The organism is Nguyenibacter vanlangensis, from assembly GCF_038719015.1.
GTDB lineage: Bacteria > Pseudomonadota > Alphaproteobacteria > Acetobacterales > Acetobacteraceae > Gluconacetobacter > Gluconacetobacter vanlangensis.
Window position 1 is genome coordinate 3,600,100 of the sequence record NZ_CP152276.1, and the last position, 112,123, is coordinate 3,712,222.

Genomic DNA, 112,123 nt, shown 5'->3' on the forward strand with positions numbered 1-112,123 from the left:
CAGATCCGCGCGTTCGAGAAGAAGATCGACCTGGCGAACACGCTCTTCATCGTCTCGTCCAAGTCGGGCGGCACGCTCGAGCCGAACATCCTCAAGGCCTATTTCTTCGACGCGGCCAGGAAAGTGCTGGGCGACAAGGCCGGTTCGCACTTCGTCGCGGTGACCGACCCCGGCTCGCACATGGAAGCGGTCGCCAGGCAGGACGGCTTCTGGAAGATCTTCTACGGCGAGAAGCAGATCGGCGGCCGCTATTCCGTGCTGTCCAATTTCGGCATCGTCCCGGCTGCCGCCGCCGGCGTGCCGCTCAAGCTGTTCCTCGACTCCGCGCTGTACGGGGTCAAGGCGTCGGCCGCCTCGGTGCCGCCGGCGCATAATCCGGGCGTGCAGCTCGGCACCGTGCTGGGCGTCGCCGCGACCCAGTTCGGCCGCGACAAGGTGACGATCGTCGCCTCGCCCGCGATCTACGATCTCGGCGCCTGGCTGGAACAGCTCCTGGCGGAATCGACCGGCAAGGTCGGCAAGGGCCTGATCCCGATCGACGACGAAACGCTGGGCGCGCCCGCGCTCTACGGTTCGGACCGCGTCTTCGCCTATCTGCGCCTGGCCACCCATCCCAGCGCCGAACAGGACGAGGCGATCCGCGCCCTGGCCGCCGCCGGCCAGCCGGTGGTGACGATCGACCTGCATGACAAGCGGCAGATCGCCCAGGAATTCTTCCATTGGGAATTCGCCACCGCCGTCGCCGGCGCGATCCTCGGCATCGACCCGTTCGACCAGCCGGACGTCGAGGCGTCGAAGATCGAAACCAAGAAGCTGACGACCGCCTATAACGAAACCGGCACGCTGCCGGCCGAAACCCCGTTCGCGACCGACGGCGTCTTCTCCTTCTTCGCCGACGCCGCCAACGCGGCGGCGCTCAAGGGTGAAACCCTGGCCGGCATCCTCAAGGCGCATTTCGCCCGGGTGGGCGCGGGCGATTATGTCGGCCTGCTGGCCTATGTCGAACGCGATTACGCCACCCGTGCCTGGATCCAGTCCACGCGGCTGGCCATCCGCGACGCGCTCAAGGTCGCGACGGCCGCCGAATTCGGCCCGCGCTTCCTGCATTCCACGGGCCAGGCCTACAAGGGCGGGCCCAACAGCGGCGTCTTCCTGCAGATCACGGCCGACGACGCCGCCGACCTGCCGGTCCCGGGCGAGAAATACACGTTCGGCGTGGTCAAGGCCGCGCAGGCGCGTGGCGATTTCGACGTCCTGGCCGAACGGGGCCGCCGGGCGCTGCGCGTGCATATCGCCGGCGACCTGAAATCCGGCCTGGACGCGCTGGGCAAGGCGATCGCCGCCGCCATCTGATCGAACCCGCCCCGTCCGCCGCGCGGGCGGGGCAACAGGCCGGCGGCCCGGCGCGCCGCGCGGCCGCGTTTCATGCACGGTATCGTCCCGTGCCAAGGAGTATCAAGAACATGCAGATCGGCATTATCGGCCTGGGCCGCATGGGCGGAAACATCGCCGTCCGCCTGACGCGGCACGGGCATGACGTGGTCCTGTTCGACCGCGACCCCGCCACCGTGGCCAAGGTCAAGGACCGTACCGAAGGCGGCCGCGGCATCGCCGCCACCGGTCTCGAGGACATGGTCGGCAAGCTCACCGCCGGCCGCAAGATCGTGTGGGTCATGCTTCCCGCCGGCGAGATCACCGAGGCCGCGGTCCAGGAACTCCACGGCCTGCTCGGCAAGGACGACATCGTCATCGACGGCGGCAATTCCTATTACAAGGACGATATCCGCCGTGCCGCCCAACTGGCGCAGAAGGGCATCCATTACATCGATGTCGGCACGTCCGGCGGCGTGTGGGGGCTCGAACGCGGCTATTGCATGATGTATGGCGGCACCAAGGACGCGGCCGACCATATCGACCCGATCCTCGCCGCGCTGGCGCCGGGCAAGGGCGACGTCCCCCGCACGCCCGACCGCGACAAGTCCGGCCTTGATCCCCGTGCCGAGCAGGGCTACCTGCATTGCGGCCCCGCCGGGTCCGGCCATTTCGTGAAAATGGTCCATAACGGCATCGAATACGGCATGATGCAGGCCTTCGCCGAAGGCTTCGACATCATGAAGTCCAAGAACTCGCCCCGCCTGCCGGAGAACGAGCGTTTCGACCTCAACATGGCCGACATCGCCGAAGTCTGGCGCCGCGGCTCGGTCGTGTCGTCCTGGCTGCTGGACCTGACGGCCGAGGCTCTGGCGAAGAACGCGTCCCTGTCCGAATTCACCGGCGAGGTCGCGGATTCCGGCGAAGGCCGCTGGACGATCGAAGCGGCGATCGAAGAGGCCGTGCCAGCCCCGGTCATCACCGCCTCGCTGTTCACTCGCTTCCGCTCGCGCTCCGGCAACAACTACGCGGAAAAGATCCTGTCGGCCATGCGCTTCGGCTTTGGCGGCCACGTCGAACAGAAGTGAAAAACACACGAAACGACGGGGACAGGTAAACTTACTCAGGGAAACGTCTACATGGATGGTATCGTCGCGTCTGCAACGTCCGAAATCGAAGGGGCAGGCACGCAGCCGCGACGTGCCCCACCCTGCACCTTCGTCGTCTTCGGCGGCGGCGGTGACCTGACGAAGCGCCTGCTGGTTCCGGCCATCTACAACCTCGCCTGCGCCGGTCTTCTCGATGACCGGTTTTCCATCGTCGCGGTCGACTGGGCCGAATTGTCCGACGAAATCCTGCGCGCCCAGTTCCACGAGGCGCTGCGGGACTTCGTCGCCAAGCGCGGCACCTCGGCCACCATGCTGCGTGACGATGTCTGGCGCTGGCTCGACGGCCGCATCTCCTATCTCCGCGGCTCGTTCGAGGAGATGGAGACGTTCGAACGGCTCGGCGCCCGGGTCGGGGACGGCAATGCGGTCTTCTACATGGCGGTGGCGGCGCGCTTCTTCGGCCCCATCGTCGACCATCTCGGCCAGGCGGGCCTGACGAACGAGGCCGGCGGCACCTATCGCCGCGTCATCGTCGAAAAGCCCTTCGGCCACGATCTGGATTCGGCGCGCGAACTCAATACCCGCCTGCTCGCGACATTGCGCGAGCGTCAAATCTACCGGATCGACCATTATCTGGGCAAGGAAACCGTCCAGAACATCATGGCCCTGCGCTTCTCCAACGGCTTCTTCGAACCGCTGTGGAACCGCCAGAACATCGACCACGTGCAGATCACCGCGGCCGAGACGGTCGGCGTGGAAAAGCGCGGCCGCTTCTACGAGGGCACGGGCGCGCTGCGCGACATGGTGCCCAACCATCTGATGCAGCTCCTCGCCATGACGGCGATGGAGGCCCCGGTGTCCTTCGACGCCGACGCGGTGCGCGACGAAAAATCCAAGGTGCTCAAGGCGACGCATTGCGCGGCGCCCGAGGACGTGGTGCGCGGCCAGTACGGCGCCGGCAGCATCGGCGGCGTGCCGGTGCGCGGCTATCGCGAGGAACCGGACGTCGCCCCCGATTCCCGCACCGAAACCTACGTGGCGATGAAGCTGAACATCGATAACTGGCGCTGGGCCGGCGTCCCGTTCTATCTGCGCACCGGCAAGCGCCTGGCGGTGCGCAAGACCGAAATCGCCATCCATTTCCGCCACGCGCCCTATGCGCTGTTCCGCGACACGCCGGTCGAACGGCTCACCCCCAACATCATGACGCTGCACATCCAGCCGACCGAAGGGGTGACGATGCAGTTCGGCGCCAAGATCCCCGGCCCCACCGTGCGCCTGGGCGGCGTGCGGATGAAATTCGACTATTCCGAATGGTTCGCCGAGGGCCCCAGCACCGGCTACGAAACCCTGATCTATGACTGCCTCGCCGGCGACGCGACCCTGTTCCAGCGCGCCGACAATATCGAAGCCGGCTGGCGCGCCGTCCAGCCCGCCCTGGACTGGAGCGAACGCGCCGAGGCCGCGCCACTCTGCCCCTATGCCGCCGGCTCGACCGGCCCGGCCGAGGCCGATGCCCTGCTCGCGCGCGACGGCCGGTCCTGGCAAAGCCTGACGGATTGATCATGTCCGACACCGTTCCCGAATCCGCTCCCGCCATCCTCCCGCCCCGCCCGGCGCCCGCCGACCGGGTGCGGCTGGTCATCTCGGACATCGACGGCACCCTGGTCCCCAAGGACAAGCAATTGACCCCGGCGGTGCTGGATGCCGCGCGCGCCCTGCGCGCCGCCGGCATCGCGCTCTGCCTGGTCAGCAGCCGCGCCCCGCGCGGCATGGACATGTTCCTCGGCCCGCTGGGCATCGACACGCCGCGCGCCGGCCTCAATGGCGGGCTGGTGGTGCGGCCCGACGGCACCATCGTCTCGCGCCTCTCTCTCAGCGCGGACGCCACGCGGCTGGCGGTCGGCGAACTGATGGGCAACGCGGTCGATGCGTGGCTGTTCATCGGCCATGACTGGCTGGTCACCGATCCGCACGCCCCCTATGTCGCGCGCGAGCGCCAGGTGGTGCAGACCGACCCGCTGGTGGTGCCCGACTTCACCGGCCATTACGACCATGTCGGCAAGATCATGGGCGCCTCGTCCGACTATCCGCTGCTGGCGCAGGTCGAATCCGACCTCGCCGCCCGCCTGGCCGGCCATGCCAGCGTCCATCGCTCGTCCGACTATTACCTGGACATCACCCATCCCCGGGCGAACAAGGGCTATGCCGCCATGGAACTGGCGCGCCTCATGGATGTCGATATCGGGCAGGTCGCGTGCATCGGCGACATGTATAATGATGTGCCGATGCTCGACGAAGCCGGCGTCGCGATCGCCATGGGCAACGCGCCTGACCCGGTCAAGGCGCACGCCCATTTCGTGACCGACAGCAACGAACAGGATGGCTGGGCGCAGGCGATGCGGCGCTATGTCCTGCCGCGGGCATAAGCCGTCCGCATCCATGCCGGAGGATACGACATGACCGACACCGTCTCCCCCCCGATCCGCCTGGTCCTGGCGGATGTCGACGGCACGCTGGTCACGCGTGAGAAGCTTCTGACCGACCGCGCGGTCGCCGCGGTGCGCAAGCTCCGCGCGCGCGGCATTCTCTTCACCATCACCAGCGGCCGCCCGCCGATGGGCATGAAGATGGTGATCGACCCGCTGGCCATCGACCAGCCGGTCGCCGGCTTCAATGGCGGCATGATGGTCCACCCCGACTATTCGCTGATCGAGGCCCACACCCTGACGCCGGCGGTCGCCCGCCGCGCGCTCGACATCCTGCGCGACCACCGCGTGGACCCCTGGGTCTATAACGGCAATGACTGGCTGGTCGCCGATGCCGGCGCGCCCCACGTCGCGCGCGAGCAATGGACGGTCAAGTTCCCGCCCAGGATCGTGCCCGACGTCGGCGCCCGGCTCGACCAGGTGGTCAAGATCACCGGCGTCAGCGACGATCTCGACCTGATGAAGCGGGTGGAGCAGGATCTGCGCGACGCGCTGGGCGACGACGCGTCCGCCGCGCGCTCGCAGCCTTATTATGTCGACGTCACCCACCATGACGCCAACAAGGGCGGCGTGGTCCTGGCGCTGCAGCGCCTGCTCGGCATCCCGGCCGAACAGATCGCGACCCTGGGCGACCAGCCGAACGATGTGCTGATGTTCCGCCGCTCCGGCCTGTCGATCGCGATGGGGCAGGCGGCGGACGAGGTCAAGGCGCAAGCCACCCACGTCACCACCTCGTCGGAAGAGGAAGGGTTCGCCGTGGGTGTGGAACGGTTTATTTTAGGAGAGGATGCCTGATGGGCGGTCATGACGTGAAAACCGGCGAGATGGTCGTACTGGCCGATGGCGAGGCCATCGCGCGCTACGTGGCCGAATGGCTGACCCAGCAGGCCCTGGCCAAGCAGGATGGCCCCTTCGTCATCGCCCTGTCCGGCGGCTCGACGCCCAAGCGCCTGTATGAAATCCTGGCCTCGCCGGACTACGCCACCCGTTTTCCCTGGGCCAGGACGCATCTCTTCTTCGGCGACGAACGCTTCGTGCCGCCCGCCGACCCGGCCAGCAACTTCACCATGACGCAGAAGGCTCTGCTGTCGCACATCGCGATCCCGGCCGAAAACGTCCATCCCATGCCGACCGACGGCGATCCGGCGGCGGCGGCGGCGCGCTACCAGGCGGAATTGCAGGCCCTCTACGGCGCCGAAACCCTGCAGCCCGGCCGCCCGCTCTTCGATGTGGTGCTGCTCGGCCTGGGCGATAACGGCCATACCGCCTCGCTCTTCCCGCGCCAGCCGGTGCTGCAGGAACGCAAATTGTGGGTGTCGACCTGCGTGCCCGACGACGCGCCGCATACCCGCCTGACGCTGACCTACCCGGCCATCCATTCCAGCCGCCACGTGCTGTTCATGCTGGCCGGCGCCGGCAAGGCCGAGGCCTTCGCCAAGGTCCGCGCGGGCGAACCCGGCGAACCCGCCAGCCACATCACCACCGAGGGCGAACTGATCTGGCTGCTGGACAAACCCGCCGCCGGTCTCTGACGGCCGTAAGACAAGAGGGGCCGCGCCAGGCCCCCAGGAGAAGATGCGATGGTCCAGAGTACGGACCCCCAGACAGCGGACCAGACAGCGGACCCGACAGCGGACCCGATGATCGAATTCAAGCGCCAGGTGGCCGAGGAAGCCGCCGCCATGGTCCGGGACGGCATGGCCGTCGGGCTCGGCACGGGCAGCACCTCGGCGATGATGATCGATGCGCTGGGCCGCCGCTGGGCCCAGGGGCTGCGCTTCGTGGCCATCCCCACCTCCGAACGCTCGGCCGCGCAGGCGCGTGGCCACGGCATCACCCTGGTCTCGTTCGCCACCCACCCGCAGCTCGACCTGGCGATCGACGGCGCGGATGAGGTCGAACGCGGCTCGCTCAACCTGGTCAAGGGCCTGGGCGGCGCCCTGCTGCGGGAAAAGATCGTCGCCGCGGCGGCCAGGCGCTTCATCGTCATGGTCGATGAAAGCAAGCTGGTCGACCATCTCGGCAGCCACGCCCCGATCCCGGTCGAAGTCACCCCCTTCGGCTGGGAAAGCACCGCGCGCCAGCTCGGCGAACTGGGCGCGCGCGTGTCGCCGCGCATGGACCGCGACGGCAACCTGTTCGTCACCGACGGCGGCAACATGATCCTCGATTGCGCCTTCGGGCCGATCGCCGATCCGCCCGGGCTGGCGGCCGATATCCGCCGGATCGTCGGCGTGATCGAGACCGGCCTGTTCATCGGCCGGACGTCCGAGGTCCTGGTGGCCGGCCGGCACGGCCTCACCCGGCTGGTGGCCGCATGACCGCCCGCGCGCCGGCCGAGGACATCCGGCCCCACATCCTGGTCGTCATGGGCGTGTCCGGCAGCGGCAAGACCACGGTGGCCGAGGGCCTGCACAACGTGCTGGGCTGGCCCTACCAGGAGGGCGACCGCCTGCACCCCCAGGCGAATGTCGACAAGATGGCCGCCGGCATTCCGCTGACGGACGCCGATCGCTGGCCCTGGCTGGCCGAATGCCGCAAATGGATCGATGCCCGCATCGCGGACGGTGGCGGCGGCATCCTCACCTGCTCGGCGCTCAAGCGCAGCTACCGCGAAATCCTGGCCAAGGACACCGACCAGGTGGTGTTCATCTTCCTCGACGTGCCCGAAGCGATCCTCAAGGACCGGCTGGCCCGCCGCACCGGCCACTACATGCCGCCCAGCCTGCTGCCCAGCCAGCTCGCCACGCTGGAACCGCCCGGGCCGGACGAACATGCGCTGACCATTGACAGTTTCATCTCCCCGGCCGAAGTCATCGCCCATACGCTGGGCCAGTTGAAATACCGCCTGGACCGATAGCGCGGGCGCGAAGCAAAGGCGGGCAGGGCTCTTTCATGTCGCAAGCGCGCGGGCGGCGCCTGTCGCCGCCTCTGGCATTCCTGGCCTTGTCCTGTCTCTGCCACCCGTCCGCCGCCCAAGCCCAGGACTCCGAAACCTTGGGCGCCGAAACCGTGCCCCGACGCTGCGTCGCCCACGTCATTTCGGTGCCGCTGGTCAGCGGCTGGGGCAGCCCGGCGGTGCCGGTCACCATCAACGGCACGCAGGGCGTCGCCTTCCTCGGCCTGACCCAGGAAAATATCGGCGTCTTCCAGCGTCCCGGCATGACCTATCCGATGGGCCGCAAGCTGGACGTCCAGACCATCGCCGGGGGCGGCCACAGCTACCTCACCACGATCGACAGCCTGGCGCTGGGGCGCGGCCGGGCCGGCAAGGTGCGCGGCATCATGCTCGGCTCGATCGGCGACCGCCGGCTGGACGGCCGGCCCGTGCTGGCCGTGCTGGGCTACGACATCCTCGGCAATTACGACGTGCTGCTCGATTTCCCCGGGCAAAGCCTGACCCTGTTCAGGGAAACCGGCGCGCCGAACTGCCCCGCTCTCACCCGCCTGGCCGGCGCCCACGCCTATCAGGCGCCCCTCCTGCCGAACCGCGAAGGCATGGACACGATGGTGCAGGTCGCCATCGGCGGCGTGCCGGTCGGCATGGAACTCGAACCGGGCTCCAACGCCTCGATCCTCCGCACCGCGGACGCCACCGATACCGGCGTGACCCCATCCATGCTGGATGACGACCCCCGCTCGCGCACCGATGCCGGCCCGGCCATCATCGGCCGCCGCCACGCCTTCGCCCGCTACGTGCTGGGCGGCTATCGCGGCACCGGGCTGCTCGCCGACGTCACCCCCGCGACCACCAACATCCTGGGCATGAATTTCTTCCGCGGCCGGCGCGTCCTCTTCGCGTTTCCCACCCGCATGCTCTATTTCTCCGACCCCCAGCCCCCGCCGCCGGGCATGCCGGCGGATGGCGGCTTCAGCCCAGCCCAGTCCCGCCTGGCCGAAACCACGGTCCAGGACCGGCCCGCCCCGCCCTGACCCCACGGACGGGCCGTCACCCCTCCAGAAGGCCCCGCCCGGGCATATCCTCCTTCAGCCCGATCCCGCTCGCCCCCAGCGCCCGCGCGCCGTTCAGCAGCCAGGCCAGCTTGGCCGCCGCCTCCCGCGCCGGCAATCCGCCCTGGGAATGGATGTTGGAAATGCAGTTGCGCTCGGAATCCACCCGCCCGGGACGGGGGGCCCAGGTCATGTACAGGCTCAGCGATTCCGCGATGCTCAGCCCCGGCCGCTCGCCGATCATCATCACCACGCACCGGGCCCCCAGGCGGTGCCCGATCTCGTCGCCCAGCGCGACCCGGGCGTTATGCGCCACCACCACCGGCGCGATCCGCCACCCCGCCAGAAGGCGCCGCGCCGCCGACAGCACCGCCGGCGCCTGCCGCTCCGCCGCGATCGCCGACAGCCCATCCGCGATCACGAAGACGACGTCATGATCCCCGCGCACCAGCGCCGCGGCACTGTCCGGCGCCAGCCGCCGCCCCAGATCGGGCCGCCGGATGAACACGCCCCGCTCGTCCGCCTGGCTGCGCACGCGCAGCGCATCCGCCCCCAGGCCCAGCTTGTCTTCCCGCAACGGCGCCCACACGGCCGCCCGCGCCCGCGCATGCGCCAGTTGAAACGCCAGCACCTCGCCCACCGCAACGGTATCCCCGCTGCGGGCCTGGCCGATCCGCGCGGGCGTCAGGCGCCGCAGCGCATCCCACGGGTCCCCAACCGGCATCACGCGGTCCTGCACAGCCCACCTCCATGACGGCATGCCCCTACATACGCCGATACAGCCGTCCGTCGCGACTCTCTTTCAGGTCCAGCAGCCCCAGAAACGCCATCTCCCGGTCCAGTTCCCCGGCCACCAGCCCGATCGCATGCGCCAGTCCCGCCTGTCCCCCCAGGATGGTGGCGAAGAAGAACGGGCGCCCGATCATCACCCCATCCGCCCCCAGCGCGATCGCCGTGATCGCGTCTCCCGCCCGGCGCACCCCGCCATCCAGCAGGATCGTCATGTCCGGGCACGCGGCGCGGATGGCCGGCAGCGCCTCCAGTGGCGCGATGACCGTATCCGACAGCCGCGCGCCATGGTTGGACACGATAATCCCGTCCACCCCGATATCCCGCGCATGCAGCGCATCCGTGGCCGCCAGAATCCCTTTCAGCACCAGCTTGCCGCCCCACAGGCGGCGGATGGCCCGGACCGAATCCCAGTTGAAATCCGCGGCCCCGCCCACCGCCCCGACATCGCGGGCAAAGATCGACGGTCCGCGCCCCGGCGCGATATTCTCGATATGCGGCACGCCCCGCTTCAGCAGCGTCCGCCCCATCTGCCCCAGCACCCAGCGCGGATGGACCAGCATATCCAGCCCCAGCCGCGCCGAGGGCCGCAGCGGCATCGCATAGCCCGCGCGGGCCTCGTCCTCCCGCCGCGCCGCGACCGGCAGGTCGACGGTCACCACCAGGGTCCCGAATCCCGCCCGCGCCACGCGCGCCACCATCCGCGCGATCGCCGATGCATCGCCGGGCAGATAGGCCGCGAACCACGCATCCGGATTATCCGCGATCACCTCTTCCATCGGCGTGATCGAATTGGCGCTCAGTTGATACGGCACGCCGGCCGCGCGCGCCGCGCGCGCCATGGCGCGATCCGCGTCATGCCGGATCACCCCGGCGGCGCCGAACGCCGAAATCCCCACCGGCATGGCATAGGCCCTGCCCAGGATCGTCGCATCCGCGCGCCGCCCGGCCACGCCGCGCAGCACATGCGGGATCAGGCACCAGCGGGCGAAGGCCGCCCGGTTCGCCTCCAGCGCCCGCCCATCCCCCGCCGCCCCGGCGACATAGGCATAAAGCGCCCGCGGCAGCCGGCGCCGCGCCACCGGCGCATAGTCGTGCAGGTTCTGATAGCGCCATGCATCCCGACCATCGCATCCCCGCTCAACGCCCCGCCGGTCGCCGCCTGCGCCACGCTTCCCGCGCTGCGCCATGCGCGCCCGGCTCGATGATGTCCGGCTCGATGATGTCATGACATGCGCTCCATCCACAGCCACAAGGGCGCGTCCCGTTAAGCGGGGCCTATGTCCCCCTTAACCGCCTGCAGGGCGGCCGGTTGCCGCACCCGTCTCCAGCGGACAGCTCCCGCGCGGTAATGGATTTTTTGAAAGCGGCCGCTCAGGCCGGCAGGTCCGGCGCGACCAGCCGCCCCAGTTGGCGCGGCGCGTCCAGCCGCACCCGGCCGTGCGCATCCACCAGTTCCATCCGCTCCAGCCATGCCTCGAACTCCGGCGCCGCCCGCAGGCCGAAACTGGACCGCAGGGTCGCCATGTCATGGTACGACAGGCTCTGGTAGCTCAGCATCACGTCGTCGCCGCCCGGCACGGCGATCAGGAAATTCACCCCCGCGGCGGTCAGCAGCACCATCAGGCTGTCCATGTCGTCCTGGTCCGCCTCGGCATGGTTGGTGTAGCAGACGTCGCACCCCATCGGCAGGCCCATCAGCTTGCCGCAGAAATGATCCTCCAGCCCCGCCCGGATGATCTGCTTGCCGTCATACAGATATTCCGGCCCGATAAACCCGACCACCGTATTGACCAGCAGCGGCGCGAACGCCCGCGCCACGGCATAGGCCCGCACCTCGGCGGTCTGCTGGTCCATGCCGTGATGCGCCTCGGCCGACAGCGCCGCTCCCTGGCCGGTCTCGAAATACATCACGTTCTGTCCCACCGTCCCGCGCCGCAGCGACAGCGCCGCCTCCCGCGCCTCGGCCAGCAGCGACAGCGAAACGCCGAATCCCGTATTGGCGGCCTGCGTCCCCGCCACGGACTGAAACACCAGGTCGACCGGCGCCCCCTGCTCGATCATCCGGATGGTATTGGTGACATGCGTCAGCACGCAGCTCTGCGCCGGAATGTCATGGCGCGTGCGCATCGCCTCCAGCATGTCCAGCAGGACGATCCCGGTCGCGACATTGTCGCCGGCCGGATTGATCCCGATCACCGCGTCCCCGGCGCCCAGCAGCAGCCCGTCCAGCAGCGACGCCGCGATCCCCCGCGGATCGTCGGTCGGATGGTTGGGCTGCAACCGGCTGCCCAGCCGCCCCGGCAGGCCCTGCGTGTTGCGGAACGCCGTCACCACCCGCATCTTGCGCCCCACCGCGATCAAATCCTGGTTGCGCATCAGCTTGCTGGTCGCCGCGACCATCTCGGGCGTCAGGCCGGGCCCCAGCGCGCCGATCGCCGCATGGTCCGCCGCGTGCGACAGCAGCCAGTCGCGCAACTGCCCCACCGTCATGTGCGCGACGGGCGCGAACGCCGCCGCGTCATGGCCGTCCTGGATCAGCCGCGTCACCTCGTCCTGCTCGTACGGCACCAGCGCATCCCGCAGGAAATCGGCCAGGGGAATATCCGCCAGCGCATAACGCGCGGCGATCCGCTCCACCGGATCGGCCGCCGCAACCCCCGCCAGCTCATCGCCCGAGCGCAGCGGCGACGCACAGGCCAGCACATGGCGCAGATCGGCAAACCGATACTGCTCGCCCGCCAGGATGCTCCGATACCCCATGCCGCGCCCTCCCGCGCCATTGTCGCAACAACGCGCCGGACGCGGTCAAGGCATTTCACACGGAACGGACGCCGCCGGATTGTCGACCTTCAGACGCATGCTCACTAAGCGGACAGCATCTTCCGTTGCGTAAAAGGTTCGAATATGGCAAGGCATGGAACCATGACCGGCACGACCAATAAAGCTGTTGGCTTTTGGTGGCGCTCCGTTTTCGGAGCGGCGTGAGGTCTTTTTCATGACTCAAGCCGCGTCAGTCGGCTTGTTTTGAGTCATTTTTACCAAAAACGACCAATCGGGCTGATGATGGACGCTTCCAGAGAGGAGACAGCCATGATGCCGTCCAGCCCGAAGCTCGATTATCCTTTACCTTCTGGATACGTATTTCGTGCGGGTGTTCCCGACGCAGCGACTTATTGCCGCCTCCGTAGAATAAGCGGTCTGACACCGCGCAGTGTGCTGGCCGCACAGGCAGGGCTTCCCAATACGCTCTACGGGGTGCATGTCCAACATGGCTCTGACGTCGTCGGGATGGGACGGATGATCGGCGACGCTTCGCTATTTATCCATGTCGTAGACATCGCTGTCGATCCCGCGCATCGCGGGCAGGGAATCGGGTCTGCGATCATCGGCGCCATCATGCACCATATACGGGCCACCATTCCTGCCGAAACATATGTGAGCCTGATGGCAAATGGAGAAGCCTGGCAGCTCTACGAGCGATTCGGTTTTTCAAGTGTCATGCCGGATGCGCGGGGAATGGCACAATGGATCCACAAGCAATGACGACAGCCCTTCTCATCATCGACGTACAGCGGGCGATCCTGACGGGGCTGGCGCATGCGGATCGGCAACCGTCCATTGATGCCCGGCTCGACGCCGTCTCGGCCCGATTGGGTCGGATGAAACGTGCAGCCGAAGCATCGGGCGTGCCCGTCATCCTTGTTCAGCATGACGGAGATACCGGACACCGTTTGGAATACGGAACGACAGACTGGTTGTTCCGCGACGAAATTACGCCTCGTCATGATACGGTCGTCGTCCACAAGCGTAGCTGCGACTCTTTCCACGACACTGACCTGAGCGAGCGCCTGGCAGAGCTTGGCATCAATCACCTGGTGATCGGTGGCTGTATGACCCAATTCTGCGTCGACACCACCACTCGGCGGGCGACTTCGATGGGTTTCGATGTGACGTTACTCAGTGATGGTCATACCACCGCCGATTTCGGCTCACTCACTGTCGAGCAGATCGTCGACCACCACAACTGCTTATTGTCGGGGTTTAATGCGGGATCAAAAGCCGTTCGGGTGGTGCCGTCGGAAGCAGCTTGCTTTCTCACGACGTGACGCGAGGCATCTGTACGCAGAATCGGCAGGCAAGGTATGGAAAACGGCCCGGTACGGAATCCCATCAGGCCGACAAAAAAACCGGCGACACCTCGAAATCGCCGAGAAGCGACGCAGCGTCCCTTCCCTCATCGGACAAGACAGCCCGCTCGAAAAAGCCGCTTATCGGGCATAGCGTTTCATCACCAGGGAACCCGGCACGATCATCGCCATGAACTTCGCCGAGATGGGGGCCGACGAGAAGCGTTCCATGGACGCGTCGGCATCGGCGACCGACCGCCAATGGACGATCGCCAGCCAGCTATGGTCGCTGCCAGGCGCGGATTCTCGCGACACGAAGCCCGGGCGCTTTGCGATCAGGTTCGTGCCGATCTCGTGATCGATCGCTTCCATTTGCGCGACCGTGACATCGCTTCTCAGCGTCGCCGTGACGACTTCGATGATCGGCGCACCCGCGGCCCGCGCGGCGATCGGAGACGCCATTCCCGCCAGCGCCAATCCCGCGGCGATAAGCTTTTTCATCATGCTTCTTTCCTTTATATCAAGTGCTGACAAACGGATTCCCGTCAATCCTGAGGAATCGGCAGCACCCTTCGGCCACCGGTTCGGTGTTCGGCGCGGAGCCGGCGGCGCGATCCGCCGCCCCCGCGTGGGCAACGGTCAGGCACCGGCCTCCTGTGACCGCACCCACCCACGCCGGACGATCAGCGCGATCGGCAGGCCGAACCCGAACATGTGGATCAGCAAGGCAGGCACGAAGGGCATGGGTGTCACCGATGCGGGCGTGGTGAAGGCGCTGTGCGGCAACACGACGAATCCCATGAAGAAGAATAGGATGATGCCGAGTACGGGCCCGCCGGCCCACGCCCAGCGGTTCACCGCCGGCACGCGCCACGCGACCAGCGCGTACGCGACCGCCGGAACGATCGATACGAAGAAATGAAGCAGCGTCCCCAGGACCAGACCGGCGGCACCCGCATAGGCTGCCATGCCGATCAGGCTGCTGGCCGCCAGTTGCACCTCCGGAACGATTCCGACGCCCCGCGCCGCTTGCAGGATAAGAACCGGGACAAGTCCGATGGCGCCGGTTGCCAGGCCGGCGGCCAGCCCGATGGCGACGGCGCGGGACGACCCACGCCGCGAACCCGCTGGTCCCGCCGTCACCCCGCTCCCTGCCACCTTGTCCTGTAATGCGTCCGTCATATGCATGATCAATCCTCGGTCGTCCGTCGTTGGAGGATGCGGGGCCGTGGCTACATGAACCGACGGCAGGTCCGGCCCCATTTGCCTGACTGCCCGTCCCGTCCTCAACCGCGCAGCGCGGCCGCGACGCGGCTTTCCAGCGAGGCCGTCGGGCGGCCGATCAGCCGCGACAGGGCGCCGCCATCATCGAACAGGGCACCGCGCGAGGCGGCGACATCGGCGTCGGCCAGCAGCGCGGCCAGGTCGCCCGGAAGCCCCGCGCCCGCCAGCATGCCCGCATAGGCCTCGGCGGACAGATCGTTATAGGCCACGGCCTTGCCCGACTGGCGCGACACCTCCGCCGCGAGTTCGGCCATCGTGAAGGCCCCGTCGCCGGCGAGTTCATACGTCCGGCCCGCCTGATCCTCCGCGGTCAGCGCCACGGCCGCGGCTGCCGCATAGTCGGCGCGCGCCGCCGAGGAAAAGCGCCCATCCCCGGCGGCGCCGACGAAGGCCCCATGCTCCAGCGCCACGGGCAGCGCCATCAGATGATTCTCGATATACCAGCCATTGCGCAGGATCACGGCAGGCAGGCCCGACGCGGATATGGCCTCTTCCGTCTGCCGGTGTTCGATCGCAAGGCGGGCGGGCGACGTGCCGGCATGCAGCATGCTCGTATAGGCAAGCAGCGAAACCCCGGCCTGGCGCGCCGCCTCGATCACCGCGCCATGCAGCGGCACGCGGCCGCTGACTTCAGTCGAGGAAATCAGCAGCAGCTTGTCGACGCCGGCCAGCGCCGTGCGCAGCGTGTCGGGACGGGTATAGTCCGCCTCGCGCACGATCACGCCGCGCTCGGCAAGGTCACGCGCCTTGGCCGGATTGCGCGCCGCGGCGACGATGCGGCCCGCCGGGATGGTCTTCAGCAGCGTATCGATGACGAGGCGGCCAAGCTGCCCCGTCGCTCCGGTGATTGCGTACATGTTCGGCCTCTTGTCGTTGTGTGCCTGATCATTGTGTGACGGACCGGAAGACGGCGCCCGTGTCTGCGCACGCCACGAATGCGTGGCGGGACGTGACGGGGAAGGTCGTCACCGGCTCCGCGATCAGAGAGCCTTCAGATAGCCGCACGCGTTACTTGCAGAAACCTCCTATCTTGCAGTTACCTCTACTTTCCGGTTACCAGATGGAAACTCGCCCCGGATGGAAACTCGCCATGGAGGCTGCGCGATGGTCCTGAGAATGCGAACCAAGGTGAAGGCGCTCCCCGGCTGCCCCATGTCGAAATGCATGGCTCTGCTCAGCGGCCTCTGGACGCCCGAACTGCTCTGGTCCCTCAGCAACGGCCCGCGACGGTTTTCGGAATTGCGCCGCGATATCCCGGCCATTTCGGCGAAGGTGCTGACCAGCAGGCTGCGCGATCTGGAGCATCGCGGCGTTCTCGGCCGCAGCGTGATGCCGACATCGCCACCGACGGTGGAGTATGATCTGACCCCATTGGGGCAGGAACTGCTCCCCGCGATCAAGGCGATCGTGGATGTCGGGTCGCGCCTGCTGCTCCGGGACCTCGCGATCCCATCACCGCAGGCGGTGGACGCGCCGGGGCCAGGGCATCTTGACCCAGAGCATCTTGACCCGGGGCATCTTGACCCGGGACATCTTGAACAGTGACCGATTGAAAGACAGGCCGGGCCCCCGCCCGAACCCGGCAGCGGCCATAGACCCCCTGCACCCCATGACATCGATCCGGAATCGGTTTCCAAAGGCACCGCCTTTGGCGGGGTGCGGGGCAGCGCCCCGAAAAGGAGACCGCGGGACGGCCAATCACGACACCAATTGGCACAAGGCACGGCCAACTCTTCGACGACGGCGAAACCGGCCGAGAACGACGGGCCACATCGAGCCATTGGAGGCATTCCGACCTGTGCGGCCTTTCCGCGTTCGGCGGCGCGGTCAGTGCCCGTTCATGGGCCCCATCACAGGCATCGTCATCATCGGCACGGGTTGCGACCCCAATATGGTCGCCGGCAGCCTGCCGTCCCAGCGCCGCGCCTGGGTATAGGTCACATAGTTCGGGCTGGCGCCCAGCGCCGCCGCCTGGGCGCGGATCGCATCCGCCTCGGCTTCGCCCTTGACCCGCGTCGCGGCGGCCTCGGCCTCCGATTTCGCGCGGATCGACCGCGCCTCGCCCTCGGCGGCGGCCACGGCCGCGTTGGCGTTGGCCTGGGCGGCAATCTGCTGGCGCTCAGCGTCGATCACCGCCTGCTGGCGCAATTGTTCCGACCGCGTCACCTCGGCCTTCGCCCGGGTCATCATGTCGATGGCGTGGCGGAACGCCTCGGTATAATCCAGGTCGGTAATCTGAACTTCCGAAACCTCGATGCCGTACAGCTTCAGCGCCTGCGCGGCCACATCGGCCTTGATCTCGCTCTCGATCAGGCTGCGCGCGCTGGGTACGTCCGAAACCTGCCGCCGGCCGAAGGCCGACTTCATCCGGTCGTTGGCCAGCGTATAGATCCGCTGTTCATAGAACGGCACATGCTCGTACAGGTTCTGCACATCCCCGTCGGGAACGTTGAACTGCACCAGCATCGTCACGTTCACGCCCTGGTTGTCGGCGGTAAAGACTTCGGATTTCTGGATGGCGACCTGCTGGGTGGCGGTGCTGTATTCCACCACGCTTTCCACCCAAGGCAGCTTGAAATGCAGCCCCGGCCCCGCCGTGCGCGAAAACGCGCCGAAGCGCGATACCACGCCGACATTCTTCTGGTCGATCGTGTATCCGGTGCCGAACAGCAGCGACAACACGACCAGCGCCCCGACGGCCAGGGCGCCATAACGGGCGATCGTCCGGGGATTGGCCCCGTCATACCGAAAATGCATGACGCCACGATATCGGCGATCGCTTGCCTCGGCAATCCACCCCCGGCAAAAGACCCAAATCGCTTCCACTGAACACCGGTTCAGTGGAAATGCGCCAAGCTATTATTCAATCGAGCCTCGTCACCCGTTCAAACAAGTCCGCCCGAAACGGGATCTGCTCTATGTCGTATCCTCGCCGGCCGGCAGTTCGGTGTCGAAATGGGCGATCGCCTCCGATGCCGCGCAATTCAGCCGGATCACCTCGCCCTGCACCGCGTCGGCCATCGACAAGGGCAGGTAATGCGCCGCCCCGTCCGTGCCGGTCAGGCGCAGCCGCGCCCCCCCTTCTGCCTCCTGGACCTCGCCAACCGGCGCATTGTCCGCCCCGACGATCTTCATGCCGGAATGCAACTGGAACCATTGTGTCATGGACGCCTCCTCGCAGACTGTCCGAGCCCGTCATATGGGAACGCGGCGGCGGCGGCGGACGGGCCCGCCGATCACATCCCGTTGCGTATTCCCCCCATGCATCTCTCGGGCAGGCTCCCCTGCGCGACGCGCCCGGCGCAAGATGCCCAGCGTAAGATGATTGCAGTACGAAACGAAAAACCAGCCGCCCGGCACGGCGCCAACCCCGTGCCGGGCAAGAAAATAACGGCGCTTTACACGCGGGCCATCGCTCAATTAGGACGTGCCGCATCCTCCCCGTCCCCGCCCCTCCGCCGGACATCGTGCCCGCCATGCCCCGAACCCAGGCCGACACCGCCTCGCCCCTGCGCCATTCGCTGTTCGAAGACGCCTATGCCCTCGTCATCGGCTGTTCGCTGATCGTGCTCGGCCTGGCCTGCCTGCACCGGGCCGGACTGGTCACCGGCGGGGTCGCCGGGGTGGCGCTGCTGCTGTCCTACGTCGTGAAGCTGCCGGCCGGCCTGCTCTTCACGCTGATCAATATTCCCTTCCTCGCCTTCGCCTGCCGGACCATGGGCGGCGCGTTCGCGCTCAAGACGCTGATCGTCAGCTTCTCGGTCACCCTCTTCGCCCTGGTCTTCCCGCATCTGATGACGTTAGGCGCCATCAACCCGTTCTGGGCGGCCTTCTTCGGCGGAACGGCGATCGGCATGGGCATCCTGTCCCTGGCCCGGCACCAGGCCGGGGTCGGGGGCACGGGCGTCATCACGCTGTGGCTGTACAAGACGCGCGGCTGGAACGCCGGCAAAAGCCAGTTGGCCATCGATGCCGGCATCCTGGCCCTCTCGCTCCTGGTCATCGATGTCCGCCACGTCCTGCTCTCGGCCGTCAGCGCGGTGGCGATCAGCGGCGTGGTCGCCACCTTCCACCGCCCGGGCCGCTATACCGGCTACTGACCCGTCGTCGCGGCCCCCCGCGCATCTCCCATCGCACCCCCCATCGCATCCAGCGTCGCACGCAGGTCGCCGCCATGCCGGGCCAGGCCGGCTTCGGCCGCCTCCAGCGTCATGCCGTGCCGGATCAGCACCGCGCGCTTGACATTGCCGCCGGCGGCGTCCAGCGCCTGGCGGATCTCGTCATCCGTCCCGCCCGCCAGGGTCCGGACCATGCGCGCGGCCCGCCGCCGCAATTTCGCGTTCACCACCCGCATATCCACCATCTGCCCGCGATAGGCATGGCCCAGCCGGACCATCAGCGTGGTCGAAAGCAAATTCAGCGCCGCCTTCTGCGCGGTCCCGGCCTTCAGCCGGGTCGAACCGGCAATGACCTCCGCACCGGTCACGATCCCGATCCCCAGCTCGGCCTCGCGCAGCAGCCGCCCCTCGGCATTGCAGCTCATGCCCACCGTCAGGCTGCCGGCCGCCCGCGCGGCACGCAGCGCCGCGGCGGTATAGGGCGTATTGCCGCTGGCCGCGACGCCCAGCACCACGTCGTCGCCGCCGGGCCGATGGGCCAGGATGTCGCGCCGCGCGGCGTCCTCGTCATCCTCGGCGCCCTCGGCCGCCTGGAACAGCGCCCCGGTCCCCCCGGCCAGCAGCAGCACCAGCCGCTCCGGCGCCCAGCCGAAGGTCGGGGTCAGCTCCACCCCGTCCTGCATGCCGATCCGCCCCGACGTGCCGGCCCCGACATAGAACAGCCGGCCACCCGCGCGCAGCCGGGGCAGGGCCGCGGCAATAACGCGCTCCAGTTCGGGGATCGCCGCCCGCACCATGGCAACGGCGCTCATCTGCGCCTCGGCCAGCGCCTCCAGGATCGACGCGGTCGGCCACAGATCGATCTCCGCAAAGCGCGGATCCTGCCCTTCCGTCCCGCCAATGCCGGCCGCGTCGCTGATGTCGTTCATCGGAATATCCGCAAGTCCTTCGCCATTCGGGTCACGATCCCCCCTTATGGCCCGGCCGCCGCGCCACGTCCAAACGTTCGCGCCACGTCCAAATACGCCGCCACGTGCCCCGACAGGTCCGTCCCCATGCGGATCGTTCCCTTCACGCCGCCGCGCCGGGCGGGTCAGAAAGCCGCAACGCGTCCCGGGCGGGCGGCAATCCGAACATCCGGCGATATTCGCGGCTGAATTGCGACGGGCTGGCATAGCCGACCGCAAAGGCCGCCGCCTCCGCCGACATGCCGCCCGACAGCAGCAGCCTGCGCGCCTCCATCAGCCGGATCTGTTTCTGGAACTGCATCGGCGTCATCGCGGTCAGGGCCTTGAACTGGCGATGAAACGCGGTCGGGCTCAGCCCTGCCGCCGCCGCCAGGTCGTCGACGCGCAGCACCCGGTCGAATTTCTCCCTCAGCGCATGGATCGCCTCGACCAGGCGGCGATCGCGATCGACCCCGACCACCAGGCGCGACAGCACCGCACCATGCGGCCCGGCCAGCAGGCGATAGCAGATTTCGCGCATCACCGCCGGATAGAGGATGGGAATCGCCTGCGGCTCGCGCAGCAATCCGACCGCCCGCGCCGCACACCCCACAAGCGCGTCGTCCAGATCCAGGACGAAGGCCCCCGCGCGGTCGTCCGGCACGGGCGGCGCCTCCATGCGCTCGAAGACCTCGCGCATGATCGCCCGGTCCAGCTCGATCACGACGCTCAGATAGGGCGCGCCCTCTCCGCCCTCGACCACCTGGCTCGCCCCCGGCATCTCGACGCTGACGACCATGGCCTGGCCCGTCCGGTACTCCAGCCGAAGCGCGCCGAAACTGGTCCATTTCGCGCCCTGCACCACAATGCACAGCGCGGGTTTGTGCAGGATATGCGCCGGATTCCGCTCGGCCGCCGACCGCAGCAGGATCAGGCCATCGATCGCGGTGTAAAGCGGACTGGCATTGCCGTGGCACGCGAAACATGTGTCGACGGCGTCACGTAATCGAGAGAGTTCATCCATGGGACAGCCCTGGTCGTGGCGGCCCCGAATGTAAGCGCCGAGGTGGAATCAGGCAAGAAATGGGCGGGTTCCGGCATGGCCGAACCAGGGGCCCGGCGCATAGGCTCGGCACCGGAACAGCCTCACCGGAACAGCTTCCAGGGAAAAACCATGACCCGTCAAACCACAGGTAAAATCGCGCTCGTCACCGGCGGCAGCCGGGGACTGGGGCGCAACATCGTCCTGAACCTCGCCAGGCGCGGCGTCGATGCGATCTTCACCTACCACGCCGATCGGGCGGCAGCCGAACAGGTCGCCGCCCTGGCGGCCGAAGCGGGACGCAGGGCCGTCGCCCTGCAACTCGATGCCGGCGATACGGCGGGCTTCGGCGATTTCGTGCAGGACGCGCGGCAGGCGCTGGCCGGCCTCGGCGCACAGCGTTTCGATTATCTGGTCAACAATGCCGGCACCTCGCATCATGACAGCATCGAGAACACCACCGAAGACGCGTTCGATGCCCTCTATCGCGTCCATCTCAAGGGCGTCTTCTTCCTGACGCAGAAATTGCTGCCGCTCATCAATGATGGCGGCCGGATCGTCAACATCTCGTCCGGCCTCACCCGCGTCATCATGCCCGGCCGCGCGCCCTACGGCACGATGAAGGGCGCCGTCGAAATCCTGACCAGATACATGGCCAAGGAACTGGGCCCGCGCCGGATCGCGGTCAACGTCGTCGCACCCGGCGCGATCGAGACCGATTTCAGCGGCGGCCTGGTCCGCGACAACCCCGAATTCAACAAGCGGGTCGCGGACATGACCGCCCTCGGCCGCGCCGGCCTGCCGGACGATATCGGACCGATGGTCGCCTCGCTGCTGTCCGAGGACCACCGTTGGGTCAACGGCCAGCGGATCGAAGTCTCCGGCGGCATGTCGATCTGATCGTCTAAGGCCCGCCCGCCGGCGTCTCCGACTGTCCGAGGCGCCATCCATCGGGTCCGGCGGATCAGCGCTGGGGGCGGATTTGGGCGGCGTTTCGTTTTCCGACAAATCAGAGCGGATCCCGTTCAAACGGACGCGTTTGAACGGGTGAAGATGCGCGATAAATAATAACCTGGAGCATTTCCCGAACCGGTGTTTGGTGAAAACGCTCCAGGTAACTCGAAATCGTGAAAGGCGCACGGAAACTCATCCTGCCGATATAAGCTTTTGCGTCGAGGCCGAGGACAGACGGCCGGATCGCGTCAAGGCAGGAGGGAACGGCAGCCGGCTTGCCCTGCAGAGAAAATCATCCCCGGAGGATTCGCGGCGATGTCGAAAAAGTCGCTCCTGTGGATAGTGGCGGCCGTTGTTCTGGTCGCCTCCTATTTCGGCTACCAATATTGGCAGCAGATGCAGTCGGCGCTGCCGAAGGGAATCGCATCGGGTAACGGACGGATCGAGGCAAAACTCGTCGATATCACCGCCAAGGAAGCGCTCCGGGTGCAGGAAATCCGCGCCGATGAGGGCGATCTGGTCAACCCGGGCCAGGTTCTGGTCCTGCTGGATACGTCCACATTGCAGGCGCAGCTTCAAGAGGCAAAGTTGAACGTCGCGGCGACGCAGGAAAAAGTGGCCGTGGTCCGGGCTGCGATCATCAAGACGCAAAGCGAGATCAATCTCGCCAATATCGAGGTCAGGCGCAGTAGCGCGCTCGTCGCGGAACGTGCCGGTTCGCAACGGGAACTCGACGTCCGTAGGACGGCGGTACAGACCACGACGGCCGGACTTCAGGAAAACGAAGCCCAGTTACGCACGATTGAACAACAGGTCAAAGTCGCCGAGGCCCAGGTGTCGACGATCCAAACCCGAATTGACGATGCAACGCTGAAATCGCCGGTCAGGGGAAGAGTGCTCTATCGGCTGGTCGAAGTTGGCGAGGTCCTGGGGCCGGGCGGTAAGGCGTTGACGCTGGTAAACCTGAACGACGTGTACATGGAAATATTCCTCCCGTCGGAGCAGGCGGCGAAGGTGAAAATCGGCGCCGAGGCGCGGATCGTGCTCGACGTTCTCCCCAATCGCCCCGTCGCGGGATATGTCAGCTTCGTGTCGCCCGAAGCGCAGTTCACACCCAAACAGGTCGAGACCCGCAGTGAGCGGGAGAAGCTGATGTTCCGGGTCAAGATCCGCGTGCCTGAGCAGACGGTGGAGTCCTATATCGACGTCGTCAAGACCGGCGTGCGGGGCGTCGGCTACGTGAAAATAGATCAAGCGACCGCCTGGCCGGCCTCGCTTGAGCACGCCATATCTCCCGCAAAAGACGGAGGATAGAGGCCGGTCCCGTTCGAACGGATTCGTTTGAACGGGTGAAACTGCACGATAAAATAACAATGTAGGGCATTTCCACTGATCCGCGGTTCAGTGGAAATGCTCCAGGCACCGGTCGAATCGTAAAGGGCGGAAGCTGCCGCGCATTCACGCCGGCAACTGGCAGGCGCCGGGGCAATAAACATCAACGAAGCGTCACGACGGCGACGATGCCGCCGTAACACGCCAGAGAACCAATCCATGTCAGACACTGCGCCTCATGCGTCGCCTGCCATGTCCGCCAGCGTGCCGGTGGTGTCCATACAGGACGTCACCCATCGCTATGGCGGGGTCGCGGCGCTCGATGGGTTCTCCCTCGATATTCCCGCCGGGCGCATGGTCGGCATCATCGGGCCGGACGGCGTCGGCAAATCGACGCTCCTGGCGCTGGTCGCCGGATCCAAGAAGATGCAACGGGGCAAAGTGATCGTCCTGGGCGGGGACATCGCGGATCTGCGGCACCGGCGGGAGGCATGCCCGCGGATCGCCTACATGCCGCAGGGCCTGGGCAAGAATCTCTATTTCGAACTCAGCGTACAAGAGAACGTCGATTTCATGGCCCGGCTCTTTGGCCTGACCGCCGCCGAGCGCCTGGCCCGCATCAGGGTATTGCTGGACGGCACGGGGCTTGCGCCCTTTCCCGACCGTCCTGCCGGCAAGCTGTCGGGTGGAATGAAACAGAAGGTGGGGCTCTGCGGCGCGCTGGTGCACGACCCCGACCTGCTCATTCTCGATGAACCGACGACCGGCGTCGATCCGCTGTCCCGTCGGCAGTTCTGGGCGCTGATCGACGAGGTCCGCGCCGGGCGCCCCGGCATGAGCGTCATCATCTCGACGGCCTACATGGACGAGGCCCAGCAATGGGACTGGATCGTGGCCATGGACGCCGGACGTGTTCTCGCGACGGGCACCCCCGCGGAACTGATGGCGCGAACCGGCACGACCGACCTCGAAAAATGCTTCATCGCCCTGTTGCCCGAGGAAAAACGCACCGGCCACGTCGATCTCGCCATACCGCCGCGGCCGGCCGGCAAGCGCGAAATCGCCATTGACGCCGAAGGGCTGACGCGGCGCTTCGGCAGCTTCGTCGCCGTCGATCATGTCTCCCTGACGATCGAGCGTGGAGAGATTTTCGGCTTTCTCGGCTCCAATGGCTGCGGCAAATCCACGACCATGAAAATGTTGACGGGATTGCTGCCGCCGACCGAGGGCAGCGCCAGGCTGTTTGGTCAGTCGGTCGATGCCGGCAGCATCGTGGTGCGAAAGAACATCGGCTACATGACGCAGGCATTCTCGCTCTATGGCGAGCTTACGGTCCGGCAGAACCTCGTTCTCGACGCGCGCCTCTATCACATGCCGCCCGACAGGGCCAAGGCGCGGATCGACGAGCTTGTCGAGAAATTCGGGCTCGGCCCCTATCTCGACGCATTGGCCGGCGCGTTGCCCATGGGCTTGCGCCAGCGCCTGTCGCTGGCGGTCGCTGTCCTGCATGGCCCGGAATTGCTCATTCTGGACGAACCCACGTCGGGCGTCGATCCCGTTGCACGCGACAGTTTCTGGGAATTGCTGATCGACCTCTCGCGCCGGCAGGGCGTTACGATTTTCGTGACCACGCATTTCATGAACGAGGCAATGCGGTGCGACAGAATCTCGCTCATGCATGCGGGCAGGGTCCTCGCCGCCGACGCGCCGCGGAAACTGATCGAGGCGCAAAACGCTACCACCCTGGAAGACGCCTTCATCGCCTATATGGAGGATGCGATCGGAGAGGCGGCGTCCGGCGCGCAGGGCGAGGCGAAGCCGGACATCGGCGGATCGCCGTCAGCCGCCGCGCCGCCGCATGGGGCGCCCTCCGGGCTTTCATTGCGTCTGACGCGGCTGCTCGCCTACAGCGTCAACGAAACGATGCAGATCCTGCGCGATCCGGTCCGCCTGGCCTTCGCCTTTGTCGGCTCGGCCCTGCTGATGCTCATCTTCGGGTTCGGAATCACCACGGACGTCGAACATATTCGTTATGCGACCTTCGATCTCGACCAGACGTTTGAAAGCCGGACCTATCTCGAACAATATGAGGGCACGCCGCGATATTTCACGCAGATGCTTCCGGTCCGCTCGGCCGGCGATGCGCTGGCGCGCATGCAGTCGGACAGGATCTCGCTCGTTCTGGAGATGCCTCCGAATTTCGGCCGGGATCTCCGCAGGGACTCAAGGCCGGAAGTTCTTGCCGAGATAGACGGCGCGGACACGTTCCGTGGCGAAACCATCGCGCAATATGTTCAAGGCGTCCAGGACGAGATCCTGCGCAATCCCCCAAGCGGGCTGGAGATCACCCCGCAGAAATACACCGCAAATTTCCAGGACCGCTATATGTACAACCCGACGTTCGAAAGCGTCTATGCGATGGTGCCCAGCATCCCGCCGATCCTGCTCATCCTCATCCCGGCGATCCTGATGGCGGTCAGCGTCGTGCGGGAGAAGGAACTGGGCTCGATCATCAATTTCTACGTGACGCCGACCGGCCGGCTCGAATATCTCCTGGGCAAGCAGCTTCCCTATGTCGCGATCGGCATGATGAACTATGCCGTCCTGGTGACGATGGCCCTCATCGTCTTCGATGTACCGCTCAAAGGCAGCTTTCTGGTTTTGACGCTTTGCACATTGCTGTATGTCGTCGCCACGACGGGCATCGGCATGGTCATCTCAACCTTCACCAGCAGCCAGGTCGCCGCCGTCTTCGTAACGACGATCATCACGCTTCTGCCCACCATACAGTTTTCCGGCTTCCTGCAGCCGGTCTCGACGCTCGCGGGCCGGGCGCGATTCGTAGGGACGATCTGGCCCACGACCTATTACATGCATGCCAGCAAGGGCGCCTTCACCAAGGGCCTCGGCGCGGATCTCCTGATGCAGGACGTCATTTTCCTCGGGTGCTGCATTCCCGTTCTCTGGACCGTGAGCGCGCTCATACTCAGGAAGCAGGAGAAGTAGCGGTGTCCTCGCTCATCAACATTTTCTGGCTCGGCATCAAGGAATTGCGAAGCGTCGGCAGCGACCTGGTGATGATCTTCTTCGTCGCGTATTCGTTCACAGGGGCGATCTACGCTCAGGCTACCGGCACATCCAGCGAGGTCAACAACGCGTCGATCGCCTTTACCGACGAGGACGGGTCCGCATTGTCCGGACAATTGATGGATGCCTTCTATCCGCCGCGCTTCCAGACGCCCCAGGCGATCGCCGCGGCGGACGTCGAAACCGCGATGGACGAGGGACGGTTCATGTTCGTCGTCGTGATTCCACCGAGGTTCGAAGCCGATCTGCGCGCGGGGCGCCACCCCGACGTGCAGTTGAACATCGACGCGACCGCCATGCAGCAGGCCGCCATCGGCGGCGGCTATATCAAAAATATAATCGGCGATCGCATTTCCAGCTTTTTCAGGCGCTCCGACGCATCGGCGCAACCGGCGATCAATCTGGTCATTCGCCGGCTGTTCAATCCCAACGGAGAGACATCCTGGTTCGCGAGCGTCGTCGCGATCATCAATCAGATCACGCTGCTCACGATTGTCCTGACCGGTGCCGCGGTGATCCGCGAGCGCGAGCACGGAACATTGGAGCATCTGCTCGTGATGCCGCTGACGGCCTTCGAGATCGCAATGGCAAAAGTCTGGGCCAACAGTCTCGTCATTCTGGTTGCAACGGCGCTGTCCCTCTATCTCATCGTCATGAAGGCGCTGCACGTGCCGTTTGCCGGCTCGATTTCCCTGTGGTTCCTGGGCGTTCTGCTCTACCTGTTTTTCGCGACGGCGCTGGGTCTCTTCCTGGGCACGATTTCCCGTTCGATGGCGCAATTCGCGCTTCTGATCATCTTTGTCAACGTCATGCTGCAACTTCTTTCCGGCGGATCCACTCCTGTCGAAAGCCAGCCGACCTGGCTCCAGTACATGACCTTCTTTCTTCCATCGCGTCATTTCGTCAGCTTTTCCCAAAAGATCATTTATCGCGGTGGCGGAATCGACGCCGTCTGGCGTCAATTCGCAATGGTCGGCGCAATCGGCCTGGCGTTCTTTGTCTACAGTCTGGCGCTCTTTCGAAAATCGATAGCCGTGACCAAGTAGGACCGAAAGCGATGAACGGCGCAACGCCATGTGACGGAGAGCGGCGGGTGATGGGCGATCGTCGGAATGCAGCGCGCGCGGCTCGCCATGCGCCTCTCGTGCTCGGGGGCGGAATTGCGGCGTTCTGGATGGCGCTGATGCTGAATGGCTGCGCCGTGGGGCCCGACTTCGTCGCGCCGAAACCCGAAATTCAGAACAACTGGATCGAAAGCACCGATGCACGGGTCGTGACCACGGGCGACGTGATGAGTCACTGGTGGCGAACGTTCAACGATCCGACGCTCGATCGATTGATCCAGATCGCCGCGACGCAGAATCTGCCGGTCCGGGTTGCCGGCCTCAGGATTCTGGAAGCCCGGGCGCAATTGGGCGTCGCGATCGGCAGCATGTATCCACAAACGCAAGAGGGCTTCGGCGCTGCGCAGGAAAACCTGATCAGCTCGCGTCTTGCCAACCAGGCCAATCTCCAGCATTCCTTCGCCAGCTTCGCTCTCGGCTTCGACGCAAGCTGGGAACTGGATTTCTGGGGGCGCTTCCGGCGCAATGTCGAGGCCGCCGGCGCCAACATGGGCGCCACGGTCGCGGATTATGACGACGCACTGGTCTCGCTCACTGCCGAGGTCGCACGCACCTACGCCATGATACGCACCTACGAGGTATTCATTCAGATCACACGCGAGAACGCCCGCGTCCAGAGAGAGGGCCTGGACATCGCCACGTCGCGCTTTCGCAACGGTGCCACCTCCGAACTCGACGCCAGCCAGGCGCGCACATTGCTGGAGAGCACGCTTGCCGATATCGCGCCGTTGCAATCCAGCGAACAGCAGGCAAAAAACGCTCTCAGCACGCTGCTGGGGCGCCCCCCGGGCAGCGTCGACGCGTTGCTGTACGGCCCGCAATACATCCCGACGGCATCCAGCAGGGTGGTAGTCGGAATACCGGCGGAATTGCTGCGGCGGCGACCGGACATCCGGGCCGCCGAGTTGAGAGCGGCAACGGAGAGCGCGCGCATCGGCGTCGCCAAGGCAGACCTCTATCCAAGGTTCACGCTCTTCGGCGAGATCGGCGTGCAAAGCAGCAGCATGTCCACCTTCCTCGCACCCGGCAGCCGGTTCTTCACGACCGGGCCGGGCTTCAGATGGCCCATTCTGAACTACGGACGGCTAACGAATAACGTCCGGGCGCAGGACGCGCGTTTTCAACAGGCGGCCGTCACATACCAAGATACCGTGCTCAAGGCCCAGCGCGAGGTCGAGGATGCGCTGATCGGTTTTCTCAAGGCGCAGGACAGCGCAATCAATGCGCAAAGATCCGTGCAGGCCGGGCAACGCTCGGTGCAGTTGTCGCTGACACGGTATCGCGAAGGAGCCGAGGATTATCAGCGCGTCGTCGATTCGCAGCGGATTCTTCTGCAGTCGGAAAACAGGCTGGCCGATACGCAATCTTCCATCGCGACCTATCTCATCGCGCTTTATAAGGCTTTGGGCGGGGGGTGGGAGGTCGGGGCAGGAAAGCCGATCATACCCGAAGCCATGCAGGCCGAAATGGCGCGTCGTACCAACTGGGGAAAATTGCTGCCGGCCCACCCACCGCCGGCGACGGACGAATTGGCGCCCCCAACCCCGGCGGGAAAAGCCCCGATTCTGCGAAAGCCCATCTGGTGACAGGTCGCTCGTAACGCGCGGCGAAATGGCACCGAGGTTCGTGGTCCACGCCACCGCCTCCAGATCCTCCGAGGGGAGAAACTCATGGGAAAGACCGAAAAATCTTCAGCCTCCGACGCCACGCTCAGCCAGGACGGTTCCCCTGGAACGGAAAAGCTGCGCCGGAAAGATTACGAGGCGGAACTGGCGCGGCTCCATGTCGAACTCGTGCAGCTCCAGGAGTGGGTCCGGCGCGAGAAGAAAAAGATTTGCATTGTCTTCGAAGGCCGCGACGGTGCCGGAAAGGGCGGTGTGATCAAGGCGATCACCGAGCGGGTCAGTCCGCGCACCTTCCAGGTCGTGGCGCTGCCGGCGCCCACCGAGCGGGAAAAGTCGCAGATGTATGTGCAGCGCTATCTGGCGCATTTGCCGGCGGCATCGGAAATCGTAATTTTCGACCGAAGCTGGTACAACAGGGCCGGCGTCGAGCGGGTCATGGGTTTTTGCACCGAGAAGGACGTCGAGGCGTTTTTCAGGGGCGTAACCCTGATCGAACGGGCGATGGTCGATTCCGGAATCATTCTCCTGAAATACTGGCTCGAGGTCAGTCGGGACGAACAGACCAGGCGTCTCGAATCCCGGATCAATGACGGCCGCAAGACATGGAAGCTCTCCGAAATGGATCTGAAATCCTATTCGTGCTGGCATGCCTATTCGCGCGCGCGTGACGAGATGTTCCAAAAAACGGATACGGGGTGGGCTCCGTGGTACATGGTCCGATCCGACGACAAGAAGCGCGCACGCCTCAATATCATCACGCATATGCTGGGACGGATCCCCTATGACAAGACGCCGCGCCGAAAGGTCGAACTTCCGAAACGCGACAAGGCCAATGGCTACGTCGAACCCGATTACACATCCAAGCTGATTCCCGAATTGTTTTGACGGGGCACCTTCGCCAGACTGCCGATCAGCGCGATCATCTCCGCACGGGCTTGTGTTGCCGGGTTCCGCTCGACTGTCTGGTCAACAATGCCGGCACCGCGCATCATGACAGCATCGAGAACACCACCGAAGACGCGTTCGATGCCCTCTATCGCGTCCACCTCAAGGGTGTCTTCTTCCTATGCGCAATAGGAAAGGCTGGCCTTCAATATTAAGGAATTTTCAAGAGCATGTTTGCGGTTGGAAATGAAGCAAGGCAGGAAGACTGATTTCTTGGTGCAGGCATCATAAATGGGTCTATCCAGCCCCTGATGACCCACCGCGATCGTCACTTGCCCCGACGGGTCGTGCTTGCTTTGGAGGAAGCAACGGTCAGGAAGTCGGCCTGACGATGAACCGTTCGCGGTATTCGGCGGGAGAGAGGCCCGTGAGCCGAAGGAAGAGCTTCTTGAATGCGCCGACATCCTGATAGCCGACCTCCCACGCGATCCGGTCCAATGAGAGCACGGTCGTTTCCAGAAGGTCCCGCGCGCGCTCCACGCGCAGATGCTGGGCATATTCTCTCGGCGCAATTCCGGTCGCCCTACGGAAGCGGCGCAGGAAAGTCCGTTCCCCCAGCGCCGAAACGCGGGACATTTCTGCAACGCTTGCCTCGCGGGCCGCATCCGTACGCAACCAGTGCTGGACGGCCAGGATCGCGCGATCTCCATGGGTGAGAACCGGGACGAACTGGCGGTAATGGCGCTGGTCGCGTCTCGGTGGGTCGATCAGCAGGTCGCGCGCCGTCTCGGCCATGACGGCCGGTCCCAGCAGTTTTTCGATGAGGCGAAGACCAAGATCGGGCCAGGACATCACGCCTGCGACGGTCAGGATGTCGCCGTCGTCCACCAGCAGCCGGTCGGGATCGACACGGATGGTGGGATACAAGGCCCGCAGCCGCTCGGCGGACTGCCAATGCGTCGTCGCTGGCCGACCGTCGAGCAAGCCGGTGGCTGCAAGCAGGAACGTGCCGGCGCACACGGCGGCAAGGATCGTGCCGTTCGTGTGGCAGGTTCGCATCCATGCCAGAAGGCCGCCCATTGTCTCGGGTACGGGTGATCCGCTCAGGGCAGGGGGAAGGATGATCACGGCAGGCGCCGTGGCAGGGCGCCGGTCCTCCGCGATTGTCGTGACGCGGAGCAACGGCCCGTGCCGGTCGAAATGCGTTCGGGCCCGTTCGTCGGCGACGGCGAAGAGATCGGCCATGCCGTGCAAGGCAGCCTGCTGCGCGCCGGGATAGGCGACGAGAACGATTTCATGCAGCGCCTGTGTCGTCATGTGTCGGATATGACCATGATTTTGTCTTTCCCGCCACTGGGGCGGCGGTCACAGCGCCGCTATTCTGGCCGCATCAGAGCAAAAGGAAGCGGATATGACGGACAAGGCCCTGATCATCGTGGACTTCCAGAACGATTATTTCCCCGGCGGGCGTTGGGAGCTGGTCGGTATCGAGCAAGCCGCCGCCAATGCGGCACGCGTGCTGGCGGCCTTCCGGGAGAGGGGATTGCCGGTCATTCATATCCGGCACGAGTTTCCCACGGTGGATGCGCCGTTTTTCGCGCCAGGGTCGGACGGTGCGCACATTAACGCCATCGTCGCGCCGCGAGAGGATGAGACGGTGATGCTCAAGCATCACCCGAACGCGTTTCGGGATACGCCTCTGAAGGCGCTGCTTGATGAGAAGGGCATCAGGATACTGACGATCCTCGGCGCGATGAGCCATGTCTGTATCGACGCGACTGTCCGCGCGGCGGTGGATTTCGGCTATGAGGTGACTCTGATCCACGACGCCGTTGCCACCCGCGACCTCGCGTTCAATGGGGTCGCAGTTCCTGCGGCGCATGTCCACGCCGCCTATATGGCCGCGCTGTCCTTCGCCTATGCGACAGTGCTGTCTACGGATGAAGGCCTCGGAACATGAACGACAACGAAGCCACCATCGCCCGCGTCATCCGGGCTGGAGACTACACTGGCAGCAAGGCATGGGATGCGCTGGAGCTTGAGAGCTTCGCCGATGTCACCGTTCGTCTCCACTGGACCGATCATCCCTATGTCTGGCACGTGAACGACGGTCCGGAAGTGTTCGCAGTGCTCGATGGGGTGGTTGAAATGCATCTGCGGCATTCCGGTGGAAAACAAGTGTTCCGCCTGGAACCTGGCGATATTTTCCGTGCTCACGAGGGTGATGAGCACAAGGCGATCCCACTGGGGGCTGCGCGGATTCTCGTCGTCGAACGGAAGGACAGTATATGAGCATCGCGCGAACGTCCGGACTGCCCGGTATGGATCGACGCGAAAACGAGGGGCGCGTCTCTCTCCAGCATGAGGAATATTCTGGTGATTTCATAATAATGATGGAGAATTAACATAATGAAAAATAAAAACGTCATTGTTTTTGATATCGATGGTACATTGACGGACAGCGTAAGTGTGCATCAGTTTGCATTCGGATCTGCTTTACAAAATTTCAAATTTCCCGCACTTCGAACCGATTGGAGCAGTTATAGGCATCACTCCGATAGTGCAATTCTGACTGAAGCATGGGAAGAGGCCAACCTTGAAGGGAAGGCAGATATGCTTCGACTTGAAAGAGAATATGCACGCTTTTACGATGAAGCCGTTAGGAAAACGCCCTTCTCCGAGATCAGAGGTGCGCGCCGCTTCATTGACTATATGCGTAAGCAAGGTTGGATTGTCGTATTCGCGACGGGAAGTCTGCGCTACGGTGCTTTGCATAAGCTTTCAGTGATCGGTCTCGATGGTGAGTCAGAAATATTGGTTACGGCATCTGAATTCGAGACGCGTGAAGAAATCGTTGGCCGTGCTGTCGAACTCGGTTCCGCCGCAAATGGAGGGCAAAAACCCCATCATGTTATTTCGATCGGTGACGGTGTTTGGGATCTGACAACCGCCCGTAATCTGGGGTATGAATTTTTTGGAATTGATAGTGGGAAGAAGAAATTATTGGAAAATTTTGGTGTCGTGATGTATAGAGATTTTGATGATCTCTATGAAAACGAGCGATCATCCTTCGAAATATTGAAGTAATATAAAATCCGCTCCGCGCGCATCGGCACCGATTTCGCACGGAATCCCGAGAGGCCATGCATTCCTATGAGACAGACTGTGTAGCCAATACCGAAGTGGCCCCCATCCTGAGGACCAGCGGCGGCCGAATCTAAGTTGGACGATCTGGCTCTGCGGATCCTTTCTCCCCAGGCATCGCTGTGGCCAGGCTGTCTTCCCGGACCGCCATCGGCGTGCAGTAGCCCAGCGCCTGGCGCAAGCGCGCCGGCTGGATGTGTTCGACCGCGGATATCCGGGCGTGGCTGGCGGAAAACCCGGTCAGGATCACGCGGAAAGACGGCCGCAAGCGGCGGCGCGCCGTCAGCCCCGCATGGCGTCGCGGATCTTCCGGTCGGTCTTGTACTGGCTCAGCGCGTAGACCGACCAGATCGCGGCGGGAATCCAGCCGATGACCGTGATCTGCAACAGCAGGCAGATGATTCCCGCGACCGGGCGCCCGATCGTGAAGAACTGAAGCCAGGGGAGCACGAGGGCGAGAAGCAGGCGCATCGATGGTCCTCAACGCTGGATGGCGGGGCCGGCCGCCGGCCTGACCGGTTTAGGCGACGCCGCGCGGGGCGGCAAGCCATGCCGCGCGCCAAGCCGTCAGAGGACGCCCCCCAGCACGGTCGGATCGAAGGCCGCCCTGATGTCCAGCCCCTTCGCGATCAGCCCGTACGCGGCCAGCCTGCCATACAGGGCGGCCGTGTCGCGGATGACGCCGTCGTCGATCGCCACGTCCTCCAGCCGGCTGGCCGCGACGGACCGCCGGGCCACGGCGTCGGGCAGATGGGATATCTTGGCCAGGGTCCGGGCATACAGGTCACGATGGGCCCGCGCTCATGCCGTCGCACGCCGGCCGTGAAGACGTGGCCGGCAAGGGCCCCGGCACCGGCGAGGCACAGGCGACGCGGGATCGGCATGGCGCCGTCACGCGATGGTGTGGCGCCGCTTGCCGTTGACCAGGACCAGGGTTTCGTTCGACGGCAGGCCGCGCAGGGACGCGGTCTTGGTCGTGAAGCCCAATTGCCCGGGATAGCCGGGCGTGTTGTTGATCGACGGATCCAGCAGGGCCAGCGCGCTGCGCAGGTTGGGCTGGCCGGTGCGCGTCAGGTCGGTACGCGACACGATGACGATCGGCGACATGCTGCGCGGGGCGCGCGGTGTTCGCGACCGTCCGCCGCCGGGCTGCCTCGCCGGGCGCGGATGCCGAAGGCGCGGGCCGGGGCGTGGCCTTCGCCGTGCCGTCATCCGCGATCGCGCGCGGCGTGGACAGATGCAGCGACGCCAAGGCCAGGATCAGGCGCGTGGCGGTCCGTTCGATGGAGGGCGGCGTGGGGGCGCGATTCTTTCTTGTCGATTGCATTCGTCTGCTCGATTGATTGCGGCATGCGGGCCCGATGGGGGGCTGCGGGCGCGGACGGTCAGGGCGTGGCCGGGTCCGGCAGGCCCAGATTCTCGCGCAGCGTCCGGCCGGTATAATCGGTGCGCAACAACCCCCGGCGCTGGAGTTCCGGCACCGCCAGGCGCACGAAATCACGGATGCCGTCGGGGGCCGAGGTGAACATGATGTTGAAGCCGTCGGCGGCGCCGGTGCGGTACCAGCCTTCGATATCGTCGGCGATCTCGCGCGCCGTGCCCACGATGATGCGGTGCCCGCCCCGGGTGAAGTGGCGCAGCACGTCGCGCGGGGTGGGGCGGTCGCGGCGGATCCAGTCCACGATCAGCGATTGGCGGCTCTTATGGCTGTTGGTTTCCGCGACCTCGCCCAGTTCGATCGGGCGGTCCCGGGGCCATGCCGACAGATCGACGCCCAGGCTGGCATAGGCCGACAGGCCGCGCAGGCTGTCGCCATGGTCCAGATAGCGCAGATAGGTCTCGAATTTGGCGCGCGCGTCGTCGTCGCTTTCGCCGACGAAGGGCGCCAGGCCCGGCAGGATACGCAGATGCGCCTCCCCCCGCCCGTGGCGGGCGGCGCGGTCCAGCACGTCGGCGCGATAGGCGCGCCCGGCGGCGGGGTCGTATTCGGCGGTGTAGATGACCTCGCCGATGCGCGCCGCTAGGTCCCGTCCCGGCCCCGAGGCCCCGGCCTGGGCCAGCACCGGGCGGCGCTGGACGGGCGGCGGCGCGTTCAGCGGGCCGGCGACGCTGAAGAAACGCCCCTTGTGATTCAGCGGCCGCACCAGCGCCGGGTCCAGCCAACGGCCGCTCCGCTTGTCGCGCAGCAAGGCGCCGGGGGCGATGCTGTCCCACAGTCCGGTGACGACATCGACGAATTCATGGGCGCGTTCGTAGCGGTCGGCATGGTCCGGATGGCGCGGCAGGTTGAAATTCTCGCCCCCGCCGGTGGCGGTCACGACATTCCAGCCCGCCCGTCCGCCGCTGAGCCGGTCCAGCGAGGCGACGCGGCGGGCGATGTTGTACGGTTCGTTGAAACTGGTGCTGGCGGTGCCGATCAGGCCGATATGGCGCGACGTGACCGCCAGCGCCGCCAGCAGGGTAAAGGTGTCCCAGCGCGGCAGCGCCGGCGTGTCGGCCACCGCCGCCGGGTCCGGTACCGGCAGCACGTTGTCGTACAGGAAAATGGAATCGAAGCGCCCCTGTTCCAGCAGATCGACGTAATCGCGATAGCGCGCGAACGTGATGTCGGCGTCCACATCCTCGCCCGGCGCCCGCCAGGCATCGCCGTTGGTGGCCGACCCGGTCAGATAGGCGCCAAGCGCAAAGGTGCGTTTCGGTTCGGTCATCAAGGTACTTTCTTGCGATCGGAAAGGCCGGCGACGGGTTGCGGCAGCCGGAATCACAAGAAGTCACGCATGACGATGACGTGAAGACAAATTTAATTTTTACATTTATTCTATATTAATCGATCATTATATTGGCAATATTAATGTATCCGATGAATTTTACCGGATTATCCGGGCGGTCTGCGGGGCTATGCCGGCGCCGGGTGCCGGACCGGCATGCGCGCCACATCGGGACGGGGGCGACCACTCCCTGGGCGGTGAAGAAATCGGCGATCCGCTGCTGGGCGGCCAGGGCCTGCGGGGTGATCGGCTGCACCCGGTAGCTGCGGCGCGCCGCCCATCCCCCAGCGTCCTACCCCCCGGGCGAACGCCCGTCGCCCTGCGGGGGCAAATGGTCCATGGCAAAGGCACAGTTCGCCATTCTCTTCGGTGACCGCTTCGCACGCGCCACCGTCTGATCAACAACGTGAGCAACGCATCGCACACGAAATTCCTGACAGTCCCGAACAGCGCGAAGAGATACCGCGCGCCTCCAGGCTTCCTGCCCCGCAGCAGTATATCCCCACGGACAGATCACCGATATGAAGCCCGGGAACGAGTGTGCTACGGAAACTGTCCTGTGGACACGAATACACCGGATAGACCGAAAGACGACTGCGTATGTCCCGCCACCACGACCTGGATCCTCAGTTGCTTCGGTCTTTCCTGGCCGTAGCGGACACGCTTCACTTCACGACGGCGGCTCATATGCGCGGAGTCAGCCAGTCCACGATCAGCCAGCACATCAACAGGCTGGAAAAGATCCTCGGCCGCTCCCTTCTGGAGCGGAGCACCAAAGACACGAGACTCACCGAAGACGGGCAGATACTCGTGCCCCATGCCAAGCAAATCCTCGCCGCATGCGAGGCTGCATTTGACGAGTTCGAGCCCGACTTCCTCTCGGGCCATATCCGCTTCGGGGTATCGGACGATCTGGTTCTGTCCCACCTGCCCGAAGTCCTGCGGGAATTCCGCATCATGTATCCAAGCGTCCACGTCTCGATGGTCGTCGGGCTGAGTTCGGAACTGAACAGCCGCCTGCAATCGGGGGAACTGGACGTCGCCTGCACCAAGCGCTTCCTGCCGTCGAGCGAGGTATTCGAGGGAGAATGCGTGCTGTGGCGCGAACGGTTGCGCTGGCTCGGCGCCAGAGGGTTCGGCCTGCATGCGGGAAACCCCGTGCCGCTGGTGGCGTACGAGAAGGAAAGCCTGAACCGCCGCCGGACGATCGAGGCGCTGAACCAGGCGGGCCTGGCCTGGCAGCTCTCCTTCGTCAGTGACCATCTCAGTGCGCTGATAGCAGGCGTCAGGGCCGGCTACGGGGTCTTCATGCAGTCCGCGCTGCTGATCGACGACAGCATCGTTCCGGTGGAAGCGGCAGAGTTGCCACCGCTTCCGGAAATGGAGTTCCTTCTGGTGCCCGGGCGCTCGACGCGGGCAGTCAAGGCCCTGATACGCACGCTGGTGGAAAATGTTTCGCGGGTTGCGCCGAACGGGTGCGAGATCCCGGCGACGCTTGCCGCTCCTCAGCGGGCGACGGCATAGCCCTGCATGCCGCGTGGATTGGCACCCGCGTACAGCCTGCCGTCCGCCTCGCGACGGATGGCAGAGAGCCTCCCTTCGCTCCAGTCGCCGCCGACCACGACATCATGGCCACGGTTACGGAGATCGTCCACGACATCCGTGCCGAAACGGCCTTCGACGACCAGACGTGCCGGATGTGCGTCATGGGGCCAGAAACTGCCTGGCCAATGTTCGCTATGAAAACTCGGGGCCTCGATAGCCTGCTGGGTGTTCATGCCGAAGCGGGTCATGCGCATGTAGAAGATGAACGACCATTGGTCCTGCTGGTCGCCGCCGGGAGTGCCGAAGGCCATCCAGGGCTTTCCGTCCTTGAGCGCGAAGCTGGGCGTCAGGGTCGTCCTGGGGCGTTTGCGCGGCGCCAGCACGTTCGGATGCCCCGTCCGCAGCGAGAACATCTGGGCGCGCGAGCCCAGGCCGAAACCAAGCTCCGGTATGACCGGCGCCGACTGGAGCCATCCGCCCGACGGCGTGGCACTGACCATGTTGCCCTCGGCATCGACGACATCGACATGACAGGTATCGCCTTTCGTGACGCCCATGTTCGAGACGGTCGGTTCGCCGACACCGCTCGCAATGCGACCATCCCCGCGGCTGGTGGGCAGGAATCCGGACTCCGGCACCCTACCGTCCGGCCGGCCGGGACGTAGCTCCAGCGAGGCTCGCTCTCCGACCTGGGTCCGCCTGGCATCGTTGTAGGACGCAGAGAGAAGCGTCGCGAGCGGCACGTCCGAAATATCGCCGTAGAAGGCCTCACGGTCGGCATAGGCCAGCTTGGCGCATTCGGTCACGGTGTGGAGAAAATCAGCGCCACACGGGTCCATGCCGGCAACATCGAATCCCTGCATCAGGGCAAGCTGCTGGAGAAACACCGGTCCCTGGCTCCACGGGCCGCATTTCAGGACGGTATACCGGCCATCCTGCAGCGAGACGGGGTTTTCCAGGGTGGCTCGCCATGCGGCCAGGTCGGTCGACCTCAGGAACCCAGCATGGGGCGTTCCGCTACTGTCCATCATCGGAACCCGGCAGAAGCGGTCGATGGCTTCCGCGACGAAGCCGTCATACCATGCATGCCGCACGGCATCGATGCGCTCCTCGCGTGTCGTGCCGGCTGCAGCGTCCTTCAGGCGTTTCAGGGTCTCCGCCAGAACCGGCCGCCGCAGGAGCGTGCCCGCGGCCGGAACGACGCCGTCGGGCATGAAGGTCTTCGCGTTCTCGGGCCAATGGTCGCGGAAGAGGCTTTCCACGCTGGCGATGGTCGCAACCATCTGGGGCATGACGGGCACACCCTGCACGGCATAGAAGATCGCATATGCAATGACATCGGCGAAATCCCATGTCCCGAAATCGCGCAGCATCAGGCACCAGGCATCGAAGGCGCCGGGCACGACGGCGGCCAGATGCCCGGTTCCCGGAATCTCATCCAGGTCCAGGGCATGATAGGCGCCGACGCTCGCGCCGGCGGGCGAAACACCCTGCCCGCAGATCACATGCTGCTTTCCGGTCCTGGCGTGACTGATGATGATGGGAGCGTCCCCGGCGGGCCCGTTCAGGTGCGGTTCCGCAACCCAGAGGGCAAATCCGGCAGCGACGGCAGCGTCGAACGCATTCCCGCCTTGTTCCATTACGGCTTGTCCGACGCCGCTGGCCAGCCAGTGCGTCGAGGCGACGGCACCAAAGGAGCCGCAGAGTTCCGGGCGTGTCAGGAAGGGAGTCATGCTGCTCTTGCTTTCTTCTTGCTTGCAATGTGCACATTCGTGACGCGCTGCGCGGTCATGAGAATCACGGCGGAAAGGATGCAGATAGCGATAACATATCCGATCCAGGACAACCTGCCGCCCGTCACGCCGATGATCCATGCAAAGACCAGTTGCGCGGTGGAACCGAACAGGGTGACGCCGATGGAATAGGACAGGCCGATGCCGAAGGCCCGCTGCTCCCTGGGGAACAGCGAGGCGAGGAACGCCATCCCGGCACCACCCGATATGGCATTTCCGATCATGAGAACGGCGCAGGCAAGGGTAAGGCTCTCCAGGGAGGGCGCCTGGAGCATAAGCCAGAAAACGGGAAAATAAAGTGCAGCATTCACCAGTCTGGAAATGATGATCACCCGGCGCGCACCGTGTCTGTCTGCAAGCAGCCCGCCAGCGACCGACCCCGCGAACCCGACAAGCCCATTGCTGATATTGATAAGCAGCGCTTTGCGGATCGGCATGTGCAGCGTATGGACGGCATAGGTGACGACGAACTGGAAGAAATATTGCTGGATGGTGCTTCCGGCCTCGTAGACGATTCCGATTGGCAGGCGCCTGAAGGCATGGTTGTGAAACTGCCGCAGGAAATCGGAAAAGGAGAGGCGCTCTTCTTCCGATGGCACGGTTTCTTCCAGCGTTTTCCGAAGATAGATCCCGACCGGGGCGATCAGCATCCCGAAGACGAAGGGGAGTCTCCACGCCCAGTCGCGGATCGTATGCTCGTCGAAACCAAGGAAGAGGATCAGCCCCAGAAGGCCGGAGATCAGCGCGCCGAGGTGCTGCCCGGTGGTTTGCCAGCTTCCGGCAAGGCCCATCCGCTCTTCGCGGGCGCTCTCCACAAGGATCGACGTGGCGGCACCCAGTTCCCCGCCCGCGGCGAACCCCTGCAACAACCGGGCTACGATAAGGGCGAGCGGGGCGAGGATGCCGATCGATGCGTATCCGGGCAGAAAGGCGATGATCGCACTGCCGGCCGCCATGACCCAGACAGTCAGGGTCATGGCGGCGCGGCGGCCATACCGGTCCGCATAGGCACCGATGAGAAAGGCACCGAGAGGTCGGACCAGGAAACCGATGCCGAAGGTAGCCAGCGTGAGCAGCAGCGCCGTATCGCTATGCTCCGCGGGGAAGAAGATGTGCGAAATGACGGTCGCGAACGTGGCATAGGCCGTGAAGTCGAACAGTTCAAAGGCGTTTCCGACGGCGGCGCCAACGATGTTCCTGCGGGACGATGCGGATGTCGGGCTCATGCAGTCGGCCTCAATATGTCAGCGACATGCGGCCGCCGATGAAACGCGGTGGTCCGGGAATGTAGAAATAGGTGGTGGAGGCATTTCCGGCGGTTTCCGCATATTGCCGGTTGAGAATGTTGCTCGCATAGGCCGTGACCGACCACGGGCCGTTTTTCGGCCGGAACGTGACATGGGCTCCGAGCAGGAAATAGGTCGGCAGGCGATAGACGCCCACGCCGCCAGGGGTGATGGCCTGGCTGTCGCGATACATCCAGTCCACGCCCCCTTCCATATTGTATTGCGTGAAGACGTCGCTGCGATAATCTACCTCGCCGTTCAGGGTCAGTTTGGGGATACCGGAATCGACACCGGCAAAACTGTCGTAGAAACCCTTCCAGATGCCGGTCCGCGCGAAATAGGCATTGGTCCGCCCGCGGTCGATATTGTTGAAAACCTGATAGGTGCCGCGCTCCCAGCCGAGATTCTGCGTCAGGAAGACATGCGGAAGGGGATGCGCCTCGATGGACGTCTCGAAGCCCCAGATATCCGATTTCGGCGCATTCACGATCTGCGACAGCGGTCCGTAACTCGGCACCAGGAAGGTGCCGACGACCTGCTGCCCATGATAATCATCGTAGAACGCGGCAGCATTCAGGCGCAGATGGTTGGGAATGAGGTCGCTCTTGAAACCCGCTTCGAACGCCAGGACAGTTTCAGGCTCGAACGGGGCGAGCTGTGCCTGCGATACGGTATTGTTGGCCGTGAAACCGCCTGGTTTGAAACCCTTGCTGGTCTTGAAATAGAGCAATGTTCCCTTCGTCGCCTGCCACTGCACGCCCAGAACGCCCGAGACCTGCGCCGAGAGGGTCGATTCGTTGTTGAACTGCTTGTCGTTGATGCCGAAATGCTGGGTGCTGAGGCCAAGCAGGGCGCGCTGGTCCAGCGTATGATTGAGCCCCCCGAACAGTGTAATATGGTAGGGCAGCCTGTAACTGAGATGCCCGTATTCAGAAATGCTTTGCTGGGTGGAGCGAAAGGCGGTCTCGCTGAGATAACCGCGCTGTGGCAGATAGTCCGTGAAATCGAAATAATAGTTCTGCAGCATGCGCGTGCGGTTATAGAACGCGCCGACATCCCATTGCAGGCGGTCGCCGGGGCTTGAATTGCGAAGCCGCACTTCCTGCGAGAAGACATTGGCGACGATATTGCGGTACGTGTCGCCGGTGGAAAGCGCCGTCGCATCCTGATCCGTGTATTCGGCGATACGTTCCGTCTCATAGGCGCTGATGGTCGAAAGCGTGACCTTCCCGAAATCATGGCCCATGTCGAGGTCGGCGCCCCAGAGCGTATTATGTTCCCTGGGCATCAGGCTGGCGGGCCGTCCGATCATCTGCGCGAACTGGGGACGCAGGCTCCACTGGGCCTGCTGGTATCCGAGTTGCGGAATCGGCTGGGACGCAACGAAGCCGAGCACGGGGCGTCCCGTCACGACCTGATCGTCATCCTGCATCCAGTGGCCGGTCAGCTTGATGGTCGTATGCTCGTTCGGGGCCCATTTCAGCTTTGCGCGCAGCGCGCCGTCATTGGCATTCCCCAGATGGCTGCCGTTCTGCGGATTGTATTGCCAGCCGCCGCCATGAACGGTCTGGCCGGCAATACGGAACGACAGATTGCGGGCAATGGGGCCGGAAATGAACAGATCCGTTCTCGACCGGGCATAACTGGCGATATCTTCCGTGACGCCGCCATGCCAGCGGGGTGTGGGATCGTTGGTGTGGATGGAAACCTCGCCGCCCGTATCCGCCATGCCGTGGGTAAATCCGACCGCACCGGGTGTGACGTCGACGTTGGAGAGGTCGAACATCTGGCCGCCCATCATGGTACTGAGCGGAAACGCGACGTCATCGACGTAGGTCATCACCGAAGACATGTTGTTCTGCGTGAAATCGTTGAAGCCGATGCCACGGATGAAGAAGTTGGTGGTGCCGGTTCCGTTCATGCTCTGGATGGTGACGTTCGGCGCAACACGCTGAAGACCTTTGACGTCGAACACGCCCCTGTTGAGCAGCGTGTCGGCGGAAATATGGGTGACGGAGTTCGCTTCATGCTGCGCCTTCGAAAAACCGAAGGCACGGCGCGCCGAGCTCACGCTGATGGCTTCCGCCTCGTCGCTACCGGCCTGACCGGCCGGGGCACGGGCCGCACCCTGCCTGGCACGCGGAGCGTGGCCCTGGCTGCTGCTGTTCCTGGGATGAGGCGCGGTGCCCGCCGCACGGGCTCCGGAAAAGGGTGCTCCAACGGTCAGCGTGATGCCAAGGGCAGACAGCATCAGGTGCAGCCTGCGCGTGTGCGCTGTGCGAGCAGTTCTATGACTGGCCATGCATCCCGTCCTATTGGATTATGCAATATATGATCGATATGGATATTTCGATATGAGATAATAGTCGGATATGCAACGAAAAAATTTTCGGTCAAAAACCGATATAGGTGTATAATGTAATGTTTTTATTGATTTTTTAATCGATGACCGAACGTCACCTAGGCGCAATACGGGGCACAAGCGCGGATCGGCGGGACCTGCGGTATGGGGATCCATGGGGTGCACGCAGGGCTGATCGGGGTGTGAAAGCCGTTCACGGCGATGTGCAGACGCTCCTTGCGGCTGGGATTCTCAACCGGACGGGCCAGGAAAATGAAGAAGGATAGCGCCAATGACCGACAACGATCCGACCGCCTCACGTAGCGCTTGATATATACCATGCCGTATGCCATGGTGATATATACCATGTCACCTATCACAGAGGGCGTGATGACCCAGGTCGCAAAAATCTTCAATAATGGCCGTAGCCAGGCGGTTCGCCTGCCGGCCGCCTTCCGCTTCGAAGGCACGGAGGTCTTTATTCGCCGGGACGAAACTACCGGAGATGTCATCCTGTCGCGCCGCCCGGAGAGCTGGGACGGCCTGCTTGCGGCCATTAAAGCGGGCGGTGTGCCGGATGACTTCCTCGACCCCGCTGATCGCGCCCAAGACCAGGACGAACGCGATCCGTTCGCCGATGGGCCAAAATGAGCGTCGGTCCGGCAACTTCGTGGATGCTCGACACCAATACCGTGAGCTACATTCTCAAGGGGAACCCGCGGGCGCTGGAGAACCTGTCTCGGACACCGATGGCAAACGTGTGTATCTCTGTCATTACCGAGGGCGAACTGCGTTTCGGCATCGCCAAGCGCCCGCAGGCAACGCGCCTCCAACGGATTGTAGGAGAGTTTCTTCAGCGCGTCACCGTCGAGCCCTGGGAGTCATCGACGGCCGATACATATGGCAGGCTCCGTGCCTCGCTGGAGGCATCCGGAAAGGTGGTTGGCGCCCTCGATCTACTGATCGCCGCGCATGCCTTGGATATGAATGTGACGCTTGTCACCAATGATGCAGGTTTTTGCAAGATCCCCCATTTGAAGACCGAAGACTGGACGGCGTAACCAGCCGAAAGAGGCAACGCACGGTGACTGACAACCAGACGACCCTCACGGACCGACTGCTCCGGGGGCTCGGCGGGCGGCCGCATTCAGATCTGCGGTAGCATCACGTCCGCCGCGAAGGGGAAGGAGTCTTCGCCAGACTGCCGATCAGCGCGATCATCTCCGCATGGGCTTGTGTTGCCGGATTGCGCAGGTCATCGACGGTATGGGCGTCCGCCAGCCGGGCAAGCGTCGTCAACGTGCGGATTTTTCTCCGGCGCGCGCTTTTCAGTTCCGTCGGACGCCAGGTGAACAGGATCCTGGACAGTTCACCATCGCCGAACAGCCTGTTGAGTTCCGTAATGAACGTGTAGATCAGGAAAAGCACCGCGATCCAGATCTGGACCGCCAGGAACCGGCTCCATATGAAGTTCGCGGTAACGTATTCCGGAAGTTCTCTTGTCGTGCCGCCATGGATCAGAAATTCGATCAATCGTTCAAGAATACGTGCCGCAGCGGTCGCCAGAAAATATATGCTGCTTTTGAACAGGACCGGCTTGATGAGCGGCCGCCCCAGCGCCTGGGCGGCAGCCGTTGCCACACGTCGTGCCGCAACTGGATAATTGTCAGGTTGTCTGTGACAACACCTCCCAAATGACAGTCATGAGAACGTACGTTTTCGGACCGAATCTCACCGGACCCCAGCCTCGCTGCCGTTCGATCTGAAACTCGACAACGAGCGGCTGATGGGCCCCCATCATCACATCAGCGATATGAGGCGTGTATTCCATCATGCCTCATAACGTTGCCGTTCAAGTGCGGAACAACTTAAGAGCGCGTGCACCCTGAAACAGGGATCGGCCCCGAAAGCTAATCATAATCATTGCCGCCAAGCTAAGCGGCCCGATCAGACCCTCCAGCGTCGCCGCGCGGGCGCTTGGCAATGCTTCAGCACACCAAAACCAGAAAACCGCACGCAGCAGGAAATATCCCGCCCATATCCTGCTATACACAGCGAAAAAAGCCCGAAGATCCGCGCTATCTTCCGGAAAGGGAAAGCCCTGCCGCTGCTCCGCCAGTTCCTGAACCAAGGGCTTCTTGCCCGAGGCATTCCAAGCGAATATGGCAGAGATCAATAGGTTGACCGCAACCCCCTCGTAATGCGCCGTTGGATACCCGGAAAGCATGACATTCAGCAGCACTAGAAGAACGGCCAACCCGTTGAACAGGCGCCAGACTCTGGGAAAGCCAAGGGACTTGCGCCAGCGGCGCAAGGCATCAAGCAGAACGAAGACCAGCACCGCCGGTGCTGCAGCCTTAGCCAGACCCAACGCATTTAGCCCCCAAAACAGGAGAAGGCCCCCGATCTCGAGGATGAAAGCGTGAAGTAGTGCTGTACGATTCATCGCATGGCTCCGATGAGAGAAAACGGAAGTCGGGATCTCGACTCTGGTCGTCCGTCACGTAATGGCCGCTCAGTGTCGGTGCCCCTTGTCATAGCTGTTCTTAATCTCCTCTCTGAGAATCACGATAACGCGCTCGATTGCTTTGGCGACTGATGGCAAATTGAAGCGCATCGCCTCGCGTTTGAGAAATTCGAGCCCAGCGCCAAGGCGCTCAACTCGCGTTTCCTCTTTCTCGCTCATATTGGACATCTGCGCGCTCCATAGTTCGTGAGCCGCATTAAGCCTGATTTTAACAAATGTTGCTCCTGGGATTTTTCCTAGGGCTTAAGCCTTAGAGCATTATTCGCGGTTATTCAGTTTTTTATCGAAACGTCATCGTAACCCCATCAGTGCATTTGATGGATGGTGGTGATGATTAAGATTATTACTTGTGCGAATATCGCCTGCAACGCTCAATATGTGGCTTCATTTGCAAAATTACGCTACAGAGTCTTCGTCGAACGTCTCGGCTGGACAGCTCCGGATCAAAGCTCAGCTCTTGGCTTCGAATATGACAGATTCGACACCAAGGACGCGATATATATTCTAGTATGTAATGCGCAGAGCGAGGTCATCGCCGGTGTTCGTCTGATCAAGACAACAAGCCATTTCCTGCTTGCTCAGCTTTTTCCGACTCTCGATCCTCAGGCGATCCCAACCGGTGAGGATGTTCTTGAGGTCACGCGCTTTGTGGTTGAGCCCAATCGTGAGCGCTTGGGCGGCTGCAGCGATCCCGTCGGGCAGCTTGTCATGGCGTTACAGGAATTCGGTCTAAACAACAGCCTCCGGAATTTCATTTCCGTTTCCTACGCTGGAATGGAACGCCTCCTTTCCCAGGCGGGTTGCCGCTTTGCGCGCTTGGGCGGCCCGCAGCGCTTTGACGGTCGTATGGCCGTTCCTCTGAAATTCGAAATTTCGAAGGATGTCCTGAGCGCCGTTCAGAATCGCCTCGGCACTCCGCGGGTGGAAGAGCCGATCATCGTTCCGTCGCATCCCGTATTTGTGGCGATGGCCGCCTGAAATTTCCCGTCATTCAAAAGAGGATATTTCCCTATGCCACGCTTGCTACTCTTGGCGCCACGACCATCTTTTCTCTTCCGGAATAATTCCGGTGCCTGCGTTCTTGATGGCCTGTCCGACGCCGTCTTCCTGCTCACCGATACAAGCTCGGCCCGTTACGCAGCAGAATTATTTTCCGGTCCGATCCAGACTCTCCCCTATCCTGCATTCGCATCAGCTCAGAAGATTTTTGCCGCCGTCGAAGCGGAGCACCATACACAGCCTTTTACGTCCGTGGGGCTAATCGACGAGTCGCTGATGGAAATCGCGGCGGAGCTTCGCCTTTTTCTGGGCGTCGAGGGGATCGACCCGGATCTAGCCCTGCGTTTTCGCGACAAGACGGTGATGAAGGCCATCCTCGCAGAAGCCGGGGTAAGGGTTCCTTCCTACCTGCACAATGTCGAACGTTCCGGTGTCGGCGATTTGCTGGCGCGTCACGGTCGAGTGGTTTTGAAAGAACGCAAGGGCTTCGGCTCGCGTGGAGTAACATTCATTGACGATCTGAATGCCTTCGACGTCTGGGCTGCGCGAACCCGTGATCCCGAGATTTTCGAAGCGGAAGAATTCATTTCCGCCCCCCTCTATAACGTCAACACCATCGTCATCGGTGGTAAGATTCGTTTCACAGCAGTCATTTATAACGAACCGGGTATGGCGGATGTCGATTTTTCAAGCGGTGCACCTTTCGTGTCGTATGTCCTGCCCGAGGGTGAGCAGCAGGACCGCTTCGTTGCCTATGCCGAGCAAGTTCGCGCTGGGCTTGGTCTCGAAAACGGCGTTATGCATCTCGAATGTTTCTACAAAAGTAAGGACGAAATCGTTTTTTGCGAAGTTGCAGCACGTCCCGGCGGCGGGGGTGTCATGCGTCTGATCGAGAGCCAGTTCGGGATCAATATGGCGCGCGTCTCCCTCCAGCTCGAGCTCAAGCGTTATGGCGATGTTCTGTCGGCCATCCGACGCAGCGCCGGCATTGCGTGCTTCATCGGCTTTCGCAGCAGCGCTACCGGATTCATCCGGAATATCGCCAGCCATGATGACTTGATTCGACCATGGGTCGAGCGCGTCAGCTACCGCAAGACGATGACGGATTTCGTGGCGTTAGCGGCGCATTGCACCGATTTTATCGCCCATATCGATTATCGATCCGAAACGACTGACGACTTCCTCGCTCGCGCGACCGAACTCAACGCCGCCTTCAATCAATCACTGCTGATCGAGCCTGTCTGATGCCCTTTCCCGCACGAAAAGCCGACTTGAGCGGCCCTGTGCCCACCCGAATGGGAGAACCGTCTTGAACGTCATGCCCTTACTCCGATCCTACGAACCCTCGTCACGATCACCGGCCGATGACTCCTTTGCCGTCTGTGTGGAGAACGTATCGCGTCATTTTGGTCAGGGCGCCTCCGCCGCCGTGGCACTCGACGATGTGAGTTTCCGAATCCCCGCTTCCGGTTTCGCTGTCCTGACGGGCCCTTCGGGCAGCGGCAAAACCACATTGCTAAACCTTATCGGCTGCCTGGACCGCCCGACGAGCGGCCGCATCCTGATCGCCCAAAAAGACACCAGCGGCTTCGACGAGCGACGGATGACGGCGTTTCGCGCCGAGACGCTGGGCTTCGTCTTCCAAAACTACAACCTTCTTCCTGTGCTGACGGCCTTCGAAAACGTCGAATTTCCGTTGCGGCTTATCGAGCCGGACCGGCAGCGCCGTCGCCGGATGGTGGGCGAGATGCTGGAGCGTGTCGGCCTCGGCGGGCTGAGCCATCGCAAGCCGGCTCAGCTCTCGGGCGGCCAGCAACAGCGTGTTGCCGTGGCGCGGGCGCTCGTCAAATCACCTGCACTCGTCCTCGCGGACGAGCCGACCGCCAATCTCGACGAACGCACAGCCATCGCCCTCATCGAGACGATGCGCGCCCTGCAGCGCGAGATTGGAACGACTTTCCTCTTTTCCTCCCACGATCCGCGCCTGATCGGCGAGGCAGACACGCATATCGAAATCGCAAACGGCCACCTGAGTGCGCTTCACCAGGGCAGCCGATCTCTCGCCCCCGTAAAGGAGACACGCGCATGAGCGGGTTTGAAATCGCTTTTCGCAATACCGTGCGTAACAGTCGGCGATCCGTGCCGTCCATTGTCGCCGTCGCACTGGGAACGGCCGCGATCGTGCTGTTCAACGGATACGTCAGCTACATGATTCATGGCATGCAGACCGGCACCGTCCGCTCGCTCGGCCATCTGCAGGTGGTACGTGACGGCTATCTAGATTTCGGGCGTGGCAATCCCGGTCGTTTCTCGATCCATAATTATGAGAAAGTCATCGCCGCCATACGTCAGGAAGCGGCTCTCCAAAGCCGGATCGCCGTCGTGACGCCGGAGCTTGACGTCTACGGAATTGTAGGGCGCGACGGTCGCGATGAATCATCCTCCTTCGCCGGCGAGGCATGGAATCCGTCGGAGCGCCGTGCTCTTGGCGCGTGGGACGGTTTCGACATGCATATGCCGGCGACGCGCGCCACACTGAACGAGGACCAGCCCGACAGTGGCGTGATGGGCGTGGGCCTGGCGCAGCTTCTGGATCTGTGTGGCGATCTGAAGGTGCCGCATTGCCGCGCCCTGCCGCAGATCATGCCCTCCCCCGCAGAGCGCGCGCCGGGCGCTACCACGCCGGATGATCTGGCTGCGCTCGCCGCCACGTCCATGGCCGTCCGTCCCGCCCCGAAGCCTGGCATCAGCGTAGATCTTCTCGCCGCATCGCCGACGGGTCTGCCGAACGTCATGAGAATGACGGTGCTACGCACCGAACGCCAGGCGATCCGGGATGTGGACGCCACCTACGTCGCCATGCCTCTGGCCTTGGGGCAGAGGCTCGTCTTTGGCCCCGGCGTGAAGGCGGCTTCGACGATTATCGTCCAGCTTCGCCAGACGAGCATGATGGCCCCGGCACATCCGATCCTCGAGCGCGTCGTCAAGAGCATCGATCCCGGCCTGACGGTGGTGGATTTTCATGAAGTCAGCCCGATCTATGATCAGATCGTCAATAATTACAGAACGATCTTTCGCTTCATTGCTGTGTTGATGGGGCTGGTGACGATGTTTTCAGTCGCGAACACCATCACCATGGCCGTGGCTGAGCGGACACGCGAAATCGGCACCTTGCGCGCGCTGGGCTTCGAACGCTCCGCAATCCGCATGGTCTTCCTGATCGAGGGGGCCTTGCTCGGGTTGATCGGCGCCGTTTCCGGGGTCGCGGGCGGCCTGCTTATCGCGCGGTTGGTGAATGCCGCCGGCATGACATGGACGCCCCCGGGACGATCTGCACCGATACCCCTTCGGATCGAAACGGTATCGCAGCATGAAACGCTGATCGCCAGCGTCCTGGTTCTGACCATCCTCGCATGCCTTTCGGCCCTTCGTCCGGCTAGCCGGGCTTCCCGTCTCCCCATCACAAAGGCTCTCCAACATGCTTGATCTCGCCCCCGCCTTCGCTGCGCGCCTGCTCGTCGCGTTCGCGGCCCTTAGCGCATCCGCTTCCTCAATCGCCTTGGCGCAGGCGCCCGCCTCGTCCACAATTGATGCCCAGAACCTTCTGACTCGCTCGGACGCCGTGCGTAATCCGCCCGGATCGTTTTCTGCCCGCGTCACGCTGACTGAGTATCGCGACGGTGCGCAGAGCGACAGCGCGGCGCTCATGATTTATTCCCGCCCGTCGGAAAACTCCGGACAATATTACAACCTGGTTCGCTACGAAGCCCCGGCCCGCGATAACGGCAAGCTGCTTTTGCACAAAGGTGTCGATCTTTGGTTCTTCGATCCCGCAAGCGCGGCGAGCGTGCGAATCTCGCCACAGGCCCGCTTGCTGGGTGAGGCATCGAATGGCGATGTCATGACGACCAATCTGGGCAAGGACTATCGCGCGACCTTGCTGCGCACTGAAAATACGGAAGACGCCGCGCACCATGTGCATGAATGCGCCGTCCTGCACCTCACGGCCGAACGCGAAGATGTTCCCTATAACGGGGCGGATTACTGGATCGACCGCACCACCGCCGTACCGGTGAAGATCAATTTCCTCACTTCCGAGGGACGCGTTCTGAAAACGGCCTATTTCCGTCGGTTCGACAACGTCCTCGGCGTTCAACGCCCGACCGAGACCGTCATTCTCGATGGCCTCAATCCTCACTGGATCACGGTCATGCGCACGGGAGCGTTTACCCCGCGGGAAATTTCCGTCGCCTGGTTCCAGCGCGACTACCTGCCGCGTTTCGAGGAGGAATGACATGCAGAGGGCGGGATATGCGGCCCTTGCGATGTGCGGCGTCGCCGCCATCGTATCGCATGGCGCGAGGGCCCAGGTCGCACGGGCGCCGGATCTCCCTGGCTCGGTCCTTCCGCCGGAGAAACAGGTCCTTTCGTCCCCGACCCCTTCCTCCCCGGTCCCATCCACGCGGCCGTCCACCGCAGCCCCGGATCTTCCGGGCGCAGTGATTGATCCATTGCCACAACAGCATGAACATGCCCCAGCCCAAAATTCGAAAGATGGCGACACGCAGGCCGACATCCTGAAGGGGATCGAACTTCAAGCTTGGTACCAGAGCTTTCATGAGTTCGCGTTCACCTACACGGGAAAGAGCTGGGGCACATCGGATAACACCCGCATCGTCACGGGGTATCGGCGGCATATCCGGCTCGGCAAGCATTGGTCGATAGCCTTGTCCGATCGCCTGGATCTGATCCAGACGCTGCATAATTTTCGACCAGCGGAGACGACCGGCAGCGCTGCCAGCCATACGCTGAATGCTCTGCGCGAGGTCTCGGCAAGCTGGCGCGGGAGCGGCGCGAACACCGTGTTCATCGATCTGGGGCGGATCAACATCCGCAACGGTGTCGCCTCTGGCTACAACCCGACGGATTTTTTTAAGACCAATTCCGTGCTTCAGGCCACGACGCTCGATCCAAGCGCCTTGCGGGAGGATCGCCTAGGGGTCTTCATGGTGCGCGCGCAGAAATTGTGGTCCTGGGGCGGCGTGACCGCGGCTTACGCGCCCCGTCTCTCCTCGCAGCACGATCCTTTCATGACACTTCAGCATATTCCGGCCTTCAGCCTAGATCTGAACCGCACGAATACGGCGCATACGGGATATTTCAAGATCTCGCCGCAGATCAGCCAGCGTCTCTCCGTGGATGCGATCGCCGTTATCCGTGAGCATGAAACACCTCGGATCGGTATCGACAGCTCGGCGCTGATCGGGGACTCGATCGTCGTCTACGCCGAGGCGGCAATTTCACGCTTCAATATTCTCCAAGGCCCGGACGCCCTGACTGCGGTTCCGGAAGGCACGATGGCCGGAATCGCCGGCCCCGTCCGCTGGCGCGCGCGCATTGCTGCGGGCTTGACGTGGACGACACCGATCGGCATTTCCCTTACTCTCGAGAATCATTACACGGGTGACGCGCTCTCCCATCACGCATGGAACGCATGGCGCTCCACAACGAACGAAGCCGCCCTCGACCGCCTATCACTCGAAGCGGCGCGCCGCAGCGGAGAGGAAGAGCCGATCACATGCGATGCCTGGTTTTTCCGTATCTCCGATAACCGAGTCTTCGGTCGGCGCGGGCTGGGCTTCTCCGCCTTTACCTTTATCGATTCGCAAGACGGCAGCACCCTGACCCAGATGACGCTTTCTCAGGCCCTGACCCGACATTTGCAGTTGACCGCCCAGCTAGGCCTCTACACGGGTGACGCGCGCAGCGATTACGGCTCAGGTCCGGCGACGCGTTTTGTCTCAGCCTATCTTTCCTACCGTTTATAAGCAAAAGAAATCGGTCCAGCCTGGGTTTATCGCCCCCGGCAGGCGCGCGGCGAAGCCCGCAAAGCGATTTGTCTTTCCGGATTTTAGGGTCTGTTAGATCTTGATCCAATCTGCGGCTGCTGCGAGGTGAAGGATAGCGAGGAACGAGGTGGCGGTCTTTTCGTATCGGGTTGCGACGGCGCGCCATTCCTTCAGACGGGCCCAGAGGTTTTCCACCAGATGCCGGTTTCGATAAACCCATTGTGGACAGGCAACGGCAGCGTCCCGGCGCTTGGGCGGCATCGCTGGTCGCGCACCCATGGCCCAGACATGGTCCCGGAAGGCATTGGAAGCATACCCCTTGTCACCGACGACCCATAATGGCTCGCGTGGCATGCGGTCGAGCATGGCGGGTGCGAGCGGCAGTTCGTGCGCCTGACCGGGAGCCAGGGTGAAGGTGGCGGCACGGCCACGTCCGTCAGCGACTACGCAGACCTTGGTTCCATAGCCGTCGGTGAAAATCTGTGTCCCATTGCTTTCAATCATTCCTTGTATGCGAGAATAACCTACAAGATCTAACAGATCATAATCACGAACTCGTGAACTTCTCAGGTGTGCTTCCGCGGAACTTTGACCCGCTCCGCACCTTTGCGCGATTGCGCCGCGTGATCACATTTCGTAATTAAATAGTGACAGGGTAACGAGGACGCCACGCATGCTGACGAACCGTTCGGGCATTGATCTGCACAAATTCAGCGAGGCCCTTCGCGACCTTTCGACAGGTGGTGAGATCCGGAATTTCTTGCAAGAAATGGTCGATCGGCTTGGCTTCACGCATTTTGCCTACCATGTCGTCAAGACACCTGATGTGGATCACCTCGGCGCCCGACAGGTTTACGGCCTAACTACCTACCCGACCGAATGGCTTCGACATTACGTCGCCAATGGCTATGTTCATGAAGATCCCGTCGTTGCCAAGGTCTTCGATAAGCGCTCGCCCTTTGTCTGGGGCGATGCGATTGACGCGGAAGAACTGTCGAAAAAGCAGCGTCAGCTGCTGGAGGACGCGCAGGATGCTGGGCTAAAAAACGGCCTAACGATTCCCCTGATGTCCCGGAATGGCGAGGTCGCGGCGCTGAGTCTGATCCCGGGAAGCGCAGCTTCCGAAACGATGCGTTCAGTCGAGATGCAGTATCTCGTGCAACTCCTCGCCCTGCATTTGCACGATCATGCGGCGCGCGTGGTAATAGAGGAAGGGCTAACCGATAACAGCCGTCGGCGCAAGACCCTTCTCTCCAACCGCGAAAGCGAGGCGCTGAGCTGGGTCGCGCGTGGAAAGTCGACGTGGGATATTTCGCGTATTCTCGAAATCTCGGAAAAATCCGTCGAGTTCTACCTGGATTCCGCCAAACGCAAACTCCAGGCCACGAACCGCACCCAGGCCGTCGTCAAGGCGATCGTCCTGGGCTTGATTCGGTTCGACCCATGAGAAGCAGGGCCTTATTCTTGCGTACGCCAAGCGAGAGCCACCTGCATCCGATCCCTGTTGGATTGCCACAAAGTCCATCGCCCATCATAGCCGGCCGGCGCGCGAATCATCCCGGGAGGCTGCGTGCGGATGGAGAAGGCGCTGAAATCCAGCCGCATGCCAACCCCCAGAGCTTTCGCGACAGCTTCCTTCAAGGTCCAGATGGAGATCTCACGCGCGGTGCCGGGAGGTTGCAGCTTCAGCCAGGCCTGCTCCTCCGGCGAAAGCAGCCAGGCGCAGTTGCGCGTGCGTCCCTCACGCAGAAATTCCGCATCGACCCCGACATCGCCATTCTCGAAGACGGCGCACACGGCGCTGTGCCGCGCATGCGCCATGCTGATATCGAGTTTGCTGACAGGCCAGACGACCCGAGGCTTTCGTCCCACGCGACTTTCGATCAGCACATGATCAAGCGGCACGCCGAGGCAGGTTGCCGCCGCACTGCGCATCAGGCCATGCGCCAGCTCGAACAGCCGGCGCTCATCCTGGTAACGCAACGCATCACGGCGAAGGCGTTCTTCCTCGCTCAACGTCTCCGCGAAAATAAGCGCGTCCTGGTCGCTCGTCTGCCGGGCGTCGATACTGAAGAGGCGGGGACGCAATGCGGCAAACGGGACCTCGATTTGCCATTCCTGCACCGGAATCATGGTGAAACGCCTTCAAGCTTGGGGGTGCAGGGCATGAACCGGCACCTGTTTTCATTCCATCGAGAAAGGATTTGAGCGCCAATGAGCACAATCAACTTTTCCGGCTGCGAACACCAGATCGAGGCCAGCGCAGCTGAATTCGGCGGCAGTTCGTTTGTCGAGGTTAGCTTCGCCGAGAGCGCTTTCTCGATCGTGACGTTCGCCGGAGCATCCTTTGACACAGCGAATTTCGAAGGATGCTCGTTCGATTCCGTGCGTTTCGATGGCGCGCGTTTCGCCGAGGTGTCCTTCAAGAATATCGCTCTTCGCGAAGGCCATCTCGAAGGCTTGACGATCGAGGGAATCCCCGCAGCGGAGCTGCTCGCAGCCTGGCGGAAAACGCGCACCGAGTCCTGAAGGCACAAGGTGATCCGGTGCGTCATCGTGCCGCCTCCGACGCGCTCACGAAACCGCTCCGCGCGCGCGCCATGCGCCGGCGGCACCAGGCTGGGTAGCGATCGCTGAAAATGATCGTCGCGATGATTCCCAGATAGCAGATCCCGGCAGTCGTCTCCGTATCGAGAGGTGACCAGCCTGCGATGAACGCATTCACCAGAAAGGTCACTGACCACGCGGCCGAAATCGTACGGTTGATCGCGATGAAAGCTGGAGTGCTCCAATGCTGTCGCGGCACGGCCAGGCGGGCATCCGCCAGCGTGAACGGGCGATTGACGACAAGGCTCGTCAGGCCCGTCACTGCGAGAAAGGCATAAAAGAGGAAGGTTGCGTGGCGGTCCGCCCAGATGACATGAACAGCCACGTCGTTGAGGAAGAAAAGCGCTAGCAGCGCCGCACCGGCCCAGGAGAGCCAACTTCCGGTGCGAAGCCGCCGCCACGCAATCAGGATATGCACCCCGAGCAGGACAGCCCAGCTCGCCGCGGCCCAATCCGGCGGAAGAAGCCGAGAAATGGCGACCACCATGATCAGAGGCAGGGCACTTCGAACAATACGTAGATACATGACGGCGTTCTCCTCGTGGTCAGGTTTAGATGTCGTCGAACTGGCGTCCGAAACGCGGCGTGAAGTTTGAATAGGCAGGGCGGAGCGCGGCGGCGACCTGCCCGGTCGCGAGCCCCAGGGCCGCACCGCTAACAAGGCCGGACATTGTGCCGTAGATCGTCGTGAAAAAAACATCCCCAACCCGCCATGGGTTGGTCGCCACTTCCACGCCGAGCGCATAGCGAACACCGAACCCGCCGATCGATACAATCAGGATGGCGGGCATGCCGGGTCGCAACAAAGTCATCGTGCCGCGCTCAAGGACAAGCCCGTCCGCAAGGCGGATACGGCGATGCATGATGACCGTCACAATCAGGCCGATACCCACGAATCCGGCAAGCGCCGCAGGGGCATCGTGCATCTGTGTCGTCAGCGCGTATAGCGACCATCCAATCATCACGAGCGGCAGGATGAACAGCCGGGCGATCGAAATGCGCTCCGGTTGCAAAGCGGCAAAACCGCGCCTGACTAGCAGGAAGAGAATGACCCAGATCCAGATGGGGGTGTGGCTCAGGATGTCGCTCATGACGCTACCTCCACGGCCCCCGGCCGATCGGCGGGAAGGAGACCCGGCGAACCGCGCGACGGATCCGGGGCGGAAAGGATCGCCTGCAGATGGACACGGCCGTCTGGCCCCGTCACCCGCACGCGGCGGCGCATCGCGCCGGCGAGAACGATGTTGCTGGACGAGCATGTAAGCCGGATGCCCGCCTGACAAGGAAGCTGAAACCGCGCATCGATGACATCCACGCCAGCGCGTTCATACGCGGTGGACGAGGGGCATATTTCCTGCCAGATGAAATTCAGCACCTGTGAACCAGGGGCGACTGGAAAATCGGGAAAGTGCTCGTCCATCAGCACATGGTCAGCTTGGATGACGAAGCTGAACTCCGTTCCCGAGCCGCCGACTTCACGGCGGAACAGGGCCAAAGGGGCATCCTCATGCAGCATGGGTTTTGGCCTCCCGCCCAGTTTCTACCGCTGCCACCACAACCGTCGTCAAGACGGCGGCACGCGGTGGCGCGCTGGCTTCGAACGAGGCGGGCGTCAGCATCGCTTCGACCCTCACCGTAGTGCCAAAAATCTGCCCGCGTCCCGTCGCACGATAGATGAGCGTGTCGGCCGACCCATCGGAGGCGCGATCGACGGTGAGTTGTTTGATCGTGGCGGGAAGAACTCTCGGCGCCACGCCATCCGGCCCGCGCAGTAATTCACGCCCAAGCCGCGCGCAGAACTGATTGACCCCCTCGATCAGGAGAAAGGTCGTATCGGCTTGCTGCCAATCGAGATAGCGCGATAGGTCGAGTATCGCCGTCATCGTGTCCGCGTCCCGGGTCAGCGGACCGCAGATAGAAAGAAAATGCCTCATCTCATCTCTCCCTTTATCAGGCCGCGTCAGGCGCGATCGTCGATTACGAGCCGCTGTTTGTGGCGATCCGTGGTCGCCAGCGTTTCGAAGCCGCGCGGCTCTACATGAATGTCCTGCCCCTTATCCGCCGCCTCGGAGAGCGCCGGGAGGGCAAGAAGGGCGTTGTGGCACGCAATGATGGCGCCGGCGTCGTCGCTTAGCCCGAACACTCCCACACGCATGATATCTCGCCCGAAACTGTCGGCCGTCAGGCGGATTTCGATGTCCGGATCGGTCATGCCCGAGGCCATGCCGATCGCCGATCGCACATCATCCGTATCGATGATGTTGCCCATGAAGTTGAAGTCGCGCCCCGTGCGGGCGATTCCCGAAAGTAAGATATCCCGCCCAGATTTCGCTACCGTGACACGATCGCCTGTCATATAACGCACGATGGGTACTGGGAGATGAGGGTCCAGACACGTGACCAGAAGGCGGTCCTGCGGGTCCAGCTCCAGAAAATATGCGTCGGAGCGGACGTGATAGATACCGGCGGATGTCGTCTCGATGCCGAGAAACCCTGCCTCGGAGAGCCCATAGAAACCGGTAATACGGGCGTGCGGAAAAATCTCCTGCACCAGCTTGCGTTTTGCGCCGCCGAAGGCCTCGCCAGTATAGAGAATGCTGCGTATAGGCAACGTCTTGCCGGCTTCGCTCAAGGCGATGGCGAATTGTGCGATCGTTGCCGGTGTTCCGGTGAGGCCGTTCACCCCACAGCTTTCGATCAGATCAAGCGCCGGCCCGGTCATATCCGCGGCGCGGGCGCCATTGGGAAGGATCGTCGCCTGGCAGGCCTGAAGGATCGAATTCATCCCGTGATGCAGGATCGAAAAATTCCCGACCATGAAGAGGTTGAGAAACACGTCACTACGACGGATAAGTCCAGCGCTCCGGATTCGATGGATGAGAAGCTTGTCCTCATCGCTATGGCGGATGCCGGGCGGCAGAATTCGGGACATCACTAGCTTGGACGGGCCGGTCGTGCCGCTGGACCCACCGATATAGACCGGTGCGCCGCCACGATTGGCGTAGGCCCGTCGGGCAAGAGCGGCGTAATCCTGGCCCGAAAGGCATGGTACGTTTTTCTGGAATGTCTCGAGATCCGGCACGGCCGGAGCAGCGCCTTCGTGGCCCGCCACCGACCAGAGCCGCTCGACAACTGTTTTTATTTTGAAAGGAGAATAAAAAGTCGTGCGCACGGATGTGGCGGGCGCGACGTTCGCGCGTATCATGTGGTTCATGTCAGATTGTCTCCAGATGAATGCGTTGAGCGAGTGACCGATGATCAATCTTGCCGCTCTCGGTGCGCGGCAGTTTCGGCAGGAATTTGAGGCGGAAATTGAAACCGGGGATTATGGGCTCGACGATCCGCTCAAGTGCGAGCCTTTCGGCCTGCGTGGCGGCGACATCGGCCGCTTCGAGAAAAAGCACGAGAACGCCTTCCTTGGTCTTGGCGTAACCTACGCCGGACACACCATGCAGCCCGCATAGGGAGTCGGCAACGGCGTGCAGCGAGATAAGCTGACCGTTGATCTTCACCAGATGGGATGTGCGGCCAGCCCAGCTGTGCAGACCATCCCAATCGCGCCGAAAATGGTCCCCGCTCTCAATCCATTCCGGGGCGGGAACAAGAGCGAGGTCCGACTTCAAAAAGCCGAGCATCGCATAGGGCGAACGATAGAAAAGCCGCCCGATTCCATCATAATTTGCGTCCGCGATGCGGGTCTCGATCTCGGCTTGCATCGGATAGCCTGCCGAGATTGCGCCATCGTGCTCGAAACGTGTAAAATCCTCGATGGAGGAAACATCGATCGCAAAGAGTCTCGGCCCCGCTTCGGTCTGGCCGAAATTATTCCAGATCGCCCCGCAATGAGGCCGGAGCGCGCGGACATGATCGACGGTGAGGCGATCCGAAGCATTGAGAATGCGCAGATCAGCTGAAACGAAAGACGAGCGCGCCCATTGCTGCGCTAGCCCGACGCACCAATCCCCCAGGATCGGCAGGATCGTGGTGCCACGCCGCTCGGCCTCGACGGCGACGAGGCGCGAGTCGACGAAATCGATATAGTCGATAGCGCTACCAGAATGCAGGGTGCAGAGGGTGGTGGACAGGCCATACATATAGTTGACGGGAAATGCGCAGAGCGTCCGGTCCGATGCCGTAAGGCCGAGATAGGCGGTCACACGGGCCGCATTGGCCACGAGACGCTCCTCGTCATGCACGATCCTCTTGGGACGCCCTGTCGTCCCAGATGAACTGAACACGATCCGTGCAGGCTGCGCGGAAGGCGCGAGCGGCGCACCGTCGTCATTCGACGACGCTGGCGGCGCGGCATATGGCAGACGCACAACTTGGCATCCTTGAAGGACAGGGGGGATCGGCCGTCCCTCCGTCATCAGGAGGCGCGTGGTGCCCGTGTCGAAACCCTGCATCGCGCTCGCTACGGCGCGCGGCGTCACGATCGTTGCGAGCAGCCCCTCATGTGAGATCACGAAGAGCGCGATGACGACTTCGATCGGAGAGAAGGCGACGAAAATCGACAATGATTCCGGCACCGGAGGCTGCGCACGTAGGGCCAGGATCGCTTGCCGGCAGCGCCGCGCCGCTTGCGTGGCGTCGAGTTCATCGCCGCGCCATCGTAGCGTCCAGCCCGGACGTGTGAGGAACTCATGGAAGCGCATGGCACCCTCACGCCGCGAGAGACGGATTCTGAAGAACCATGGACGAGGCCAGCCCGCCCATTCCGAAGGAGTTCTTTAGAACGTTATTTAAACGTATCGATCTGGTGCTCCGCGCGAGAGGCACTTCGATCCGCGGGTCCACCTCGTCAAGATTGCGGATAGCGCCGATGAAATCGTCGCGGAAGTTCGCGATCACCCCCATGACTTCCATCGCTCCCGCAGCGGCGATCAAATGCCCATGGAGGGATTTGGCCGCAGTGACAGGAGGCATCGGCGTGTCGCCGAAGAGGCGGCGGATCGCGCGGCTCTCATGCAGATCATTGAGCTTGGTAGACGTTCCGTGCGCGTTGATGCAGGAGATGTCCTGCGCCTTAAGGCCGGAATGCGCGAGCGCACGTTGCATGCACAGGAACATTTCCCTGTCTTGGGTATGCGGTGCCACGATGTGCTCCGCGCTTAACGAGGCGCCATACCCCATCAGGCGCGCATAAGGCGTGTGTCCTCGCCGGCGTACCGCATCTTCGCGCTCGACCACGAAGAGGATCGCTCCCTCCGCCGGTATGAAGCCGGAGCGTCGCGCATCGAACGGGCGTGAGCGGGCCGGCCCCTCAAGCTGCGGGTCCGTGCAGACGGCGCCGATCCCTTCAAGGCGCGCCACATTTAGCGGCGTGACCTTGGCCGAAACCCCACCGACGATGGCCGCATCGATGCGGCCATCGTCGATCGCGGCCGTCGCCATGCCCAGAGCCTGAAGCGACGCGGAACACAGGCCGACATGACAACGCGTGTATCCGCTGAAGCGAACCTGGCGATGAATGGCCCGGACGACACTCGTCACGTCAAGATCGAGCAATTCTGAGACACGAAAATGCTCGATCGCGTTGGCGACGAGTTTTTCGCGATCATTGCTGTTTTCGACACCAATCTTGGCGAGAAGATCACTGCATCGCTCAATATCGATGGCCGGCTCGTCAACCCCGATCACACAACCGATCCGATCTGCCTGATAGGCGTCGGAAGGGTTGAATTCGGCCAAAAGGCGGTTCAGCGCCTTTTCGGCGTAGAGAATTTCGCCCGGCCGGGCTACCTGGCCAGGTCGCTCGCGCGGCCAGCGTATCGTGTCGTTGCCCAGCTCGGGGAGACCGGCCCATTTGGTGGCATAGGTATCGGTAGCAAATTTCTTGATGGTACGAATGCCGGTGCGGCCCTCCTGAAGAGCAGCGCTGACTTGATCGAGCGTATCGCCAAGCGGTGTGATAGCACCGATCGCGCTGATGCAGACAGGGGAATGGGTCATGGCGGTCTCTCGCTTTTTCTCCGAGCCGCCCCTTGGGGCGAACTCCCTGTTTTCGATTAAAAAGAAGTTTTTCAATGCGTTGACGGTGTTCTGATCTTGCGCAGCGTGATGCAGCCGACACCCCATCCAAGTCCCGCGCCGTTGATCATGATCAGCGCACCCGGCGGCACCGTCGCATCGACGAGGATCGCCGCGAGATCAAGCAGGTTGTTGGGCTTGCCGGTGTACCCGATCAGATTCTTGAAGGCCTTCTGAGGCACATCCGGATAAATCGCAGCCAGCGCTTCCCTTTCTGCCGCATCGAGAAGCGGGGCTCCGTTGCGGTAGGCCACGATGATATCTGGCGTGCCACACTGCTCCTTGGCGCGCGTGAACAGCTTTTTCCATGTCGCGGCCTGGGGCCAGGGCTCCGGGGCGAACAGGGAAGAGGCATCAATGATTTCAGCGAGAGCATAGGGATGGTCTTGTGCCGACAGCATGAGAGCTGCCGCGCCGAATGTTGGGTCGATCTGCCCCGGCTCTTCATCCTTGCCGACAAGCCCCATCTTCCCGAAAGCCACGAGAGCATCGAAGGAGCGCATATTTCCCGAGGCAACGACCGCCGCTCCATTCGGGGCCCGGTCCGTCATGATTTCACGCCAAGCATCCTCAAGCGCGCAAAGCCCACTGAGTGACATTGCGCGGATCGGATACCCCCCCCCATGAGCCTCAAGCCGCTTGGACGCGTGATAAAGAGTGTTTGTGGAAAGAAGCCGCATCATGTTGAGCGGATTTCCATAATCGCGAATTTCGCCCAGATGGTTCATCAGGGCCTCACGCCCGGGATACTTGGCCATCAGGCCGCAAAGCGAGGTGAACCCGTATTCCGCGCTGTCCGTCGCGGTGAAGACGGGGACATTCTCATGGTCGTCGTTCGCCGCCTGATCTGCGGCATCATTACCAGGGACATTGCCGCTTAGAGCGTCGGCCATCGCGTTCAGCGAGGCGACGGTGTGCGGGCTCAAAGTCGAGCGGTCCTCGCGGGCGATCGCCGCTAGCGCCGCCGCGCCTAAGGTGATGGAAGGCGCGGCATAGACGCTGGCAGGCGTAGTCGAAGGCGATTCCCGCATGTTGACGGCCTGCGCCAGCGCCGCCAGTCCAGAGCAACGCTCCGCATGAACGCCGATACTGTGGATGAAGACTCTGGACATTTGACGTTCCCCTTCTTTTTTCAGATGGCGGTGAGGCGCTGCTCGATGAAATCGATGGAGAAGTGGGAGTAGAGCTCGGTGGCGGTCGGCTCACCCTTGACGATATCACTGTCCTTGCCGAAGACATCCTCCAGCTTGGCGCGGCCGATATCGGTCCAGGTCCCGGCGGCGAAGCATGTGCGATCAGCCAGCATAGCGTTGACCGGCCAGAGATCATCGGGCGTAAAAGTCTTTCCGGTAACGTTGCGAAGCTCAAACGCGAAATCTACGAAATCGAGCGACGACATCCCATACTCCGTGAAAAGGGAACGAGCCGTCTCGATGGCCGAAGCATCGTCGAGATACATGACTTCGCTGACGATCTTGGCGATATCATTTTTATTGATGGTCATTTTTCGAATCTCCTTCGAATGAATTGGAAATGTGAATTGAGTTGGTCAGAACGTCATTTCGCCATTGCCGAGCACGATGGTCGTTCCCGTCGTTTTCAGGCGTCCCTCGATGAATGCGATGACGGGATTGGCGACATCTTCAGGGGCAAGAATCTCGCGCGTAGGTAATTTCGAGATGAGATCATTGTCTTTTCCTTTCGCGTAGTTGCGGAACATGGGGGTATCGACGAAGCCCGGCGCGACACAGAGCGTCCGAATGCCGAACCTTGCAACCTCAAGCGCGAGGCTCGCGGTAAACCGCTCGAGAGCGATTTTCGTGCTTCCGTAAATCGCGTTTCCGACACCGGCCTTGCGACTGGCGATGGACGTCACGTTGATGATCGCGCCGCGCCGCGCCGGGGCCATCAGCGTCGCGACTTCGCTGGCGATGATGGCCGGGGAAAGAAAATTGACCGTATTGACGAAACGCAGACGCTCCGTGATCGCGCCGATCGCCAAGCCTTCCTGCAACACACCCGCGGTGTTGACGAGGGCCACCGGCGCCGGTGCATCACGCAGGCATTCGACGAAACTCGCCACACTTTCCGAAGAGCTAAGATCGACGCGATAACCGCGCACCCGCCCCTCGAAACGTGCACTCATATTATCAGCGGATGAATTTCCACTGTTATAAGTGAAAGAAACGACGTATCCGAGCGCAATGAGACGCTCGATAATACAGAACCCGATCCCGGATGTGCCGCCTATGACTACGGCATGAGGCGGCGTTTTTTCCTGCTCTATTTCGGTCGATGACATTTTTCTTACGCCCGTTTGGTGTTGCAGAGCGATAAGATCGTTTTTTGCGGCGTTCGTAACTCTGGTAAAAATGCGGGGGGATAAACCTCGCAATGTCATTTCTACTTTCACGGCCTACGATCTATCCATGAGCCGTCCAACGGGATGCTGCTCATAATGATGCAAAAGGGGTCAAGAATGACACGGCCGGTCGTCGTGCAGATGGGCATGATGCTTAATTCGTCGCAGCACGAGCTCGACATGCGTTATGATGTCAGGAAACTTCCTAGAAGGCTTCATGTTCAGCAAAACTGGCTGCACACGCACGGTCAGTCCGCCCGTGCGGTGCTGACCCCAGCCCATGTGGGAATCTCGCTCTCGCAGGCAAATCTGATGCCGAATCTCGAAATCGTCGCGATTTGCGGCATCGGGCAGGATTGCGTCGATGTCGATGCCATCAGGGATCGCGGGATCACTATCACCAATACGCCCTATGCCTCAACAGCCGATGTTGCGGAGCTTGCGATCGCCCTTATGCTGAATGTTTTTCGTAACATACCCAGCGCGTTTGACTTCGTGCGCTCCGGTCGTTGGGCTCATGAGGTGCCGAGACTGGGGCGGCGCTCCTCCAGCTTGCGTTACGGGATCGTCGGATTGGGGCACATCGGCACTGCAATCGCCGAGCGTCTGGCGGGATTTGGCGGGAGCATTGCCTATACGGGGCGCCGCGCCCGCGATGTACCTTGGAGTTACTACCCTAGTATTTTGGAACTCGCCCAACAATCAGACGTGCTGTTCTTAGCTCTCCCCAGCACACCGGAAACACGGAGCGTGATCGGAGCCGCGGAGCTTCGCGCGCTGGGCTCTTCTGGCGTTTTAGTGAATGTTGCGCGGGGCGCCGTCGTCGATGAAAACGCCCTGATCGCCGCCTTGCGGCAAGGCGATCTATGGGGGGCTGGCCTTGACGTCACGTCCACCGAACCGAGCGTGTCGCCCGCCCTGCTGGCGCTGGAGAATGTAATCGTCCTTCCGCATGTCGGCGCCAGCACACTCGAAGCCGTCACGGCGATGGAGGCCGCCGCCATCGCGGAACTGGATCGGCATTTTTTTGGAATGGCTTCCCCCCCCCGAGGGTCTGGAGCCCGTTTGAGAGCATGGGTCCCTTCGGCCTTTGCTCAACCCTGAACAGTTGCTTGGGACATTCGATCCCGCATGACATGGGCAGAAACCTTCACCATGCCACAGCCCGTGGTCGGCTGCGATCTTTCGCGCGCCTTCCTCGATCTCTGCGATCTGCCTTCCGGCCGGACGCGGCGTATTCCAAATACTCGTGACGCCGTCGCCCAATGGGCCGCGACACTCGCCCCTGTAGTCCTCGTCCTGCGCCAGGGCCGCCAGTCCCGAGATCCCCTTGCGCATGTCGGTCACGCCGCACGCCAGATAAACGCGAACGCCGTTTCCCACGCCGATCATGCCATCTCCGCGATCCGGATGATCCGCGCCAGCAAGGTGTCTGGGCGATCGCCCGTAACGCCGATCGACCGGCCGTCGCCCCGTCCGCCCCAACCTCGGACAGAACCCGCATCTTCTGTTCATCTGACCAGCGCCGCCGACGCTCCACGCCGATCAGGATCTCGTGCCGCATCCTCACCTCCCAAACAACGTCAATAACGACGTGAAGTTACCAACCACCCAATTCAATCATAAGGCGGCCATGAGCGGCCGGTTACCGTCGGTTGCGGCGGGCGGGCGCATTCAGATCTGCGGTAGCATCACGTCCGCCGCGAAGGGGAGGCGGCCTTCGCCAGACTGCCGATCAGCGCGATCATCTCCGCATGGGCTTGTGTTGCCGGATTGCGCAGGTCATCGACGGTATGGGCGTCCGCCAGCCGGGCAAGCGTCGTCAACGTGCGGATTTTTCTCCGGCGCGCGCTTTTCAGTTCCGTCGGACGCCAGGTGAACAGGATCCTGGACAGTTCACCATCGCCGAACAGCCTGTTGAGTTCCGTAATGAACGTGTAGATCAGGAAAAGCACCGCGATCCAGATCTGGACCGCCAGGAACCGGCCCCATATGAAGTTCGCGGTAACGTATTCCGGAAGTCCTCTTGCCGTGCCGCCATGGATCAGAAATTCGATCAATCGTTCAAGAATACGTGCCGCAGCGGTCGCCAGGAAATATATGCTGCTTTTGAACAGGACCGGCTTGATGAGCGGCGCATTGTCGAAACGATGGAAGAACGGCAGCGCGTTCGCGACCAGCACGGCTTTCCCCACGATCAGCGCCGCCGTTGTCGCCAGCAGGTGGTTGGCGAATTGAAGTTGATAATGTCTCAGAATCAGGTTCGTGGTAAGGACGATCAGATTGAACCCGATGGCAAAGAATATCATCGGCGGAAGCGCTTCCTTCACCTCCTTCACGAGGAAGGAGACGATAGATGACTTGGGCATTGGGATGCATCCTCGATACCACGTTGATCGTCTCTCACGGATGGTGTCCGAAGGGCAGGGGACATTCTCGACCGGTGCCGGCTTCTCGATCTGTGGATTCTTGCCGGTATATGGGCTGCGATTTTGCACGCCCGAATGTCGGCCCGAATATCGGGGCCGGTACGGCCGCTCGGGTGAACGTTTTGACACTCCGTCAGGTTGCGGTGCCCGGCGCCGGGGCGCCGGGGGAGGATGGTGTTACGCCGGCCCCCCATCCAGCCCCAGCGCCTGGGCGGCGGCCGTCGCCACGTCGTGCCGCAACTGGATGATCTGCCGCCCGTGCCCGTTGGACGGATGCACCCGGTTGGTCAGGATCAGCACATAGGAATCGCTCCCCGGGTCCATCCACAGCGAGGTACCGGTAAAGCCGGTATGGCCGAACGACCCCACCGGAAACACCGCGCCGCGCGGGGTGGAATAATGGGTGGCGATGTCCCATCCCAGGCCGCGCAGGTCGGTCCTGCCGGCGGGCTGCTCCGGCGTGGTCATCATCTCCAGCGTATCGCGCTTCAGCGGATAGGCGCTGGGCCGCCCCGCCCGCCGGTCCAGCAGCGCCTGGGCATAGAGCGTCATGTCGTGCGCGTCGGAAAACAGCCCGGCATGCCCCGCGACCCCGCCCATGCGCCGCGCCGTCGGGTCATGCACCACCCCGCGCAGCATTCCCGCCTGCGGGTCGAACTGGGTCGGCGCGATCAGCGGCCGCAACGCGGCGGCCGGCAGAAACCCCGATTGCCGCATACCCAGCGGCGCCAGGATGCGGCCCGCGGCATAGCGGTCCAGCGTCATCCCGCTGACCCGCTCCACCAGCAGCCCCAGCGTGATGAAGTTGATGTCGCTGTACACGAACGCCACGCCCGGCTTCCGCGTCGGCACCGTCAGCATGACCCGCCGCACCGCCTCGTCCTTGCCGTGCCAGTCCGTGGACAGGTCCAGGTCCGGCGGCAGGCCGGAATAATGCGTCAGCAGATGCCGGATCGTGATGCCGTCCTTGCCGTTGGCGGCAAACTCCGGCAGGTACCGTGCCACCGGTTCATCCAGCCTATAGGCACCCTGCTCCCATAATTGCATGACCGCCGGGGCGGTGATCGTCGGCTTGGTCAGCGACGCCATGTCGAAATGCGTGTCCCAGCTCTCCGGCTCGGTCTCGGGCACCAGGGCGCGCTGGCCGTACACGCCGCGATACACGACCCGCCCGCCATGCCCCACCGCCGCGACCACGCCCGGCACGTCCCCGCGCTGCGCCGCGCCGTGCAGCAACCGGTCCACCGGCGCGAAATCGGCGCCGGTCGCGCAGGATGCAACGCCCAGCGCGCTCATCGCCATCCCCATCGCGCCCATGCCCCGCAACATGCCGCGCCGATCCAGCCACGGCGGGGGCAGGGGGGCATCGTCGGTCTGGGGCATGGGACTGCTCTCACACGAATGAAATTGCGGCACCGGCGCCATGCCGGCTGCCTTTGCCAGATGGCGACCGGTGCTTTACAATTCTTAAATGGCCCGCAAGCCGGGTGGAATGACGAAGAGGTCTCGATGCATAAGAAAATGGCGGCAACGCTGTCGGTCGTCCTGCTGGCGGGTCTGGCCGGCCCGGTGCGGGCCGAACCGGGCGGCTGCCTGAAATATGGCGCGGTCGGCGCCGTCGGCGGCCATGTCGCGCATCACGGGGTGCTGGGCGCGGTAAGCGGCTGCGCGGCGGGCATGTATGTCCGCCACGAATACCGCAAGGAAGCGCGCGCCAAGGCCGCCCTGTACGACCAGGAACATCCCGGCACCAAGGGCACCTACGAACAGAAGGCCACCGCCTATGACGTCGAACATTCGACCGCGCCCGGCCAGATGACCCCCAAGACGGATGCCCCGGCCGCCCCGGCCGCCGGCAATCCGAACGGCAACGCCTCGTTCTGATCCTGATCCCGCGCGGCGGGGCGCCAGGCCCCGCCGCCCCCCGCATCCCCTACGCCAGCCTGGCATAGCGCAGGTCCCGCGCCAGCCAGCACCCGATCCGCAGCCCGCTGGCCGCGCCGTCCGCGCCGCGTGTCACGTGGATCGTCCAACGGCCCGGCGCCGGCGCATCCATGCTGCGCCGGCACGGCATGATCCAGACATCCTCGCCCACCGCATGCATCGGGTGCATCGGTCCGTCGCCCAGAAAGCCGCTGCAGGCGACATAGCCGACATCGTCGCCCGCCATGACGATCTCCAGGGTCGCATCCAGCTCCACGCAATAATACCGCCCGCCGATATCCGGGCGCGGCGCGCCGCCGACCCGCCCGGCTTGCCCGCGGAAATTCTCGCCCGGCCGGTCGATCGCAATCATCGCGCCCTGGCGCGTCAGGGTCATGCCGCCGGCACGGGCCACATCGTCGCCATCCGGGGCCAGGCGCTCGGCCAGGGTGCCGAAATGCGCGTCCAGCCGCGGTCCGCGCGCGCGGACCGTCAGCAGCAACCCGCTCTGCGGTTCCAGATAGTCGCCGTTCCAGCCCGGATCGCTCCGCCCGGCCGGGCCGGCCGCCGCCTCCGGCAGCGCCAGCGCCGCCTTCATGATCGCGGACGCCGCCCCGCGCGCGTCGTGCTCATGGTTGAACATCACGACGACCGACAGCCGCGCCGCCGCCGCGTGCAGGCGCTGGCAGCGAAAGCCGCGCAGCGCGCCGCCATGCCCGGTCACCGCGACGTCGCCGATCCGCTCATGGCCCAGCCCGAAACCATAGCGCGCCGGCGTCCCGTCCGCGAAACGCGTGGGCGCCGCGAGCCGGCGATACAACCCGTCCGCGTCGTCGCGTGTCCGGTCGATGAAACATTCCCACGCAAGCATGTCGTCCAGGCTCGCCGACAGGCCGGCATCGCCCGTCCAGAAGATCCTGTTGGCCGCCGGAAAGAAACCGACCGTGCCATTGCCCTCATAGCCGACCACGCCGCCGGCCGGCGCCGCCGTATCCGGGGTGAAGCGCATCGTCTCCATGCCCGCCCGCGCGAAGATCCGCGACTCGTACAACTCCCCCAGCGACCGCCCGGCCTCCGCCTCGACGATGTCCGACAGGATCCGGAAATTCCCGTTGGAATAGGAATAGAGCAAGCCCGGCGGGAAATGGGTGCGCCGCATCCGCGCGAACAGCGGGGCGGCGTCCACCCGCCGGAACCGGCCTTCGGCATCCGCGCCGTGCAGGACCGTCAGCGCCCAGTAATCGCGCAGGCCGGACTGGTTGTGGCAGAGCTGCGCAATGCTCGGGTGCGGCCCCTCCAGGTTGGGCAGGTGGGCGGCAACCCGCCCGTCCAGCCGCGCGGGGTCGCCGACCAGGTCCAGCAGCACGGCACAGGTGAAATGCTTGCTGATCGAGCAGATCGGCAAGGGGGTCGCCTCCGTCATCGGCAGCCGGCGCCCGAGATCCGCATAGCCCCAGGCCTGTTTCAGGACGACCCGCCCGTCCTTGACGATCCCCGCGACACCGCCGGGCCCCCTGAATCGCTCGGGCAGCGCCCGGACAAACCGCCCGGCGGCATCAAGATCGAATGCTCCCATCATGTCCTCGCGTCAGGCGGCCGAAGAAACCAGTCTACTCACATACCCGGCGCAGACAAAATGCGATCAATTCTTATTCTCAATATTCAAAGTGAAAGCGCGCGCAACATCATCATTTCCCATAATCACCGCACCGCCCCCACCAACGCGAACGGCACCCCCTGCGGATCCACGCACTGCACGATCCAACTGCCCCCCGGCACCTGCTGCGGCCCATGAACGACCTGCCCGCCACCCGCGCCGACCCTGGCCACCGCCGCGTCGATGCCCGCCACGGTAAAATAATAGAGCCACCCCGGCGCCACGTCCGTCCGCGTCATCATCCCGCCCGCCGGCACGCCATCTATCGCGAAAATCTGATAGACACCCATCGGCCCCATATCGATGGCGTCTCCCTTGGTCCAGCCGAACAACCCGGCATAGAACGTAAACGCCCCCGCTTGGTCCGAGGTGCTGAGTTCTCGCCACCCGACATGCCCCACCGCCATCGGCGCTGCTTCCGGCCTCGGACTTTCCTCCTGCCCGTGAAACAGGGCAAACACGGCGCCCTGCGGATCGCTGACGACCGCAAAGCGGCCGACAGCAGGAATGTCGCGCGGCGCAACATATATCGCGCCCCCCGCGGCCTGGACCGCGCCCGTGACGGCATCGACATCCGTCACACCGATATACCCGATCCAACTCGGCCGCGCGCCCATGTCGCTGGCGGCTTGCGTCAATTCCATCAAGCCGGCAACCGGGACATCCTGAGCACTCAGCAGAGTATAGTTCATCTCCGGCATTCCGGCGTCCTTGACGCCCCAGCCAATCACGCTGGAGTAGAATGCCGCAGCCGCCGTCGATTCTCGGGTCAGGAGTTCGTACCAGACGAATTTATCTCGTAGGGTCGACATGACGCTTCTCCCAGCATCCCTGTCCGATGTTCCGAAGACGCCCGACAGGACCTGTTTCACCCAAGAGCATGGTGGTATGCGCGAGAACCCGCTTCAACCCCTCCTTTCATTTCCGAGTAGAGCCTACAGGACGGAAATTACGGCCGCCGACAGGTCCGCGGCAGGAGGAGGCAGGCTCTCGTTCGGAACAAAATCTGTTCCATAAGCCTGTTAACATTGCGGTATTTGTGGATTGCACTTTCCCGTCCTGAAAAGGACGTGGCGTCCCATAGGGGAGAAAAATCTTCTCCACACCAAGTTATTGATTAATAAAAACAATAAGTTGCGTTCGCATCGCTAGTGCCACCAATTAGTGCCACGGGCTGGTGCTACTCGTCAATTCAGGCGGCGACTACCTCATCGATTCTCGCGATGTCCGCCATTATCGCCACCCCATGCTCGTCGCGTTCGAGTGTGACCAGCACCGCAAACCGTTCGTCGCCAAGTGCCGCTTCAAGCCACCTCGTGAGGTCTGCCTCTGTCGCTCCGGCCGCTGCCCGTTCTTCAAGCTCGTCGTGAAGTGGGCCGCGCGACATCTCGTCGAACCAATCTTCATATTCATGCCCGTGCCAGCGGAACACCTTCGGCTCGGGTCGCATGACCCGGATTTCCGCGTCGTAGATATCTTTGCCGAAGTCCTTGTGATAAACGGCAGATTCCTCGGTCATCGCTCGTTCCTTTCCTTGTGATGGTTTATCGACATGCGCTCAACCCTCTCTGAGCCGCATCTTTATGTCCGCTATCAGTTCCGCTCTGATGCTCTTCTGTAATTCCTCGGTCATTTCCATCGACAACACCTCAGCCTCACCGGCGTCCATCTCGACCGGCACGCCGTTCTTCGAAATACTGACAGAAGAAATGCTTATCGCTCCCAGCAGCCTATCCGCCAAAATCTCCGCCTCTTCATCAGACACGCCGTTGGCATTCCCATTTTCACTTGTCACTGTTCGCTTCCTTATTTCTCACTGTCGCCAGTCTCCCTCACTCCATCCAGCCCGTGACGCCGGACAATGCCGCCGATACAGCCGTATCGGTATGGGGTGCTACGCCTCCGCCATCACGCAAACACCTCCATGCAAGCCACCTCATCCGATGCGAAGATTCCCGCATCGCCGTAGAATGAGAAATCATCGGAATTGCTGCCGTCCTGCCCGATGCCCAGCGCCGTCCGGCATCTGTTGCAGCGCCAAACGATTTTTCGGTCAGCAGGGGCCACCGTGAACGGCCTGGTGCATCTCAGGCACCGCCGCGCTATGCCGTGGCGGGCTGTCATGACGGCAGGCGCCGGGGGCGGCGAGGGCACGACGATTGACAGCACATAGTGGCTGTCATGGCCGAATTGGCTGGCAATGCGATGGTATATCGCATCGACAGACCGGCGCAGGTCCGCCGCCACACCCATGATTTCAAGCCCATCCGCCGACATGCGGGCGTCCAGAGCCATCGGAAACGCCGCGACATCCTCGGCGCTCCACCGCCTACGATGCTCCCGCGACCTTTCGCGCAACGGCAGGCTCAGGCGGCTGGCCTGGGTCTGAACGGACGAATACGGGCGGCGCATGATTCGGGAAATCAGCACTATGCTGCCGTAAGACTGCCATAGCTCGGTCAGCCGCCCTACATCTGCGGCGGTCCAGTGCTGCCGACGAGGGTGGGTTGTGGCACCCATCACACGGCCTCCATGGCGCAGACGGTGACGGTCGTGCCGTCGCATAGCAGGTCCTTGCTGAAATCAACGGTCACGACATATTCAGCACCAGTTTCGGCGGTCAACCAATCCGCCGACCAGCGGGCAAGCTGGGTCTCTCCCGCGCCGGATTCCGCAAGCCTGAGCAATCGTTCCGTCATCTCGCCTTCCGGCATCTCGGCGAAAAGGGACGGCTGGCCGTAGATTTCGACGGGTTCGGGGCGGGCAATGAGAACTTGCACGGTGTAAAGACTGTCGGCGGGGATGACCGCCACTTCTTTCTGCATCAAGTGATAGGAAACGACATCGGGTTGCCGACCGAAAGCCCGCGCAATGTCAATAATCCGCGCCCCGCCCCGCCTCATCCTCACCCAGGCGGCGCTCCGCTGCGATGTTACTGGCCCATGAGCCTCATGACATCCGATTGCCGCGTTCTCTTCGTGCGTTTTGAGATGCCGTCGCTGCGCTACGTCCGCGCCCCTCTTCCGCATTCTGGTCAACACATTCCTGACCGTGCTCTCGATATATCCAGTTTCTTGCGCAATAGTCTGTCCGCGCACCCCGGCGTTCCACATGGCAACCATCAGGTCGCACATGTCGCGTGGCACGTTTTCACTTCTCGCCATCTCTCGTCCCCTTCTGCGTTGAGACAAGAACAGGCTAGTACGGGCTGCCGCCAACGTCAAATACACGACAAGACCAAAAAACAACAACAAAGCATACACCTCACATCATCAATATGATGGCTGACGTAATACATAACCATCTTCATGAATTTATGAAGCATCCCATGCACCACATAGGCTCGGAATTTGAGCATAAGTATCTATAATATAACGATTAAATGTGCGCATTCGACATCTGACACCCCACCAGCCCTTCTGCCATGTTAACTCATGAATTACATGGAAAACGGTCATGAGTTCTCTCATCAATTTATGATGCCTGAACCCCACCAAACCCTGTCGAGCGCGCCCAACATTGAAAAATGTTTTAATAAAAACTTCGCCCCACCTTGACTCACACCACCATCCGCAATCCGGGCTTTCTTGCTGTCTCATGTGCGATAATTGGCGGAAAACCGGGAGTTTTCTGCCATGAGCAAAGAGATTTCAGACAGTGTGCGGTTGACATATCTGAACGATGCGGCGTTCTGGCGCAGGCTGATGCGTCGTCTGTCCGCTGACCTGCGGGACATAGAGAGTGCCGACCGGCGGCTTGTCGCCCAGCGTCCGGTCATGACGACTTTCGATTACGATGCGATGTCAGAGAAAGCCGATGCCCGGGCGGCGGAACTGAAAGAAGCTGTTCGGAGGGCCAAATCGATGCCGGACGGATGGTTTCGATGGACGAAGACAAGCAAGGCGAAGGTCAAGGCCATCGCTGCGGCACGGCACGATTTGCGGGTCTGGCGGGCGACCGGGCGCGACAGATTCATGCTGTCGGAGTTCGCCAGCGTTGAGACTAGCAACCGTCGCCGGGCGCGGAAAACTGCCAAATTTGATGAGCGCCCTGATGTCCGGGCGGCAGCGGCACGGCTGGCCGCGATGCCGGGGGTGCTGCGGGAAGTTGACGGGGCGGCCAAGGCGGACGAGGCATTGTTTGCTGCGCTGGCACCAGTCGTGCGGGACGACGGGCGTATCATCAAAATTCATATCGGACCGGCGTTCGACCTGCTGCGTCAGCGGGCTGTCCTGCTGGCGGCGATGATGGAAGCGGCGGAACCGGAGCCGGAAGCGGTGGCGGAAACAAAAAGAGAGGCCGGGAATCCTGATGATTTCCCGACCTTTGCTTAGTTTCTGGCCAGGCGCCTACCGTGTCAGTCGGGCGCGCTGGCCGGTCTGTCCTGTTCCCGCTTGGCCTCCATCGCTTCCCTGCGCTTGCGGTCTTCCTCCCTCTGCCGCTCGGCGCGGATGATTTCGGCACGGAATGCGGCCTCTCGCTGCTCGCGCGTCATCGGTGCCGGGACTTCGGCCTTAACGTCGGTCACTGCCTGTTCCCGGTTCTGCGCCAGTTCGCTTGCCGCCCTTCTCGCCGCCCCCTCGACTTTGCTGGCTTCTTTTTCAGCCTTGATGAGTCTGCGGCGCTCGAACGGCGCGAATGCCCCGTCAAGCGGGCTCCGGAGCAATCCCGCATGGCTTGATGCGTCGTTGAACTTCTCCTTCGCGACAACTGCATCATTTCTCGCGGACTCAATATTCTGGTCAATTACCTCGATTTTGCGTGCCAGTTCGTCGGCCTGGTGCTGCTTCTGCCTCCACTCCTGCGCCGCCACCGTTACCGCCGCGAAGTCCCCCGTTTCCATCACCCTGCGCGTGGCATCGTCCCGTGCCTGCAACGCGCCCGTGATAGCGACGCCCGCTTCGACAGAAGCCTTGAGCCCCGGCACCTTGTTCATGGCCTCGACCAGCAGCTTTCCCCGCTCTTCCGACGCCATCCGCCGCGCTTCTGCGATGATTTCGGGACGTTCGGCTTCCAGCTTCTCCGCCGTAACCTGCTCTGCCGCGCCCTTGGCCCCCAGCTTCCGGGCCTCATTTTGGGCCAGCCAGCGTTTGATGGGGCGGTATCGTGCGCCGTAAGTCGCCGTGTCCGCCGCAAAGGCGTCGTCGGCAAGCCGCTGCCCGCTCTCTCTGCGCGTCCGGATTTCTTCGTCCAGCGCCGCGACCTGCGACTTAATCATGTCGTCGATGCCGGGGACACCAGCGGTCGCAACACGGTATTCTCGCTGTATTTCGGCCAATTTGCGCAGAATTACCTGTCTGCCCGTGCGTCCAGCCGCTTCCGGGCCGCGTGCATCAGCGCCGCCAGCCCAAGCGTCAGCAGGAACAGCACCGGCAGACCCGACCGGTCGAATGTCTGCCACGTCCGGCTGAGCATGTGCGCCACCGTGAGCGGATGCACCAATACCGGCATGGCGATGGACAGCGCCATCAGCGCCGGGATTGAGTGTGTCAGCGCGCTGTGAATTTTTCGCATCGTCGTTCGCATTCTTGGCTTCCTTGCTTGCTTGCTGTGCTGTCCGCCATGCCGCGACGGCAGACATTCTGGCTGTGGTGTCGGCTTCGGTGTCACCGGTGATATCGTAGTGCGGAAATGTGGATTTCAGGCGGTTTTCCAGCGCCGCGTCGTCCAGCGCGGCCATTTTGGGCGCATCGGATGCAAGGCGCGTCCGCATGGCCACCATGTCGATGTCCCGCCCGACATCGTGGGGGTTTGTGATGAAAGCCGTGCGCGGTGGCGCGACCTCGACAGGCGGCGCGACCTCGACAGCCGGGATATCTTCAACCGGCGCGGTTTCCTCGGCCACCGGTTCCGCCTCGACCACCTGGGCGGTGGGCGCAGGTTCCGGCACCTCAACCGTGATTTCCTCGACCACCTGCGCGGCCACCGGCTTCGCCTCGGCCGCCGGTTCTGGCGCAGGCTCGACCGGCTCCGCAACCGGCGCAACAACCGGCGTAATCTCGTTCGCTTGGACCTCAACCGGCCTGATGGCATTCGTGTTCTCGACCGCCGCTACTCGCTCCGCAAGCGCAGTTTCCAGCCGTTTTTGCGCCGCCTCACTCAATTCCCAATCGTGGCCGACCGGCGGTTCCAGCAATGCCAACGCGATTCCGACTTCATCGCGATATGCCGGGGTGCCGGTCAGTTGCACGTTCGTCCAGCCATGCCGCTGGGCCGCCGCTGCAAGCTGGGCCGCTGTATCTGGCGATGGGTCGCGGGCGCTGACGATTCTGTCGCCGAAATCCTCAAATACGTCACCGCTCGCTAGTTCGATGGTCGCCACGCCCCTCTTGCGGTCCAGGCGAATGTTGCTGATGGCGGCCACCTGGGCCGGGGTCAGCGACGATTCAGAAATCTTGTAATGACCAGCGAGAAGGCGGGCACGGAACCGGGTTGCACGGTCCCATCCCTCGTCGTCCGGCATGTCGTCCCTGGGCGGCGCAGGTGGTTCATTGTCGCTGCGGACCGCGTTTGCATTGTCGCCCGGACGCTCGAACCGCCAGCCGTGGTCCTCGCGGCGGCGACCTTGGACGAAATCGACGTAATCGGGCAGGCTGAAAATGTCAGCGGCATTCTTGCCTTCTTCAAGCTGCTTTGCCCGCCAGCGGTCATATGATTTCTGCGCGGATGCTTTCAAATTGTCGGGCAGTGCTGCATAGCCGTCCGTGCCGCCGGGCCAGCCGTTTCGTGTCTTCGCCATCGTGTGCGCTCCCTGTTGTCGCTGTTCTGGGAGCCGCTGGCGTTCCTGGCGCTGAGTTTCCAGAGAGACAATCTCGGCAGAAAGCATGCGAACGGCTCTCTGTGATTCTACTGCGCGACGATGCAAATTACGGTGTTTTTCGAGAGAAATTATTGCGGGCGCTGGGTTGTCCGGGTGTCGTTTCGTTGCCTCGATTTCAGCCCTCGAAAGCTGCGGCTCGGGCGGTAGTGCGTCGGGTCCGTCAAGCTCTTCATTTGAACGAATGCGAAGGCGGATATTGTAGCCGTTTTCCGCAAGCCAGCGGTTGCCGCGCTGCTCGAACTGCGCGCGCATTTTTCGGCCCTTGCCAGCTAAGAAAAGAGCGTTCCAATCCCTTGCTTTTTTGCTATCAAAAGACCCGTCCGCGTTCATACGGCGCAGAGTCAGCATTATATGCGCATGCGACTGCTCGCCTCCGTCCCGCGCTCCGGGGTCGTGAAGGTCGGCGTGGGCGGCCATTCCCGCGTCTATCAGCGGAGCGAGAACATGGGCCAGATATTCGCGATGTCTTTCGCGTTCCAGCCCGCGCGGAATCGACAGAAGAATTTGGCGGGCAACCTGTCCGTCTGCCCGCCTCTCTGCGGCCTCGGCCATCCGCCAAAAATGCGCCGGGTCGGTCAGGTTATCGGTCGGCTGAATGTGCGCCGGGAAGATAGAAAAATGGTCGTAGTGTTCGGGGGCTTTCCGGCTGAAATCGAAGGTCTGGTCGGTCAGCCGGTCCTTGATAGTTCCGCACAGATTATATGCAGCGGCCTTGAGAACAGCGCCCACATTCGCAATGCCGAAATTCAGATGAATCCGTCGGCTAACAATCTCCGTCTCTGCGAGTGCGGGCGTGGTCATGGGTCACGGCTCAAGCTTTCGGCTGAAACCGACCGGTGCGAACGGCATGCCGCATGATAGCCGCTCCGCCGTAGAGTCCGACCGGAAGCGCGAGGGCAACGGCAAGGTCAGCACCGGACGCAACGCCGACAGAAAGGCCCATTCCGACGAATGCGGTCGGGAGCCAGGACAGAATTTTGGCGACCTTGACGCGGCGGGGTTCACGATATTCGGACATGAATACCTCTCACGAGATGACGTTCGCGAAGCGAATGTATAATCGAGCATATGAGTGCCGACGGGCACTCTATAGATGACATCCTTATAGCACACTGGCAGGCATCTGGGTACAGATTTCTTTCGGAAAACGTGATTTCTTTCATGTGCTTACGGTACGCTTACCCCTGAAACTGCAACGCTTCAGGGGGTTAAAATGTCTGCATCCGACACGCTCGAAAATGAACTAAAACGGGCTCAGGAACGCCTCGCGCGGGAACGGCTGGCAATCCAAAAAATCAAGCGCGCAATGACGAAAAGGAAGCGTGCCGAAAAACGCAATATCGAAGCGCAGGCGTTGTGCGCTTTGGGCCGTGGCGTGGTCGATTTCTGCGAACAGACTGGCCGGGAAAACGATGTCGCTGCGGTGCTGGATTTCATGCGCGGATACATCGTCCGGGACAGCGATATTGATGCCGTTTTTGCGACCCTCGGCGACAGGCGCGTTTGCGATGCCGTACGTGCGCCTGCGCCGGCCATGCCGTCCATCGAAATCGTGGACTGAGGAAAGGGGACGACGACGATGCGATTCAATCTGAAATTCCTGACGGGCGCGGACGATATTCTTGCGTCAGCGGGCGCGATAAAAAGACAAGTCGTGGGTCCAGTTTTACGCTTCAATAGCATGTTCAAAAAGCAGCCGGTTCAAACCCTGCCGACAGAATCAAATGACCCTGCCGAACGGTTCAAAGTTGCGGCGCGCGTCTATGCTATTAGTGACCCCGAAATTGAGCGCAGAACGCGTGTATCGGCATGGCTGTTTTGGCTCTCTGCTGCGCCTATTTTTCCGCTTCTCGGACTCTGCGGCGCACGGGCTGGTGACGACGATTACAGCACCGCCATCATCGCCGCCTCGGCCTGCCTGTATTGCGTCACTCAAGCGTTGAAAAACGGCTTTGCAAACTATCAGTTCCGCACGCGCTCCCTGGTGTCGTTCCGGGCTTATCTCGGCACGGACATGCTGCCAAAATTCAGGAGCGACCGGCCATGAAAAAACTTGTCTTCATCGCCGCTCTTTTCGCCGCGTTCCCGACCCTGGCGCATGCGGCCGCGACGATTACGGCAGACGAAGCGACATGCAGCGCGTCGGGGACCGTTTTGACGCAAACCCTGACCGCCCCATGCGCGTCTGACTGGTGGCGGCAAAGTTTGGAACTCATTTTCCCTGGCGTCGGGCCGCTGAATGGCAATGCATCGCAAGCCGCGCAAGGGCTGTTTTCTGCCTCGGGCGGGTTCCTGGCTGTCCTGTCGGCGGTCGCGGTCGCAATGCTGGCGTGGCACGCCATCTCGGGCACCGTCGCGACCGCGCATGAAGGCACGATTCTCGGGCAGAACTGGCACACGGTGTGGGCTCCGCTGCGGCTGTGTTTCGGTTTCGGGATGCTGGCTCCGGCGAAGGGCGTCTGCTTGGCGCAAGTCCTTGTAATCTACGTTGCTCTTTACGGCGGGTCGCTGGGGAATCTGGTGTGGTCGCGCTATTCAGCAGGGCTTGTTACCCCGTCCTTGAATGCGCCACCGCTGCCAGCGACGGGGGCATTGGTGCGGGATTTTACAGAAGCCGAGCTATGCAGACAGTCCCTCATAGCCGATGGCGCACTAACCGGCCCGCTTTTCGACCTGCCGACCACGATGCCGGGCGAGACGGTCGGGGGCACGACGGGCGAGAATATCGAGGTATCGCTCGGCAATCTCTACAATTCGATAGCCGCCCGGTTTACCGGCGGTAATCTCACGTCTTCGGCGCAGTCAAACCGGCATCTCATCGCATGGAATTACGGGGTTTGCGGCACGATTTCGGGGACGTTCGCTGTCGGCAGCGGGGGTGATTCTACGGTTACGGCATTCGATAAAGCCCGTCTTGCAGCAATTGAACAAGCGCGTGACGCCATCTCCGGCGGAGTAGCGCAGTTCATTGATTACCAGAAAAATCCCGTAAAATATGAAGCACAAACGCCGACATATCAAGTGATGGACATGGCCCGGACAGGATTCACGAAGGCTATCAGCGATGCTAAGTCCACCCTCGATACCAAATTTCAGGCTGCTGGACAGGTATTGATTGATGCTCAGGATGGAAATAATAGTAATGTTTCTTCATTTCTGAATGATGGAAACAAATATGGATGGATGACGGCAGGCATGTTCTATATGTCCATCGCCCGTTTGCAGTCTGCTGCTTACTCTCTCGCGTCTGATATTCCGCAAGTGTCCATTCCGCCGATGTCGGCAACCGATAAATCAGAACACATCGACCTGAAAACATGGAGTTATGCTGGGAACTATGTGAAGGCCGGGGAAGCGGCCTTGCAGCCCCTGACGATTCAGTGGAACGCCAGCGACGACACGGCGGACCTGCGCAATGCCGCCCTGGCCGGAAGCACGCAAGGCAGCACGGCAAGCCTGCACAGCGTTCAAAAATGGTTGTTCGACAAGATTTTTAGCATAGGAAACAAATACTTAGTTGGCATCAACCCGGCTAACGGTTCGCCTATCCAGCAGCTTGCGGATTTCGGAAACGAGGTGCTGAATACGATTTCGATAGTCGTCCTCGGCGGCCTTGCGGGTGGCACCATGCTCGGCGGGCCTGCTGGGGCGGCGGCGCTTGCTGGGGCGGTTGCGTCGGGGCCATTGTCGTTCGTCGGAATCATCATTGGCATGCTGCTGCTGGTCGGGGTTGAACACGCGTATATCATTCCGATGATGCCGTTTATCGAGTTTACGTTTGCCGCCATCGGCATTCTGATTACCGTCGTTGAAGCGTTCATGGTCCTGCCCGTATGGGCCTTCATGCACGTCCGGATGGATGGGTCGGAATTTGTCAACGAGCAGCAGAAGTCTGGTTATGTGCTGCTTCTATCGCTGTTCTTGAGAATTCCCTTGACCGTTTTTGGGCTAATTTTGAGTCTGCAAATCATGAACGCCGGGGTCTGGCTCGTGTCTCGCTCGTTTTCCGTGGCGGCGCTGGCGGGGACTGCGGACAGCGGACCGGGCATTATCGGGGCGGTCGTAATGCTGGTTTTGGAGGCATGGATGACGTGGAAAATTACGACCGCAAGCTTGCGCTTGATGACCAGCATACCGGAACTGGCGGGAAAAATCATCGGATGGGCTTCTGACAGCCTGCGCACCGAAAGTCCTTCTCACTTTGTCGGCGGGGTCGTGGGGCGGACGGCTGGCGGCGCTGGGCACGGTATTGCGAAAGTTGGCGAGAAAGGTGCGGGCGGAAAGGGTGGCAGTGAAGAAGGCGGCCAAGGCGCTGGCGGGGCTGGCGGCGGGATGGCGACGACCGAACGCCCAGTGTCGTCCTGACCCGCGCCACGCGGGGCGGTTCGCCGCCCTGCTGGGGTGCCCTTGCGCAACCGCCAGGGCGACAAGCCCAGGCGGTGAGCATGCCGTGATGATGACGGCATGATACCGGTATGAAATACGATAGAGAAACGTGGAATTGCCGGCCTATATCCGGTCGATTGCATAGCGCGCGTGGCCGATTTCTCATACGGATGGCATGTCGGGCGTACTATAATTTCGGCATGATACTTGCTTCTCTCAAAGCCTCTCCGCCTCCGCTTCTGTATCCCTGCGCCGCAACCGGTCTGGTCGATGCCGTCCAGCGTGCCGCCCGGCAGGCATCGGAAACGCTGACTTTCGACAGTGCGGCGGTCGGCCGACTGCGCGCAACCCGTCGCCCCCGCCATGATTTCCGTCTGCCTGCCGGTCATGATGGCGTCATCTATCTGGAAATATGGGGCGACGACGCGCTGTGTCGGCCGCATTCAATCGGGGTTCTGTATGCGCCGGTTCACCGTGAGTTCGCGATTGTGCTGGGCAAGGGCTGGCCGGGAGCGGACCCCGAGATTCTGCCTGCGCTGTTCTCGGTCGGCGCGGACGGCGTGGTGCGGTTTCGGTGCGATGATGCGGTGCGGGTGTCTATTGCGCGGACTGCCGGTGACCTGGTGGCGGACGTGCTGCGTGCGCTGGATGCGGTGGCGCGGGAAGAAGGAAGCGAAGAATGACGACCCTCTATATCGCCGAAAAGCCGTCACTCGCCCGCGAGATTGCCGGGGCGCTGTCTGAAATCCATGGTCAGCCGGAACGGCGTGGAGATGGCTGCATCACGGTCGGCGGCGACACGGTGACGTGGTTTTTCGGGCATATGTTCGAACAAGTCCAGCCCGGTGAATATCGCCCGGAATGGTCGAAATGGTCGCTGGCCAGCCTGCCCATTGTCCTGCGCCCGGACGAATGGCGGCTGTCGGTGCCGGACGATAAGAAGAAACAGGCCGGGATTGTCGAACGGTTGGCGCGGCAGGCACAGACAATCGTGAATGCCGGTGATGCGGGCCGGGAAGGTCAGTTGCTCGTGGACGAGGCCCTGAACGCCTGGGGCATCGACCCGCACGGACTAAACATCAGGCGGCTGTGGTCACAGACCGTCACCCGGCGCGACCTGATGGCCGCCATCCGCAACCTGCTGCCGAATGCCGACAAGAAGGGCTTGTATCTCGCGGCGCTGGTCAGACAGCGGGCCGACTGGCAGCACGGCATGACATATTCCCGGCTATACACGCTCCTGGCACGGCAGGGTGGTTCTGACGCCATGATTTCGGTCGGCAGGGTCCAGACGCCGACCTTGCGTATCGTGGTTGACCGCGACAATCTGCGGGCTGGTTTCAAGCCCGTTGACCATTTCATCCCGGAAGCCGCTATGGCGCATGCTGGCGGGCAGTTCCGGGCCGCGTTCGTCATCCCCGATGGCATGACGGGGCTGGATTCCGAAGGCAGGCTGGTTGACCGTGCCGTTGCCGAGGCCGTGTGCGCCAGGGCGAAAGGCCAGGCCGGGCGGGTGGGGTCGTTCTCCGTGGCGGACAAGAGCAAGGCGGCCCCGCTGCCATTCTCTCTGTCGGCGCTGCAAGCTGAATGCGGGTCGAAGCTGGGGCTGACCGCGAAGGAGACGTTGGAAGCTGCTCAGTCGTTATATGAGAAAAAGCTGACCAGCTATCCCCGGTCCGACTCCCGGCACCTGCCCCTGTCCATTCTGAGTGATGAGACTCCGGGCATTCTTGACGCCCTGGCCGGGGTGCCTGACCTGTCTGCCGGTGTCGTTGGAGTTGACCGGGCATTGAAGTCTGCGGCATGGAATGACGCGAAGATTTCCGACCATTACGCCATCATTCCAACGGGAGAGTTCAGGGCCGACAAGCTGGCCGGGCTGTCGGACACCGAACGGGCTGTGTTTCTGCTTGTTGCCCGCGCGTTCATTGCGCAGTTCCATCCCGCCTACCGCTACCAGTCTCAAGTCGCTGTGATTCAGGTCGGGGCAGACACATTCCGCGCCACGGGTCGCCGGGCGTTGGCCGATGGCTGGCGCGCGGTCATGACCAGCGGCGACGATGATGAGGAAGGCGAGGATATGCCTGCCGGGGCGCTCCCGACGATGCAGGAAGGCGATGCGGTCCAGGTCGGGGATGTTGCGTTGTCAGCGAAGCGCACAAGCCCGCCGCCTGCATTTTCGGACCAGCGGTTGATTGCGGCTATGGCGTCGGCCCATCTGTTCGAGCCTGACCCGGAATTGCGGAAGAAGCTAAAAGAAGGCGACGGTATCGGACGTGAAGCGACGCGGGCCGACATCATTGAAACCCTGTTGAAGCGTGGATTTCTGTCGAGGAAGGGAAGGACCGGGCTCGAATCAACCCCCCTTGGCCGGTCGGTCATCGCTGCCCTGCCGTCGCACCTGACCTCGCTGGGCCTGACGGCGCGATGGGAAGGCGCGATGGAACAGGTTGAAGGTGGCGGCTTGACGCTTGACGCGGTGCTTGATGCGCAGGTGACGGACATCACCAGTCGGGTTGATGCGGCGAGAGGTTCGGTCGTGCGGGTTGAGGGTGGCAAGCCTGCCGCAAGCAAGGTGAAGCCGTTGCCGGGGGATGGGAAAGCCTGCCCAGAGTGCCGCAAAGGCGCGATGCGGACGAAGGAAATCACGAGCAAGAAGGATGGGAAGAGATACGTCCTCCTGTCATGCTCGAACTATCCTGAATGTAAACACTCCGAATGGCCTGCGAAGACAGGGAGTGGCAAGAAGGCTGCATGATTGATGTCAGCTTGCTGACTTCCTTTCGCATCACGGATGCGGTGCGTTGTCCCGGCAAACAATGGGTAGCGTTATCCTCGCATTCCAGTCAGCCGGATGGCTGACCGTAGGCGTAGCCGGAGCAGCATTTCAACAGGCGGAAGGGCGTCTTCAGCGTAGCCCAAGGGAGCCTGTTGAAATGCTGTGGTATGTGAGGATAACGCGGGTGGTGGTCAGCGACCTTTATTGATTCCGTTAGTTTAGCTAATTTGGTTGTTCTCCGGACATTCTCCATTTTCCGCTGTCGGATTTAATGAAGCGTATATTTTGGGTTTTAGGTTCGCCATCCGATGTGAATTCGACCTTGCAGTCGTAAGTATTCTCAAAGTCGCCATATTGCCTGCATGTTCTGCTCACAACCTTAATTTCGGGCGTATGGCCGCCGTTAACTGCACTAAAGAGCCCGAATGTACTCTGGTTGAGCCGGGAGACCGCTGCAGTTATTGCTTTTGCGCTTTCTTCCTTCGAAGGGCCTCCATCCCCACATCCTGAAAGGGTGAGAGCGGTAGCAATTCCGAAGACTCGAATGGAATACTTTAATGCCATGGCAATGACCTTTTTTACTCTGGTGAAGAATTTCTCAGATGCCTTCGCCGCGCCCGAGGGCTTGCATCCCTTTAATGATGGCCATGACGGTCCGAACGAACCACCAGAGCCCTACGCCGACAGGGACAAGATAGAGAACGAAGCCAATCCCGAAAGTGACGGCCCCAATGAGGGCGGCAAGCCAGGAACTCACGAAGATGACGACCCCGGCTCCTATACCCCGCCAGAAAATCCTTATTTGACTGTCGAGATGCGACCTGTACGGAAGTATGGAATTTTGCCGGTTGACGTATGCGAGAATCACTCCAACCAGGGCTGTAATGCCTGTAAAGAAGCCGATGATATATAAAATATAATTTATATTAGCGACGGAGCGGCCGCCATCACTTCCTGCAACCAGGGGATTCTCCGTAATTTTCCCGATATCCATCGGTTCCTTCCTTTTCCGGCCGCACAAATGCGTAGACATGTTTCGATACAGTTACCGTAATCGGTCGATTTTGGGGGCTGTGTCAATAGGTTCGACGGTGACATAACAATGACGTCCGTTTGTTTACGAGGTCGAGGTAGCCAAGGACAATCAGAGTTTTCCGCCGATGACGCCCAAGATTTCAGTTAAGGAAGTGGGTGAAAAGTTCCAGCAATCGACCCCCACATCGCACGACGAGCCTGTGAAGGGTCTATTTCCATGCACATGGCCATACAGATGAATGGTGTCTCGATAGAAACCATTCCATTCGGCTATCGGGTAATGGAAAAGAACCAGCTTTCGGTCATCCAGTTTTAATTCGGCATAGTGCTGAACGCTGGTCCAACCATCCCACGTCTGAACAGATACCCCGTCGTGGTTTCCGACAATCAGATGTTTCCGGCCCTTCAGCCGCGCGCCATAGCGTTCGGGACTTTTCCAGCAGAAATCACCTAAGCACCATATATCGTCCGTTGGCCTGACTCTCGCATTCCAATTCGTAATGAGAACGGCGTCCATCTGTTCGACAGATTCAAATGGCCGATTACAGTGCTTCAGAATATTTTTGTGACCAAAATGAAGGTCGGAAGTGAACCATGTTGTCATTGGATTACTGTATCATCCGAACGGAATGCGGTCGACCTATGAAGGGCCGTCCGCCAGTGCTGCCGCATACTGCCCGTCTTTTGCCCCAAAACTCAGATTTGCATTCTATTCAGTCGAGACTTCTACATGTCAGATATGATGGATGGGCTATTGACAGGTCAACCACCCGTCATCCTTCTGCGATGCTCGTTCTCTGCCTCATGCAGACTGAATCGTGCCTCATCGTCAAATGGATGGACTTCGCAGAACCGCCGCCGTTCGCGAATGACAGCGTCTAACTCTGCGCCTGTCAGTCCTAGTAAGTCATCGTCGTCAGCCTCGACATACTCAGCCGTGATGATAAGGACCTCCCATGCGATATCGACACTCACCTTCCGACCAATCAAGTCGCTTGCCATAGTGGCCACCTCATCCAAAGACGCCCCGCCCTCATATGCCTGGATAATAGATGGCTTGAGATGGTCAAACCCGACCAGGGCAGATGGCACACGGTCGAACTTCGCTCGCTCTTGGCGGTACTCGTAAATTTCGCAGTCAATCATGCTTCTGGCCTCTCTCGTGTTCCCTGCTCAAATGGCCTGCGAAGAAAGGGACTGGCAAGAAGGCAGCATGATTGAGATGTACAAACGTTAATTGTTCCATCCTTGCATCTGGCACGGAGAGGTCATAAATTCAATTTGTTCCTCGAAGAACATGTGCCGCTGAAAAAGTGGTTTAGAGTTTTACTCTCCTATATGGAGTTAGCAATAGAAATTAACCTTCGGGTTTTTCATTGCTCTTCGAGGAACAAAGGGCGGTCTTCGGACTGCCCTTTTTTATTGCTCCGGCATAGCGTTATCCCCGCATTCCAGCCGAGGGCCGGAGCGAAGCGGAGCATATCCACCGGGCGGAAGGCGTCTTTCGTGTAGCCAAGGGAGCCCGATGGATATGTGGTATGTGGGGGTAACGCGGGGAGCGGTCATGCTGCCCGGCGGCCTTTATTGATTCCTTTAGCCTGTCTTATTCATGGCGACGGTAGACATTCACTCATAGTGCTGGACCGGCCCCCGCCTTCGCCTGAGTATCGTATATAGTTTTCGCCTTGGTAAATAGCTGTTCAGTCATAGCAATTCCATCGACTTTGCAAGCCAGATTGTCATTCATGTTAACCGTCATTAGTTCCGCCCTACTGGGGTCAGACGCGTTTTTAGTCACGCTTATCGTGAGAACAAGGTACAAACCTTCGTTAGCATAGCTCACGCACATGTTGCCTGATTTGGCCATATCATACGCGCTGTAGGAAGCATTAGCGATTTTCCCACGCGGACCGTAGGCCCAAGTATAATCTACGCTTGAAGGCGTTTCCGTTGCTGATGAAGGTGAACCGTATTTCTTAAGAATGGCGCCTTTCACGGATTCAAATGTTGGGGCGGTTAGCGGATTGCTGTATCTGAGGCTGCGGTCCAAATACATTATTCCGCTATTGGTTGCCGGGCTAGTGAACTCCGCCGACAAATGCTCGTAGTTATCACCGAAATTGTCGATGTCCGACCGAACCACATACGGTTGAGAAGTTACCGTTACACTGCGATAGGAAAAACCCGACGTGACAGAATAATCTTCCGTGCTTTTCCCCGAACGGTCGGCAAAAATCTTTCCTGATTACGCACTAATTTCAGCCAATTTGAGCAGGCGATAGGGCATGGGCGGGGTTCTGACGGCGGCGTATCCGAGGCGAGGGATCATGGAGGCGAGGTCGAAGCGGCGATTGAAGCGATAAACGAACTCGGCGAGATAGCGCGGCGCATGCTTGTCACGGATAGCACGGTAAAGTACCGGTCATGGCATTCTTGATGTTGGCGAGAGCGGTATTGACCCATTTGAAAGCAGGGTTGCGGCCTGCCTTTGGTCCCGAACCGGTCAGGATGGGATGATGGACGCACCCTGCTTCGGTGACGGCGGCGAAACAGCGTAGACCGTCACTGACCACGCTGCTGGCGGGGTCGAAGCTGTTTTTTGCCATCTTTGCGATCTCGGCCCTACTGAACCCGGCCACCCGGCGGAGTTTCAGGCGGATTGGCTTGCCTTGCGGTGTGGTTTCAACAGCGGCCACGATCGGCGTCTTGCCCGCTGATCCTCGCCCGCGCTTGCCGCCGCCGCGTTCTCCGCCGAGATAGGCGTCGTCCAGTTCGATCCGTCCCTTCAGTCGCTTGCCGGCCTCGCGTTCCATCATTACCTGCGCGAGTTTATGCTTGATCTTCCAGGCCGTGGTCTGCGTCACGCCGAGCCTGCGCCCCAGTTCGATGCTGGAGATGCCGCCTTTGCTCTGGGTCAGATGGTACAGGGCACGAAACCAGGTCCGTAACGGCACCTTGGTTGCCGCGAAGATCGTTCCGGCGATCAGCGACGTCTGCTTCCGACAGGCGCTGCATTGATACTGCCCACGGCTCTGAATGACGCTGTGCTCACGCCCGCCGCAGGCCGGGCATTCAAAACCAGATGGCCAACGCCAGCCAAAGATCACCGCTCGGCACTTCTCTTCGCTTCCGTAAAGTTCGTCAAATTGGGCTTCGCTTAGCCCTTTCTGAAACTGGACCTTGTTGCGAGCCATCGATCAAGCCTCTCGAAAACAACAAATGTTCTCGTTTTGTATCATAAATCCCTGGCTGAAAATAGTGCGTAATCAGGAAATCTTTTTCACCGCATCAGATGACATTCCGGGAGTAATCCCTAGCACATCGATGGATGCACCTGAGACATTCACCGTAGGAAATTCCGTGTCCTTACTCACCACCACGTTGTCTGCAAATGCGACCGAGGGAATGGTCGCGAAAACAGCCAGGGCAACAAAAGCCTTTTTTATTCTTTTCATTTGCTCAGCAATCCCGACCCGACAGTCGATTTCGACTGCGAGATTGAATGCGATGCCACACGGTCTCCACGAAAAATCAAGGTCAGCGTGGTGTCGGAATTGGTGCCGCCGCCCGCAAACCCGTTTATAACAGGGATGTAGCCGAGGACATTCCCTTGAAACTTTCCGGCTGAATATTTCCAGGTTTCATGCCCCGAACCATCCACAGAAGTTTCCTGAGGTTCACCGAATGCCGCCCGAACCTGTTCTTTCGTCGTTACACCATCAACGATTTTCTGGTTGATGGATGCCGTGGTTTCGTTTCTGAGCGCATCACTTCCGTCCGTCGCGCTACACGCTGCCAAGGTGCAAGCCAACACTAAAGCCACCTTAGCCGTATAGAATCCCTTCACGCCATCCCTCCAAGGTCATATCAAGTATCTCGGCTCTAACCGACCGAAACCCGTGCATATTCGGTCGATTTTGTTCATACTATTTAAATGCAGGAACAATCGGTATCTTCGACCGTATCAAAATCCCTGTCATTTTTAATGGGAGAGCTTCATGGCACGATACGGATACGCCCGCGTTTCGACCGACGAGCAGACGAACGAACCGCAAATCATCGCCCTGCGCGCCGAGGGCGTCACGGATATTACCATGGAGAAGATTTCGGGCGGGACCCCAGCCAGGAAGCGGCCTGTCCTGTCGGCCCTGTTGCGTCGCCTCAGACCCGATGACAGTCTTGTCGTCGCTAAGATTGACCGCCTCGGTCGCGACACCGTGGACGTTCTCTCCCTCATCCGGAGCCTACACGACAAGGGAATCAACGTCAGGATTCTCAATCTCGGCATCGAGACGCGTGGAGCCAACGGGCGGCTGTTCCTGTCAATACTGGCGGCCTTCGCGGAGTTCGAGCGGGAGATTATCCGGGAGCGGACCAAGGCCGGTCTTGTCGCAGCGCGGGAGCGTGGCAAGGTCTTGGGCCGACCTCCCGCCCTAACGCCGGTTCAGCGCGAGCACGTGCGCGACCTCAAGGCGCAGGGGATGTCGGCGACCCGGATTGCCGGCATCTTGGACGTATCACGCATGACGGTCTGGCGGACGGTTCAGGCGATATAGGTGCCTCATAGAACCGTCACGGAAATCCCCTTTTTGATATGGCTCGTATCGGTCTCATTGACGGCTTCCCGGAATCGACCGATTCTGTTACGTGTCCTGCTTCCGCTTTGGCCTATCCACCGTTGATTTAGCTGAAATCCATCGCCTTTCGCCGCCTCGAATTTCCGGGGGCGACCGATAGCCTTGCCGGAACGCGTGCCCTGCTGGCGGGCATTGTCTCGGCAAAAAACGGGTAACGCGGGGTGTTCAGGGTCAGGCTGCACGCTTCGCCCTGTTGATGGCCGATTCCAAGTCAATCTGTCCATTGGCAACTTGGGCGCGGATTCCATCACGCTGACGGGCACGGGTGAGGGTTGACGGCGAGATTCTGGCAATCTGCGCGGCATCACGATGGCTGTGTCCCTGTTCGACCAGGCGCAGGGCAAGGTCAACCGCTCGGCCTGACCGCCTGGGCCTGCCGATGGCCTTGCCCGACTTCGTGCCATGCCTGCGGGCGTTTTCAAGACCAGCATTGATGCGCTCCGTGATGAGGTCTCGCTCAAACTCCCCGACTGCCGCCAGGACTGTACGCAGTAGCCTTCCCAGCGGTCCGGATATTTTCCCGCCGAGTTGAATGACCAGAACTTCAACACCGAGGCTATCAAGATGGTCGAGCGTCCGGAGAACGTCTGCCACCGACCTGCCCAAGCGGTCGATTTTGGTGACAACAATCTCATCGCCATGATTCAGCATTGCGACCATGGCGGCAAAACCGGGCCGGTCCAGGGCGTTGGTGGAGCCTGATACGCCGACATCGGAGAACACATTCTCTGCCTCGACACCGTGCGCGGTGAGGTCTGGCATCTGACTGCCGACTGACTGTTTCAACGTGCTGACTCGTGCGTATCCGTAGCGCATGGCAACAATTTCCCCGCTTACTTATGAATACGGGGTTCTGCATACGCTCCGCCCCGCAAAATCATTATAGTCTATGCCGTGTGCATAAAAGAAATGGTTTTCACATCCTTCTTCTCTGATATTTATTTTTACATCGAATGAATTTTTCTCTTGCTTCTTGAATTTCGAATTGTTCTCAAGTTTTTGGCGCCTTGATGCCGGAATGTTTATTTTTACATTGCAAATGAATGCCTGCTCATGCCCTTCGCTCCGCTCGAACGTCTTTCGCCCCATTTACTGACTCGCTCCGCCTGACCGGCGAGCTCGAGGGGACACCGGGAGTCGGCCTCCGGCCTCGTCCCTGTGTCTGATGGTCGTCAGGCGGCTATGTCGGCCGCCATGAGGAATTGTTCAGGTCAGCGTGGCGTGCGAATATTCCTCCATGCCTGATATCGTCAGTCGCGCCTGTCGCAGCCTCTTCCTTGATTACCTCGTGGAACAAAGCACCCTGGGGGATATTCAGCGCGAGTTTGATGCCGCTGGCGTCCCGTATGTCGAACCGCCCCAGCCAAGTGGTGGTCAGCGCCGCACCATGGTTCACGGGTATTATCTCGGCATTGATTGGGCAACGCATGAAGGCGTCTCCAAATTCCTTGAAGTCGCGACCTTCTTCATGGGCCGAGAAGACACCAAGCGCGCCAGCTTTGCCCAGACGATGAACTGGTATCTGCGCCCTGAAAACAATGAGCATCCCTTGATGCGTTTCCTGAGTGCGTTGAAGCCATGCGGATACGAATGGAGAGAAGGCCGGTTCATCGGTCTCTCGGCTGATGCTCGCCTTGCCGATACGAAGACTCTGGCGACCAATCTGGACCTGCCCCATCTCGGGGAACACATCAGGCGCATTGAAGCGTCCATTGAAGCTGACCCTGCCCTGGCTATCGGGTCTGCCAAGGAAATGGTCGAAACGGTCTGCAAGACGATTCTGACGAAAAGGTCGGTACCATCAGGTGTGACCTATTCCAAGGACGACGACCTGAACGAATTGGGAAAGAAGGTCTTCGGTGTCCTTCGTCAGCTACCTGATGACATCCCCGACAAGGCCAAGGGGGCGAAGACCATTAAAACCATGCTTAGCAATCTCCGCAGTGTCGTCCAATGCACTGCCGAACTCCGGAACTGGTATGGCAATGGTCATGGTCGGGAAGGCGATATCAAGCGTGGCCTGTCCCCTCGTCATGCTCGGCTGGTGGTCGGCGCGGCATCAACCCTGGCGTGGTATCTGTTGGAAACCGACAGGGACATGGAGTGACAGATTAGAACGCCCGCGCTCACCCGCTATGAAGGCCACTCATAACCTCAAGGTGCAACGTTTCATCGGCCAGTCGGGTCAAAGGCTCTGCTCCTGCTGCCGTTGGGCCAGAAAGCTGATTGAAGGCCACGCATACCCCGGTAAGAGCCATACAGGCGTAGGATGCCGTTCTTAGGTGTTCCTCATGCGACACGTCAGAATCAGCATTGAGGGTAATGCTCCCGTCCTTCCTGTCATCCTCTATATATCTGCGTAAAGCGTCGATGGAAGGATGTGCGGCATCTGCTGAAAGTTGAGCGTAGATGAGGTAAGCGTGCCCCGCGACGCTATCCTGGGCAACCGTCCGCGCGACAAGGCCCTTCGGGGATATCGGAGCCGTCTTAAGCCTTCCAACCACCTCCTGGAGCATCTCGGCTATCGGCTCCGGCAGACTATCCAGCGAAGACATGATGAACTTTGCCCGCCGGTCGTGACTCTTCAGTTCATCCGCTATCATCTGGTCAACAAATTCATCCCCCTTCTGAACCAGCTTAGCAGACCACAGAAGGTTCTCAACAGCAGAGCGAGCCATGATTCTCGCCTCAACGATTAGGGCCTGTTCCAGCAGGGCAAACGTCGCCCGGACGTTACTGATAGTCCTGATGAGCAATGCCGCACTGACTATCCGAGGGTCTCGTAAACCCTTCTGAGTGCCTTTCATCTCCGCCTCTGCAAGTGCGGTATAGCACAGGTCCACCAGTCGAGCCGCATGGTCGAACCAGGACTGCGCGGCTTCCTCAAAGGTTAGGCGAGACATTTTTACAACCTTCCACTGCTGCCCGAGAAGGGAATATTGCCAGGTGGGTCACCCCATCATGGCAGAGGCAGAACGGATGGGGAACGCCAAATAGAAGGTCGGCCCTTGGCCAGAGCTTTGCTAATTATATAAGCGCCCCACCGAGTCTCATTTTTCATGCCGCCAAAACCTCCATCATGGCGTCCAGGTCGTCCATGTATTCCCGCCATTCCCGGTCGTCGAGACGCTTGATGGTCGCGACCTGGGCAGGGGGCCGTCGAGTGGATTTCCGCTTCTTCACCGGCCTCCCTTCCGCACCGGCTTTGTAGTATTCAACGCACCGGGCGAAGTCGGACCGCATGGCAAGGTCAAGTTTCTCCTGGGCTTCCGCCGACCACCTGTCTGCCTGCGCTGCCTCGACGCGTTGCGTCCAGTATTCCCGCAGCCCATACATGTATTCCCCGAAGGCGGCCTTGTCCCGTGCCCGGCCCATCAGGACCAGCTTCGTCCGCCGTAGCGTTGCCGCATTCGGTGTCTTCCCGCCCTTCCTGCGCCTGCTGGCAGGCTTCGCGGCCTGCTGGCGATACCATGTCGCACGGGACACGCCTGCCGCTTCCCACGGCTTCTCAAAGGCCGCGCTGCCTGTCGCAACCTGAACCCGCCATTCCGCGCGGTCGTGGCCGGTGGTGCCATGGGGCCTGTCCGCCCGTCCATCCCGGCGGCGCTTCCGTCTGCGGCGGCCCTCTTTCTCGTCCCGGTCGATGAGGACCTTCATGTCCTGCATCTCCGCCGAGGTGATGCCCAGGCGGTCGATGATGGTTTCGGCGCGATATTGATAGCTGCCGCGCCCGTCCTCAACGCGCCGAAGCAAGGTGCTACTGTGCCCGTGAAGTTCGCGGGTGCGGTAATCATCAGGCAACAGCAGCCCGGCAAAGGTCTGGATTTCCGCCCATAGCCGCTCCGGCTGGTTCTCGAAAATCTGCCCCAGCATGGATGCGCCGATATGACCGAAGATGTCCCGCTGGCCTGCTGGAACGACGCCGCCCCAGCGCAGGCGGACCAGCGTTCGCAAATCATCCAGCACGGCCCATTGCCATGAGCGCGGCGACTTCTTCGCCGGGGCACACTCGCCATCGCGCCGCGCCCGCTCCCGCGTGATGCTGACAACCTGCTCTTTTGCGGCCCGCTCGGCCTTCCTGGCGGCGCCGGCCTCGCGGGCGGCCTTGAGGGCGGCCCTGCTCATGGGAAGAACGGCGTCGGCCAGCCGGTCGAAATCGTAGCGATGGCCGGTGTCGGCGATAATTCGCACCGGCCTGCCGGATTTGCTGTTGATGCTGCCGACGATGCGCAGGATTCGGGACGCGTCAACGGCTGACCGGTCCACGAACCACGGCCCGAATTTCTTTACCAGTTCACGGTTTACCCGCACCAGTTTCGTGGCAGCCTGGCCGGGCAGAACGGCAGTAAACAGCCATTTGCAATAGATGCCCCTGCCACTGTCGATGATGAGCGACGGCGTGGGGATGCCGTGGTCTTCGCAGAATGCGACCAGATGTTCCCCTTGTTCCCCCGCGTCCAGCGGCTCGGGGGAATTGTAGATGTCAAGGTCAACCCATGTGTGCGTGAACAGTGCAACATGCGTGGCACGCCTCCGAGGGCGAGAAAAATACGCCTGCGACATGTACCTGTCGGGTTGGCCCTGGGCATTGTCAATCTGAGTTACCATTTCGTCGGCACGGCACATGCGTTGTTTGAGTACGCCATCCTCCGGGTAATTCAGCGCCCACATCAGGCCCCCAGCCCGTGGCATGATACGTGGCTCATAAATAAGGTCGTCTGGTTCAAGGAGCGCCGCACCCATGAAAAACACCCATCGTCATATGCGATGAGTGTTGAAAACCAGGCCAAAACCAAGGTAATTTAACTCATCGCTCGTCGTCGCGAACTAAGCCCACTTCCCGGTCATCGCCTCTGCAAAAGGCTATCGGGGGTGGGCTTTCTAATTGTCCTGTTCCGCAATGCATGATTTCAATGTTATCATGCGGCAATCGCCTGCCCTGGGTCGTCGTCAAGCCAGCCATCCTCATCGTCGGCTTCTGCTGCTGCCTCAGTTTGGCTGCCCTGACCGTTCAGCGCCGCATCAATGACGCGCTGCTTGCCAATCAGCTTGCGCGCAAGCATCAGGTCCAGGCTTTGCTCCAGCACGATGTGCTGGACCAGCACGGCATTTCGCTGCCCAAGCCTGTGCGCCCGGTCCTCGGCCTGGGACATCCCTGATGGGGTCCAGTCCAATTCGGCAAAAATGACGTGGCTGGACGCCGTTAGGGTTAGCCCTACGCCAGCGGCCTGGATGTTCCCGATGAATACCCTCACGTTCTGGTCTGCCTGGAAGCTGTCAACAATCCCCTGCCTCTGCGCCGGGGGCGTGCTGCCAGTGATGCTGACCACCCCGAGGTCGTTCAAGCCGTCCGCCAGAGCAGCGACGACATCGGAATGATGGGCAAACAGGATAACCTTTCCGCTGCCCTCCACGGCGTCCTTGACGGCTTCGATGACCATCGGAACCTTCGCCAGGGCCGTTTCATGCCTGACTTTCGAAATCTCCGTAAAGGCCACCTTCACGCCCTGGCGCAAGGCGGCAATCTGTTCCTCGTATTGCCGTGCCAGCCTCTCCCTGTCGCCAGCCGCCGCCTTGTCCATTGCCTCCGTATGCAGCCGCTTCGCCTGGGCAAGCCGCGCCCTTGCCGCTGATGCAATTCCAGCCGCCTTCCGCTCCGCCTCAAGCGCGCGCCGGGTCATGGTCGTATCGGCGGGCAGTTCGATAACCTGGCGGATTTTCTCCGGCAGGTCAGTCAGGACGTCCGATTTCAGGCGACGAACCATGACGGTTTCCCGCAACACCCGTTGCAGTTCATCCAGATTGGACGCCCCGCCCATGTCCCAGCCGAACCGGGTGCGGTGCGCATTGCAATATCGTTCGGCGAAGGCCATGAGCCTGGGGAACTGCGCTGGAGCCAGCGAATGGAGCAACGGCCATAATTCGATTGGCCTATTCATGATGGGTGTGCCGGTTAGATACAGGCGTCGCGTCGCGTCGATGCCCTGAACCTTGGCCTTTCCCCCACCAAGAATGCGCTGCGTGCGCTTGGATTCGTGATTCTTCACATAGTGCGCCTCGTCTAGAATCAGCATGTCCCATGGCCGATTCCGGATTGCCTGCTGCACGGGGTTATCCCGGCTGAATAGGTCATATGTGCAGATGAGGATTGAATCGTCCGGCGCGGCCTTCGACGTTGCGAACCCGACCGAAAGGTTTCTGTCCCCGAAGTTGCCGAAGCGTCCGATTTCCCGTTGCCAGTTCCGCGTAAGGCTTGCGGGGCATACGATGAGGATACGGCGCATGGCCTGGTCGCCATTGATGACGCCGATAGCCTGTGCCGTCTTTCCAAGCCCCATATCGTCCGCCAGCAGGACATTTTGCCGCCCATGGCCAAGCGCGTACGAGATGCCTGCCCGCTGATACGGTAGCCACGACATGCCATCGCCGCAGGGCACGGAAATCGTGGCATCGGTGGCGCGGCTTTCATCGCGCCGACGCTCCCGCGCGGCTTCGACCTCGCGAAGTGTGGCGTCCAGGCGGACCCGCACCGCTTCATCGCATTCACAATCGCTATAGTATGTTAATTCCTTCGCCGCCTCGGGGTTTGTCGTCTGCCACCGATACAGGCTCGGGGACCAATGGAAGCCCTCTTCCTTTGGCATCCAGCCCTCGGCATATGTGGTTTTCGCCAGCCACAGACGGCGGCCTTCGTCATATGAAAGCTGCATGACTTTAGCCCTCCGCCTGCTGGCGACGGGCAGCGGCTTCGGCCTTGGTCGGACGGCCACGCTTCTTATTATTGGCGAGAGCATCAGCCCGCACGACCGCCATCTCTGCAAGCCATGCATCCACATCGGCGGGGCGATACAGCACGCGCCGACCGATGCGGATATAGCGGGGGCCTTCGTTTCCTTCGTTTCCAGACCTGAACCGCCATAGCATATGCGCGCTAACACCAATTCGGCGCGCAGCTTCATCGGCGGTCAGCGTAATAGGTTCTGATTGAATTTGGGGCGCGGACAGCATAGCGCACCCTCCTTTCATATGAAAAGAGAGGTGCTGCTACACCGGGGGGGTCTTCTTTGCCGAAACCTATGGGGACTATTGCGGTCTGAAGAACGGGTTGCCGTTCTTCCATTCCCATAAGCCTGTCATCTAGGTTCTGCGCAACGCGCAGTGTGTGGATGGTTCCTCGCCACCCGCACCCTATCAAACGTTCGGACTCTTCGGCACGGGCGTTGCACCCGCTGCCTATCGTCTGTTTACGTTCACCCCGGAGCAGTCAGCGTGCGCCGCACATCGACCATCCGTAACTCAAGCAATATCGCACACACTGGCTCAAATTGCAACAATAAATAGCAATCGCCACAAAATAACTGTTGGGTCAGGCATATTCAGCCAAATTAACGGCGACGCTCAACGATTCAGATGCGAGAGGTCTGCGGCAAAACTCACATTCTCATATGTGAGCCGTGCTTCTTGCGCGGACAGGTGCTTGCCGTAATTGCTGCCGACTGTCCCGCTGGCGTGGCCGAAAACCTTGTTCATCAGTTCATCACCGATGGCACCTGCGCGAAGCATCTGACGGCAGGCATGCCGAAATGAATAACCGACCAAATCCGGGCCGGTCAGGCCGATATCGTCAATATATCTGTTCAATCGCTTGGACCACGCTTGCGGCACATCTCTAGCAACCTTGCCGTTGTGCGGCGGGATGGGGAACAAAAGCCCCCCGTTTCGCTCCATCCGCCTCGCGTAATCGATGAAACCGGTCCTCTCCAAGTCCGGGATGACCGGAATGAGGCGCTTGCTCTGTCGGGTTTTCGTCGCGTGCAAAGCATTGACGCAATACACGTCCCCCAGCTTTGTCAGGGCCGCCGGGGAGTAAGCAAGCTCTCCGTGCCTGGCCCCCGTCATCGCCATCACTAGCATGAACCAGTAGTCGCTTATCTTGTCTCGGCAGGCTCCGGGTGTTGACCGGCTTTCGTGTGATTCGTAGCCAGAGAAGAGAGGGCTCCTGAAAATGAAGACAAGCTCGGATTCAGTGAACGCACGCCGAGCCGTCCCGTTTTTTTCTTTCTCTGTCCGGTCGCGGACTTGAATGCGCTTGAGATTGATTTCGGGTAGATACTCCCGACCCATGCACCAATCGAAATATGTCACTAAATGACTTTTTTGCCTGACGACACTATCCCGATTCAGTGTGCCGCCACGGGCGTTCGGGCGTGTTTCCAGGTGGTCGATGTATCGTTGCAGGTCCGCCAGCTTAACGTGCCGGATTTCCTTGGCCCCCATGTGCTTCTCAAGGTCGCCAAGGGCCGCTCTGTATGATTTCCGGGTTTTCTCACTGATGCCCGGCTTCTTCGCCAGGAAATCTTCGATGAAGGCTGGCCACGGCTTTGATGACTCGCGCGGAGCCGGCGGGGGCTGAGCCGGAACTGGCTGCGGGACAGGCTGGGAAATGGGCAGCGGTGCCGGGCCTTCTGGTATCGCTGGGGCCTGCGGGTCATCCCCGAGATACTGACCGACCAGGGCGGCCCTGTCTGCCGCTGCGGTCCCGGCGTCCACGATTTGCAAGATGGCCGCCCGAACCCGTGGGGCGAGTGTGTTGACCGCCGCCACGTCCTGACTGGCGGCGACGTGCAGGCTGCTCGCCACCCATTCGGCCACGGCGGCAGTCAGAATCTCGGTCCGGTCGGTGTCGCTGACGACACCCTCGGCGGCCATCATCTCATTAGCCCGACGCCATACCTGACGCCGGAAATCATCGAATGCTGACATAAGGCGGCTGACGGTCTCCGTGGCCCGAATTGCGGCGCGGCGGCGGTCGCTCGTGCCAAGGCCACGGACGATATGATGACCGACAAACTGCCTCAAGTCGGCGGGGACATGAACCCGGAGATACCAGCCGGGATAGCGGCCCCGGCGATGGATGTAGGGAGTGGACACGCGGCGTTCCCATGGTGCTACTGACTAGTGCCACCAGCGAGAAAACGCTTCCAAATTGTCCTTAAAAATCAACACCTTAGCCGATTGGCGTCCCATAGGGGATTCGAACCCCTGTTGCCGCCGTGAGAGGGCGGTGTCCTAGGCCTCTAGACGAATGGGACAGAAGGCTTGGGCGGCTTCCTATCGTGGGTAGAGCGGGGGGTCAAGTGTCTTGTGTACAGATTGGGGTTATGATTCGGCAATTGCCACGTCACGGATAAAAAAGCCGGCAGTGACCCGGTCGTTCCAGTGTTCTGCACGTAGCCAGCCGGCAAGGTGTAATGGGGGCGCATTGCGGTCTTCCAACAGCGCGGAAGCTGCCGGATGCTCACCAGCGCGGAATAGCAGGGCCTTCAGGCGGGGACCGCCACCTTCGCCTTCAACAAGCACGCGCAGTGTGTCGCCCTCGCGTCCGATGCGGTCCGAGCGCACCACGCGCGCACGGGGGACGGCCAGAAGCGGTTCGTCGTTGCCGGCTCCGAATGGGGCGAGGCGTCCGATATCGGTTGCCAGTTCGGTGGTGGCTGCTGCGACATGCACCATACCTTCGATCTGCATCTCGACTGCATCGGGCAGCTTGGCTGCGTGAGCAAGACGATGATCAAGGTAGTTGTGCAGCGCCTCGATATTGTCATTGGGCAGCGAGAAGCCGGCTGCCATCGCGTGTCCGCCGCCCGTCGTCAATATGCCGGCTTGGCGCGCGGCGATGATGGCTGTTCCAAGATCGATGCCGGCGACCGAGCGGCCCGACCCCTTGACGGTGCCGTCCTCGAGTTCCGCGCCGACAAGCACCGGACGGTTGAAGCGCTCCTTGATCCGTCCCGCGACGATGCCCACCACGCCGGGGTGCCAGTCGCGGCCGGAGAGCAGAAGCACGGCACGGCCGGCGGCGCGTTGGATTGCGGCTTCGTCAATCGCACGGTCCAGGATGGCGCTTTCGACCGTCTGGCGTCGGCGATTGACGGCGTCCAGCCGCTCGGCCAGACGGCGGGCTTCGGCTGGATCGGTGCAAAGCAGCAATTCCAGCCCCAGGCTGGATTCTGCAATTCGGCCGCCGGCATTGATGCGTGGGCCGAGCGCGAAGCCACAGGTGAAGGCCGATAGCGGTTCGCGCGCCCCGGCGATTTCAAGCAGTGCATCAAGGCCGACGCGGCGGCGGCGGCTCATGATTTTCAGGCCCTGGGTGACCAAGGCGCGGTTCAAACCGGTCAGCGGCATGACGTCGCATACGGTCGCCAGGGCCACGATATCCAGGAACCCCAGCAGATCGGGTTCGGGTCGGGTCGCGAACCAGCCGGCACGGCGCAGGGCGCGTACTGTGGCGACGGCGGTGAGGAAGGTGACGCCCGCGGCACACAGGCCGTTCTGGCGGGATGTACAGTCCAGCCGGTTGGGATTGACGGTGGCGAGAATCGGCGGAACGGCGCCCTCGACCTTGTGGTGATCCAGGACGATACCGTCGGCGCGCCCGGCGAGGGTGGCGAGGACGTCGCTTGCGGCGGTGCCGCAATCGACGCAGACGACCAGCGTGGCGCCGCGGGCCAGCAGGCTGTCGAGGGCTGGACTGTTTGGACCGTAGCCTTCGGTCATGCGGTCGGGGATATGGGTGACGACGGGGCAGCCGAAATCACGGAGCAACTGGGTGATGAGGGCGGCGGCGCAGGCGCCGTCGACGTCGTAATCACCGAAGATGCCGATCGTTTCGCCGTGGCGGACGGCGTGGGCCAGGCGATCGGCGGCGGCATCCATGTCCTGCAGCGCCGAGGGATCGGGCATGAGGGCGCGGAGCGTCGGGTCGAGGAAGGCGGCGGCGGCGCGGCCGTCGAGGCCGCGGGCGGCGAGCATCTGGCCGACGAGGTCGGAGACGCCCGCCTGCTGGGCGATCATCAGGCCGATGCGGCCGCCGGCGTTGGCGAGGGCGGGGTCGCGCCAGCGCCAGCGGCGGCCGCTGAGGCTGGAGTCCACCCCAAGGACGGTGAGGTCGTCCCTGGGGGGGAGCAGCGCGGTGTCAGGCGGGGTCAGTTGGCGCTCCAGGTCTTGGTTGTGAAATCATGGTGTCCCTCGACGAAACGGATCGTTCCGGACTTGGAACGCATGACGATGGAGTGGGATACGGCGCGCTTGCCGTCGCGGCGGATGCCGCGCAGCAGGGGGCCGGAGGTGACGCCGGTGGCGGAGAACAGCACGTCGCCCCTGGCCATGTCGTAGAGGCCGAGCTTGCGCGACGGGTCCTGGCCGGGGTCCATTTCGCGGGCGCGGCGGATCTGTTCGTCATTTTCGAACAAAAGGCGGCCCTGCATCTGGCCGTGGACGCAGCGAACCGCGGCGGCGGCCAGCACGCCCTCGGGCGCGCCGCCCGAACCGGCATAGATGTCCACCCGGCTGTCGGGCAGGCACGCGGCGATGGCGGCGGCGACGTCGCCGTCGCTGAGTAGCATGACGCGGGCCCCGGCCTCACGCGTTTTGGCGATCAGTTCCTCGTGCCGTTCGCGCTCCAGGGCGCAGAGGGTGAGTTCGGAGATGTCCTTGCGCTTGGCGCGGGCGAGTTCGCGCAGGTTGATGCCGATCGCGGCGTCGAGGTCGACCACGCCGGCCGGCAGGTCGGGGCCGACGACGATCTTCTCCATGTAGATGTCGGGGGCGTGCAGGAAATTCCCGGCCTCGGCCAGCGCGACCACGGTCAGGGCGTTGGGCATGTTCTTGGCGCAGAGATTGGTGCCCTCGAGCGGATCGACGGCGATGTCCATCGCCGGGCCGCCGGCGCCGACCTTCTCGCCGATGAAGAGCATCGGGGCCTCGTCCATCTCGCCCTCGCCGATCACGACCGTGCCGTCGATGGCGACCGTGTCGAAGGCCTGGCGCATGGCCTCGACGGCGGCGCCGTCGGCCTCGTTCTTACGGCCGCGACCGGTCCAGTGGGAGGCGGCCATGGCGGCGGCCTCGGTCACGCGGACCAGTTCGAGGGCCAGGTTGCGGTCGGTGACCTGGTAGCCGGCATTCGGTTTGGACGTCATCGCTTAATCCTCTCGTTCTGGCCGGTTCTGGTGCCGGCCGTTCCAGGGGGCGCGATCGCCCCCCAAACGCGGAGCGGTGGTGGGGTCAGCCGGCTTCGATGCGGATCATCGCCGGGTCGCCGATCACCGCCGGCAGGGCTGCGATCCTGGCCAGGGCCTCGATCATCGCGGATTCGCGCGTGCGGTGCGTGACCAGGACCAGCGGCACGGAGGGCGCGTCGGCGACGGTCGGATCGTCGGACGCGGCCCGCCCGTGCTGCAGCATGCTGCGCAGGGATACGCCGTAATCGCGCAGGACGGCCGTGACGTCGGCGATCACGCCGGGGCGGTCATGGACGTTCAGGCGCAGGTAATATTCCTCGTTGAACGCGGCGCGGGGCAGGGCCTCGACCTGGGTCAGGCCGTCGGTGCTGCGGCCCCAGACGGGCACGGCGTTGCCGCGGGCGATGTCGATCAGGTCGGCGGCCACGGCGGTGGCGGTCGGGCCCTCGCCGGCGCCGCGGCCCTCGAGCATCAGGCGGCCGACGAAGGCGCCCTCGGCCACCACGGCGTTGAACACCCCGTCGACCTGGGCGATCGGCGCGCGTTCGGGCACCAGGCAGGGATGGACGCGGGCCTCGATCCCGTCCTCGCGCCGGCGGGCGAGGCCGAGCAGCTTGATGCGGTAGCCGAGTTCGCGCGCGAAGGTGAGGTCGAGCGCGTCGATGGCGCGGATGCCCTCGACATGCACCGAGGAGAAGGCGACCGGGCGGCCGAAGGCGAGGCCGGCCAGGATGGCGAGCTTGTGCGCGGCGTCGATGCCGTCGACGTCGGTCGAGGGATCGGCCTCGGCATAGCCCAGCGCCTGCGCTTCGGCCAGCACGTCGGCGAAGGCGCGGCCGCTCTCGCGCATCGCGGTCATGATGTAGTTGCAGGTGCCGTTCAGGATGCCGCCGACGCGGACCAGCCGGTCGGCGGCCAGGCCCTCGCGCACCGCCTTGATCGCCGGGATGCCGCCGGCCACCGCGGCCTCGAACGTCAGGGGGACACCGGCCCGTTCGGCCAGGGCGGCGAGTTCGGCGCCGTGGATCGCGACCAGCGCCTTGTTGGCGGTGACCACCGGCCGGCCGGCCTGCAGCGCCGCGGTGACCAGGCGGCGGGCGATGCCCTCGGCGCCGCCGATCAGTTCGACGACCACGTCGATGTCGGGGTCATGGGCCAGGGCCAGGGCGTCGTCGTGCCAGGTCAGGCCGGCAAGGTCGATGCCGCGGTCGCGGGTGCGGTCGCGGGCGGCGACGGCGGTGACGACGATCGGCCGGCCGGCGCGGTCGGCCACGATCGATTCGTTGGCGCGCAGCAGCTTGACCAGGCCGGCGCCGACGGTGCCCAGCCCCGCGACGCCGATCCTGAGCGGTGTGGTGTCCCCTCCCGCCTGTCCGCCTTTGCCGTCCGCGCTCATGGTCTTCTGGTTCACCTGTCGTCCTGTCTTTGTCGAGGGGCGCGGCGGGGCCGCGCCCGAAAATGTGATCCGGCGCCGCCTGGCGGCGCGCGGATTGGGCCTAATGCGCCGGCGTGGGAGCCGGCTGGCGCGCCTCGGGGCGGGGGGGCGGGACGTTTACTCCGTGGCGGGTCATGAACTGGCGGATCGCCCGCGTGGCCTGGCGCAGGCGCTGGGTGTTCTCCACCAGGCCGATGCGCACGAAATCATCGCCATATTCGCCGAAGCCCAGGCCGGGGGCGACGGCGACGCCGGCCTCGCGGAGCAGCAGCTTGGAGAAATCGACGCTGCCCATCGCGCGGAATTGCGGGGGGAGGGGGGCCCAGGCGAACATCGAGCCCTCGGGCGAGGGGACGTCCCAGCCCGCGGCGTGCAGGCCGCGGATCAGCACGTCGCGCCGTTCGCGATAGAGGGTGCGGATGTCGTCGACGCAATCCTGCGGGCCGCTGAGGGCGGCGACGGCCGCGACCTGGATGGGGGTGAAGGCGCCGTAGTCGAGATAGGATTTGATGCGGGTCAGCGCGGTGATCAGGCGGGGATTGCCGGCCGCGAAGCCCATGCGCCAGCCGGCCATGGAATAGGTCTTGGACAGCGAGGTGAATTCGACGGCGATGTCCTTGGCCCCCGGGACCTGGAGGATCGAGGGCGGCACCCGGTCGCCGAAATAGATTTCGGCGTAGGCGAGGTCGGACATGATCCAGATCTCGTGCCGGCGGGCGAAGGCCACCAGCTCGCGGTAGAAATCGAGATCGGCGACGTAGGCGGTGGGATTGGAGGGGAAATTGACGATCAGCGCGGTGGGCTTGGGCACCGAATGGCGCACGGCGCGGTCGAGGGCGCGCAGCATGTCCTCGTCCGGCGTGGCGGGGACGGAGCGCACCGAGGCGCCGGCGATGATGAAGCCGAACTGGTGGATCGGGTAGGAGGGGTTGGGCACCAGGATGGTGTCGCCCGGGCTGGTGATGGCGGCGGCGAGGTTGGCCAGGCCCTCCTTGGAGCCCAGGGTGGCGATCACCTCGGTCTCGGGGTCCAGTTGCACGTCGAAGCGGCGGGCGTAGTAGCCGGCGAGCGCGCGGCGCAGGCCGGGGATGCCGCGGCTGACGGAATAGCGGTGGCTGCGCGGGTCGGCGACGGTTTCGACCAGCTTCTGCACGATATGGGGCGGGGTGGGGGTGTCGGGATTGCCCATGCCCAGATCGATGATGTCCTCGCCCCGGGCTCGCGCCGCGGCCTTGGCCTTGTTGACCTCGGCGAAGACATAGGGCGGCAGGCGGCGGATGCGGTGGAATTCTTCGGTCATGGGTGGCTCGTGAATATCCGTCCGGGCGCGTGGTTCGCTCCCGGATCTGAGGTCTGAAACGCCGTCTCGCGCCGCCTGCTCGGGCGGCGCGGGCGCGACTGGCGGGGACGTGCCCCGGCCATGCGCAGATATAACGACGCCGCCGCCCGGCAGGCAACCGCGCCGAGGCGCCGCCGCAGATCGTTTATTGCGGAGTGGATCGGCCGGGTTGAGGATTATTGCGTGAAACTGATGCGGGCGCCGTCGCCGAACGGATGGCCGCGCAGGCGGATCGTGCCGGCGGGCACGCCGTCGGCGACCAGCCTGTCGGCGATCGCGCGGGCGCGCAGCAGGGCGAGGGTCGTGGCGCGGGTCTGTTCGGCCGGGTCGGTGGACGCGGCCTCGCCATAGCCGTGGACATAGACCGGGCGCCCCTGGGCCTGGCCGGCCAGTTGGTGGAGCGTGCCGTCCTGGCCGGGCTGCGGCTGGTCGTTGCCGGCGGGGAAGCGGATGCGCGTGCCGGCGAGGTCGGCCAGCGCGTAATCCGGATGCGGCAGCGTGGGCAGGTCGATGTCGCTGGGGACCGCGAAGCCGGGGAATTGCGGCGGAGCCGGCGGGGCGGCCGGGATCGCGGGCAGCGGCGCGGGGGGAGGCGGGGCCTTGCCGCCCAGGCCACCGACATTCTCCCCGACTTCGGGCATGGCCAGCAGGGGCTCGCCGGTGCCTGTCTCACCAGTGCCTGTCCCGCCAGTGCCTGTCTCGCCGGCCGGCGCGGCTGTCGATGCGGCATGCGGCGCGGGTGGGCGTGCCGGTTGCGGCGGGGCTTCGGCGGCTGCGAGCATGGCCGAGGAGACGCCCGGCGGGGCGGGGCGCACGGCGGGGGGCGTGCCCGGGGCGGCCGGCGGGGCGCCGGCGCGGGCGTTGGCGGGGGGCGGGTTGGCCGATGTCGGCGACGGGGGGGCGGCGATGGTCAGCGCGCCGATTTCGGCGCCCTGGCGGTGGGCCAGGTTGCGCTGTTCGACCAGGTTTTCGGTGACGCTCTGCCGCAGGGTGGCCGAGGGCACGACGGGCGGGGTGGTGGGGGTGAGGCCGACCGCCGGATAGGGATCGTGCGCGCCGGGCGGCGGGGGGCGCTGGCGGGCGATCGCCCCGCCTTCGTACTGGTGCCACCAATCCATCGTGGCGTCGAACGCGTCGCGATGGCCGCAGCCGGCCAGGCCGAGCAGGACGGTCCCCAGAAGGAGGGATTTGGGCAGGAGGGATTTCGGCAGGCCGGCGGGGGAAATGGCGGTGGCCGCCGCGTGCTGGGCGCGGTGTCTTGGCGGCGGCGCGTTCATACCCATCTTCTCTCCATATCCGTTCGCGGCGCCGTGCCGCGCCCTGCCTGTCGGGCCGTTCTAGCCCGGCGCGACGGGTTTAGCGAGAGAGAGGCCGCGGCGGGGACGGAGGGAGAGGGTGCCAAACACACTCTTGGCACCGGCACGAAGGCGGCGCAGGATAGAACGATGATGCAGACCAGTCCTGGATACAGGGAGAGAATGATGAACGGCATGCAGCCGAAGGACCGTATCCGGATGGATGACGAGGAGCCGGATGGCCCCGACATCCCCGAACCCCCTGGCCCGGAACCGAAGGAGCCCGGCGACAACAAGACGCTGTCCTCGCCGATCAGCGAGCTGGAAAGCCGGCTGTTCGAGCAGCGCAAGGTGCTGATCTTCGGCGCGATCAACGACAAGCTGGCGCGCGACGTGACCGGGCGGCTGCTGGCGCTGGCGGGGGCGTCGGAGCATCCGATCGACGTCTATATCAATTCGCCCGGCGGGCATGTGGAGAGTGGCGACACGATCCATGACATGATCCGCTTCGTCGATTCGGTGGCCCCGGTGCGGGTGATCGGCACGGGTTGGGTGGCATCGGCCGGCGCGCTGATCTTTGCCGCCGGCAATGCGGAGCGGCGCTTCTGCCTGCCGAATACGCGCTTCCTGCTGCATCAGCCGATGGGCGGGGTGCGGGGACCGGCCACCGACATCGACATCGAGGCGCGGGAGATCGTGAAGATGCGCGAGCGGCTGAACCGGCTGTTCGCGCGCGAGACCGGGCAGCCCTATGACAAGGTCTGCAAGGATACCGACCGCAATTACTGGATGTCGGCCGAAGAGGCGATCGCCTATGGCCTGGTGAGCCGGGTCATTTCCAACCTCTCCGATATTCGATAACCGACCAGGACCGCCCCGCGTCCCGTGATGCGGGGCGGGGCGCCGAGGAACGGCGGCCTCCTCCTCCGGCCGGAGGGGAGGCCGGTCCGATCAGCGAGCGTGCGTACGATGAGTTCTCTGAGCGATATCTATACCTCCCTGCCGGAAGCGCGGAATCTGGCCGATGCCGCGCCGCGCAGCGTTGCCGAGGCGGATTTCAATGCCCGCCATTGGTCGAGCCCGGTGCCCGGGCCGCTGAAGCCGGGCAGCACCGAGCACAAGCGTGCCGTGGCGGAGATGTTCCGCGACACCTTCAACCCGTACAAGCCGTCGGTGATCGCGTGGCCCAAGCTGGAGCCCGAGACGCTGAAGCGCGTGACGTCGCTGCCGATCTGGGACATCGCGGTGCAGACCGAGGGCAAGGCGCGGCTGCGGATGGCGGCTTATGCCCGGATGATCGACGATCCGGACATGAAGGATGCGATTTCACGCAACGCGTGGGAGGAGAACCGCCACAAGGAGGTGCTGTCGAAGCTGGTCGAGGCGTACGGCATCAAGATGGCGCCGGAGCCGCCCTACATCGAGCCGCGCGATACGGAATGGGCCTATCTGGTCACCGGTTTTTCGGAATGCGTGGACAGTTTCTTCGCCTTCGGCCTGTTTGCGCTGGCGCAGCGTTCGGGGTTCTTTCCGCCCGAGCTGATCGAGACGTTCGAGCCGGTGATGCAGGAGGAATGCCGGCATATCCTGCTGTTCGCCAACTGGCTGGCCTGGCACCGCGCCACCATGCCGGCCTGGCAGCGGCCATGGTTCGAACTGCGTGTGCTGGCGGTGTGGGTGTTCCTGGCGTACGAGCGCGTCGGGCTGGCGCGCACGATGGATGCGGACGGCAACGTGCAGGAGCAGGACAATAATTTTACCGTGACGGGCGCCAAGGACGTCGCGAACATGGATGTGAGCCTGCGCGAGCTGATCGATCTGTGCCTGTCGGAGAATGACCGGCGGTTTTCGGGTTATGACCCGCGCCTGGCGCGGCCGAAGCTGGCGCCGAACCTGGCGCGGTTCATCCGGATGTTCCTGAAGAAGCCGTCGGGGGATTCGCTGGTGGAGCAGCCGGCGTGAGCGCGATCGAGGCCGGGTCGGAACTCCATAAGGACCTGTTCTGCCGTCAGTTCATCGACACGCATCAGGTGTTCGATCCCGAGACGCTGCCCTGGCCCGACCTGACGGAGGAGGAACTGGCGCGGTTGCGCACCATTCCGTTCTGGCAGGAAGTGTATCACACGGAGCGCCGGGCGGGGGCGATCGTCGCGGCCTTTACCCCGCGGATCGACGATCCGGTGGTGCGCGAGGCCGTGGCGCTGCAGGGGGTGGAGGAAGCGCGGCATGCCAGGCTGATCCGCGTGATGATCGACCGGTACGGGATCGATGCCGCCGAGCAGCCGATCGAGACCTTTCCCGACGATCTGGAGACGGCGTTCATCGATTTCGGGTTCGGCGAATGCCTGGATGCGTTCCTGGGATTCGGTGCGTTCAAGAATGCGCGGCAGTCGCACTTCCTGCCCGAAAAGCTGTTCGAGATCTTCGACATCCTGATGTTCGAAGAGACGCGGCATATCGTGTTCTTCATCAATTACATGGCGTGGCGTGAGCGCAGGCGCGGACTGGGCGCGGTGCGGCGGGCGCTGAAATCGACGCGGTTCTATGGGCGCGCATTGGGACGATTGCTGGCGATGGTGCGGCGCGGGCAGCAGCCCAATGACGGGCGCGATTTCGCGGTGACGCAGGCCAATGTGTTTCTGGACGATTTTTCGTTCCAGCAATTCGTCGAGGATTGCTATCGCGAAAATGCGCGGCGGATGAAGGAATTCGACCCGGACCTGATGCAGCCGCGCCTGCTGCCGGCGATGGCCGATTTGGCGCTGCGGGGGATGCGGCTGTGGGACCGGCGGCGGCCGCATTTGCGGGCGGCGGCGCAAAAGTAGCCAAAAAACTTCCTGATTACGCACTATTTTCAGCCAGGGATTTATGGTACAAAGCGAGAACATTTGTTGTTTTCGAGAGGCTTGATCGATGGCTCGCAACAAGGTCCAGTTTCAGAAAGGGCTAAGCGAAGCCCAATTTGACGAACTTTACGGAAGCGAAGAGAAGTGCCGAGCGGTGATCTTTGGCTGGCGTTGGCCATCTGGTTTTGAATGCCCGGCCTGCGGCGGGCGTGAGCACAGCGTCATTCAGAGCCGTGGGCAGTATCAATGCAGCGCCTGTCGGAAGCAGACGTCGCTGATCGCCGGAACGATCTTCGCGGCAACCAAGGTGCCGTTACGGACCTGGTTTCGTGCCCTGTACCATCTGACCCAGAGCAAAGGCGGCATCTCCAGCATCGAACTGGGGCGCAGGCTCGGCGTGACGCAGACCACGGCCTGGAAGATCAAGCATAAACTCGCGCAGGTAATGATGGAGCGCGAGGCCGGCAAGCGACTGAAGGGACGGATCGAACTGGACGACGCCTATCTCGGCGGAGAACGCGGCGGCGGCAAGCGCGGGCGAGGATCAGCGGGCAAGACGCCGATCGTGGCCGCTGTTGAAACCACACCGCAAGGCAAGCCAATCCGCCTGAAACTCCGCCGGGTGGCCGGGTTCAGTAGGGCCGAGATCGCAAAGATGGCAAAAAACAGCTTCGACCCCGCCAGCAGCGTGGTCAGTGACGGTCTACGCTGTTTCGCCGCCGTCACCGAAGCAGGGTGCGTCCATCATCCCATCCTGACCGGTTCGGGACCAAAGGCAGGCCGCAACCCTGCTTTCAAATGGGTCAATACCGCTCTCGCCAACATCAAGAATGCCATGACCGGTACTTACCGTGCTATCCGTGACAAGCATGCGCCGCGCTATCTCGCCGAGTTCGTTTATCGCTTCAATCGCCGCTTCGACCTCGCCTCCATGATCCCTCGCCTCGGATACGCCGCCGTCAGAACCCCGCCCATGCCCTATCGCCTGCTCAAATTGGCTGAAATTAGTGCGTAATCAGGAAAAACTTTTGTCCGTTGAGGGGCCTTGTGCACGCCCAGCAAATAGTCCCTTAAACGTTCAAAAGTTTTTCCTGATTACGCACTATTTTCAGCCAGGGATTTATGATACAAAACGAGAACATTTGTTGTTTTCGAGAGGCTTGATCGATGGCTCGCAACAAGGTCCAGTTTCAGAAAGGGCTAAGCGAAGCCCAATTTGACGAACTTTACGGAAGCGAAGAGAAGTGCCGAGCGGTGATCTTTGGCTGGCGTTGGCCATCTGGTTTTGAATGCCCGGCCTGCGGCGGGCGTGAGCACAGCGTCATTCAGAGCCGTGGGCAGTATCAATGCAGCGCCTGTCGGAAGCAGACGTCGCTGATCGCCGGAACGATCTTCGCGGCAACCAAGGTGCCGTTACGGACCTGGTTTCGTGCCCTGTACCATCTGACCCAGAGCAAAGGCGGCATCTCCAGCATCGAACTGGGGCGCAGGCTCGGCGTGACGCAGACCACGGCCTGGAAGATCAAGCATAAACTCGCGCAGGTAATGATGGAACGCGAGGCCGGCAAGCGACTGAAGGGACGGATCGAACTGGACGACGCCTATCTCGGCGGAGAACGCGGCGGCGGCAAGCGCGGGCGAGGATCAGCGGGCAAGACGCCGATCGTGGCCGCTGTTGAAACCACACCGCAAGGCAAGCCAATCCGCCTGAAACTCCGCCGGGTGGCCGGGTTCAGTAGGGCCGAGATCGCAAAGATGGCAAAAAACAGCTTCGACCCCGCCAGCAGCGTGGTCAGTGACGGTCTACGCTGTTTCGCCGCCGTCACCGAAGCAGGGTGCGTCCATCATCCCATCCTGACCGGTTCGGGACCAAAGGCAGGCCGCAACCCTGCTTTCAAATGGGTCAATACCGCTCTCGCCAACATCAAGAATGCCATGACCGGTACTTACCGTGCTATCCGTGACAAGCATGCGCCGCGCTATCTCGCCGAGTTCGTTTATCGCTTCAATCGCCGCTTCGACCTCGCCTCCATGATCCCTCGCCTCGGATACGCCGCCGTCAGAACCCCGCCCATGCCCTATCGCCTGCTCAAATTGGCTGAAATTAGTGCGTAATCAGGAAGTTTTTTGGTTCTTTTTTTCAAAAAAGAACAGAAATTACGCCAAGCCCGATGGTGCAATCGACTTGTGCATATGCACGATGACACCGGAATGCCATTGTTCCTCGGCGTCGATGGTGTAGCCGAGGCGGTGGTAGAAGGCGATGTTTTCGGCAAAAAGCTGGTTGGTGTAGAGCCGGATCACGTTATGGCCCAGCGTGGACGCCACGTGTTCGGCGTGGGCCATCAGCGTGCGTCCGAGGCCTTGTCGCTGGAAGGCCGGGGAGACGGCGACGTTTTCGATCAGCAGATGGTCGTCGCGGGGAATCATCTCGATGAGTGCGGCCAGGTCTTCGCCCCGCAGGAGAAGGTCGATGCGGTGTTCGCGCACGGCGCGGGCGTAATCGGCGGTCATCGGCCAGGGTTCGCGGCCGATCAACGGGACCCATTTGGCGTATGACGCGCGGACCAATGTCCGGATCCGGTCGATATCGGCGGTGACGGCCGTCCGGAAAAATGTGGTGCCGTTCATGGGGTGTCCTGGATTTGTGCTGGATTGCGATGGCGCAGGGGGAGGCGTTCAGTATTGTCCGTGCAGGCGGAAGGCCAGGACGGAGACGGGGCCGCGATCGCGGTTGTAGGCCGGGTTGCCGATCCATTGATAATCGAGCGTTGCGTGGACGGGACGGATGACGGCGGCATCGTAATAGAGTTCGGCGATATGTTCATCGCCAGGATGCGGCAATTTTCCGTCCCCCACCAGTTGGCCGGTGCCGCCGGCGGCGAGATAGGCCTTGAGCTGTCGCCCGGCGCCGTTGGTCATTCCGGCGATGCCGATCCGGTCGTCGGGACGGTGCCATGATGAGCCGGCGAGGGAGAGCCCCGCGGCCAGGCTGCGGTCGATATCGGTGAATTCATAGGATTCGTACCGTCCGTCGGCCCATCCCGCCCTGAGGAATACCCCCAAATCGGCAGTGACGCCCTGTTCCAGCATCAGGCTGATGCCCGGGCGGTTGCCGTAACGGCGCACCGCCGCCGCATCGGCCGGCTGGCCGGTCCTTCTGGAGAGGCGCACCGCGTCGGCCAGATCGGCCATGCGGGCGTGGCTGAGGAAGGCGGTGACCAGGATCTTGCCCGGGCGCCCGAGGAGGCTGTGCCGTTCCTCGATTTCCTCATCGGCCTGGACCTGGTGGAAGCTGGTGTCGATATCGGGGCTGTTGGGGGTGTTCGACATCAGGAAGACACCGGAGCGGAGCGTCCAGCGGTCCTGATACCATTCGCCGGCGATACCGGCGGTATATCCCCAGGAATCGGCGGCGTAATCGAACGTGCCGGCGTCGATGGCCGTCCAGTTCAGGAAGTCCGTGCGCGGGTCATGGGCGTAGCTGCTGGCATCAAAGATATCGGTGACCGCGAATTTGCCCAGCGTCAGTACCAGGCGATCGGTGGTGTGGATCGTGCCGAACTGGTTGAGGTCGGACGCGACGCGTTCCGGCGTGCCGCCGAGATTCACCGTCTGGCGATAGACGGCGCGCTGTACGCGGAAATAGGGCACGGCGCGGCCGACCTTGTAGGCTTCGCCGCTGGTGAAGCCGGCGATGCCCGTCGTGTTGCTGATCCCGAAACCCTGATCGATTTCGCCATTGATCCAGATTTCGCCGCCCTGCCATGGGTGCAGGCCGGCATAGAGCGTGAGGTCCCAGGTTTCGTTGCCGCGCGCCGCACGGTCGAGGCTCTGCGGCCCGCCATAGGGCGCGTGGAAACCGTCATGCCCTTGGAAGACGAAGGTGGATTGCGCGTGCAGGGCGATGACATCGCCGTCGATGAGACCCTGGCTTTCGGATGGCGTGCCGACTGAGTTTTCGGTCGGGATCCCGGTCGCGGCGGTCGGCGTGGCGGGAGCGGGCCGGGCCGTCCCCGCGGCAAGGC

Annotated in this window: 114 protein-coding genes, 1 tRNA gene and 2 pseudogenes (2 of these 117 running past the window's edge); 51 read left to right on the forward strand and 66 right to left on the reverse strand. The window is 62.5% G+C overall.

What is annotated here, in order from left to right; all coding sequences use genetic code 11:
* The 9 genes from AAC691_RS16735 to AAC691_RS16775 form a co-directional block, all read left to right on the forward strand.
* A protein-coding gene (locus AAC691_RS16735) for a bifunctional transaldolase/phosoglucose isomerase (protein WP_342627733.1) crosses the window boundary here: on the forward strand, positions 1-1,353 show its final stretch. Its footprint begins 1,515 nt before the window's first position; the window shows 1,353 of its 2,868 coding nt (coding positions 1,516-2,868); its start codon lies off the left edge, out of view; it ends in the stop codon at positions 1,351-1,353.
* A gap of 110 nt (positions 1,354-1,463) precedes the next feature.
* Positions 1,464-2,459: a phosphogluconate dehydrogenase (NAD(+)-dependent, decarboxylating) gene (gene gnd, locus AAC691_RS16740; RefSeq protein WP_176640897.1), complete on the forward strand. Its 996-nt coding sequence runs from the start codon at positions 1,464-1,466 to the stop codon at positions 2,457-2,459.
* Between the two features lie 51 nt (positions 2,460-2,510).
* Positions 2,511-4,043, forward strand: a complete 1,533-nt coding sequence (zwf, locus tag AAC691_RS16745; protein ID WP_176640898.1) for a glucose-6-phosphate dehydrogenase — start codon at positions 2,511-2,513, stop codon at positions 4,041-4,043.
* 2 nt (positions 4,044-4,045) lie between these two features.
* Positions 4,046-4,909, forward strand: a complete 864-nt coding sequence (locus tag AAC691_RS16750) for a Cof-type HAD-IIB family hydrolase (protein WP_323992946.1) — start codon at positions 4,046-4,048, stop codon at positions 4,907-4,909.
* A gap of 30 nt (positions 4,910-4,939) precedes the next feature.
* Positions 4,940-5,764, forward strand: a complete 825-nt coding sequence (locus AAC691_RS16755) for a Cof-type HAD-IIB family hydrolase (protein WP_176640204.1) — start codon at positions 4,940-4,942, stop codon at positions 5,762-5,764.
* The gene (pgl, locus tag AAC691_RS16760; protein ID WP_176640203.1) at positions 5,764-6,501 is read left to right on the forward strand and encodes a 6-phosphogluconolactonase; all 738 of its coding nucleotides are present in this window, start codon (positions 5,764-5,766) and stop codon (positions 6,499-6,501) included. Before AAC691_RS16755 ends, pgl begins: the two co-directional genes overlap by 1 nt.
* A 48-nt stretch (positions 6,502-6,549) precedes the next feature.
* Positions 6,550-7,290 (forward strand): ribose-5-phosphate isomerase RpiA, encoded by a 741-nt coding sequence (rpiA, locus tag AAC691_RS16765; RefSeq protein ID WP_342627734.1) that lies wholly within the window; start codon positions 6,550-6,552, stop codon positions 7,288-7,290.
* Positions 7,287-7,829, forward strand: coding sequence for a gluconokinase (locus AAC691_RS16770; RefSeq protein ID WP_323992942.1), 543 nt, complete (start codon positions 7,287-7,289; stop codon positions 7,827-7,829). Before rpiA ends, AAC691_RS16770 begins: the two co-directional genes overlap by 4 nt.
* A 35-nt stretch (positions 7,830-7,864) precedes the next feature.
* Entirely contained in the window at positions 7,865-8,902 is a 1,038-nt protein-coding gene (locus AAC691_RS16775) for a pepsin/retropepsin-like aspartic protease family protein (protein WP_342627735.1), read from the forward strand.
* Positions 8,903-8,918: 16 nt separating this feature from the next.
* On the opposite strand, the gene eutC is transcribed toward AAC691_RS16775, so the two are convergent.
* The 4 genes from eutC to AAC691_RS16795 form a co-directional block, all read right to left on the reverse strand.
* Positions 8,919-9,644 carry an ethanolamine ammonia-lyase subunit EutC gene (eutC, locus tag AAC691_RS16780; RefSeq protein ID WP_342627736.1) on the reverse strand — a complete coding sequence of 242 codons (726 nt, stop codon included), beginning with the start codon at positions 9,642-9,644 and terminating at the stop codon, positions 8,919-8,921.
* 40 nt (positions 9,645-9,684) lie between these two features.
* Complete coding sequence (locus tag AAC691_RS16785) at positions 9,685-10,938, reverse strand: alpha-hydroxy acid oxidase (RefSeq protein ID WP_342627737.1); 1,254 nt, start codon at positions 10,936-10,938, stop codon at positions 9,685-9,687.
* A gap of 145 nt (positions 10,939-11,083) precedes the next feature.
* On the reverse strand, positions 11,084-12,472 hold the full coding sequence (locus AAC691_RS16790; RefSeq protein ID WP_342627738.1) for an ethanolamine ammonia-lyase subunit EutB: 1,389 nt from the start codon (positions 12,470-12,472) through the stop codon (positions 11,084-11,086).
* 45 nt (positions 12,473-12,517) lie between these two features.
* Positions 12,518-12,709, reverse strand: a complete 192-nt coding sequence (locus AAC691_RS16795) for a hypothetical protein (protein WP_342627739.1) — start codon at positions 12,707-12,709, stop codon at positions 12,518-12,520.
* Positions 12,710-12,802: 93 nt separating this feature from the next.
* Here AAC691_RS16795 and AAC691_RS16800 point away from each other — a divergent pair, with 93 nt between their 5' ends.
* On the forward strand, positions 12,803-13,255 hold the full coding sequence (locus AAC691_RS16800; RefSeq protein WP_342627740.1) for a GNAT family N-acetyltransferase: 453 nt from the start codon (positions 12,803-12,805) through the stop codon (positions 13,253-13,255).
* Positions 13,252-13,818 carry an isochorismatase family protein gene (locus AAC691_RS16805; protein WP_342627741.1) on the forward strand — a complete coding sequence of 189 codons (567 nt, stop codon included), beginning with the start codon at positions 13,252-13,254 and terminating at the stop codon, positions 13,816-13,818. Before AAC691_RS16800 ends, AAC691_RS16805 begins: the two co-directional genes overlap by 4 nt.
* Positions 13,819-13,980: 162 nt before the next feature.
* Here AAC691_RS16805 and AAC691_RS16810 read toward each other — a convergent pair whose 3' ends face one another.
* The 3 genes from AAC691_RS16810 to AAC691_RS16820 all read right to left on the reverse strand — a co-directional run bounded on the left by AAC691_RS16810 (position 13,981) and on the right by AAC691_RS16820 (position 15,980).
* Positions 13,981-14,343 carry a hypothetical protein gene (locus AAC691_RS16810; protein WP_342627742.1) on the reverse strand — a complete coding sequence of 121 codons (363 nt, stop codon included), beginning with the start codon at positions 14,341-14,343 and terminating at the stop codon, positions 13,981-13,983.
* A gap of 135 nt (positions 14,344-14,478) precedes the next feature.
* Complete coding sequence (locus tag AAC691_RS16815; protein WP_342627743.1) at positions 14,479-15,021, reverse strand: hypothetical protein; 543 nt, start codon at positions 15,019-15,021, stop codon at positions 14,479-14,481.
* A gap of 104 nt (positions 15,022-15,125) precedes the next feature.
* Positions 15,126-15,980 carry an SDR family oxidoreductase gene (locus AAC691_RS16820; protein ID WP_342627744.1) on the reverse strand — a complete coding sequence of 285 codons (855 nt, stop codon included), beginning with the start codon at positions 15,978-15,980 and terminating at the stop codon, positions 15,126-15,128.
* Between the two features lie 307 nt (positions 15,981-16,287).
* On the opposite strand from AAC691_RS16820, the gene AAC691_RS16825 reads away from it, so the two are divergent.
* Positions 16,288-16,668: a helix-turn-helix domain-containing protein gene (locus tag AAC691_RS16825; RefSeq protein WP_342627745.1), complete on the forward strand. Its 381-nt coding sequence runs from the start codon at positions 16,288-16,290 to the stop codon at positions 16,666-16,668.
* Between the two features lie 282 nt (positions 16,669-16,950).
* Here the strand turns inward: AAC691_RS16825 and AAC691_RS16830 are convergent, their stop codons facing one another.
* Together AAC691_RS16830 and AAC691_RS16835 are read right to left on the reverse strand one after the other, a co-directional pair.
* Positions 16,951-17,880 carry a prohibitin family protein gene (locus AAC691_RS16830; RefSeq protein WP_342627746.1) on the reverse strand — a complete coding sequence of 310 codons (930 nt, stop codon included), beginning with the start codon at positions 17,878-17,880 and terminating at the stop codon, positions 16,951-16,953.
* Between the two features lie 159 nt (positions 17,881-18,039).
* A complete protein-coding gene (locus AAC691_RS16835; RefSeq protein WP_176640914.1) occupies positions 18,040-18,288 on the reverse strand; it encodes a DUF2171 domain-containing protein in 249 nt (82 codons plus the stop codon).
* A gap of 311 nt (positions 18,289-18,599) precedes the next feature.
* On the opposite strand from AAC691_RS16835, the gene AAC691_RS16840 reads away from it, so the two are divergent.
* A complete protein-coding gene (locus AAC691_RS16840; protein WP_342627747.1) occupies positions 18,600-19,223 on the forward strand; it encodes a YitT family protein in 624 nt (207 codons plus the stop codon).
* On the opposite strand, the gene AAC691_RS16845 is transcribed toward AAC691_RS16840, so the two are convergent.
* Both AAC691_RS16845 and AAC691_RS16850 read right to left on the reverse strand, forming a co-directional pair.
* A complete protein-coding gene (locus AAC691_RS16845) occupies positions 19,217-20,170 on the reverse strand; it encodes an N-acetylmuramic acid 6-phosphate etherase (protein ID WP_342627748.1) in 954 nt (317 codons plus the stop codon). The two genes, AAC691_RS16840 and AAC691_RS16845, sit on opposite strands and share 7 nt — an antisense overlap.
* Before the next feature lie 142 nt (positions 20,171-20,312).
* Entirely contained in the window at positions 20,313-21,212 is a 900-nt protein-coding gene (locus AAC691_RS16850; RefSeq protein WP_342627749.1) for an AraC family transcriptional regulator, read from the reverse strand.
* 150 nt (positions 21,213-21,362) lie between these two features.
* Here AAC691_RS16850 and AAC691_RS16855 point away from each other — a divergent pair, with 150 nt between their 5' ends.
* The 6 genes from AAC691_RS16855 (at position 21,363) to ppk2 (ending at position 30,237) form a co-directional block, all read left to right on the forward strand.
* Entirely contained in the window at positions 21,363-22,130 is a 768-nt protein-coding gene (locus AAC691_RS16855) for an SDR family oxidoreductase (protein WP_342627750.1), read from the forward strand.
* 369 nt (positions 22,131-22,499) lie between these two features.
* Positions 22,500-23,498, forward strand: coding sequence for an HlyD family efflux transporter periplasmic adaptor subunit (locus AAC691_RS16860; RefSeq protein ID WP_342627751.1), 999 nt, complete (start codon positions 22,500-22,502; stop codon positions 23,496-23,498).
* 237 nt (positions 23,499-23,735) lie between these two features.
* Complete coding sequence (rbbA, locus tag AAC691_RS16865) at positions 23,736-26,522, forward strand: ribosome-associated ATPase/putative transporter RbbA (RefSeq protein WP_342627752.1); 2,787 nt, start codon at positions 23,736-23,738, stop codon at positions 26,520-26,522.
* A gap of 2 nt (positions 26,523-26,524) precedes the next feature.
* Entirely contained in the window at positions 26,525-27,649 is a 1,125-nt protein-coding gene (locus AAC691_RS16870; protein ID WP_176639167.1) for an ABC transporter permease, read from the forward strand.
* An 11-nt stretch (positions 27,650-27,660) separates the two neighbouring features.
* Complete coding sequence (locus AAC691_RS16875) at positions 27,661-29,313, forward strand: efflux transporter outer membrane subunit (RefSeq protein ID WP_342627753.1); 1,653 nt, start codon at positions 27,661-27,663, stop codon at positions 29,311-29,313.
* 84 nt (positions 29,314-29,397) lie between these two features.
* Positions 29,398-30,237 carry a polyphosphate kinase 2 gene (gene ppk2, locus AAC691_RS16880; RefSeq protein WP_342627754.1) on the forward strand — a complete coding sequence of 280 codons (840 nt, stop codon included), beginning with the start codon at positions 29,398-29,400 and terminating at the stop codon, positions 30,235-30,237.
* Here ppk2 and AAC691_RS16885 read toward each other — a convergent pair.
* Positions 30,204-30,398: a hypothetical protein gene (locus AAC691_RS16885; protein WP_342630311.1), complete on the reverse strand. Its 195-nt coding sequence runs from the start codon at positions 30,396-30,398 to the stop codon at positions 30,204-30,206. The two genes, ppk2 and AAC691_RS16885, sit on opposite strands and share 34 nt — an antisense overlap.
* Here AAC691_RS16885 and AAC691_RS16890 point away from each other — a divergent pair.
* Positions 30,351-30,452, forward strand: coding sequence for a hypothetical protein (locus AAC691_RS16890; protein ID WP_342630255.1), 102 nt, complete (start codon positions 30,351-30,353; stop codon positions 30,450-30,452). The genes AAC691_RS16885 and AAC691_RS16890 overlap by 48 nt on opposite strands.
* A 157-nt stretch (positions 30,453-30,609) precedes the next feature.
* Here AAC691_RS16890 and AAC691_RS16895 read toward each other — a convergent pair whose 3' ends face one another.
* Positions 30,610-31,554 (reverse strand): helix-turn-helix domain-containing protein, encoded by a 945-nt coding sequence (locus tag AAC691_RS16895; RefSeq protein ID WP_342627755.1) that lies wholly within the window; start codon positions 31,552-31,554, stop codon positions 30,610-30,612.
* A 94-nt stretch (positions 31,555-31,648) separates the two neighbouring features.
* Between AAC691_RS16895 and AAC691_RS16900 the strand changes: the two genes are divergently transcribed.
* From AAC691_RS16900 to AAC691_RS16910, 3 genes are all read left to right on the forward strand, one after another.
* Complete coding sequence (locus AAC691_RS16900; protein ID WP_342627756.1) at positions 31,649-32,197, forward strand: cysteine hydrolase family protein; 549 nt, start codon at positions 31,649-31,651, stop codon at positions 32,195-32,197.
* Positions 32,194-32,529 carry a cupin gene (locus tag AAC691_RS16905; RefSeq protein WP_342627757.1) on the forward strand — a complete coding sequence of 112 codons (336 nt, stop codon included), beginning with the start codon at positions 32,194-32,196 and terminating at the stop codon, positions 32,527-32,529. Before AAC691_RS16900 ends, AAC691_RS16905 begins: the two co-directional genes overlap by 4 nt.
* 117 nt (positions 32,530-32,646) lie before the next feature.
* Entirely contained in the window at positions 32,647-33,324 is a 678-nt protein-coding gene (locus tag AAC691_RS16910; RefSeq protein ID WP_342627758.1) for an HAD family hydrolase, read from the forward strand.
* A 339-nt stretch (positions 33,325-33,663) separates the two neighbouring features.
* On the opposite strand, the gene AAC691_RS16915 is transcribed toward AAC691_RS16910, so the two are convergent.
* From AAC691_RS16915 to AAC691_RS16925, 3 genes are all read right to left on the reverse strand, one after another.
* Positions 33,664-33,852 (reverse strand): YqaE/Pmp3 family membrane protein, encoded by a 189-nt coding sequence (locus AAC691_RS16915; protein WP_176639173.1) that lies wholly within the window; start codon positions 33,850-33,852, stop codon positions 33,664-33,666.
* 96 nt (positions 33,853-33,948) lie between these two features.
* On the reverse strand, positions 33,949-34,119 hold the full coding sequence (locus tag AAC691_RS16920) for a hypothetical protein (protein ID WP_342627759.1): 171 nt from the start codon (positions 34,117-34,119) through the stop codon (positions 33,949-33,951).
* Positions 34,120-34,272: 153 nt separating this feature from the next.
* On the reverse strand, positions 34,273-34,488 hold the full coding sequence (locus AAC691_RS16925; protein ID WP_342627760.1) for a TonB-dependent receptor plug domain-containing protein: 216 nt from the start codon (positions 34,486-34,488) through the stop codon (positions 34,273-34,275).
* A gap of 17 nt (positions 34,489-34,505) precedes the next feature.
* On the opposite strand from AAC691_RS16925, the gene AAC691_RS16930 reads away from it, so the two are divergent.
* Positions 34,506-34,724 (forward strand): hypothetical protein, encoded by a 219-nt coding sequence (locus AAC691_RS16930; protein WP_342627761.1) that lies wholly within the window; start codon positions 34,506-34,508, stop codon positions 34,722-34,724.
* 42 nt (positions 34,725-34,766) lie between these two features.
* Here the strand turns inward: AAC691_RS16930 and AAC691_RS16935 are convergent, their stop codons facing one another.
* Together AAC691_RS16935 and AAC691_RS16940 are read right to left on the reverse strand one after the other, a co-directional pair.
* A complete protein-coding gene (locus tag AAC691_RS16935) occupies positions 34,767-36,089 on the reverse strand; it encodes an LLM class flavin-dependent oxidoreductase (RefSeq protein WP_342627762.1) in 1,323 nt (440 codons plus the stop codon).
* Positions 36,090-36,204: 115 nt separating this feature from the next.
* Positions 36,205-36,405, reverse strand: a complete 201-nt coding sequence (locus AAC691_RS16940; protein ID WP_342627763.1) for a hypothetical protein — start codon at positions 36,403-36,405, stop codon at positions 36,205-36,207.
* Positions 36,406-36,749: 344 nt separating this feature from the next.
* Between AAC691_RS16940 and AAC691_RS16945 the strand changes: the two genes are divergently transcribed.
* Positions 36,750-37,673 (forward strand): LysR family transcriptional regulator, encoded by a 924-nt coding sequence (locus AAC691_RS16945; protein WP_342627764.1) that lies wholly within the window; start codon positions 36,750-36,752, stop codon positions 37,671-37,673.
* Here AAC691_RS16945 and AAC691_RS16950 read toward each other — a convergent pair.
* The 3 genes from AAC691_RS16950 to AAC691_RS16960 are packed head-to-tail and all read right to left on the reverse strand — an operon-like array spanning position 37,655 to position 43,024.
* The gene (locus AAC691_RS16950; RefSeq protein WP_342627765.1) at positions 37,655-39,427 is read right to left on the reverse strand and encodes a gamma-glutamyltransferase family protein; all 1,773 of its coding nucleotides are present in this window, start codon (positions 39,425-39,427) and stop codon (positions 37,655-37,657) included. The two genes, AAC691_RS16945 and AAC691_RS16950, sit on opposite strands and share 19 nt — an antisense overlap.
* Positions 39,424-40,713, reverse strand: coding sequence for an MFS transporter (locus AAC691_RS16955; RefSeq protein ID WP_342627766.1), 1,290 nt, complete (start codon positions 40,711-40,713; stop codon positions 39,424-39,426). Before AAC691_RS16955 ends, AAC691_RS16950 begins: the two co-directional genes overlap by 4 nt.
* 10 nt (positions 40,714-40,723) lie before the next feature.
* Positions 40,724-43,024: a TonB-dependent receptor domain-containing protein gene (locus tag AAC691_RS16960; protein ID WP_342627767.1), complete on the reverse strand. Its 2,301-nt coding sequence runs from the start codon at positions 43,022-43,024 to the stop codon at positions 40,724-40,726.
* 480 nt (positions 43,025-43,504) lie between these two features.
* On the opposite strand from AAC691_RS16960, the gene AAC691_RS16965 reads away from it, so the two are divergent.
* On the forward strand, positions 43,505-43,765 hold the full coding sequence (locus AAC691_RS16965) for a type II toxin-antitoxin system VapB family antitoxin (RefSeq protein WP_342627768.1): 261 nt from the start codon (positions 43,505-43,507) through the stop codon (positions 43,763-43,765).
* A gap of 23 nt (positions 43,766-43,788) precedes the next feature.
* Positions 43,789-44,175 (forward strand): type II toxin-antitoxin system VapC family toxin, encoded by a 387-nt coding sequence (locus AAC691_RS16970; protein ID WP_342627769.1) that lies wholly within the window; start codon positions 43,789-43,791, stop codon positions 44,173-44,175.
* A 103-nt stretch (positions 44,176-44,278) separates the two neighbouring features.
* Here the strand turns inward: AAC691_RS16970 and AAC691_RS16975 are convergent, their stop codons facing one another.
* From AAC691_RS16975 to AAC691_RS16985, 3 genes are all read right to left on the reverse strand, one after another.
* The gene (locus AAC691_RS16975) at positions 44,279-44,755 is read right to left on the reverse strand and encodes a hypothetical protein (RefSeq protein ID WP_342627770.1); all 477 of its coding nucleotides are present in this window, start codon (positions 44,753-44,755) and stop codon (positions 44,279-44,281) included.
* A 211-nt stretch (positions 44,756-44,966) separates the two neighbouring features.
* Positions 44,967-45,560: a hypothetical protein gene (locus AAC691_RS16980; RefSeq protein ID WP_342627771.1), complete on the reverse strand. Its 594-nt coding sequence runs from the start codon at positions 45,558-45,560 to the stop codon at positions 44,967-44,969.
* 69 nt (positions 45,561-45,629) lie between these two features.
* Complete coding sequence (locus AAC691_RS16985) at positions 45,630-45,809, reverse strand: hypothetical protein (RefSeq protein WP_342627772.1); 180 nt, start codon at positions 45,807-45,809, stop codon at positions 45,630-45,632.
* Positions 45,810-45,971: 162 nt separating this feature from the next.
* On the opposite strand from AAC691_RS16985, the gene AAC691_RS16990 reads away from it, so the two are divergent.
* From AAC691_RS16990 to AAC691_RS17015, 6 genes are all read left to right on the forward strand, one after another.
* Positions 45,972-46,619, forward strand: coding sequence for an acyl-homoserine-lactone synthase (locus AAC691_RS16990; protein ID WP_342627773.1), 648 nt, complete (start codon positions 45,972-45,974; stop codon positions 46,617-46,619).
* A 33-nt stretch (positions 46,620-46,652) separates the two neighbouring features.
* Entirely contained in the window at positions 46,653-47,885 is a 1,233-nt protein-coding gene (locus tag AAC691_RS16995) for a hypothetical protein (RefSeq protein WP_342627774.1), read from the forward strand.
* Positions 47,886-47,958: 73 nt separating this feature from the next.
* The gene (locus AAC691_RS17000) at positions 47,959-48,729 is read left to right on the forward strand and encodes an ABC transporter ATP-binding protein (protein WP_342630256.1); all 771 of its coding nucleotides are present in this window, start codon (positions 47,959-47,961) and stop codon (positions 48,727-48,729) included.
* A complete protein-coding gene (locus AAC691_RS17005) occupies positions 48,726-50,126 on the forward strand; it encodes an FtsX-like permease family protein (RefSeq protein ID WP_342627775.1) in 1,401 nt (466 codons plus the stop codon). Before AAC691_RS17000 ends, AAC691_RS17005 begins: the two co-directional genes overlap by 4 nt.
* Positions 50,119-50,934, forward strand: a complete 816-nt coding sequence (locus AAC691_RS17010; RefSeq protein WP_342627776.1) for an outer membrane lipoprotein-sorting protein — start codon at positions 50,119-50,121, stop codon at positions 50,932-50,934. The genes AAC691_RS17005 and AAC691_RS17010 overlap by 8 nt, the downstream gene beginning before the upstream one ends.
* Before the next feature lie 205 nt (positions 50,935-51,139).
* Complete coding sequence (locus AAC691_RS17015) at positions 51,140-52,468, forward strand: hypothetical protein (RefSeq protein WP_342627777.1); 1,329 nt, start codon at positions 51,140-51,142, stop codon at positions 52,466-52,468.
* 93 nt (positions 52,469-52,561) lie between these two features.
* Here the strand turns inward: AAC691_RS17015 and AAC691_RS17020 are convergent.
* A pseudogene (locus AAC691_RS17020) lies at positions 52,562-52,957 on the reverse strand (IS5 family transposase); the annotation flags it as partial.
* Positions 52,958-53,162: 205 nt separating this feature from the next.
* Between AAC691_RS17020 and AAC691_RS17025 the strand changes: the two are divergent.
* Entirely contained in the window at positions 53,163-53,936 is a 774-nt protein-coding gene (locus tag AAC691_RS17025; protein WP_342627778.1) for a LuxR family transcriptional regulator, read from the forward strand.
* Positions 53,937-53,947: 11 nt separating this feature from the next.
* Here AAC691_RS17025 and AAC691_RS17030 read toward each other — a convergent pair whose 3' ends face one another.
* Positions 53,948-54,622, reverse strand: a complete 675-nt coding sequence (locus AAC691_RS17030) for a 4'-phosphopantetheinyl transferase superfamily protein (RefSeq protein WP_342627779.1) — start codon at positions 54,620-54,622, stop codon at positions 53,948-53,950.
* Between the two features lie 81 nt (positions 54,623-54,703).
* Between AAC691_RS17030 and AAC691_RS17035 the strand changes: the two genes are divergently transcribed.
* On the forward strand, positions 54,704-55,018 hold the full coding sequence (locus AAC691_RS17035; RefSeq protein WP_342627780.1) for a pentapeptide repeat-containing protein: 315 nt from the start codon (positions 54,704-54,706) through the stop codon (positions 55,016-55,018).
* Between the two features lie 22 nt (positions 55,019-55,040).
* Here the strand turns inward: AAC691_RS17035 and AAC691_RS17040 are convergent, their stop codons facing one another.
* Genes AAC691_RS17040 through AAC691_RS17085 form a run of 10 tightly spaced genes read right to left on the reverse strand, consistent with a single transcriptional unit; the run spans position 55,041 to position 63,539 of the window.
* Positions 55,041-55,622, reverse strand: coding sequence for a hypothetical protein (locus tag AAC691_RS17040; protein ID WP_342627781.1), 582 nt, complete (start codon positions 55,620-55,622; stop codon positions 55,041-55,043).
* A 25-nt stretch (positions 55,623-55,647) separates the two neighbouring features.
* Positions 55,648-56,187, reverse strand: coding sequence for a DUF6622 family protein (locus tag AAC691_RS17045; protein ID WP_342627782.1), 540 nt, complete (start codon positions 56,185-56,187; stop codon positions 55,648-55,650).
* Entirely contained in the window at positions 56,184-56,612 is a 429-nt protein-coding gene (locus AAC691_RS17050; protein ID WP_342627783.1) for a hypothetical protein, read from the reverse strand. The genes AAC691_RS17045 and AAC691_RS17050 overlap by 4 nt, the downstream gene beginning before the upstream one ends.
* Complete coding sequence (locus tag AAC691_RS17055; RefSeq protein WP_342627784.1) at positions 56,602-57,030, reverse strand: hypothetical protein; 429 nt, start codon at positions 57,028-57,030, stop codon at positions 56,602-56,604. The genes AAC691_RS17050 and AAC691_RS17055 overlap by 11 nt, the downstream gene beginning before the upstream one ends.
* A gap of 26 nt (positions 57,031-57,056) precedes the next feature.
* Positions 57,057-58,310 carry a hypothetical protein gene (locus AAC691_RS17060; protein ID WP_342627785.1) on the reverse strand — a complete coding sequence of 418 codons (1,254 nt, stop codon included), beginning with the start codon at positions 58,308-58,310 and terminating at the stop codon, positions 57,057-57,059.
* A gap of 1 nt (position 58,311) precedes the next feature.
* Positions 58,312-59,751: an AMP-binding protein gene (locus AAC691_RS17065; RefSeq protein WP_342627786.1), complete on the reverse strand. Its 1,440-nt coding sequence runs from the start codon at positions 59,749-59,751 to the stop codon at positions 58,312-58,314.
* A 7-nt stretch (positions 59,752-59,758) separates the two neighbouring features.
* Entirely contained in the window at positions 59,759-61,174 is a 1,416-nt protein-coding gene (locus tag AAC691_RS17070) for a beta-ketoacyl-[acyl-carrier-protein] synthase family protein (RefSeq protein WP_342627787.1), read from the reverse strand.
* Complete coding sequence (locus tag AAC691_RS17075; RefSeq protein ID WP_342627788.1) at positions 61,120-62,238, reverse strand: hypothetical protein; 1,119 nt, start codon at positions 62,236-62,238, stop codon at positions 61,120-61,122. Before AAC691_RS17075 ends, AAC691_RS17070 begins: the two co-directional genes overlap by 55 nt.
* Positions 62,239-62,258: 20 nt before the next feature.
* Positions 62,259-62,630: an acyl carrier protein gene (locus AAC691_RS17080; RefSeq protein WP_342627789.1), complete on the reverse strand. Its 372-nt coding sequence runs from the start codon at positions 62,628-62,630 to the stop codon at positions 62,259-62,261.
* Between the two features lie 45 nt (positions 62,631-62,675).
* Positions 62,676-63,539: an SDR family oxidoreductase gene (locus AAC691_RS17085; protein WP_342627790.1), complete on the reverse strand. Its 864-nt coding sequence runs from the start codon at positions 63,537-63,539 to the stop codon at positions 62,676-62,678.
* A gap of 66 nt (positions 63,540-63,605) precedes the next feature.
* Between AAC691_RS17085 and AAC691_RS17090 the strand changes: the two genes are divergently transcribed.
* Positions 63,606-64,592, forward strand: a complete 987-nt coding sequence (locus tag AAC691_RS17090; protein WP_342627791.1) for a 2-hydroxyacid dehydrogenase — start codon at positions 63,606-63,608, stop codon at positions 64,590-64,592.
* Positions 64,593-65,179: 587 nt separating this feature from the next.
* On the opposite strand, the gene AAC691_RS17095 is transcribed toward AAC691_RS17090, so the two are convergent.
* Both AAC691_RS17095 and AAC691_RS17100 read right to left on the reverse strand, forming a co-directional pair.
* Complete coding sequence (locus tag AAC691_RS17095; protein WP_342627792.1) at positions 65,180-65,986, reverse strand: hypothetical protein; 807 nt, start codon at positions 65,984-65,986, stop codon at positions 65,180-65,182.
* A gap of 108 nt (positions 65,987-66,094) precedes the next feature.
* Entirely contained in the window at positions 66,095-67,300 is a 1,206-nt protein-coding gene (locus AAC691_RS17100; RefSeq protein ID WP_408906009.1) for a serine hydrolase domain-containing protein, read from the reverse strand.
* 138 nt (positions 67,301-67,438) lie between these two features.
* Between AAC691_RS17100 and AAC691_RS17105 the strand changes: the two genes are divergently transcribed.
* On the forward strand, positions 67,439-67,801 hold the full coding sequence (locus AAC691_RS17105) for a hypothetical protein (RefSeq protein ID WP_342630258.1): 363 nt from the start codon (positions 67,439-67,441) through the stop codon (positions 67,799-67,801).
* Positions 67,802-67,850: 49 nt separating this feature from the next.
* Here the strand turns inward: AAC691_RS17105 and AAC691_RS17110 are convergent, their stop codons facing one another.
* The 6 genes from AAC691_RS17110 to AAC691_RS17135 all read right to left on the reverse strand — a co-directional run bounded on the left by AAC691_RS17110 (position 67,851) and on the right by AAC691_RS17135 (position 72,661).
* Complete coding sequence (locus AAC691_RS17110) at positions 67,851-69,419, reverse strand: D-aminopeptidase (RefSeq protein ID WP_342627793.1); 1,569 nt, start codon at positions 69,417-69,419, stop codon at positions 67,851-67,853.
* Positions 69,420-69,541: 122 nt separating this feature from the next.
* A complete protein-coding gene (locus tag AAC691_RS17115; protein WP_342627794.1) occupies positions 69,542-70,309 on the reverse strand; it encodes a VOC family protein in 768 nt (255 codons plus the stop codon).
* 380 nt (positions 70,310-70,689) lie between these two features.
* Positions 70,690-71,016, reverse strand: a complete 327-nt coding sequence (locus tag AAC691_RS17120; RefSeq protein WP_342627795.1) for a hypothetical protein — start codon at positions 71,014-71,016, stop codon at positions 70,690-70,692.
* 39 nt (positions 71,017-71,055) lie between these two features.
* Entirely contained in the window at positions 71,056-71,292 is a 237-nt protein-coding gene (locus tag AAC691_RS17125) for a hypothetical protein (RefSeq protein WP_323992881.1), read from the reverse strand.
* A 113-nt stretch (positions 71,293-71,405) separates the two neighbouring features.
* Entirely contained in the window at positions 71,406-72,017 is a 612-nt protein-coding gene (locus tag AAC691_RS17130) for a hypothetical protein (protein ID WP_342627796.1), read from the reverse strand.
* On the reverse strand, positions 72,017-72,661 hold the full coding sequence (locus AAC691_RS17135; RefSeq protein WP_342627797.1) for a hypothetical protein: 645 nt from the start codon (positions 72,659-72,661) through the stop codon (positions 72,017-72,019). The genes AAC691_RS17130 and AAC691_RS17135 overlap by 1 nt, the downstream gene beginning before the upstream one ends.
* 471 nt (positions 72,662-73,132) lie before the next feature.
* Here AAC691_RS17135 and AAC691_RS17140 point away from each other — a divergent pair, with 471 nt between their 5' ends.
* A complete protein-coding gene (locus tag AAC691_RS17140; protein ID WP_342627798.1) occupies positions 73,133-73,831 on the forward strand; it encodes a hypothetical protein in 699 nt (232 codons plus the stop codon).
* A gap of 23 nt (positions 73,832-73,854) precedes the next feature.
* Here the strand turns inward: AAC691_RS17140 and AAC691_RS17145 are convergent, their stop codons facing one another.
* A complete protein-coding gene (locus AAC691_RS17145; RefSeq protein ID WP_342627799.1) occupies positions 73,855-77,118 on the reverse strand; it encodes a MobA/MobL family protein in 3,264 nt (1,087 codons plus the stop codon).
* A 10-nt stretch (positions 77,119-77,128) separates the two neighbouring features.
* Positions 77,129-77,335, reverse strand: a complete 207-nt coding sequence (locus AAC691_RS17150) for a hypothetical protein (protein ID WP_342627800.1) — start codon at positions 77,333-77,335, stop codon at positions 77,129-77,131.
* A 195-nt stretch (positions 77,336-77,530) separates the two neighbouring features.
* Here AAC691_RS17150 and AAC691_RS17155 point away from each other — a divergent pair, with 195 nt between their 5' ends.
* From AAC691_RS17155 to AAC691_RS17180, 6 genes are all read left to right on the forward strand, one after another.
* Positions 77,531-77,878: a hypothetical protein gene (locus AAC691_RS17155; protein ID WP_342627801.1), complete on the forward strand. Its 348-nt coding sequence runs from the start codon at positions 77,531-77,533 to the stop codon at positions 77,876-77,878.
* An 18-nt stretch (positions 77,879-77,896) separates the two neighbouring features.
* Entirely contained in the window at positions 77,897-78,364 is a 468-nt protein-coding gene (locus tag AAC691_RS17160) for a hypothetical protein (RefSeq protein ID WP_342627802.1), read from the forward strand.
* Positions 78,361-80,682: a DotA/TraY family protein gene (locus AAC691_RS17165; RefSeq protein ID WP_342627803.1), complete on the forward strand. Its 2,322-nt coding sequence runs from the start codon at positions 78,361-78,363 to the stop codon at positions 80,680-80,682. The genes AAC691_RS17160 and AAC691_RS17165 overlap by 4 nt, the downstream gene beginning before the upstream one ends.
* Before the next feature lie 221 nt (positions 80,683-80,903).
* On the forward strand, positions 80,904-81,386 hold the full coding sequence (locus tag AAC691_RS17170; RefSeq protein WP_342627804.1) for a hypothetical protein: 483 nt from the start codon (positions 80,904-80,906) through the stop codon (positions 81,384-81,386).
* Positions 81,383-83,461, forward strand: coding sequence for a DNA topoisomerase III (gene topB, locus AAC691_RS17175; RefSeq protein ID WP_342627805.1), 2,079 nt, complete (start codon positions 81,383-81,385; stop codon positions 83,459-83,461). Before AAC691_RS17170 ends, topB begins: the two co-directional genes overlap by 4 nt.
* Before the next feature lie 583 nt (positions 83,462-84,044).
* On the forward strand, positions 84,045-84,395 hold the full coding sequence (locus tag AAC691_RS17180) for a hypothetical protein (protein ID WP_342627806.1): 351 nt from the start codon (positions 84,045-84,047) through the stop codon (positions 84,393-84,395).
* Between the two features lie 231 nt (positions 84,396-84,626).
* Here AAC691_RS17180 and AAC691_RS17185 read toward each other — a convergent pair whose 3' ends face one another.
* From AAC691_RS17185 to AAC691_RS17210, 6 genes and pseudogenes are all read right to left on the reverse strand, one after another.
* Positions 84,627-85,121, reverse strand: coding sequence for a metallophosphoesterase (locus tag AAC691_RS17185; RefSeq protein ID WP_342627807.1), 495 nt, complete (start codon positions 85,119-85,121; stop codon positions 84,627-84,629).
* A 158-nt stretch (positions 85,122-85,279) separates the two neighbouring features.
* A complete protein-coding gene (locus AAC691_RS17190; RefSeq protein WP_342627808.1) occupies positions 85,280-85,663 on the reverse strand; it encodes a hypothetical protein in 384 nt (127 codons plus the stop codon).
* Between the two features lie 484 nt (positions 85,664-86,147).
* Positions 86,148-86,567, reverse strand: a complete 420-nt coding sequence (locus tag AAC691_RS17195) for a hypothetical protein (protein WP_342627809.1) — start codon at positions 86,565-86,567, stop codon at positions 86,148-86,150.
* Positions 86,568-86,762: 195 nt separating this feature from the next.
* Positions 86,763-87,711, reverse strand: a pseudogene (locus AAC691_RS17200) (IS1595 family transposase).
* A 72-nt stretch (positions 87,712-87,783) separates the two neighbouring features.
* Positions 87,784-87,972: a hypothetical protein gene (locus tag AAC691_RS17205; RefSeq protein ID WP_342627810.1), complete on the reverse strand. Its 189-nt coding sequence runs from the start codon at positions 87,970-87,972 to the stop codon at positions 87,784-87,786.
* Positions 87,969-88,364 carry a hypothetical protein gene (locus tag AAC691_RS17210; protein ID WP_342627811.1) on the reverse strand — a complete coding sequence of 132 codons (396 nt, stop codon included), beginning with the start codon at positions 88,362-88,364 and terminating at the stop codon, positions 87,969-87,971. The genes AAC691_RS17205 and AAC691_RS17210 overlap by 4 nt, the downstream gene beginning before the upstream one ends.
* Before the next feature lie 151 nt (positions 88,365-88,515).
* Between AAC691_RS17210 and AAC691_RS17215 the strand changes: the two genes are divergently transcribed.
* The gene (locus tag AAC691_RS17215; RefSeq protein ID WP_342627812.1) at positions 88,516-89,073 is read left to right on the forward strand and encodes a recombinase family protein; all 558 of its coding nucleotides are present in this window, start codon (positions 88,516-88,518) and stop codon (positions 89,071-89,073) included.
* Positions 89,074-89,325: 252 nt separating this feature from the next.
* On the opposite strand, the gene AAC691_RS17220 is transcribed toward AAC691_RS17215, so the two are convergent.
* On the reverse strand, positions 89,326-89,970 hold the full coding sequence (locus AAC691_RS17220) for a recombinase family protein (protein WP_342627813.1): 645 nt from the start codon (positions 89,968-89,970) through the stop codon (positions 89,326-89,328).
* Between the two features lie 421 nt (positions 89,971-90,391).
* Between AAC691_RS17220 and AAC691_RS17225 the strand changes: the two genes are divergently transcribed.
* Positions 90,392-91,261, forward strand: a complete 870-nt coding sequence (locus AAC691_RS17225) for an abortive infection family protein (protein ID WP_342627814.1) — start codon at positions 90,392-90,394, stop codon at positions 91,259-91,261.
* 19 nt (positions 91,262-91,280) lie between these two features.
* Here AAC691_RS17225 and AAC691_RS17230 read toward each other — a convergent pair whose 3' ends face one another.
* The 11 genes from AAC691_RS17230 to AAC691_RS17280 form a co-directional block, all read right to left on the reverse strand.
* Positions 91,281-92,057, reverse strand: coding sequence for a DUF5677 domain-containing protein (locus AAC691_RS17230; RefSeq protein ID WP_342627815.1), 777 nt, complete (start codon positions 92,055-92,057; stop codon positions 91,281-91,283).
* 154 nt (positions 92,058-92,211) lie between these two features.
* A complete protein-coding gene (locus AAC691_RS17235) occupies positions 92,212-93,897 on the reverse strand; it encodes a hypothetical protein (protein ID WP_342627816.1) in 1,686 nt (561 codons plus the stop codon).
* 176 nt (positions 93,898-94,073) lie between these two features.
* The gene (locus tag AAC691_RS17240; protein WP_342627817.1) at positions 94,074-95,864 is read right to left on the reverse strand and encodes a DEAD/DEAH box helicase; all 1,791 of its coding nucleotides are present in this window, start codon (positions 95,862-95,864) and stop codon (positions 94,074-94,076) included.
* 4 nt (positions 95,865-95,868) lie between these two features.
* Complete coding sequence (locus AAC691_RS17245) at positions 95,869-96,162, reverse strand: helix-turn-helix domain-containing protein (protein WP_342627818.1); 294 nt, start codon at positions 96,160-96,162, stop codon at positions 95,869-95,871.
* Positions 96,163-96,552: 390 nt separating this feature from the next.
* Positions 96,553-98,085, reverse strand: coding sequence for a DUF6538 domain-containing protein (locus AAC691_RS17250; protein ID WP_342627819.1), 1,533 nt, complete (start codon positions 98,083-98,085; stop codon positions 96,553-96,555).
* 85 nt (positions 98,086-98,170) lie between these two features.
* A tRNA-Glu gene (locus tag AAC691_RS17255) sits at positions 98,171-98,246 on the reverse strand.
* A 67-nt stretch (positions 98,247-98,313) separates the two neighbouring features.
* Positions 98,314-100,158 carry a single-stranded-DNA-specific exonuclease RecJ gene (gene recJ / locus AAC691_RS17260; RefSeq protein WP_408906110.1) on the reverse strand — a complete coding sequence of 615 codons (1,845 nt, stop codon included), beginning with the start codon at positions 100,156-100,158 and terminating at the stop codon, positions 98,314-98,316.
* Entirely contained in the window at positions 100,143-101,138 is a 996-nt protein-coding gene (gene glpX, locus AAC691_RS17265) for a class II fructose-bisphosphatase (protein ID WP_323992834.1), read from the reverse strand. The genes recJ and glpX overlap by 16 nt, the downstream gene beginning before the upstream one ends.
* Before the next feature lie 85 nt (positions 101,139-101,223).
* Positions 101,224-102,576, reverse strand: coding sequence for a homoserine dehydrogenase (locus AAC691_RS17270; RefSeq protein WP_342630260.1), 1,353 nt, complete (start codon positions 102,574-102,576; stop codon positions 101,224-101,226).
* A 100-nt stretch (positions 102,577-102,676) separates the two neighbouring features.
* Entirely contained in the window at positions 102,677-103,915 is a 1,239-nt protein-coding gene (locus tag AAC691_RS17275) for an LL-diaminopimelate aminotransferase (RefSeq protein ID WP_176641298.1), read from the reverse strand.
* Positions 103,916-104,130: 215 nt separating this feature from the next.
* Positions 104,131-105,237: a hypothetical protein gene (locus AAC691_RS17280; protein WP_342627820.1), complete on the reverse strand. Its 1,107-nt coding sequence runs from the start codon at positions 105,235-105,237 to the stop codon at positions 104,131-104,133.
* A 198-nt stretch (positions 105,238-105,435) separates the two neighbouring features.
* Between AAC691_RS17280 and AAC691_RS17285 the strand changes: the two genes are divergently transcribed.
* From AAC691_RS17285 to AAC691_RS17305, 5 genes are all read left to right on the forward strand, one after another.
* Positions 105,436-106,110: an ATP-dependent Clp protease proteolytic subunit gene (locus AAC691_RS17285; protein WP_176639376.1), complete on the forward strand. Its 675-nt coding sequence runs from the start codon at positions 105,436-105,438 to the stop codon at positions 106,108-106,110.
* Positions 106,111-106,218: 108 nt separating this feature from the next.
* Complete coding sequence (locus AAC691_RS17290; protein ID WP_176639377.1) at positions 106,219-107,211, forward strand: ferritin-like domain-containing protein; 993 nt, start codon at positions 106,219-106,221, stop codon at positions 107,209-107,211.
* Positions 107,208-108,074, forward strand: coding sequence for a hypothetical protein (locus AAC691_RS17295; RefSeq protein WP_176639378.1), 867 nt, complete (start codon positions 107,208-107,210; stop codon positions 108,072-108,074). The genes AAC691_RS17290 and AAC691_RS17295 overlap by 4 nt, the downstream gene beginning before the upstream one ends.
* A gap of 88 nt (positions 108,075-108,162) precedes the next feature.
* The gene (locus tag AAC691_RS17300) at positions 108,163-109,110 is read left to right on the forward strand and encodes an IS1595 family transposase (RefSeq protein ID WP_342627419.1); all 948 of its coding nucleotides are present in this window, start codon (positions 108,163-108,165) and stop codon (positions 109,108-109,110) included.
* A 152-nt stretch (positions 109,111-109,262) separates the two neighbouring features.
* Positions 109,263-110,210: an IS1595 family transposase gene (locus AAC691_RS17305; protein ID WP_342627419.1), complete on the forward strand. Its 948-nt coding sequence runs from the start codon at positions 109,263-109,265 to the stop codon at positions 110,208-110,210.
* Between the two features lie 42 nt (positions 110,211-110,252).
* Here AAC691_RS17305 and AAC691_RS17310 read toward each other — a convergent pair whose 3' ends face one another.
* Both AAC691_RS17310 and AAC691_RS17315 read right to left on the reverse strand, forming a co-directional pair.
* Entirely contained in the window at positions 110,253-110,726 is a 474-nt protein-coding gene (locus AAC691_RS17310) for a GNAT family N-acetyltransferase (protein WP_342627821.1), read from the reverse strand.
* 48 nt (positions 110,727-110,774) lie between these two features.
* Positions 110,775-112,123 carry the 3' portion of a carbohydrate porin gene (locus AAC691_RS17315; RefSeq protein WP_342627822.1) on the reverse strand. It continues 58 nt past the right edge of the window, so the window shows 1,349 of its 1,407 coding nt (coding positions 59-1,407); its start codon lies off the right edge, out of view — the gene reads right to left on this strand; it ends in the stop codon at positions 110,775-110,777.

What these genes read in the sequence shown, in the direction of transcription:
- gnd (WP_176640897.1), top strand. Translation starts at nt 1,464, where the DNA reads ATGCAGATCGGCATTATCGGCCTGGGCCGCATGGGCGGAAACATCGCC.
- zwf (WP_176640898.1), top strand. Translation starts at nt 2,511, where the DNA reads ATGGATGGTATCGTCGCGTCTGCAACGTCCGAAATCGAAGGGGCAGGC.
- AAC691_RS16750 (WP_323992946.1), top strand. Translation starts at nt 4,046, where the DNA reads ATGTCCGACACCGTTCCCGAATCCGCTCCCGCCATCCTCCCGCCCCGC.
- AAC691_RS16755 (WP_176640204.1), top strand. Translation starts at nt 4,940, where the DNA reads ATGACCGACACCGTCTCCCCCCCGATCCGCCTGGTCCTGGCGGATGTC.
- pgl (WP_176640203.1), top strand. Translation starts at nt 5,764, where the DNA reads ATGGGCGGTCATGACGTGAAAACCGGCGAGATGGTCGTACTGGCCGAT.
- rpiA (WP_342627734.1), top strand. Translation starts at nt 6,550, where the DNA reads ATGGTCCAGAGTACGGACCCCCAGACAGCGGACCAGACAGCGGACCCG.
- AAC691_RS16770 (WP_323992942.1), top strand. Translation starts at nt 7,287, where the DNA reads ATGACCGCCCGCGCGCCGGCCGAGGACATCCGGCCCCACATCCTGGTC.
- AAC691_RS16775 (WP_342627735.1), top strand. Translation starts at nt 7,865, where the DNA reads ATGTCGCAAGCGCGCGGGCGGCGCCTGTCGCCGCCTCTGGCATTCCTG.
- eutC (WP_342627736.1), bottom strand. Translation starts at nt 9,644, where the DNA reads ATGCCGGTTGGGGACCCGTGGGATGCGCTGCGGCGCCTGACGCCCGCG.
- AAC691_RS16785 (WP_342627737.1), bottom strand. Translation starts at nt 10,938, where the DNA reads ATGACATCATCGAGCCGGACATCATCGAGCCGGGCGCGCATGGCGCAG.
- AAC691_RS16790 (WP_342627738.1), bottom strand. Translation starts at nt 12,472, where the DNA reads ATGGGGTATCGGAGCATCCTGGCGGGCGAGCAGTATCGGTTTGCCGAT.
- AAC691_RS16795 (WP_342627739.1), bottom strand. Translation starts at nt 12,709, where the DNA reads ATGAAAAAGACCTCACGCCGCTCCGAAAACGGAGCGCCACCAAAAGCC.
- AAC691_RS16800 (WP_342627740.1), top strand. Translation starts at nt 12,803, where the DNA reads ATGATGCCGTCCAGCCCGAAGCTCGATTATCCTTTACCTTCTGGATAC.
- AAC691_RS16805 (WP_342627741.1), top strand. Translation starts at nt 13,252, where the DNA reads ATGACGACAGCCCTTCTCATCATCGACGTACAGCGGGCGATCCTGACG.
- AAC691_RS16810 (WP_342627742.1), bottom strand. Translation starts at nt 14,343, where the DNA reads ATGATGAAAAAGCTTATCGCCGCGGGATTGGCGCTGGCGGGAATGGCG.
- AAC691_RS16815 (WP_342627743.1), bottom strand. Translation starts at nt 15,021, where the DNA reads ATGACGGACGCATTACAGGACAAGGTGGCAGGGAGCGGGGTGACGGCG.
- AAC691_RS16820 (WP_342627744.1), bottom strand. Translation starts at nt 15,980, where the DNA reads ATGTACGCAATCACCGGAGCGACGGGGCAGCTTGGCCGCCTCGTCATC.
- AAC691_RS16825 (WP_342627745.1), top strand. Translation starts at nt 16,288, where the DNA reads ATGGCTCTGCTCAGCGGCCTCTGGACGCCCGAACTGCTCTGGTCCCTC.
- AAC691_RS16830 (WP_342627746.1), bottom strand. Translation starts at nt 17,880, where the DNA reads ATGCATTTTCGGTATGACGGGGCCAATCCCCGGACGATCGCCCGTTAT.
- AAC691_RS16835 (WP_176640914.1), bottom strand. Translation starts at nt 18,288, where the DNA reads ATGACACAATGGTTCCAGTTGCATTCCGGCATGAAGATCGTCGGGGCG.
- AAC691_RS16840 (WP_342627747.1), top strand. Translation starts at nt 18,600, where the DNA reads ATGCCCCGAACCCAGGCCGACACCGCCTCGCCCCTGCGCCATTCGCTG.
- AAC691_RS16845 (WP_342627748.1), bottom strand. Translation starts at nt 20,170, where the DNA reads ATGAACGACATCAGCGACGCGGCCGGCATTGGCGGGACGGAAGGGCAG.
- AAC691_RS16850 (WP_342627749.1), bottom strand. Translation starts at nt 21,212, where the DNA reads ATGGATGAACTCTCTCGATTACGTGACGCCGTCGACACATGTTTCGCG.
- AAC691_RS16855 (WP_342627750.1), top strand. Translation starts at nt 21,363, where the DNA reads ATGACCCGTCAAACCACAGGTAAAATCGCGCTCGTCACCGGCGGCAGC.
- AAC691_RS16860 (WP_342627751.1), top strand. Translation starts at nt 22,500, where the DNA reads ATGTCGAAAAAGTCGCTCCTGTGGATAGTGGCGGCCGTTGTTCTGGTC.
- rbbA (WP_342627752.1), top strand. Translation starts at nt 23,736, where the DNA reads ATGTCAGACACTGCGCCTCATGCGTCGCCTGCCATGTCCGCCAGCGTG.
- AAC691_RS16875 (WP_342627753.1), top strand. Translation starts at nt 27,661, where the DNA reads ATGAACGGCGCAACGCCATGTGACGGAGAGCGGCGGGTGATGGGCGAT.
- ppk2 (WP_342627754.1), top strand. Translation starts at nt 29,398, where the DNA reads ATGGGAAAGACCGAAAAATCTTCAGCCTCCGACGCCACGCTCAGCCAG.
- AAC691_RS16895 (WP_342627755.1), bottom strand. Translation starts at nt 31,554, where the DNA reads ATGACGACACAGGCGCTGCATGAAATCGTTCTCGTCGCCTATCCCGGC.
- AAC691_RS16900 (WP_342627756.1), top strand. Translation starts at nt 31,649, where the DNA reads ATGACGGACAAGGCCCTGATCATCGTGGACTTCCAGAACGATTATTTC.
- AAC691_RS16905 (WP_342627757.1), top strand. Translation starts at nt 32,194, where the DNA reads ATGAACGACAACGAAGCCACCATCGCCCGCGTCATCCGGGCTGGAGAC.
- AAC691_RS16910 (WP_342627758.1), top strand. Translation starts at nt 32,647, where the DNA reads ATGAAAAATAAAAACGTCATTGTTTTTGATATCGATGGTACATTGACG.
- AAC691_RS16915 (WP_176639173.1), bottom strand. Translation starts at nt 33,852, where the DNA reads ATGCGCCTGCTTCTCGCCCTCGTGCTCCCCTGGCTTCAGTTCTTCACG.
- AAC691_RS16925 (WP_342627760.1), bottom strand. Translation starts at nt 34,488, where the DNA reads ATGTCGCCGATCGTCATCGTGTCGCGTACCGACCTGACGCGCACCGGC.
- AAC691_RS16935 (WP_342627762.1), bottom strand. Translation starts at nt 36,089, where the DNA reads ATGACCGAACCGAAACGCACCTTTGCGCTTGGCGCCTATCTGACCGGG.
- AAC691_RS16945 (WP_342627764.1), top strand. Translation starts at nt 36,750, where the DNA reads ATGTCCCGCCACCACGACCTGGATCCTCAGTTGCTTCGGTCTTTCCTG.
- AAC691_RS16950 (WP_342627765.1), bottom strand. Translation starts at nt 39,427, where the DNA reads ATGACTCCCTTCCTGACACGCCCGGAACTCTGCGGCTCCTTTGGTGCC.
- AAC691_RS16955 (WP_342627766.1), bottom strand. Translation starts at nt 40,713, where the DNA reads ATGAGCCCGACATCCGCATCGTCCCGCAGGAACATCGTTGGCGCCGCC.
- AAC691_RS16960 (WP_342627767.1), bottom strand. Translation starts at nt 43,024, where the DNA reads ATGCTGTCTGCCCTTGGCATCACGCTGACCGTTGGAGCACCCTTTTCC.
- AAC691_RS16965 (WP_342627768.1), top strand. Translation starts at nt 43,505, where the DNA reads ATGACCCAGGTCGCAAAAATCTTCAATAATGGCCGTAGCCAGGCGGTT.
- AAC691_RS16970 (WP_342627769.1), top strand. Translation starts at nt 43,789, where the DNA reads ATGCTCGACACCAATACCGTGAGCTACATTCTCAAGGGGAACCCGCGG.
- AAC691_RS16980 (WP_342627771.1), bottom strand. Translation starts at nt 45,560, where the DNA reads ATGAATCGTACAGCACTACTTCACGCTTTCATCCTCGAGATCGGGGGC.
- AAC691_RS16985 (WP_342627772.1), bottom strand. Translation starts at nt 45,809, where the DNA reads ATGTCCAATATGAGCGAGAAAGAGGAAACGCGAGTTGAGCGCCTTGGC.
- AAC691_RS16990 (WP_342627773.1), top strand. Translation starts at nt 45,972, where the DNA reads ATGATTAAGATTATTACTTGTGCGAATATCGCCTGCAACGCTCAATAT.
- AAC691_RS16995 (WP_342627774.1), top strand. Translation starts at nt 46,653, where the DNA reads ATGCCACGCTTGCTACTCTTGGCGCCACGACCATCTTTTCTCTTCCGG.
- AAC691_RS17000 (WP_342630256.1), top strand. Translation starts at nt 47,959, where the DNA reads ATGCCCTTACTCCGATCCTACGAACCCTCGTCACGATCACCGGCCGAT.
- AAC691_RS17005 (WP_342627775.1), top strand. Translation starts at nt 48,726, where the DNA reads ATGAGCGGGTTTGAAATCGCTTTTCGCAATACCGTGCGTAACAGTCGG.
- AAC691_RS17010 (WP_342627776.1), top strand. Translation starts at nt 50,119, where the DNA reads ATGCTTGATCTCGCCCCCGCCTTCGCTGCGCGCCTGCTCGTCGCGTTC.
- AAC691_RS17025 (WP_342627778.1), top strand. Translation starts at nt 53,163, where the DNA reads ATGCTGACGAACCGTTCGGGCATTGATCTGCACAAATTCAGCGAGGCC.
- AAC691_RS17030 (WP_342627779.1), bottom strand. Translation starts at nt 54,622, where the DNA reads ATGATTCCGGTGCAGGAATGGCAAATCGAGGTCCCGTTTGCCGCATTG.
- AAC691_RS17035 (WP_342627780.1), top strand. Translation starts at nt 54,704, where the DNA reads ATGAGCACAATCAACTTTTCCGGCTGCGAACACCAGATCGAGGCCAGC.
- AAC691_RS17040 (WP_342627781.1), bottom strand. Translation starts at nt 55,622, where the DNA reads ATGTATCTACGTATTGTTCGAAGTGCCCTGCCTCTGATCATGGTGGTC.
- AAC691_RS17045 (WP_342627782.1), bottom strand. Translation starts at nt 56,187, where the DNA reads ATGAGCGACATCCTGAGCCACACCCCCATCTGGATCTGGGTCATTCTC.
- AAC691_RS17050 (WP_342627783.1), bottom strand. Translation starts at nt 56,612, where the DNA reads ATGCTGCATGAGGATGCCCCTTTGGCCCTGTTCCGCCGTGAAGTCGGC.
- AAC691_RS17055 (WP_342627784.1), bottom strand. Translation starts at nt 57,030, where the DNA reads ATGAGGCATTTTCTTTCTATCTGCGGTCCGCTGACCCGGGACGCGGAC.
- AAC691_RS17060 (WP_342627785.1), bottom strand. Translation starts at nt 58,310, where the DNA reads ATGAACCACATGATACGCGCGAACGTCGCGCCCGCCACATCCGTGCGC.
- AAC691_RS17065 (WP_342627786.1), bottom strand. Translation starts at nt 59,751, where the DNA reads ATGCGCTTCCATGAGTTCCTCACACGTCCGGGCTGGACGCTACGATGG.
- AAC691_RS17070 (WP_342627787.1), bottom strand. Translation starts at nt 61,174, where the DNA reads ATGGGGTGTCGGCTGCATCACGCTGCGCAAGATCAGAACACCGTCAAC.
- AAC691_RS17075 (WP_342627788.1), bottom strand. Translation starts at nt 62,238, where the DNA reads ATGTCCAGAGTCTTCATCCACAGTATCGGCGTTCATGCGGAGCGTTGC.
- AAC691_RS17080 (WP_342627789.1), bottom strand. Translation starts at nt 62,630, where the DNA reads ATGACCATCAATAAAAATGATATCGCCAAGATCGTCAGCGAAGTCATG.
- AAC691_RS17090 (WP_342627791.1), top strand. Translation starts at nt 63,606, where the DNA reads ATGACACGGCCGGTCGTCGTGCAGATGGGCATGATGCTTAATTCGTCG.
- AAC691_RS17100 (WP_408906009.1), bottom strand. Translation starts at nt 67,300, where the DNA reads ATGCCCCAGACCGACGATGCCCCCCTGCCCCCGCCGTGGCTGGATCGG.
- AAC691_RS17105 (WP_342630258.1), top strand. Translation starts at nt 67,439, where the DNA reads ATGGCGGCAACGCTGTCGGTCGTCCTGCTGGCGGGTCTGGCCGGCCCG.
- AAC691_RS17110 (WP_342627793.1), bottom strand. Translation starts at nt 69,419, where the DNA reads ATGATGGGAGCATTCGATCTTGATGCCGCCGGGCGGTTTGTCCGGGCG.
- AAC691_RS17115 (WP_342627794.1), bottom strand. Translation starts at nt 70,309, where the DNA reads ATGTCGACCCTACGAGATAAATTCGTCTGGTACGAACTCCTGACCCGA.
- AAC691_RS17120 (WP_342627795.1), bottom strand. Translation starts at nt 71,016, where the DNA reads ATGACCGAGGAATCTGCCGTTTATCACAAGGACTTCGGCAAAGATATC.
- AAC691_RS17130 (WP_342627796.1), bottom strand. Translation starts at nt 72,017, where the DNA reads ATGGGTGCCACAACCCACCCTCGTCGGCAGCACTGGACCGCCGCAGAT.
- AAC691_RS17135 (WP_342627797.1), bottom strand. Translation starts at nt 72,661, where the DNA reads ATGGCGAGAAGTGAAAACGTGCCACGCGACATGTGCGACCTGATGGTT.
- AAC691_RS17140 (WP_342627798.1), top strand. Translation starts at nt 73,133, where the DNA reads ATGAGCAAAGAGATTTCAGACAGTGTGCGGTTGACATATCTGAACGAT.
- AAC691_RS17145 (WP_342627799.1), bottom strand. Translation starts at nt 77,118, where the DNA reads ATGACCACGCCCGCACTCGCAGAGACGGAGATTGTTAGCCGACGGATT.
- AAC691_RS17150 (WP_342627800.1), bottom strand. Translation starts at nt 77,335, where the DNA reads ATGTCCGAATATCGTGAACCCCGCCGCGTCAAGGTCGCCAAAATTCTG.
- AAC691_RS17155 (WP_342627801.1), top strand. Translation starts at nt 77,531, where the DNA reads ATGTCTGCATCCGACACGCTCGAAAATGAACTAAAACGGGCTCAGGAA.
- AAC691_RS17160 (WP_342627802.1), top strand. Translation starts at nt 77,897, where the DNA reads ATGCGATTCAATCTGAAATTCCTGACGGGCGCGGACGATATTCTTGCG.
- AAC691_RS17165 (WP_342627803.1), top strand. Translation starts at nt 78,361, where the DNA reads ATGAAAAAACTTGTCTTCATCGCCGCTCTTTTCGCCGCGTTCCCGACC.
- AAC691_RS17170 (WP_342627804.1), top strand. Translation starts at nt 80,904, where the DNA reads ATGATACTTGCTTCTCTCAAAGCCTCTCCGCCTCCGCTTCTGTATCCC.
- topB (WP_342627805.1), top strand. Translation starts at nt 81,383, where the DNA reads ATGACGACCCTCTATATCGCCGAAAAGCCGTCACTCGCCCGCGAGATT.
- AAC691_RS17180 (WP_342627806.1), top strand. Translation starts at nt 84,045, where the DNA reads ATGGCAATGACCTTTTTTACTCTGGTGAAGAATTTCTCAGATGCCTTC.
- AAC691_RS17185 (WP_342627807.1), bottom strand. Translation starts at nt 85,121, where the DNA reads ATGACAACATGGTTCACTTCCGACCTTCATTTTGGTCACAAAAATATT.
- AAC691_RS17190 (WP_342627808.1), bottom strand. Translation starts at nt 85,663, where the DNA reads ATGATTGACTGCGAAATTTACGAGTACCGCCAAGAGCGAGCGAAGTTC.
- AAC691_RS17205 (WP_342627810.1), bottom strand. Translation starts at nt 87,972, where the DNA reads ATGAAAAGAATAAAAAAGGCTTTTGTTGCCCTGGCTGTTTTCGCGACC.
- AAC691_RS17215 (WP_342627812.1), top strand. Translation starts at nt 88,516, where the DNA reads ATGGCACGATACGGATACGCCCGCGTTTCGACCGACGAGCAGACGAAC.
- AAC691_RS17220 (WP_342627813.1), bottom strand. Translation starts at nt 89,970, where the DNA reads ATGCGCTACGGATACGCACGAGTCAGCACGTTGAAACAGTCAGTCGGC.
- AAC691_RS17225 (WP_342627814.1), top strand. Translation starts at nt 90,392, where the DNA reads ATGCCTGATATCGTCAGTCGCGCCTGTCGCAGCCTCTTCCTTGATTAC.
- AAC691_RS17230 (WP_342627815.1), bottom strand. Translation starts at nt 92,057, where the DNA reads ATGTCTCGCCTAACCTTTGAGGAAGCCGCGCAGTCCTGGTTCGACCAT.
- AAC691_RS17235 (WP_342627816.1), bottom strand. Translation starts at nt 93,897, where the DNA reads ATGGGTGCGGCGCTCCTTGAACCAGACGACCTTATTTATGAGCCACGT.
- AAC691_RS17240 (WP_342627817.1), bottom strand. Translation starts at nt 95,864, where the DNA reads ATGCAGCTTTCATATGACGAAGGCCGCCGTCTGTGGCTGGCGAAAACC.
- AAC691_RS17245 (WP_342627818.1), bottom strand. Translation starts at nt 96,162, where the DNA reads ATGCTGTCCGCGCCCCAAATTCAATCAGAACCTATTACGCTGACCGCC.
- glpX (WP_323992834.1), bottom strand. Translation starts at nt 101,138, where the DNA reads ATGACGTCCAAACCGAATGCCGGCTACCAGGTCACCGACCGCAACCTG.
- AAC691_RS17270 (WP_342630260.1), bottom strand. Translation starts at nt 102,576, where the DNA reads ATGAGCGCGGACGGCAAAGGCGGACAGGCGGGAGGGGACACCACACCG.
- AAC691_RS17275 (WP_176641298.1), bottom strand. Translation starts at nt 103,915, where the DNA reads ATGACCGAAGAATTCCACCGCATCCGCCGCCTGCCGCCCTATGTCTTC.
- AAC691_RS17280 (WP_342627820.1), bottom strand. Translation starts at nt 105,237, where the DNA reads ATGGGTATGAACGCGCCGCCGCCAAGACACCGCGCCCAGCACGCGGCG.
- AAC691_RS17285 (WP_176639376.1), top strand. Translation starts at nt 105,436, where the DNA reads ATGAACGGCATGCAGCCGAAGGACCGTATCCGGATGGATGACGAGGAG.
- AAC691_RS17290 (WP_176639377.1), top strand. Translation starts at nt 106,219, where the DNA reads ATGAGTTCTCTGAGCGATATCTATACCTCCCTGCCGGAAGCGCGGAAT.
- AAC691_RS17300 (WP_342627419.1), top strand. Translation starts at nt 108,163, where the DNA reads ATGGCTCGCAACAAGGTCCAGTTTCAGAAAGGGCTAAGCGAAGCCCAA.
- AAC691_RS17305 (WP_342627419.1), top strand. Translation starts at nt 109,263, where the DNA reads ATGGCTCGCAACAAGGTCCAGTTTCAGAAAGGGCTAAGCGAAGCCCAA.
- AAC691_RS17310 (WP_342627821.1), bottom strand. Translation starts at nt 110,726, where the DNA reads ATGAACGGCACCACATTTTTCCGGACGGCCGTCACCGCCGATATCGAC.